This window comes from Synechocystis sp. PCC 7339 (assembly GCF_019924095.1).
Classification (GTDB): domain Bacteria; phylum Cyanobacteriota; class Cyanobacteriia; order Cyanobacteriales; family Microcystaceae; genus Synechocystis.
Genome location: NZ_CP063659.1, coordinates 1,490,433 through 1,605,775 on the forward strand (window position 1 = coordinate 1,490,433; position 115,343 = coordinate 1,605,775).

The 115,343-nt window shown below is 47.8% G+C and carries 100 protein-coding genes and 4 pseudogenes (1 of these 104 only partly in view); 51 read left to right on the forward strand and 53 right to left on the reverse strand.

Going from position 1 to position 115,343, the window contains the following annotated elements; genetic code table 11:
• Positions 1 to 342: a carboxymuconolactone decarboxylase family protein gene (locus IQE94_RS07070; protein WP_223342976.1), complete on the reverse strand. Its 342-nt coding sequence runs from the start codon at positions 340 to 342 to the stop codon at positions 1 to 3.
• Positions 343 to 353: 11 nt separating this feature from the next.
• Entirely contained in the window at positions 354 to 920 is a 567-nt protein-coding gene (locus IQE94_RS07075; RefSeq protein ID WP_212722311.1) for a hypothetical protein, read from the reverse strand.
• A gap of 523 nt (positions 921 to 1,443) precedes the next feature.
• On the opposite strand from IQE94_RS07075, the gene IQE94_RS07080 reads away from it, so the two are divergent.
• The 7 genes from IQE94_RS07080 to IQE94_RS07110 all read left to right on the forward strand — a co-directional run bounded on the left by IQE94_RS07080 (position 1,444) and on the right by IQE94_RS07110 (position 7,120).
• Positions 1,444 to 1,884, forward strand: coding sequence for a putative quinol monooxygenase (locus tag IQE94_RS07080; RefSeq protein ID WP_370630528.1), 441 nt, complete (start codon positions 1,444 to 1,446; stop codon positions 1,882 to 1,884).
• A 78-nt stretch (positions 1,885 to 1,962) separates the two neighbouring features.
• Positions 1,963 to 2,706: a cupin domain-containing protein gene (locus IQE94_RS07085; protein ID WP_223342977.1), complete on the forward strand. Its 744-nt coding sequence runs from the start codon at positions 1,963 to 1,965 to the stop codon at positions 2,704 to 2,706.
• Between the two features lie 253 nt (positions 2,707 to 2,959).
• Positions 2,960 to 3,763, forward strand: a complete 804-nt coding sequence (locus IQE94_RS07090) for a cupin domain-containing protein (protein ID WP_212717074.1) — start codon at positions 2,960 to 2,962, stop codon at positions 3,761 to 3,763.
• A complete protein-coding gene (locus IQE94_RS07095; RefSeq protein ID WP_223342978.1) occupies positions 3,760 to 4,623 on the forward strand; it encodes a sugar phosphate isomerase/epimerase in 864 nt (287 codons plus the stop codon). The genes IQE94_RS07090 and IQE94_RS07095 overlap by 4 nt, the downstream gene beginning before the upstream one ends.
• A gap of 20 nt (positions 4,624 to 4,643) precedes the next feature.
• Entirely contained in the window at positions 4,644 to 5,531 is an 888-nt protein-coding gene (locus IQE94_RS07100; protein WP_212717078.1) for an alpha/beta fold hydrolase, read from the forward strand.
• Positions 5,532 to 5,534: 3 nt separating this feature from the next.
• Positions 5,535 to 6,542: a polysaccharide deacetylase family protein gene (locus IQE94_RS07105; protein ID WP_223342979.1), complete on the forward strand. Its 1,008-nt coding sequence runs from the start codon at positions 5,535 to 5,537 to the stop codon at positions 6,540 to 6,542.
• A 50-nt stretch (positions 6,543 to 6,592) separates the two neighbouring features.
• Positions 6,593 to 7,120: a heme-binding protein gene (locus tag IQE94_RS07110; RefSeq protein ID WP_212717082.1), complete on the forward strand. Its 528-nt coding sequence runs from the start codon at positions 6,593 to 6,595 to the stop codon at positions 7,118 to 7,120.
• Positions 7,121 to 7,164: 44 nt separating this feature from the next.
• Here IQE94_RS07110 and IQE94_RS07115 read toward each other — a convergent pair whose 3' ends face one another.
• From IQE94_RS07115 to IQE94_RS07130, 4 genes are all read right to left on the reverse strand, one after another.
• Positions 7,165 to 8,169: a WD40 repeat domain-containing protein gene (locus IQE94_RS07115; RefSeq protein WP_212717084.1), complete on the reverse strand. Its 1,005-nt coding sequence runs from the start codon at positions 8,167 to 8,169 to the stop codon at positions 7,165 to 7,167.
• Positions 8,170 to 8,183: 14 nt separating this feature from the next.
• Complete coding sequence (locus IQE94_RS07120; protein ID WP_212717086.1) at positions 8,184 to 9,167, reverse strand: WD40 repeat domain-containing protein; 984 nt, start codon at positions 9,165 to 9,167, stop codon at positions 8,184 to 8,186.
• Complete coding sequence (locus IQE94_RS07125; RefSeq protein WP_212717088.1) at positions 9,168 to 9,713, reverse strand: heme-binding protein; 546 nt, start codon at positions 9,711 to 9,713, stop codon at positions 9,168 to 9,170.
• A 320-nt stretch (positions 9,714 to 10,033) separates the two neighbouring features.
• Positions 10,034 to 19,018, reverse strand: a complete 8,985-nt coding sequence (locus tag IQE94_RS07130; protein WP_223342980.1) for a Calx-beta domain-containing protein — start codon at positions 19,016 to 19,018, stop codon at positions 10,034 to 10,036.
• A 671-nt stretch (positions 19,019 to 19,689) separates the two neighbouring features.
• Between IQE94_RS07130 and IQE94_RS07135 the strand changes: the two genes are divergently transcribed.
• From IQE94_RS07135 to IQE94_RS07150, 4 genes are all read left to right on the forward strand, one after another.
• Positions 19,690 to 20,430, forward strand: a complete 741-nt coding sequence (locus tag IQE94_RS07135; protein WP_212717092.1) for an SDR family oxidoreductase — start codon at positions 19,690 to 19,692, stop codon at positions 20,428 to 20,430.
• An 85-nt stretch (positions 20,431 to 20,515) separates the two neighbouring features.
• Positions 20,516 to 21,625 (forward strand): TRAP transporter substrate-binding protein, encoded by a 1,110-nt coding sequence (locus IQE94_RS07140; protein WP_223342981.1) that lies wholly within the window; start codon positions 20,516 to 20,518, stop codon positions 21,623 to 21,625.
• A 41-nt stretch (positions 21,626 to 21,666) separates the two neighbouring features.
• Positions 21,667 to 22,740, forward strand: coding sequence for a WD40 repeat domain-containing protein (locus tag IQE94_RS07145; protein ID WP_223342982.1), 1,074 nt, complete (start codon positions 21,667 to 21,669; stop codon positions 22,738 to 22,740).
• 185 nt (positions 22,741 to 22,925) lie between these two features.
• On the forward strand, positions 22,926 to 23,195 hold the full coding sequence (locus IQE94_RS07150; protein WP_194013402.1) for a YciI family protein: 270 nt from the start codon (positions 22,926 to 22,928) through the stop codon (positions 23,193 to 23,195).
• A 58-nt stretch (positions 23,196 to 23,253) separates the two neighbouring features.
• Here IQE94_RS07150 and psbN read toward each other — a convergent pair whose 3' ends face one another.
• The gene (gene psbN / locus IQE94_RS07155) at positions 23,254 to 23,385 is read right to left on the reverse strand and encodes a photosystem II reaction center protein PsbN (RefSeq protein ID WP_010872260.1); all 132 of its coding nucleotides are present in this window, start codon (positions 23,383 to 23,385) and stop codon (positions 23,254 to 23,256) included.
• Positions 23,386 to 23,470: 85 nt separating this feature from the next.
• Here psbN and psbH point away from each other — a divergent pair, with 85 nt between their 5' ends.
• The 8 genes from psbH to IQE94_RS07195 all read left to right on the forward strand — a co-directional run bounded on the left by psbH (position 23,471) and on the right by IQE94_RS07195 (position 29,851).
• Positions 23,471 to 23,665 (forward strand): photosystem II reaction center phosphoprotein PsbH, encoded by a 195-nt coding sequence (gene psbH / locus IQE94_RS07160; protein ID WP_010872259.1) that lies wholly within the window; start codon positions 23,471 to 23,473, stop codon positions 23,663 to 23,665.
• Between the two features lie 329 nt (positions 23,666 to 23,994).
• A complete protein-coding gene (petC, locus tag IQE94_RS07165; RefSeq protein ID WP_212717097.1) occupies positions 23,995 to 24,537 on the forward strand; it encodes a cytochrome b6-f complex iron-sulfur subunit in 543 nt (180 codons plus the stop codon).
• 112 nt (positions 24,538 to 24,649) lie between these two features.
• On the forward strand, positions 24,650 to 25,636 hold the full coding sequence (petA, locus tag IQE94_RS07170; protein ID WP_212717099.1) for a cytochrome f: 987 nt from the start codon (positions 24,650 to 24,652) through the stop codon (positions 25,634 to 25,636).
• Positions 25,637 to 25,810: 174 nt separating this feature from the next.
• Positions 25,811 to 26,227, forward strand: coding sequence for a DUF3110 domain-containing protein (locus tag IQE94_RS07175; RefSeq protein ID WP_223342983.1), 417 nt, complete (start codon positions 25,811 to 25,813; stop codon positions 26,225 to 26,227).
• Positions 26,228 to 26,383: 156 nt separating this feature from the next.
• Positions 26,384 to 27,304 carry an N-acetylmuramic acid 6-phosphate etherase gene (gene murQ, locus IQE94_RS07180; protein WP_223342984.1) on the forward strand — a complete coding sequence of 307 codons (921 nt, stop codon included), beginning with the start codon at positions 26,384 to 26,386 and terminating at the stop codon, positions 27,302 to 27,304.
• Between the two features lie 56 nt (positions 27,305 to 27,360).
• Positions 27,361 to 28,875 (forward strand): site-2 protease family protein, encoded by a 1,515-nt coding sequence (locus IQE94_RS07185; protein WP_223342985.1) that lies wholly within the window; start codon positions 27,361 to 27,363, stop codon positions 28,873 to 28,875.
• A gap of 31 nt (positions 28,876 to 28,906) precedes the next feature.
• Complete coding sequence (locus tag IQE94_RS07190; protein ID WP_223342986.1) at positions 28,907 to 29,290, forward strand: hypothetical protein; 384 nt, start codon at positions 28,907 to 28,909, stop codon at positions 29,288 to 29,290.
• 66 nt (positions 29,291 to 29,356) lie between these two features.
• Positions 29,357 to 29,851, forward strand: a complete 495-nt coding sequence (locus tag IQE94_RS07195; RefSeq protein ID WP_304650931.1) for a M67 family metallopeptidase — start codon at positions 29,357 to 29,359, stop codon at positions 29,849 to 29,851.
• Here IQE94_RS07195 and IQE94_RS07200 read toward each other — a convergent pair.
• Positions 29,834 to 31,606 (reverse strand): N-acetylmuramoyl-L-alanine amidase, encoded by a 1,773-nt coding sequence (locus tag IQE94_RS07200; protein ID WP_223342989.1) that lies wholly within the window; start codon positions 31,604 to 31,606, stop codon positions 29,834 to 29,836. The two genes, IQE94_RS07195 and IQE94_RS07200, sit on opposite strands and share 18 nt — an antisense overlap.
• Positions 31,607 to 31,822: 216 nt before the next feature.
• Here IQE94_RS07200 and uvrC point away from each other — a divergent pair, with 216 nt between their 5' ends.
• The gene (uvrC, locus tag IQE94_RS07205) at positions 31,823 to 33,730 is read left to right on the forward strand and encodes an excinuclease ABC subunit UvrC (RefSeq protein ID WP_223342991.1); all 1,908 of its coding nucleotides are present in this window, start codon (positions 31,823 to 31,825) and stop codon (positions 33,728 to 33,730) included.
• 153 nt (positions 33,731 to 33,883) lie between these two features.
• On the opposite strand, the gene IQE94_RS07210 is transcribed toward uvrC, so the two are convergent.
• From IQE94_RS07210 to IQE94_RS07265, 12 genes and pseudogenes are all read right to left on the reverse strand, one after another.
• Positions 33,884 to 34,159 carry a clan AA aspartic protease gene (locus IQE94_RS07210; protein WP_255611379.1) on the reverse strand — a complete coding sequence of 92 codons (276 nt, stop codon included), beginning with the start codon at positions 34,157 to 34,159 and terminating at the stop codon, positions 33,884 to 33,886.
• 558 nt (positions 34,160 to 34,717) lie between these two features.
• Positions 34,718 to 35,941, reverse strand: a pseudogene (locus IQE94_RS07215) (ABC1 kinase family protein); the annotation flags it as partial.
• Between the two features lie 20 nt (positions 35,942 to 35,961).
• Complete coding sequence (locus tag IQE94_RS07220) at positions 35,962 to 36,468, reverse strand: hypothetical protein (RefSeq protein WP_212717115.1); 507 nt, start codon at positions 36,466 to 36,468, stop codon at positions 35,962 to 35,964.
• Between the two features lie 217 nt (positions 36,469 to 36,685).
• On the reverse strand, positions 36,686 to 37,495 hold the full coding sequence (locus IQE94_RS07225; RefSeq protein WP_223342992.1) for an aminotransferase class IV: 810 nt from the start codon (positions 37,493 to 37,495) through the stop codon (positions 36,686 to 36,688).
• A complete protein-coding gene (fabG, locus tag IQE94_RS07230) occupies positions 37,495 to 38,238 on the reverse strand; it encodes a 3-oxoacyl-[acyl-carrier-protein] reductase (RefSeq protein WP_212717117.1) in 744 nt (247 codons plus the stop codon). The genes IQE94_RS07225 and fabG overlap by 1 nt, the downstream gene beginning before the upstream one ends.
• A gap of 116 nt (positions 38,239 to 38,354) precedes the next feature.
• Positions 38,355 to 41,123, reverse strand: coding sequence for a phospholipase D-like domain-containing anti-phage protein (locus tag IQE94_RS07235; protein ID WP_223342994.1), 2,769 nt, complete (start codon positions 41,121 to 41,123; stop codon positions 38,355 to 38,357).
• Positions 41,124 to 41,131: 8 nt separating this feature from the next.
• Positions 41,132 to 41,581 (reverse strand): type II toxin-antitoxin system VapC family toxin, encoded by a 450-nt coding sequence (locus IQE94_RS07240; RefSeq protein ID WP_223342995.1) that lies wholly within the window; start codon positions 41,579 to 41,581, stop codon positions 41,132 to 41,134.
• Positions 41,581 to 42,045, reverse strand: a complete 465-nt coding sequence (locus IQE94_RS07245) for a hypothetical protein (protein ID WP_223342996.1) — start codon at positions 42,043 to 42,045, stop codon at positions 41,581 to 41,583. Before IQE94_RS07245 ends, IQE94_RS07240 begins: the two co-directional genes overlap by 1 nt.
• The gene (locus IQE94_RS07250; RefSeq protein WP_223342998.1) at positions 42,046 to 42,315 is read right to left on the reverse strand and encodes a BrnA antitoxin family protein; all 270 of its coding nucleotides are present in this window, start codon (positions 42,313 to 42,315) and stop codon (positions 42,046 to 42,048) included.
• Entirely contained in the window at positions 42,278 to 42,556 is a 279-nt protein-coding gene (locus tag IQE94_RS07255) for a BrnT family toxin (protein ID WP_223343000.1), read from the reverse strand. Before IQE94_RS07255 ends, IQE94_RS07250 begins: the two co-directional genes overlap by 38 nt.
• A gap of 29 nt (positions 42,557 to 42,585) precedes the next feature.
• The gene (locus tag IQE94_RS07260) at positions 42,586 to 45,198 is read right to left on the reverse strand and encodes an anti-phage-associated DUF1156 domain-containing protein (protein WP_223343001.1); all 2,613 of its coding nucleotides are present in this window, start codon (positions 45,196 to 45,198) and stop codon (positions 42,586 to 42,588) included.
• On the reverse strand, positions 45,195 to 45,638 hold the full coding sequence (locus IQE94_RS07265; RefSeq protein ID WP_223343002.1) for a DUF1156 domain-containing protein: 444 nt from the start codon (positions 45,636 to 45,638) through the stop codon (positions 45,195 to 45,197). The genes IQE94_RS07260 and IQE94_RS07265 overlap by 4 nt, the downstream gene beginning before the upstream one ends.
• A gap of 66 nt (positions 45,639 to 45,704) precedes the next feature.
• Here IQE94_RS07265 and IQE94_RS07270 point away from each other — a divergent pair, with 66 nt between their 5' ends.
• From IQE94_RS07270 to IQE94_RS07285, 4 genes are read left to right on the forward strand one after another with little or no spacing between them, the layout of a single operon-like run.
• Complete coding sequence (locus IQE94_RS07270) at positions 45,705 to 46,031, forward strand: hypothetical protein (RefSeq protein ID WP_212717124.1); 327 nt, start codon at positions 45,705 to 45,707, stop codon at positions 46,029 to 46,031.
• Positions 46,028 to 46,471, forward strand: a complete 444-nt coding sequence (locus IQE94_RS07275) for a type II toxin-antitoxin system YhaV family toxin (RefSeq protein WP_212717126.1) — start codon at positions 46,028 to 46,030, stop codon at positions 46,469 to 46,471. Before IQE94_RS07270 ends, IQE94_RS07275 begins: the two co-directional genes overlap by 4 nt.
• Before the next feature lie 42 nt (positions 46,472 to 46,513).
• Positions 46,514 to 46,738, forward strand: a complete 225-nt coding sequence (locus IQE94_RS07280; RefSeq protein ID WP_212717128.1) for a DUF433 domain-containing protein — start codon at positions 46,514 to 46,516, stop codon at positions 46,736 to 46,738.
• Positions 46,735 to 47,067 carry a DUF5615 family PIN-like protein gene (locus IQE94_RS07285; protein WP_212717129.1) on the forward strand — a complete coding sequence of 111 codons (333 nt, stop codon included), beginning with the start codon at positions 46,735 to 46,737 and terminating at the stop codon, positions 47,065 to 47,067. The genes IQE94_RS07280 and IQE94_RS07285 overlap by 4 nt, the downstream gene beginning before the upstream one ends.
• A 68-nt stretch (positions 47,068 to 47,135) precedes the next feature.
• Here IQE94_RS07285 and IQE94_RS07290 read toward each other — a convergent pair whose 3' ends face one another.
• The 3 genes from IQE94_RS07290 to IQE94_RS07300 all read right to left on the reverse strand — a co-directional run bounded on the left by IQE94_RS07290 (position 47,136) and on the right by IQE94_RS07300 (position 51,353).
• Entirely contained in the window at positions 47,136 to 47,294 is a 159-nt protein-coding gene (locus IQE94_RS07290; protein WP_223343003.1) for a hypothetical protein, read from the reverse strand.
• A gap of 317 nt (positions 47,295 to 47,611) precedes the next feature.
• On the reverse strand, positions 47,612 to 48,220 hold the full coding sequence (locus tag IQE94_RS07295) for an anti-phage-associated DUF3780 domain-containing protein (RefSeq protein ID WP_223343004.1): 609 nt from the start codon (positions 48,218 to 48,220) through the stop codon (positions 47,612 to 47,614).
• Positions 48,221 to 48,254: 34 nt separating this feature from the next.
• Positions 48,255 to 51,353 carry an anti-phage-associated DUF499 domain-containing protein gene (locus tag IQE94_RS07300; protein ID WP_212717131.1) on the reverse strand — a complete coding sequence of 1,033 codons (3,099 nt, stop codon included), beginning with the start codon at positions 51,351 to 51,353 and terminating at the stop codon, positions 48,255 to 48,257.
• 376 nt (positions 51,354 to 51,729) lie between these two features.
• On the opposite strand from IQE94_RS07300, the gene IQE94_RS07305 reads away from it, so the two are divergent.
• The 3 genes from IQE94_RS07305 (at position 51,730) to aat (ending at position 54,634) form a co-directional block, all read left to right on the forward strand.
• Positions 51,730 to 52,938 carry an aldo/keto reductase gene (locus tag IQE94_RS07305; RefSeq protein ID WP_223343005.1) on the forward strand — a complete coding sequence of 403 codons (1,209 nt, stop codon included), beginning with the start codon at positions 51,730 to 51,732 and terminating at the stop codon, positions 52,936 to 52,938.
• Positions 52,939 to 53,061: 123 nt separating this feature from the next.
• Complete coding sequence (gene lipA / locus IQE94_RS07310) at positions 53,062 to 53,955, forward strand: lipoyl synthase (protein WP_223343006.1); 894 nt, start codon at positions 53,062 to 53,064, stop codon at positions 53,953 to 53,955.
• 61 nt (positions 53,956 to 54,016) lie between these two features.
• The gene (gene aat / locus IQE94_RS07315) at positions 54,017 to 54,634 is read left to right on the forward strand and encodes a leucyl/phenylalanyl-tRNA--protein transferase (protein WP_223343007.1); all 618 of its coding nucleotides are present in this window, start codon (positions 54,017 to 54,019) and stop codon (positions 54,632 to 54,634) included.
• A gap of 161 nt (positions 54,635 to 54,795) precedes the next feature.
• Here the strand turns inward: aat and IQE94_RS07320 are convergent, their stop codons facing one another.
• On the reverse strand, positions 54,796 to 55,371 hold the full coding sequence (locus tag IQE94_RS07320) for a Uma2 family endonuclease (RefSeq protein ID WP_223343009.1): 576 nt from the start codon (positions 55,369 to 55,371) through the stop codon (positions 54,796 to 54,798).
• A gap of 612 nt (positions 55,372 to 55,983) precedes the next feature.
• Positions 55,984 to 57,003 carry a type I glyceraldehyde-3-phosphate dehydrogenase gene (gap, locus tag IQE94_RS07325; RefSeq protein ID WP_223343011.1) on the reverse strand — a complete coding sequence of 340 codons (1,020 nt, stop codon included), beginning with the start codon at positions 57,001 to 57,003 and terminating at the stop codon, positions 55,984 to 55,986.
• Positions 57,004 to 57,036: 33 nt separating this feature from the next.
• On the opposite strand from gap, the gene IQE94_RS07330 reads away from it, so the two are divergent.
• Positions 57,037 to 57,216 carry a hypothetical protein gene (locus IQE94_RS07330; protein ID WP_212717139.1) on the forward strand — a complete coding sequence of 60 codons (180 nt, stop codon included), beginning with the start codon at positions 57,037 to 57,039 and terminating at the stop codon, positions 57,214 to 57,216.
• 140 nt (positions 57,217 to 57,356) lie between these two features.
• Entirely contained in the window at positions 57,357 to 57,785 is a 429-nt protein-coding gene (locus IQE94_RS07335) for an Npun_F0494 family protein (RefSeq protein WP_212717141.1), read from the forward strand.
• Positions 57,786 to 57,994: 209 nt separating this feature from the next.
• On the opposite strand, the gene IQE94_RS07340 is transcribed toward IQE94_RS07335, so the two are convergent.
• Positions 57,995 to 59,350, reverse strand: coding sequence for an LCP family protein (locus IQE94_RS07340; protein WP_223343013.1), 1,356 nt, complete (start codon positions 59,348 to 59,350; stop codon positions 57,995 to 57,997).
• A 325-nt stretch (positions 59,351 to 59,675) separates the two neighbouring features.
• On the opposite strand from IQE94_RS07340, the gene IQE94_RS07345 reads away from it, so the two are divergent.
• Positions 59,676 to 59,825: a hypothetical protein gene (locus tag IQE94_RS07345; protein WP_212717145.1), complete on the forward strand. Its 150-nt coding sequence runs from the start codon at positions 59,676 to 59,678 to the stop codon at positions 59,823 to 59,825.
• Between the two features lie 34 nt (positions 59,826 to 59,859).
• On the opposite strand, the gene IQE94_RS07350 is transcribed toward IQE94_RS07345, so the two are convergent.
• Positions 59,860 to 61,038, reverse strand: a complete 1,179-nt coding sequence (locus IQE94_RS07350) for an LptF/LptG family permease (protein WP_194013332.1) — start codon at positions 61,036 to 61,038, stop codon at positions 59,860 to 59,862.
• A 193-nt stretch (positions 61,039 to 61,231) separates the two neighbouring features.
• Positions 61,232 to 61,543, reverse strand: a complete 312-nt coding sequence (locus tag IQE94_RS07355) for a hypothetical protein (RefSeq protein WP_212717147.1) — start codon at positions 61,541 to 61,543, stop codon at positions 61,232 to 61,234.
• A gap of 153 nt (positions 61,544 to 61,696) precedes the next feature.
• On the opposite strand from IQE94_RS07355, the gene IQE94_RS07360 reads away from it, so the two are divergent.
• The 3 genes from IQE94_RS07360 (at position 61,697) to IQE94_RS07370 (ending at position 64,691) form a co-directional block, all read left to right on the forward strand.
• Positions 61,697 to 61,840, forward strand: a complete 144-nt coding sequence (locus tag IQE94_RS07360) for a chlorophyll A-B binding protein (protein ID WP_190598823.1) — start codon at positions 61,697 to 61,699, stop codon at positions 61,838 to 61,840.
• 137 nt (positions 61,841 to 61,977) lie between these two features.
• A complete protein-coding gene (nspC, locus tag IQE94_RS07365; protein WP_212717149.1) occupies positions 61,978 to 63,141 on the forward strand; it encodes a carboxynorspermidine decarboxylase in 1,164 nt (387 codons plus the stop codon).
• A 116-nt stretch (positions 63,142 to 63,257) separates the two neighbouring features.
• On the forward strand, positions 63,258 to 64,691 hold the full coding sequence (locus tag IQE94_RS07370; RefSeq protein ID WP_223343015.1) for a DNA cytosine methyltransferase: 1,434 nt from the start codon (positions 63,258 to 63,260) through the stop codon (positions 64,689 to 64,691).
• On the opposite strand, the gene IQE94_RS07375 is transcribed toward IQE94_RS07370, so the two are convergent.
• The 7 genes from IQE94_RS07375 to IQE94_RS07405 all read right to left on the reverse strand — a co-directional run bounded on the left by IQE94_RS07375 (position 64,659) and on the right by IQE94_RS07405 (position 72,267).
• Positions 64,659 to 65,435: a SinI family restriction endonuclease gene (locus IQE94_RS07375; RefSeq protein WP_223343016.1), complete on the reverse strand. Its 777-nt coding sequence runs from the start codon at positions 65,433 to 65,435 to the stop codon at positions 64,659 to 64,661. The genes IQE94_RS07370 and IQE94_RS07375 overlap by 33 nt on opposite strands.
• Before the next feature lie 104 nt (positions 65,436 to 65,539).
• Positions 65,540 to 67,291, reverse strand: coding sequence for an NFACT family protein (locus IQE94_RS07380; RefSeq protein ID WP_223343017.1), 1,752 nt, complete (start codon positions 67,289 to 67,291; stop codon positions 65,540 to 65,542).
• 93 nt (positions 67,292 to 67,384) lie between these two features.
• Positions 67,385 to 67,783, reverse strand: a complete 399-nt coding sequence (gene gcvH, locus IQE94_RS07385; protein WP_212717155.1) for a glycine cleavage system protein GcvH — start codon at positions 67,781 to 67,783, stop codon at positions 67,385 to 67,387.
• Between the two features lie 108 nt (positions 67,784 to 67,891).
• On the reverse strand, positions 67,892 to 68,782 hold the full coding sequence (locus tag IQE94_RS07390; protein ID WP_223343018.1) for a M23 family metallopeptidase: 891 nt from the start codon (positions 68,780 to 68,782) through the stop codon (positions 67,892 to 67,894).
• Positions 68,783 to 68,984: 202 nt separating this feature from the next.
• The gene (gatA, locus tag IQE94_RS07395; protein ID WP_223343019.1) at positions 68,985 to 70,430 is read right to left on the reverse strand and encodes an Asp-tRNA(Asn)/Glu-tRNA(Gln) amidotransferase subunit GatA; all 1,446 of its coding nucleotides are present in this window, start codon (positions 70,428 to 70,430) and stop codon (positions 68,985 to 68,987) included.
• Between the two features lie 127 nt (positions 70,431 to 70,557).
• Positions 70,558 to 70,809 (reverse strand): RNA-binding protein, encoded by a 252-nt coding sequence (locus tag IQE94_RS07400; protein ID WP_028947815.1) that lies wholly within the window; start codon positions 70,807 to 70,809, stop codon positions 70,558 to 70,560.
• A gap of 228 nt (positions 70,810 to 71,037) precedes the next feature.
• Positions 71,038 to 72,267, reverse strand: coding sequence for an FAD/NAD(P)-binding oxidoreductase (locus tag IQE94_RS07405; protein WP_223343020.1), 1,230 nt, complete (start codon positions 72,265 to 72,267; stop codon positions 71,038 to 71,040).
• A 193-nt stretch (positions 72,268 to 72,460) separates the two neighbouring features.
• On the opposite strand from IQE94_RS07405, the pseudogene IQE94_RS07410 reads away from it, so the two are divergent.
• Both IQE94_RS07410 and ruvA read left to right on the forward strand, forming a co-directional pair.
• Positions 72,461 to 73,236: pseudogene (locus IQE94_RS07410) on the forward strand (TIGR00297 family protein).
• Between the two features lie 14 nt (positions 73,237 to 73,250).
• Positions 73,251 to 73,886: a Holliday junction branch migration protein RuvA gene (gene ruvA / locus IQE94_RS07415; protein ID WP_223343021.1), complete on the forward strand. Its 636-nt coding sequence runs from the start codon at positions 73,251 to 73,253 to the stop codon at positions 73,884 to 73,886.
• Here ruvA and mscL read toward each other — a convergent pair.
• Positions 73,880 to 74,317 carry a large conductance mechanosensitive channel protein MscL gene (gene mscL, locus IQE94_RS07420; protein WP_212717160.1) on the reverse strand — a complete coding sequence of 146 codons (438 nt, stop codon included), beginning with the start codon at positions 74,315 to 74,317 and terminating at the stop codon, positions 73,880 to 73,882. The two genes, ruvA and mscL, sit on opposite strands and share 7 nt — an antisense overlap.
• 126 nt (positions 74,318 to 74,443) lie before the next feature.
• On the opposite strand from mscL, the gene IQE94_RS07425 reads away from it, so the two are divergent.
• The 3 genes from IQE94_RS07425 (at position 74,444) to IQE94_RS07435 (ending at position 82,680) form a co-directional block, all read left to right on the forward strand.
• Complete coding sequence (locus tag IQE94_RS07425) at positions 74,444 to 75,814, forward strand: AAA-like domain-containing protein (RefSeq protein WP_212717162.1); 1,371 nt, start codon at positions 74,444 to 74,446, stop codon at positions 75,812 to 75,814.
• Positions 75,815 to 76,130: 316 nt separating this feature from the next.
• On the forward strand, positions 76,131 to 82,055 hold the full coding sequence (locus IQE94_RS07430) for a translocation/assembly module TamB domain-containing protein (protein ID WP_223343022.1): 5,925 nt from the start codon (positions 76,131 to 76,133) through the stop codon (positions 82,053 to 82,055).
• Positions 82,056 to 82,230: 175 nt separating this feature from the next.
• Positions 82,231 to 82,680, forward strand: coding sequence for a hypothetical protein (locus IQE94_RS07435; RefSeq protein WP_223343023.1), 450 nt, complete (start codon positions 82,231 to 82,233; stop codon positions 82,678 to 82,680).
• 77 nt (positions 82,681 to 82,757) lie between these two features.
• Here IQE94_RS07435 and IQE94_RS07440 read toward each other — a convergent pair whose 3' ends face one another.
• The 3 genes from IQE94_RS07440 to IQE94_RS07450 form a co-directional block, all read right to left on the reverse strand.
• Positions 82,758 to 83,639, reverse strand: a complete 882-nt coding sequence (locus IQE94_RS07440) for a phosphatidate cytidylyltransferase (RefSeq protein ID WP_212717166.1) — start codon at positions 83,637 to 83,639, stop codon at positions 82,758 to 82,760.
• A 136-nt stretch (positions 83,640 to 83,775) separates the two neighbouring features.
• Positions 83,776 to 84,369: a precorrin-6Y C5,15-methyltransferase subunit CbiT gene (cbiT, locus tag IQE94_RS07445; protein ID WP_212722323.1), complete on the reverse strand. Its 594-nt coding sequence runs from the start codon at positions 84,367 to 84,369 to the stop codon at positions 83,776 to 83,778.
• A 142-nt stretch (positions 84,370 to 84,511) separates the two neighbouring features.
• The gene (locus IQE94_RS07450; RefSeq protein ID WP_223343024.1) at positions 84,512 to 87,040 is read right to left on the reverse strand and encodes a glycogen/starch/alpha-glucan phosphorylase; all 2,529 of its coding nucleotides are present in this window, start codon (positions 87,038 to 87,040) and stop codon (positions 84,512 to 84,514) included.
• Between the two features lie 514 nt (positions 87,041 to 87,554).
• Here IQE94_RS07450 and IQE94_RS07455 point away from each other — a divergent pair.
• The 4 genes from IQE94_RS07455 (at position 87,555) to IQE94_RS07470 (ending at position 92,779) form a co-directional block, all read left to right on the forward strand.
• The gene (locus tag IQE94_RS07455) at positions 87,555 to 87,824 is read left to right on the forward strand and encodes a thylakoid-associated protein (RefSeq protein ID WP_223343026.1); all 270 of its coding nucleotides are present in this window, start codon (positions 87,555 to 87,557) and stop codon (positions 87,822 to 87,824) included.
• Positions 87,825 to 88,163: 339 nt separating this feature from the next.
• Positions 88,164 to 89,747 (forward strand): ABC transporter permease subunit, encoded by a 1,584-nt coding sequence (locus IQE94_RS07460; protein ID WP_223343027.1) that lies wholly within the window; start codon positions 88,164 to 88,166, stop codon positions 89,745 to 89,747.
• A gap of 179 nt (positions 89,748 to 89,926) precedes the next feature.
• Positions 89,927 to 91,624 (forward strand): iron uptake porin, encoded by a 1,698-nt coding sequence (locus tag IQE94_RS07465; RefSeq protein ID WP_223343028.1) that lies wholly within the window; start codon positions 89,927 to 89,929, stop codon positions 91,622 to 91,624.
• A gap of 378 nt (positions 91,625 to 92,002) precedes the next feature.
• A complete protein-coding gene (locus IQE94_RS07470; protein ID WP_223343029.1) occupies positions 92,003 to 92,779 on the forward strand; it encodes an EAL domain-containing protein in 777 nt (258 codons plus the stop codon).
• Between the two features lie 76 nt (positions 92,780 to 92,855).
• Here IQE94_RS07470 and IQE94_RS07475 read toward each other — a convergent pair.
• Both IQE94_RS07475 and IQE94_RS07480 read right to left on the reverse strand, forming a co-directional pair.
• A pseudogene (locus tag IQE94_RS07475) lies at positions 92,856 to 93,665 on the reverse strand (IS630 transposase-related protein).
• A 384-nt stretch (positions 93,666 to 94,049) separates the two neighbouring features.
• Positions 94,050 to 94,478 (reverse strand): annotated as a pseudogene (locus IQE94_RS07480) (transposase); the annotation flags it as partial.
• A 374-nt stretch (positions 94,479 to 94,852) separates the two neighbouring features.
• Here IQE94_RS07480 and IQE94_RS18835 point away from each other — a divergent pair.
• The 4 genes from IQE94_RS18835 (at position 94,853) to IQE94_RS07500 (ending at position 100,355) form a co-directional block, all read left to right on the forward strand.
• Positions 94,853 to 94,960: a phage integrase N-terminal SAM-like domain-containing protein gene (locus tag IQE94_RS18835; RefSeq protein ID WP_212722325.1), complete on the forward strand. Its 108-nt coding sequence runs from the start codon at positions 94,853 to 94,855 to the stop codon at positions 94,958 to 94,960.
• Between the two features lie 556 nt (positions 94,961 to 95,516).
• Complete coding sequence (gene glyA, locus IQE94_RS07490; RefSeq protein WP_223343207.1) at positions 95,517 to 96,800, forward strand: serine hydroxymethyltransferase; 1,284 nt, start codon at positions 95,517 to 95,519, stop codon at positions 96,798 to 96,800.
• A 207-nt stretch (positions 96,801 to 97,007) separates the two neighbouring features.
• Positions 97,008 to 99,329 carry a molecular chaperone DnaK gene (gene dnaK / locus IQE94_RS07495; protein ID WP_223343030.1) on the forward strand — a complete coding sequence of 774 codons (2,322 nt, stop codon included), beginning with the start codon at positions 97,008 to 97,010 and terminating at the stop codon, positions 99,327 to 99,329.
• Positions 99,330 to 99,437: 108 nt separating this feature from the next.
• Positions 99,438 to 100,355, forward strand: coding sequence for a J domain-containing protein (locus IQE94_RS07500; protein ID WP_212717178.1), 918 nt, complete (start codon positions 99,438 to 99,440; stop codon positions 100,353 to 100,355).
• A gap of 210 nt (positions 100,356 to 100,565) precedes the next feature.
• Here the strand turns inward: IQE94_RS07500 and IQE94_RS07505 are convergent, their stop codons facing one another.
• A complete protein-coding gene (locus IQE94_RS07505; protein ID WP_212717179.1) occupies positions 100,566 to 101,417 on the reverse strand; it encodes an alpha/beta fold hydrolase in 852 nt (283 codons plus the stop codon).
• 154 nt (positions 101,418 to 101,571) lie between these two features.
• On the opposite strand from IQE94_RS07505, the gene IQE94_RS07510 reads away from it, so the two are divergent.
• A complete protein-coding gene (locus IQE94_RS07510; protein WP_212717180.1) occupies positions 101,572 to 102,015 on the forward strand; it encodes a hypothetical protein in 444 nt (147 codons plus the stop codon).
• A 104-nt stretch (positions 102,016 to 102,119) separates the two neighbouring features.
• On the opposite strand, the gene IQE94_RS07515 is transcribed toward IQE94_RS07510, so the two are convergent.
• From IQE94_RS07515 to IQE94_RS07560, 10 genes are all read right to left on the reverse strand, one after another.
• Positions 102,120 to 103,019: a hypothetical protein gene (locus IQE94_RS07515; protein WP_223343032.1), complete on the reverse strand. Its 900-nt coding sequence runs from the start codon at positions 103,017 to 103,019 to the stop codon at positions 102,120 to 102,122.
• Between the two features lie 343 nt (positions 103,020 to 103,362).
• Entirely contained in the window at positions 103,363 to 104,112 is a 750-nt protein-coding gene (locus IQE94_RS07520) for a phycobilisome rod-core linker polypeptide (RefSeq protein WP_212717182.1), read from the reverse strand.
• A gap of 186 nt (positions 104,113 to 104,298) precedes the next feature.
• The gene (locus tag IQE94_RS07525) at positions 104,299 to 104,877 is read right to left on the reverse strand and encodes a phycobiliprotein lyase (RefSeq protein ID WP_212717183.1); all 579 of its coding nucleotides are present in this window, start codon (positions 104,875 to 104,877) and stop codon (positions 104,299 to 104,301) included.
• A gap of 46 nt (positions 104,878 to 104,923) precedes the next feature.
• Entirely contained in the window at positions 104,924 to 106,093 is a 1,170-nt protein-coding gene (locus IQE94_RS07530; protein ID WP_223343033.1) for a tetratricopeptide repeat protein, read from the reverse strand.
• Positions 106,094 to 106,360: 267 nt separating this feature from the next.
• Positions 106,361 to 107,344, reverse strand: a complete 984-nt coding sequence (locus tag IQE94_RS07535) for a PhoH family protein (RefSeq protein WP_212717187.1) — start codon at positions 107,342 to 107,344, stop codon at positions 106,361 to 106,363.
• Positions 107,345 to 107,471: 127 nt separating this feature from the next.
• Positions 107,472 to 109,748, reverse strand: coding sequence for a cadherin domain-containing protein (locus IQE94_RS07540; protein WP_223343034.1), 2,277 nt, complete (start codon positions 109,746 to 109,748; stop codon positions 107,472 to 107,474).
• Positions 109,717 to 110,037 carry a hypothetical protein gene (locus IQE94_RS07545; protein WP_223343036.1) on the reverse strand — a complete coding sequence of 107 codons (321 nt, stop codon included), beginning with the start codon at positions 110,035 to 110,037 and terminating at the stop codon, positions 109,717 to 109,719. Before IQE94_RS07545 ends, IQE94_RS07540 begins: the two co-directional genes overlap by 32 nt.
• A 226-nt stretch (positions 110,038 to 110,263) precedes the next feature.
• A complete protein-coding gene (locus IQE94_RS07550; RefSeq protein WP_223343037.1) occupies positions 110,264 to 111,100 on the reverse strand; it encodes a metal ABC transporter permease in 837 nt (278 codons plus the stop codon).
• Positions 111,063 to 111,932, reverse strand: coding sequence for a metal ABC transporter ATP-binding protein (locus IQE94_RS07555; RefSeq protein ID WP_370630529.1), 870 nt, complete (start codon positions 111,930 to 111,932; stop codon positions 111,063 to 111,065). Before IQE94_RS07555 ends, IQE94_RS07550 begins: the two co-directional genes overlap by 38 nt.
• Positions 111,910 to 112,920, reverse strand: coding sequence for a metal ABC transporter solute-binding protein, Zn/Mn family (locus IQE94_RS07560; RefSeq protein ID WP_212717195.1), 1,011 nt, complete (start codon positions 112,918 to 112,920; stop codon positions 111,910 to 111,912). The genes IQE94_RS07555 and IQE94_RS07560 overlap by 23 nt, the downstream gene beginning before the upstream one ends.
• A gap of 107 nt (positions 112,921 to 113,027) precedes the next feature.
• On the opposite strand from IQE94_RS07560, the gene IQE94_RS07565 reads away from it, so the two are divergent.
• Both IQE94_RS07565 and IQE94_RS07570 read left to right on the forward strand, forming a co-directional pair.
• Positions 113,028 to 113,444 carry a transcriptional repressor gene (locus IQE94_RS07565; RefSeq protein WP_212717197.1) on the forward strand — a complete coding sequence of 139 codons (417 nt, stop codon included), beginning with the start codon at positions 113,028 to 113,030 and terminating at the stop codon, positions 113,442 to 113,444.
• A 64-nt stretch (positions 113,445 to 113,508) separates the two neighbouring features.
• On the forward strand, positions 113,509 to 114,120 hold the full coding sequence (locus IQE94_RS07570) for a Uma2 family endonuclease (protein ID WP_212717199.1): 612 nt from the start codon (positions 113,509 to 113,511) through the stop codon (positions 114,118 to 114,120).
• Positions 114,121 to 114,123: 3 nt separating this feature from the next.
• Here the strand turns inward: IQE94_RS07570 and IQE94_RS07575 are convergent, their stop codons facing one another.
• Positions 114,124 to 114,363 (reverse strand): hypothetical protein, encoded by a 240-nt coding sequence (locus IQE94_RS07575; RefSeq protein WP_194015175.1) that lies wholly within the window; start codon positions 114,361 to 114,363, stop codon positions 114,124 to 114,126.
• A 75-nt stretch (positions 114,364 to 114,438) separates the two neighbouring features.
• Here IQE94_RS07575 and IQE94_RS07580 point away from each other — a divergent pair, with 75 nt between their 5' ends.
• Positions 114,439 to 115,083, forward strand: coding sequence for a hypothetical protein (locus IQE94_RS07580; RefSeq protein WP_212717201.1), 645 nt, complete (start codon positions 114,439 to 114,441; stop codon positions 115,081 to 115,083).
• Positions 115,076 to 115,343, forward strand: the 5' portion of a protein-coding gene (locus IQE94_RS07585) for a PPC domain-containing protein (RefSeq protein ID WP_212717203.1). The gene runs 206 nt beyond the window's last position; 268 of the gene's 474 nt are visible here — the first part of the coding sequence; it begins with the start codon at positions 115,076 to 115,078; its stop codon lies off the right edge, out of view. Before IQE94_RS07580 ends, IQE94_RS07585 begins: the two co-directional genes overlap by 8 nt.

A 115,343-nucleotide genomic window follows, 5' to 3' on the forward strand; every position in this document is an offset into this window, starting at 1 on the left:
TTAGGAAGATGGCTCAAAAATTGTCTTGAAGGCGGCGAAGGTACTGGCCGCTTTGTTGAATCCACCATAGACACACATGAACAAGAGCACTTCTTCGATTTCTTCCTTAGTTACCCCTTGTTTAAGGGCCATATCCACATGGGCTTGGAAGGGGCCGTTTAGGGTTTGGTTGGCCACGTCCACCGCAATAACAATCAAAGCTTTGGTTTTTTGATCAATCAAAGGTAAACCCCAAGCTTCCCCCGCCGCTCGGGTACAGAAGTCACCAAATTTAGGGTTAATGCCGCCTAAAATTGCTTGCAGATCCTGATCATCTAATACGGCATTTTTGAACTCACTCATGGGGCCAACTCCTAGGTGGTGATAAGTTTCAGCAAATTGTCCGGGGCAAACACATCGCGGTAGAAAGTAAGTTGTTCGGTTTTGAGGTAACAACCGCCCCGGTGACCCCGCCGCACCCAGGTGACATTACCCTTGGCAATGGTCTCGTAGGTTTCGTCATCCACACACTTCCACTCAAAGAAAGTATGCTCACCATAGAACATGACAATGGGCCAGACCATGGTTACCCCTGGCTGGGCGATGAGGGCCCACCAGTGCTTTTCCCGTTCTTGTTGTTGCTCCAAACCAGAGTAGGGGCCGTCCTGGCAAAAATACACCAAATCCTCCCGATACTCTCCGGTGAGAATGTCCCCCCGCCCCTGGCGCAGGGCTTCACAGTGGGTAGGCCACCAGTCCTTATTTTCTTGCTCAATGATTTCTAAGGTGTAGTTGGCATCAATGGCGGGCAAGGTGGCTTCTTTCATGGCCACATATTTAAGCCCTTCTTCGATTAGTTTCTGCCGTAGACCTTCCGGAACTAGCCCTGGTTGGGAATAGTTAGCCTTCAGGTTTAAATAATAATTTCTTCTTGCTGGCATAGATGACATAAAGATAACCCAAAAGGAATCTAATGGCGCAAACAATAGGGCATAAACAGGATTTTATCTTTCCCGTTGACCGATGGTTTGTTCAAAAGCATACCATGGCTTTATACCATGGGCTCTACTGTGACGAAATGTTACTTAAAACATCCTTGGGGCAGGTGCGTTTAAGCTTATTTTTCCTGCCTTGTCCTTGGGTAAGTGCTCTTTTAGTCAGGAAAGTTTGACTTTGGCGATCACCGAAATTTTTACATCCATGACAAGGACTACATCTGAATTCTTGACGTAACAATCGGCACACTAGTTAATGTGAAAAAATGTTAAAAAAATAACGCTTGTTTAAGGTTTTTCTTATAATAGCTTGGGACGACTCGGCGTGCTATTCTTTTTTCCAAAGCGCTACGGAGGGGTCTCTAATCCCACAATTAACAGGGGGCATGGAATCTTATGAGTTTTCCAGTACTGCTAGCATTGCTTGTTTACTGGCCGCCATTTAACTATTCTTGCAATCATCTATGCCATGAAAACTAGAGCTTTATTCCGTGGTCAGGCAGTTTTGCTCGGGGTACTTTTGACCCTAGTGATTCCACTGTTTTTTTTGTTGAGTATTTTTCTCCTTCCTTTGCCAGCTTGGGCAGATACCGATGACGTAGCCAATCAGTCTATTATCGTGGCAGGTAATATCAAGGTAAGACCGGAGAAAAGACAAGAATTCATTGCCCTGTCCCAAACTTTTATTGAGCCTTCTCGGTCGGAACCTGGTTGCATATCCTACAGTTTTTACGAAGATGAAACGGAGGATAACAAATTTTTATTTTTTGAAGTATGGCGAAATCGTGCGGCCTTAGATTACCATTTTCAGACTCCTTACTTTCATGAATTTGTTGAAAAATCTCCAGATTTATTGGTTAAAGCAGCAGAAATCAAAGTCTATAAAATAGCTGGGTTTGAAACATTATAAATTTCTGTCAACCTCCATAAGAACATGAAAAATTTTCCCATGCTGTTGTCTCGATTATTACTAGTTTTGTTGATAGTTATGGGAACCCTGACTATAATCAGCCCCAAAGCATTGGCGATCGCCACGTTGGATAATTTTCCCACCCCCAACGTAGAGAAAACAGAAAAAATTCTGGGGCCAGCGGGGGAAATTTTTGAGTTCTCCACCTGTAATGCCGAGGGAATTGGTTTCACCATTGCCAATGCCCAAATTCCTTCTGGGGCAGGGCCATTACCCCACATTCACCACTACACCAACGAGTGGTTTTGGACTCCCCAGGGCGGTTTAGAGTTATTTCAAAGCATAAAAGAATACCCCGATCTAGACAATCCTGCCACGGTCAATCAGGGGGGAAATACCACCATTTACACAGTGCAAACCGAGCCCAATCAAATTGTCTACGGTCCCAAATATCGAGTGCATGGTTTTGTTAATGTCACCTCGGAAACTCGTCCCCTTACTTTCATTTGGCGGCAGGATCCCACTTCCCCAGAATACGAATTTCATGATGGCGGTATTCGTGAGTATTTCCAAGACGTGGGCATTCCAATTAAAAGTATGAAAAAACTGCCAAAAATCACTGATCAGGCCAGGGAAAAATTCGTTACCCACGCCCCTGACTATGGCATCAACCAAAGTTACTATTTTTTGCAGTATGTTAACAAGGTTGATAATCAGCCGCCGGAGACCCTGGGCAATCTCCAAGACGATCAAAGTTTAAGTGAGATTATTGAAGCGATTAATGCCTATAATCAAGGCGACAGTTCTGTTACATGTTTTTAGTCTTTCGAGAATTTTTAGGGGAAATTTATGAATAAGGAATTAGGGTTTGCTATTCTTGGAGGATGGATTTTGGGAGTAATTTTTGGCTTTTTCAAGTTACCCCTACCCGTCCCGCCGTTTGAAGGCTTAGTTGCTGCAGGGGCATGCCTTTTGGGGCAGGTTACTTACACTTTGATTAAGCAAAAATTTGGTTTTTAGAAATTTAAAAATATTTTCTGATCAACACTTATTCTCAATTTAGGGGAAGTTAACTATGTTCAGGCTTAAAAGTTGGGGTTGGGCTGTGGTGTTGGCGATCGCCGTGGGAGGGGTAGTCTTTTTCCAAAATTTGGCTCAATCTAAGGATTTGCTTGCCCATAGCATTGAAAATATTCCCATGCCAAAGTTGGAAAATCCCCTGCGAATTCTGACCCCTGCCAACGAAATCTTTGAAATTGCTTCCTGCTCCACCAAGGACTTTGGCTTTGCCATTGCTAATGCTCAAATTCCCCCTGGTGCTGGGCCTTTACCCCATGTCCATTACTACATCAATGAATTTTTCTGGCCTCCCCAGGGGGGCATCGAAATTTTCCACAGTGAACGTAAGTTTCCCGACATCAATGAGCCACCTACCATGGATGGGGCTGGCCGCGCCCCCTTGTACAGTGTTACGCCCCAACCAAAGCAAGTGATTTATTCGCCCCATACCTTTATGCACGGCTTTGTTAACCCCACAGATCAAACTTTGCCCATCACCATGATCTGGGTGCGGGATGCGGTAGCTCCAGACTTTGAATATCACGATGGCGGAATGCGGGAATATTTCTCTGCCGTTGGGGCCCACATTGAGGACTTGAACAACTTGCCCACTGTCACCTCTGCGGAACGGAACGCCTTTGTCACTGAAGCGCCAAAGTTCGGCATTAACCAAAGCTCGTTTATGATGCAGTATGTTTCTGCCATTAGTGATAAATTTCCGAATAATTTGGCCAAGCTGGAAAATACAAAAGCCTTGACTAAAGTGGTGGAAACAATTGAAGCTTTTAACCGTGGCGATAAATCGGTAACTTGCTCATGATTGCCTCTCCCCAAATCAAATTTGGAGTTCATACCTTTATCTGGAAAAAAGAATTTCTGGAGGAAGAAGAGTATGTTTTTGCAGAAGCAAAAGCTTGGGGTTTTGATGGGGTAGAAATTGCCAGCCACTTCTTTGATCAAATTGATCCTGGACGTCTGAAGGATTTTGCTTGTCAATCAGGCTTGGAGCTAACGTTTTGCACTAGTTTACCTCCGGGTTTATCCCTGACCACCGAGGATGAAGCCGGTTGGCGGGATTCCATTGCCTATCTACAAAGGGCAATTGCATTCTGTCAGCAATGTGGCATCACCCAACTGTCGGGACCGTTTCCCCATCCTGTGGGTCAACTCAGTGGGGAACCCCTACAAAAAAAGGAAACCATTCGTATGCAGGATGCCTTTAAGTTGGTGGCGGAAACCCTGGTTAAAACTGATATTAGATTGGCGATCGAGCCCCTAAATCGCTTTCAAGGTTATGCTCTAAACACCGTATCCCAAGGTTTAGAATTGCTCGATGCAGTGAATTGCTCTCAACTGGGACTATTACTGGATTTATTCCACATGAATATTGAAGAAAAAGATGTACTTCAAGCTTTTCATCAGGCAGGAAGTAGTTGCTTTCATATCCACGCCTGCGCTAAGGACAGAGGAACCCCCGGTAGTGATTCTTTTCCTTGGGATGATTGGTTTCAAGTTTTGCAAGAAATTAATTATCGAGGTTGGGTAACCATTGAAAGTTTTAATTTTGAAGACAAAGAATTAGCTTCCGGAGCCCGTCTTTGGCGTCCCCTAGCTCCTAGCAGTGCAGATATTGCCAGGGATGGAGTGAAATTTCTGCGGCAAACTTACCAAAATCAATAAATTTATCAAGTAAATAAACTATGAATAATCCCTTTATTTCCATCACCCTGCCATCTGGGTTTGACCACATCTACACCAATGTTGATGGAGTAACTCTCCATGCCATTGAAGGGGGAAGCGGGCAACCATTACTTTTACTTGGTGGCTGGCCCCAAACCTGTTATGTCTGGCGGTTATTGCTAGAAAAATTGGGACAACATTTCCGAGTTATTGCTTTAGATATGCGGGGTCAAGGGGATTCGGATATTCCCGATGGCCCCTATGATTGCGGTACAGCGGCAAGGGAAATCCAATCCTTTTTAGCAAAAAAAGAGATTAATTCTTTTTACTTAGTAGGTCACGACGTAGGGGCTTGGGCTGCCTTTACAGTGTTGAAATTTTTTCCCGACGCAGTGCTTGGAGCTGGGTTAATTGATGCGGCTATTCCTGGCTTAGTTAGTAATGATTTCTTTTCTGTGGTTAATGCCCCAAAAGTTTGGCAATTTTATTTCCATATGGTACCAGATTTAGCCAGTAGCTTGGTAGCGGGAAAAGAGAGGGAATATCTCAGTTGGTACTTCACTAACAAATCTAAGCGCAAGCAAAATCTCACTCCAGAAGTAATAGATTACTATGCCCGTTACTACAGTCGTCCTGGGGCGATGAAAGCTGGTTTTCTGTGGTATTCAGCCTTGGAGGAAACAACTAAAGCTAACACCCCAACCGAGGCTATCCGTTTTACCCAGCCCATTTTTGCTATGGGGGGGGAGTGTGCTACTAAATCGTTAATTTATAACGGTATTTCTCCCTATTGTGATGACATTACTAGTTACGTAATTGAACAGTGTGGTCATTACATTCCGGAGGAAGCACCGGAGGAAATTTTGCAGGCAATTTTAACCACTTTTACTACTACCAAGGAGTCTTGAATTATGCAACGAAGAGATTTGTTTAAATATGGTTTAGCCACCGGGGCTGGGGCGATCGCCAGTTATAGCTTCATGGGGGCTAAACCTTTACTGGCCCAGCAATCACCCGCTAGGAATGGCAAGTTTTGGCCCGACGATATCCGTTTACCGATTTCCCTTTCCCTCATGTTTGAAACGGGCAGTCAACCGGCAAAAGGCGCTCCTACTCCCTTTGGAAACTTTACGCCGCCGCCGGATTACTACGATATGCCTACCATTACCTGGTATCGGTACGGCTACACGGAAGGAGTGCCTCGCATTCTTGATTTGCTAGATAAGTACAAGATTAAAATGACATCCCATATGTCCGGGCGCACAGTGGAAATGTACCCAGACCGGGCGAAGGAAATTGTTCAACGTGGCCATGAAGCGGCGGCCCATGGTTGGGATTGGGACAATGAATTTAATATGACAGCCGTCCAGGAAAGGGATTTTATTCAACGTAACGTGGATATAGTACTAAAAGTTACGGGGCAGCGACCAGTAGGCTACAATGCACCAGGTTTACGAGGCTCAGTCAACATTCTTACTGTACTGAACGAATTGGGCTTTGTTTACCACATTGACGATGTCAGCCGAGATGAACCTTTCATTGTTAATCTTAACAATGGCAAATCCATTATGGTGGTACCCTATGCAGTTTATATGAATGATATTCGTGCCTATGAAGCCCGTTATTTTCCCTCGGAGCTATATTTAACTGAACTAAAACGTTCCTTCGATCGCCTTTATGAGGAAGCGGCTTACCGTCGCCGGATGATGGCGGTAACTATGCACGATCGCCTGCAACGGCCGGAGCACGTTGATGTGTTTGAAGATTTTCTTAAATATGTAATGAAGAAACCAGGGGTGGCATTTATGAAAAAAATTGACATTGCCAACTTCGCTTTGAACGACAAAAATACCATTCGTGAAGACATTCAAAATGTTTATCCCAATGTGCCTAATTTTGTCCCCGGTGCCACCAGTTAATTAACTCTAATATCCAGACAATCTTTTTATTTTTGAACAAAAACTAACCCATGCTCAAATCAATTTTTGCTCCGTTACTAACCACCGTTGCTTTAACCGGTTTAACTCTGCCGGCCTTTGCCTTAGAAGAAACCCCTGTCCTATCATCGACCGTTGCCATTCAAGCGGCCCAAGCGGCGATCGCCGCTTGTCTTCAAGAAGGTTATGGGGTAACTGCCACAGTGGTTAATCCCGAAGGCAACGTGCTAGTGGTAATTCGTAGCGATGGGGCTTTGGTGCATACGGTGCAAACTTCATTTAATAAAGCCTATTCCGCTGTTACGTTGGCTGCCAATCATAATCTGGAGGCAACTTCCGGGATTCTCGCTTCTATGCAGGCCAAGGGAGCCCAGGGAGTCGGGACATGGCCTATGCCCGCCGATCCTCTCACTGGCATCACCCTTTTTCCCGGTGGAGTGAATTTACTTTCCCAGGGCAAAGTGGTGGGGGGTTTGGGGGTGTCCGGTACCCCCGATGGCAAAATTGATGAACGCTGTGCTCTTAAAGGCCGAGATGTCGTTTTGCCAGATTTACGTTAAATCGCCAAAAATTGCCAAGCTTGGGGGAAATACTAATTTTCTCCCTACTTCAACTCCAGCAAAATAATGGTGCCATGGTAAGCGGCGATCGCCAAATTTTTCCCGTTGGGATGAAAGGACACACTGCCCAATCTTTCCAAATTTGGATTGTAACTATCTAACAAACTACCCTGCAAATTCCAGAGCCGTAAAACTCCGTCATCGGAAACGGTGGCGATTAGATTGTTCTCATTGATGGCAACCCCGGTAACCCAACCATCATCAAGCACATCAATTTTTAATAGTTCTTGACCTTGGAGATTAAAAACCCGAGCAGTACCATCAAAACCACCAGAAACCAATAACTTGCCATCTTTACTAAAACGAACACTATTGAGGCGGCCTTGATTGGTTTCAATAATTTTCACCACTTCCCCCGCCAGATTTAGCAAGGTAATTTCGCCAATATCTTGGGTAACTGCAATTAGATTTGCCTGGGCATTAAAGTCCATATTCCGACTTACCCCTGGGCGAGTCACTGTAAACAGCGGCTCCTTAATATTCGACCACCCCTTAATGGTGCCATCGTCGGAACTGGTGGCCACCCCCATATCTTCACTAAAGAAAACCACATCAGTAACGGCGGAAGTGTGTCCCCTAATTTCCCCCAAAATATTGCCTTGCAGATCCCAAATACGAGCAACACCATTGTAACCGGCGGTAATAATAGCCGCTCCGTCAGGACTGAATGCCCCATTGAAAATCATCGCTACAGGACTACCGGCAAATTTTTTTACCAATTGCCCGTCCATTGTCCAAAGTTTTGCCAAACCATCGGTGGCCGTTGAGAGCAAATAATTGCCGTCTCCACTGTAATGAATTTGGATAATGGCTTCCCCTTTAAGCTCATGGCCTAGATAGGTTTTAATTACCTCCAACTCTATTTGGGATGGGGGTTTATTTTCCTTAACGGCATAATGGGTAAAGGGTACAGTCTGGGCAATAACATTAGGGCCGCAAAAACTGATCGTTAAACCGAGGCAAAAACCGGCTAAAAATTTGTATCGCATACAACCATCAATCCCTAATTAGATACATTAAAAATCCAAATTTGCCCTTGATTGCTAGTGACGGCCAATTGATTACCGTCAGGGGAAAAACTTAAACTAGTTAGCTTGCCATTATTCAACGGTAATTCCTGTAATAAAAGACCGTCTGTTTGCCAAAGTCTTAAAGTACCGTCGTCACTGCCAGTGGCAATCCACTGCCCATCGGGATGAAATTGGGCGCTATTAGTCCATCCCATTATGGGATTCTTAACTTCTGCAATCAAGGTTCCATCTAGCTGCCATAACTTTGCCGAACCATTAGTGCCAGCCGTCAGTAACTGTTGACCATCAGGACTAAAACTGACATTATTGATCCGCCCTTGGCCAGTGGCAATTTCTCGATCTATCTCCCCATTGGAATTGATTAAATAAAGGGAACCATTATCGGAAACACTAGCAATCAAAATACCTTGGGGATGATAGGCTAAATTTCGAGCTGTGCCGGGGTTTAAAACCCCCACTAATTTTTCCCCCTGCCGAGTAAAAATTTGGACTTGGCCGTCATCAGAACAGGTGACAATGGTTTGGCCATCGGGGCTAAATAGGACATCGGCCACTGCCGCTCGATGGGGACGTTGTTCTTGCAGTAGCTCCCCCTGTAAATTCCACAGGCGAATAGTACCGTCATAGCCAGTGGTAATTAAAGTTTGGCGATCGGGAGCAAAGCGGGCGTTAAACATGGGGGGTTTTTGTCCCTGCAATTCTACCAGTTTTTGTCCGTCCTTAGTCCATAAAGTGCCCACACCATCGGCAGAAGCAGTCAGTAACAATTCTCCATCGGGACTGAAATGGATGCGATTGAGAGCAACTTCACTGCCCACAAACTGCTGCTGTAAATCTAGCGTAATTGCTGATTTTTTTTGGTTAATGGAGACGGGAATATTGGCGTCTGCGGTGCTAATTTCCGGGCTGATGGCCGAAAAACCTAGGACAAGGAAAATGATCGGCAAGATTCTCATTTACGGCACCAAACGAGATTTGATTTTTTCAATACCCTTAATTCCACAGGCTTGGTCTAAGTTGCCATTGGGGGCACCGGAAACACCGATCGCCGCTATGAGTTGGTCTTCCACTTTGATAGCTAATCCGCCAGTGCTGAAGTTAATGCCCGTGAGGGGATCCGGCGCTAAGGGCAGGGAACCCACCGGCAATGGTGCAGGGGTCATTTTTTCGGCGATCGCCTGGGTAGAATCCTGCTTGGTAATGGGTCCTAGAGTGATTACAGTAAAAGCTTTATAAAGACTATTTTCGATGGTGTGGGGAGTGGCCCCATCCCCCCGGACAACGGCCTGCACTAAACCTTCATGGTTAACCACTGTGGCAGTGACATTGTAGCCATCCCCTTGACAACTATTCACCGCTTCCATAGCAGCCTCTACCGCCAGGGCCACCGGTAATTGATAATAGGTTTTTAAAGCTAGGGCACTGGAGGAAAAAGTCAAAGATAGGCCAAGAGAAATCCCCAGCACTAGACAGGGACGAAAAACTATTTTTTTCAATTTCACAGGAAGCTCTCTGGAGTAAAACAATCCTAATTTTACTCATATTTGGCGTATTTGACTTTCCCTGGGGAAACCCTACATCTGGCCCCAAAGGGTCACTGGAGAATGGGAGCAGGGGGACAATTTTGTTCTACATGTGAATTGTATTTCAGGTGGGGCAACGAGCGCATCAATGAACATCTAGTTACCGCAGACCTGATACGTAACTGCTCCTCAGGTATACACTATCGTGGGAAAGTGAAGCCTATACCAGAAGCCTTGATTTGATGTAGGAGAACTTCACGATTTTATTTACTGGGGCCAGGCCCCATCCAATGGGTTAATCAGATAGCATCCAGACCAAAAATTGACTGTTGTTCTAGGGCCTGGAGAGAACCAGTGGTAAAAACGTCTGATGACAGCCAATTCCAGTCTCCATCTGTGTTCCAAACACCAATTTCACCAGTCCCAAAATTTTGCCAAAGTACTTGGTTAATCCCATTAACCATTTCTGCCGCTAGACCCTGCCAATCACCAAGATTGTTTTCAAATACTTCACCTAGATATTTGATCGGCGCTGTTAAATCATCTCTGGTTTGAACATAATAGTTACCAAAAATACCTTCTAGGAAACTAGTGTTACCTTGGGTTTCAATATTGGTGAGGCGATCGCCAAGAAGTTCATCACCGTTAAGATCGACCTGGAAAGTAATTTCTGCTTCCAAAGTTTTAAAAGAATTGGCAGGCCAAGTTTCAGACGAAATCCAGTTCCAGTTACTATCGGCATTCCAAACCCCAATTTCGCCAGTATCAGGATTTTCCCAAAGCACCTGATTAATGCCATTGACCGTTTCTGCTTCTAGAATTTGCCAATTACCAAAACTACCGCTTACAAAAGGCTGATTCTGGTACAAAAGAGTTACTTCACTACCGTCGGCCAATTGTACGAAGAAAAGATTACCTTCAACAACAACATCTATCTCATTCTGTGGCTCGGGAGCAAGGGGAGGAACATTGAATAGACTCTCTGCGGTATTAGAGTAGGAATTGATCGTGCCATAGACATCATTATTGTTTTGGAACTGGCCATAAACATTGCTAAAACTCCCGCCAGGGCTACTAGGGGCAGAATTATTACTGAATAGCAAATTGTCACCGGCCACGGCAGAATTGTCGGTGATAAAGATAGCACCGCCCAATGCTTGCCCAGGATTACCACCGCTTCCTGCTTGGGTTGTGTTGTTTTGGAACGTGGAATTGGTAATGGTAACCGTGGCAGCATTAACAACCACTGCACCACCTAAACCAGAACCACCGCCGCCGGTGCCCCCACCTCCAGGGCTACTGCCACTAAATACTTCTGGATCTTCTCCGTCACTACCATTGGTTCCATTGCCACCAATGCCAGATCCACCACCGCTACCGCCGGATCCGCCACCGCCTGCACGATTGGCATCATTAGTAGCTTTAGGGCCGGCTCCACCACCGCCTCCTCCAGCTCCGCCACCAGCACCGAAGCCGCCAACTCCACCAATACCACCGTTGCCACCATTTGAAACATCAGTTCCAAATGTACCGCCACTACCACCACCACCACCACCAGCTCCACCACCACCGATCCCAAAGCTGGGACCGGAAGTACCATTGCCGCCGGTGCCGCCACTTTTACCGTTCTCTACGGATCCTGCTGCCCCCCCATTACTGGAAGTACCATTGTTATTGAAAAGCCCACCACCACCGCCGGCTTGGGGTTTATCATCAGGGGTTCCGGCAAATTCACCGCCGCCACCACGGGCCCCGGCCGTTCCGTTGCCGCCCACCGCTCGATTGCTATCAAAAACTACATTATCAACAATAACGGTGCTGCCTGAGCGGATTGTGAGGGCACCACCACCGCCGACACCACCGCCACCGCCCATTGCTCCGCTGCTCCCTTGGGCATGGCCCCCTTGTAGGTTCATGTAGGAAAGGGAAACCGTAGCCCCAGCGATATCAAAAATATTATTGAAGGCTGAGCCGGGAGCTTTAATGGTTGGGCTACCAAAGACTCCTGCGGTCTGAAAGGTAATATCATTGCCCGTACTGATCGAGGGCAATCGACTACTTAGTTGAATAGTATTATTACCAATGCTAGTTAAATCAATTGTGTCAGCACCAGGGTTATTGCCCGCATCAATAATGGCCTGCCGGAGGGAACCCGCGCCAGAATCATTTGTATTGGTTACGGTAATGGGAGCTGACGCTTGAGCGCCTTGAACAAATAAATCCGTGCCATTGGAGACAACCTCTAAAAGGGGAAGAAAAACACTCTGCACCCTGGCTAAATATTCATCATCGAGGGCAATCAAAACATCCGGGCCATACTGAATTAAGCTGAGATCCCCCTGACGGGAAGCTAATCCCTTAAGCCCGATGATGTCTAGATCTAATTCAAAGTCCAGAATTGCGTTGAAAGAATTGCCAAAATCAACATCCGCAATCCAAAACTGATCTGCTCCGGCTCCTCCTGTCATCAGGTTTTTACCACTGCCCCGCACAAAGAAAACATCATTACCATCACCACCGAAGGCTTTATCTCTCTGTCCCAGGAAGAACGTATCGTCGCCATCACCTCCATCTAGGTTATTGGCTCCACGATCGCCGGAAGCATCGAGGATATCGTTTCCTAAGCCCCCAAAGAGGGAATCATTTTGTCCCGCAATCAGGTTGTCATTGCCCGCACCACCATAAACTTGATTGTTACCCTGGCCCAGACTCAAATCTACTAAGTCATCTCCCCCTAGGGCAAAGACGAAATTGTCCTTGCCGACAAATCCAGGAAAAATTCCCGGCACAATGGTTTCGCCATCTTCGGTACCAGAGACTGTGTTAGACGCAATAGCGGTGGATTCAAATAGATTATTGCTTTGTTGAATCAAGAGTTTAGTTCCTTCATTTACATATTGGTCGTAGGTAATGTCCCGTTCCGTAACCGTTCCTTGCTTTATCCAGTTCTGGAAGTCACTGGCAACAATGAAGGAGTCATGACCCAGGACAGTGAAAATATTCGTGGTATCAGACAGAGTTGTGAGGGTTTCCACATTTAAAGTGACTCGATTGTTAACCCCTAGGTCAATGACTTCAATACCCCTAATCCGGCTACCAATTGTGGTATCGGTGAGGTCGAGGTTGTTGGAAGACAGAATGAAACTGTTGAGTTGCAAAGTATCTTTTCCACTGCCCCCGTCCAAGCGTTCAAAGTTAAGACTGCCGATGGAAAGTAGGTCATTGCCTTGGCCGCCATTCATCACCACTCGTCCTCCGGCGGAGACGTTAACGCCAGCACTCTGGAGAATGTCATTACCCTGACCCCCATTCATAATGTGGGGAGCGGCGGCTGTGGCTAACTGGGTCGCCGAAAAAATGTCGTTATCAACGGTGCCCAGATAGGTAACATTTTGGGTAAAATCTCCACCAAAGACGTTGTAACCCAACCCCGAAACCCCCTGGGAATTATCACCCTGGGCCCCAATGCCAAGGTCTGCAAAGCCATCGCCATTGACATCGCTCAGTCCACCGACAAAGGAACCGGCAAAGGAATTGGCTTCGGCGCCAACGGTTTCAAATCCATTACTGCCATTTAAATTGGACAGATCAACCGATCCACCAACTCCTAAATTAGCCCCCCCAAATAGGGTATAAACGCTACCTTTCGTATCACCCTGATTATTTCCTGCGCTGGGGGCGCTCACCACTAGATCATCATAGCCATCGCCATTGATATCACCACCGCCGGTGACACTGTAGCCGACAATGCCCGAACTACTAGGATCCTGGATGGTGAAGCCATTGCCACCATTTAAGTTGTTGAGGCTGAAAGAACCACTACTGCCAAGGCTACGACCTCCAAAGACAACGTAGGCCGCGCCAGTCTGGCCAGCATTAAGATCATTGGTCAAACCAACAATAAAGTCCCCAAAGCCATCGCCGTTGAGATCCCCGGCCAAGCTAATGCTTCCCACTCCTCCTTGCTCTGCTAAAGCGGAGCCTGCGATTGGGGCGAGCTCAAAGCCTTTACTACCATTGAGAGTTGCTAAATTGATGGAGGAATTGGACGCTAAATTGTTTTTGCCAAACACAACATAGCCGAAGAGGTTATTGGCAGAAAAATCAATGCCGACTAATCCAAAATCTTCGAAACCGTCGCCATTAACATCCCCGAGGGAGTTGATCGCAGAAATAGGTTTTCCGGCTTCGATTTGAATGGGTAAAGATTGACTTAACACATTGACGTTGCTAGTGCTCCCATTGCTCCAAGCCTGTTGTCCGAAAACAATGAAGGGGTTAAGGTTGGCACTACTGATCAAAACATCATCAATGCCGTCGCCATTAAAATCGCCGGAGGCTAGATTAACTAGTTTTCCTTGATTGGGAACGCCAGTCACGGTGATGTTGACACCTCCATTGCTCGCCAGTAAATCGTTGATACCAATGCCGGTATTGGGGTTAACGTTTGACCAGATGGAGGAATCTTCGCTACCGAAAACAATGGTTGCGTAGCTCTGTCCTTGGGCACCACTGCGAGCAACAACAAAATCGGTGATGCCATCGTTGTTGAAGTCGCCATAGTCGAGGGTTTGCTGACCTAAAATCAAGCCATCATCGCTGGCGATCGTTATTGACACACTGTCCACAAAGGTGCTGGGTTGGGCTGGGTCACTGCCAAAAAAGATGTAGGCAACTTTCCCTCCTGCGCCATTAAAGCCCGCATCCGCAATTAATGTGTCAATATAGCCGTCATTATTGATATCTGCCCCCAACTTTACTGTTCCAATTTCATTACCGGTGATGGGCTGGAAAACAAAGCCGTTATCACTCCGCAATTTGGTCACATCGATACTGCCGCCGGCCCCGACCCATGGATGCCCATAGGCAATATAAATTTGGCTAGTTTCCACCCCTGGATAGAGTTGAGGCGTGGCGATTGCCAAATCGGGGGAGCCATCTCCATTGACATCCCCAATGGAGCCTAGGCCTAGGCCCAATTGGGTGCCGGAGTTGGGGTTATTAAATAAAAAGACACGGTTGTTGAGAGTATTGACATCCGATAGTTCCAACACCCCTTGATTAAGGAAATCAGACCATTGGCCAGTGCCCAAAATTAGATAACTCTGGCCGGTGGCACTGCTGGGTCCGTTAGTCCCTAGGGTGGGGGCACTGATTATAAAGTCGTCAAACAAGTCATTATTGATATCCCCGACAGCGGAAATGGAGTAACCTGCATTGCCTCCCACGTTTTGGGTAGTGTCGTAAATGCCGTTGATGATAAACCCATCGGTACCATCGAGATTTTGTAAGTCAATCGCGTTATCCCACCCCGAAGCCTTACCAAAAACCACATAGGCCCGTCCTAAACCATTAATGCCATTGGCGGCGGAATTGGCGGCACTGACAATAAAGTCATCGAAACCATCATTGTTAATGTCCCCGGCATTGACCACATTGGTGCCAGCGTTGTCGGCGATGGTGAAGTCCGGTTGCAGATTTGGATCCGTTGGCGTCCCTCCATCCACGTTGGAGGGATTATAAAAAGCTTGTCCGTTGAGAATTAGGCCATTACTGCCATTGAGTTGGTTTAAATTCAAAGAACCACTTAAACCCGTGCCACCAAAGGCAACATAGACTTGACCGCCGAAGGCCGGAGGCTTACTATCCGCATCTTCACTGCCGGAATAATCTACCGGATTAGCCTGGGGTGCCCCGAGTAACAGATCGGAAACACCATCCCCATTGATGTCTGCTACCCCTAGTCCTGTCCCGATCTGACCTGTACCCGTATTGAGAACGAAGCCGCCACTACCTAAGTTGTCAAGATTCAGGGAAGTGGTGTTGCCCAAGGCATTTTTAATGGTTGACCCATAGACTACATAGACCGTATTAATAGCAGGAGCACTAACAATCACATCCGCGACCCCATCCCCTGTCACATCGGCGATCGCCGTTTTAAAGCCGGCTCCATTCCCCGCTTGATTGGACTCCAAAACCAAGGCAGTGGAAAGATCAATGGCGCTTTGGCCACCGTTAACGTCACTACCACGCAGAATATACACTTTGCCGGCCAAGTTTTGTACTGAATTTTGAGGAGCACCCAAAACCAGGTCATTCAGGCCGTCACCATCTAAATCAGCGGCCGCCATGGCGGTTCCCAACAGGCTTTGACTGGCTCCTTGGATAATCACACCATTGCTACCGTCAAGACTATCCAGGGATAGGCCCTGATCCCGGATGCCCACAATCGAGTCGCCATAGATAACATAGACAGCACCATTGCCACTATTTTTGGCCGGTGCACCCACTAGGAAATCATCAGTCCCATCCCCGTTAATATCTCCCGCCGGGGCGATCGCCATACCGGCTTGGGCAAGGGGATCCGCATTTAAAATAAAACCACTGTCAATTTCCGCTAAATTGGTCGGTTCATCATCTGTCATCGTCACCGTAGCCACCAGTTCCAGCTTCCCATTCCCCAAACGCAAACCATCCAGGCGAATATGGGCATCTTCGTGGTCACTGGTAAACAATACCCGGAATTTTTCACTCCGCCGTTCGGTAATCTCGTCATTTAGGATATCGATACTAATTTCCTTGAGAATTTCCCCTGGGGCAAAGCTCAACATTCCCGCCTGGGCAAGATAATCCGCCCCCGCTGTGGCAGAGCCATCCACCGTACGGTAATTAAAACTTACCGCTTCTTCAACGTCCCCAGTACGGCGCACCACCACAACCGCAGAACCATCGCTCTCTTTCACCTGAATGGGCGCAACCTGGAGTTGACTAGAACCTGTACTGTTACTGTGGGGAATGTGTAAGCGCAAGTCACTTTCCGCCGCAATACCGTTATGGGTAGGCTGATCAAAAGCAGAATTAACCGTTTGATTGCTGATGCTGTTGCTAATTTCGATCACCTCCGCCACGGTTTGGAAGGTGGTGAGGTTCGATAAATCCGGGCTAAACAAAGCCGCTGGTGCCCATTCCGCAAACTGCTGATTGTAAGAACTGTAAAAAATACTCACGCCATCATCGGCGGCGGGATTCACTTCTGTCCAGAATATTGTCGGTTCGCCCCCCACCGTTGCCGACACTGGCGTTTCCAGTAAACGTAGGTCGCCGCTGGCTATCTCTTGGGCATTGCTCCAGCCTGTGCCATTCCAAAAAGAACCGAACAAGGTATCTTCTTTGGTGCCATCACCATCATCATCCGCCACTACCCAGGAAAGAAGTAATTCACCATTGCCCATCTGATTTAGGGTCAAGGCTTGAGGGGATTGAATACTTGGATAAATGGGAGTGGCATCACTCCAGGTTGCGCCATTGTCCCTGGAAATAGAGAAAAGTAGCGTACTTGTAGATAAGGACTCTACCAAGTTTGACTGATTAACCGTCCCATCGGGGTTAAAAATATCTGGATTACCGTTATTCCAGACTATTAGAATATCTCCACTGGCAGTCTCGGCAATTACTGGATCAAAATTCATCCCATCGCTATTGGGAATCACCAACAAATCGCCCCAGGTAGTACCTCCATCGGTAGAGCTGGCTAACAACACCTGAGATAAATTATCGTCATGGGTATCTTTCACCCATGTAACAAAAATATTGCCATTACCGGCATTCAAAACACTGGGGGAAAGATCATTGGTCACATCTGAGCTGATGCTATCTCCCACCAAGGGATTGCCCGGATGAATTGCAGTGCTTCCTTGGATGAAATTAGGATCTATCCCTACGAACAGATTATCAGGGTCGAAACCAACGAGTCGGTTCTCCGCCACCAGGCTCGGGTTGTCAAAGTCCTGCTCAACGGTGAAAGTATCCGACCAATTTTTGCCAAAAAGGGTTAGACCCAGGGTTAAAAGCTCTTGCAAACTATCAAAACCAGGATTGGGAAAAACCTCGAAGTTGGACTGGATATCAAGTTTGCTGTTAAATTCGAGCAATGTAACGTTAAAAGCTGCTAGCTTTAATTTGCCCGACAGTCCAACGCCAAAACCAAGAAATCCAGAATTTTCTACGCCTGGAATTAGGGCTAGGGTTTCTGATTGTTGGGGGCTAGGGGCTTCCAAACTAAAGGGAGGAGCAAGAAAATCCGTCTCAGCTTGTTCTGTGTCGATCAGCCAGTTGAGTTGGCTTGGGTCATCTCCCGGCTGAGCAGGAGTTCCATCAGGGCGAACTAAAGAGAACCGGTAATTACTGTCGATGGTTTCTGCCTGGGCATTGGCCAAGCTTGAATCACCAGTAACTAGGGCTTGGGGAGTGAAGTCAAAGTCCGTACTCCATTTTTGTTTGAGCGTAAAAGATAAACTAAAAAACAACCCTAGTAAAGCTTCAGCATCGGCGCCAAAAAACTCGAAGGTAGTTTTTCCTGGCAACAAATTACGTTCATACTCTCCCCTGAGCCGTAAAGAGTCTGAAGCCGAAAATGTGTTCCCACTGCCATCAAACAAAAAATCTAGGCTTAACTTGCCTTGGAGACGGCCCTTGAGAGAGACTTTATTTTTGCCAAAAGTGAGCGCCCCCGATAACTCATCTTGCAACTGAAGAAAGGCTGAAATCCCGCGAGTATCTGAACCAATCAGGTCTGTAAAATTGATGCCTCCACCAAAGGCCAAAGCATTACTAAAAGTCAAAGAGCCATTAAAAAAGCTCACTGGAAGGTCAATTTTTTTACTATTTGTTTTTGTGACCAAAAAAGTTCCCGGAACCTGGATATCACCCCCATCAGGAGCGACAAGTTCTAAGGTAAGAGGTGCATTGGGGGCAATAAAGCTACTAGGATTGAGGGGCTTGACCTGGGTAAGGGTGGTGTGGAGGATTTCCCAGTTTCTGAGGTCGATGACTTGGCTATACAAGTCCTTGTCAGCCTGGGGATTATTAAGGTCAATTTTTTCGGTAATTAGGAGTAAGTTCCCGTCGGCGGTCGTCTGCAACCGCATATTTTCGTCATTTACCGCGTCGTCGGTGAGCTTGAATTTTTCGCCCCAGTTATACTGTCCTAGGCTATTGAGAATACCGCTGGCCCCTTGAATATCCGCGTTATTACCGTCTCCCTCGATCCAGGAAATGAAAATGCCTTCTACGGAACTTGCGGCGTCTTGGCCTTTGCTTTGTACCCCCGTTGTAATTCTGAGTTCTTTGGCACTAACACTGTCGGCGATCGGAGCAGATTCCCGCCATCGCCTAGCGGACGGGTCGTAGTAAGCGTGGTAAATGACGTTATTTTGGTTCCAAACCAAATGGGTGAAACCATTGGCATCAGTGGCGATCGCCGGAGTCTGGGTAGAGGTAGCCATAAATACTTTATATGGAACAGAAAAAAAAGAGGGCGTCAAACAAAATAGAAAGTATGTATGTCTGTAGCCGGCAGGTGGAAGCCTCCGGGGAAACTGCCTAGGGTCATAGATAAGTTACCATTATTTTTCCAGAAAATCTCATAACCTTTGCTTAACCATCTTTCATGCCGGTGTTACGCCCCACAATTTAAGCAACAATTTTTAGAAAGCTAAACCCTTCATTTGGAGGGTTTTTCCAGATAATTTCCCCGGCCGCTTTTTTCTGAGTCCTTACTTCTAAGCTGTTTAACACTCCCTGCCGTAAACGACGAGGAACCTTTAGCTATTGCCCCTCTCCAACCGGAGCTTTAGTGAGGAGAACTAAGAAAGAACAACTCCAATGGGTTAATCTTTTCTAAGTCGGCATGATGGGCAGTGGCAAGATTAGTGGGGGGCTCCTATTGACAGAACAGTTGAGATAGCGTTCTTCTGACTCTGATGTGTTGATTGAACGGGTGACAGACTAGGCGATCGCCGCTCCAAATTTATTGTTCAACCCACATTCCAGCTGATCGCCACTCAGAATTTACTACCATTGCCATTTTTTCTGCTGATTTTCCCAAAATATCCCAACTTTTGGGACTTCACACTGACGGTTCAAAGTTTCAAATAACATTTCTGGAGATACACCAATGGCTTGCGATATTGCCAATAAAATCATTCTCGTGACCGGTGCCAATCGGGGTATAGGTAAGGTGCTGGTAGAGTCTTTTTTGGAGCACGGAGCCGCTAGAGTTTACGCCGCCGTCAGAAACCTGGACAGTGCCGCCCCTCTCGTGGAGCAATATGGCGACAAAGTCGTCCCTATTTTTATCGATCTGGCAGACCCAGAATCCATTGCCACCGCCGCCCAAACCGCAACGGATGTGGAAATTGTGGTCAACAATGCCGGGGTACAAAAAGTGGCATCTCCCTTAGCTGAAGAGGCGATCGCCTGTCTGAAATTTGAAATGGAGACCAATGTGTATGGCTTAATTACCATGGCCCAGTCCTTTGCGCCGGTGCTCAAGGCCAATGGGGGAGGAGCTTTTGTGCAACTTAACTCAGTAGTTTCCCTAAAATCATTTTCCAATGTGGCCACCTACTCGGCTTCCAAAGCGGCAGCTTATTCCATCACCCAGGCATTGTGGGAATTGCTTAGTGAGCAAGGCACTCTGGTTCTGAGTGTCCACCCCGGCCCCCTGGCCACCGAAATGACCCATGCTTCTGGAAGGGCCGATATTGCCGAGCCCCCCACCTTAGCGGCAGATGCCATTATCGAAGCCCTCAGATCCGGCGAGTTTCATGTTTTTCCCCACGACACCATGGCCAAACAAATGGGTACTGCCTATCAGAGCTTTGCCAAAAGTGTAATTGAGGTTAATTATGGCTAAAAGCTAGAGTGCTGGTGAGGATTTTAGTTTTTCACGACAACGATTCAGGGTCAAAATATAGCCAAAATATAAATTTCGCCCACCCATGAAACATTCCCGCAGAAATTTTCTTACCTTAGCCGGGGCGAGTTCCCTCCTAGCGATCGCCGCCCCAAAATTATTAGCCCAGGGCATTCCCCAGGAAATTTTAAACAAAATTTTGCCCCTGCCCGGTAAATATGGCGAGTATTATGGCCAAGCAAAAATTCGCGCCTTTCATCTCCATAACCAACCAGAAACCAGTCCCTTACATAAAGCCCTAGAAGAACTGTGGATAGAGGTATTCAAACAAACAGAGGGAGAGCTATTTGTTTCCCCCATTCCCCACGACGCTTCCATCCCTGCCGGTGATCCCCAGGCAGTGCAATTTATTACCGATGGCCGTTTTGAAATTGTCAGCGTTGCCGGCCCCATCATTGACCAAGTAGCTCCCGATGTCATCGGTATTCAAAATATTGCCTTAATTTATCAATCTTCCCAGGATGCCTTTGAAATTATTAATCAGCCCCTATTTGCGGAAACCCTCAATGGCTCCGTTACCAAATATAACCTAACTTACTTGCCCTATGGAACCTTCGACAATGGCATGAGAGTTGTAACATCCATTGCCAATAAACCAATTTATCAACTAGAAGATTTCCGTAATTTAACTATCCGTATTCCTCCTTCCAATGACATGGCCATGACCATGGCAGCCCTAGGGGCAATACCAGAAAAAGTTACGATGAATCAGGTTTTTCAATTTCTCAAAAGTGGCGCAGTTCAAGCCCAAGAAAATCCCCTGTCCGTCGCCCTCGGTTTTAAACTGTACGAAGTGACCAAGTATTTAAACATGACTAACCATGCTTGGTCTGGCTATAACACTTTTTTTAATACTGATTTCTGGAATAGTCTTTCCCCTGAAGTCCAGAAAGTAATTCAAAATCTTTTACCGGTTTACCAAGCCAAACAAATCAAAGCCCAGGAAGAATATAACCAATATGCCTATGAGCAATTAGTTGGCACACTAGGGATGGTGGAAATTAAACCAAATTTATCCGGAGCTTCCCGAGAGTTAATTAAAGTATATCGTTCCATTTATAATCGTCTGAATCCCCAAGCCCAATCTTTGATTAGAAGTAAGTTGGAAGAAAGGACTGGCAGTAAGTTTGCTTAAGTTCAATCACTTTTTCGAGATTATTTTCAGCACCGTTCGCAATGATTGGCAATAATATGAAGCGAATACTCGCATTTTTTCAGCCCTGGCTCCACTTTCGCCCCAGCGACATTAAGCGTTGGCCATTAATTATTCTTCTCCTGATCGGCTTGTGGTTATTGCCCCGGCAGGAAAAAATTTGGAGTCAGGAACAATCCTTTGTAGTCAAAAAAATTGATCTAACCCAGTACAGTACGGTGGCTTCCATTGCCCAGGATCCAGAATCGAAGCAACTGGCCATTGGTTTTTATAACTGTAATTTGATTTTCCTTGATGCCAACTTAAACTTAGATCAAGAAAAGAAAGTATTCCTCAGGGATTGCAAACGCTTTTTTCGGGCAAGATACGGTCAACTTGGCGCCCTTCCTTTTGTCGTCTCTTCCCTTTATACCGGCAGTAGCGTTTTGCGTAATTCCTCGGAAAATTTTGACATTCCCCTCCATAAAGCGGCGGTGACGGATTCCTTAATTGTCAAGGATTATTTATTATCTTCCTCTGACGATGGTTCGGTGACCATATCGCGACTATTAAGCCTTTCTCCCCCCAAAGTTAATACTATAAAGCTTTATCAATCCATTGGTGTGGCTAGAAATCTTGCCTTTGTTAACACTCCGGATCCAGACGTTGGCAAAGTTGCCGTCAGCTATGATACGGGGGAAATTACTATTTTTGATATTGACCGCAATGCAGGCTCAAACCCGATTGAATCAACTACCTTTAAAGATATTAATAGTCGAATTAACACTTTTCAATTTACCAGGGATGGCTCCAAATTATTAATCGGCTACTTTACAGGGGAATTGGTGGAATTAGATTTAACAAGCGGCGCCCATCGTACCCTTTTTAAAGTTAATTCTTGGCTCAATAGCTTGGATATCAATGGTCAAAATTTGGTGGCGATCGCCGATGATCAAGGCTTTGTAAGAATTATTTCCTTAACCACGGGAAAAGTTGTTGAAGAACATCAAATTTCCTCGACAGGAATTAACGCTGTAATCTTCACCGATGATCAGACCATACTTGCTGCCGACGCCTCTGGGATGGTCTATCAAGGAAAACTAGCAAGTTCTAGCTAAACTGAACTACCAGCTAAATGTTCAATGCTGGTCGATACTCCCCCGAGATAGTTCGAGGAGATTCCTGCGTCTATGGTTATGGTTTATGTCCACTGTTACCGTGAGGAGGGCAAGGCCCTGGCCATTATCCTTTAAAATTCTAGGTGACTTTATGAATCCATTGCTGAGAAAGGAGTGTGTAACCAATGGCTAAATATGTACTTTGGGGAACCTATTGCGACAATGTGGAAGAAAAAAGGGCACCCCATCGTCAAGCCCATCTGGACGGACTTAAGGCCCAAAAAGAAAGTGGCGTTTTAGTTACCATTGGGCCGACCAGGGATTTACGCCAGGTTTTTGCCATCTATGACGCACCAGACCAGGACACAGTGGAGAAGTTGGTGCAAGGTGACCCCTACTGGCAAAACGGGATCTGGACGGAGTACGAAGTCAAGGAGTGGATTCAAGCTTTTTAGCCTTGCCACCACTATTGCTCCAAGTCAAGAGTAGGAGACCATTCCCCCAGGAAAAATTCTAATCTTCGTGGTCATCAAAGGGATCACCCAGCTCGGCGGAGGGAGGACCAAAGGAAGTGTATACTGCCAAGCCAGTGATGGCAATGAGAATGACAGCAAAAGTAATGCTAAGAACTGTTGCGGATTCCATGGGGTAAGATTGATAGTTGTTTCTGTTGTCTTATATTATTACAGAACATTACAAAAACTCATTTAGTCATTTTTACGGGAAATCTATGGCACAGCGCACTCGGTTAGGAGATATCCTCAGACCCCTCAACTCGGAATACGGTAAGGTCGTACCGGGCTGGGGCACCACTCCTGTCATGGGGGTATTTATGGCTCTTTTTCTGGTTTTCTTACTGATTATTTTACAGATTTATAACTCTTCTCTGATTCTTGAAGGCTTCAGTGTGGACTGGGCTGGTTGATTTGGGTTTGTCGACGTATTCCTGACCCAATTTAATCTCAACTTAATTTTGGTTAATCTTTTTTTGATCCCGCCCCGTCGGGATTTTTTGTCTTCTAGGGCATGGGGGGACGAAAACTAAAACTGTTAACGGCAGATCAAGAAATGTAGCCCAAAGCCTTGTCTAGATGGGCTGGTGCGTTTTCTGTCATAATCGAACAGGACTTGTTACATTTTTTATTGCAAATCCCCGGGGTGGCAGTAACTTATCCGATCTGCCTCTCTGTAACGATGTTGCCGGGCTTCCTCCGGTGAATGTTAGTAAAAATCCTTAAATTTAGACGGTTCATTATGACACAGATTTCTGGCTCCCCTGATGTCCCCGATTTGGGTCGGCGTCAGTTTATGAACTTATTGACCTTTGGTACGATCACTGGGGTGGCGGCCGGAGCCCTCTATCCAGCGGTAAAGTATTTGATCCCTCCTTCCAGTGGTGGGGCCGGTGGCGGAGTAACCGCAAAGGATGCCCTCGGTAATGATGTTAATGTGACAAAATTTTTGGCTTCCCATAACGCTGGCGATCGGGTGTTGGCCCAGGGCTTGAAGGGCGACCCGACCTATATTGTAGTCCAGGGGGATGACACGATCGCCGACTATGGTATTAATGCGGTTTGTACCCATTTGGGCTGTGTGGTGCCCTGGAATGCCAGCGAAAATAAATTTATGTGCCCTTGCCACGGTTCCCAGTACAACGCCGAAGGTAAGGTGGTGCGTGGCCCGGCTCCCCTTTCTTTGGCTTTGGCCCATGCCACAGTTACTGACGATGACAACTTAGTGTTTAGCCCCTGGACGGAAACCGATTTCCGCACCGACGAAGATCCCTGGTGGGCTTAGGTTTAGCTTTGCTATCCGTTGAGTAAGCAACACTGTTGTAATTTTGTGTAATTGTCTGAGACTGGTCTTTTTCCCCTACTGTTTACCTAAACCTAATCCGTTCAACTTAACGATGAGAAACCCTGATACTTTGGGGCTGTGGACGAAAACCATGGTTGCTCTGCGCCGCTTCACGGTGTTGGCGATCGCCACAGTCAGCGTCTTTTTAATCACCGATATCAGCCTACCCCAGGCCGCCTCTGCCTATCCCTTTTGGGCCCAGGAAACGGCTCCTTTGACCCCCCGGGAAGCCACTGGTCGCATTGTTTGTGCTAACTGTCACCTCGCCCAGAAGCCGGCAGAAGTGGAAATTCCCCAGGCGGTTTTGCCCGACACCGTGTTTGAAGCGGTGGTGAAAATTCCCTACGACCTCGATAGCCAACAGGTGCTGGGGGATGGTTCCAAGGGCGGCTTGAACGTAGGGGCTGTGTTGATGTTGCCCGAAGGGTTTAAAATTGCGCCCCCTGATCGTCTGTCTGAGGAACTGAAAGAAAAAGTTGGTGGCACCTACTTCCAGCCCTACCGGGAAGACATGGAAAATGTGGTTATTGTTGGCCCCTTGCCCGGTGAGCAGTATCAGGAAATCGTTTTCCCCGTGCTATCCCCCGATCCCGCCAAGGATAAAAGCATTAACTACGGTAAATTCGCTGTCCACCTGGGGGCTAACCGTGGCCGGGGACAAATTTATCCCACTGGTTTGCTGAGCAATAACAATGCCTTTAAAGCGCCCAAAGCTAGCACCATTTCAGAAGTTAACGCCCTGGAAGCCGGTGGCTACCAACTTATCCTCACCACCGCCGACGGTACGGAAACCGTGGACATTCCCGCCGGCCCCGAATTGATCGTCAGTGCTGGTCAAACTGTGGAAGCAGGGGAATTTTTGACCAATAACCCCAATGTGGGCGGTTTTGGCCAGAAAGATACGGAAGTGGTGCTGCAAAATCCCACCCGCATTAAATTCCTGGTCCTCTTCTTGGCGGGAATTATGCTTTCCCAAATTCTGTTGGTGTTGAAGAAAAAACAAATTGAAAAAGTTCAAGCCGCTGAACTTAATTTCTAGTTCATTTCTCCACCGGATTATCCCACCATAGGGGCAGAGCCTAGGTTCTCCCCTGGGGGCCATCGAAGAATGCTCAGCTTGAGTTATGTCGTCGGTGGCCCCATTGATTTTTGCAGAACTACCCTAGCTCGATATGCTGGTAGGAATAGACAACTTTTAGATTTTGCTGACTCTATGCGTGTTTACGTTCTTTTATTCAACGCAGGTACGGATAATGAAGGCATCCACACCGTACAAATGGGGGGACGCAATAAGATTTTGATGTTCGCTTCCGAGGATGATGCCACCCGTTACGCCCTGCTTTTAGAGGCTCAGGATTTTCCGCCGCCCTCCATTGAAGCTATGGACTCTCGGGATATTGAAGAATTTTGCCAAGAAGCTGGCTACGATTGCGAAGTTGTGGCGGAAGGTATGCTGGCCATTCCCCCAGAAAAAAATGTGGCGGAACCGGAATGGGACCCGGATGGGGTTTTGCAGGCGGCCCGGGAAGCCCAGAGCAATGACCAAGGCCAGGAGGAAGAAAAACCAGACACTGAATTTTCCGATGCGGAGCTAGAAAATATTCGCCGTCGCTTAGAAGGATTGTTGTAAAAAAACTGTGGGTATGCTTGCCCTGACTTTAACTAACCATGGTTTTAAAGCTTAGTCCTGGTTAGTTCACTAAATTTGGTTTGGTTGATTTTGTTTAATTTCTAATTTATTTTTTCTTTACCTAATAATCCTGCCCCCAATCCCCACCCATACCCCATGCCTAGTACGGAAAGCATAGAAGAGCGCGGCCATTTATTAACAGAGCAGGCCAATCCCCAAAGCCAAGATTTAGACCAGTTATCTAGCCTGGAGTTGGTAGATTTATTTAACCAACAGGATCAACTGACGGTAACGGCGATAGCGACAGCGAGGGAAGATTTAGCGGCGGCCATTGAAATTATTAGTGGGGCCTTGGCTAAAAAGGGTCGTCTTTTCTACATTGGCTCAGGTACTAGCGGCCGTTTGGGGGTGTTGGATGCGGTGGAATGTCCCCCAACTTTTTGTACACCGCCGGAGTTAGTACAGGGAATTTTAGCCGGGGGAGCTAGTGCCCTACTCCGTAGTTCAGAGGGTTTAGAAGATATTGCGGCAGATGGAGCCCAGGCGATCGCCGACCATCGCATTACCCAATTGGATGTGGTGGTGGGCATTACGGCGGGGGGAACTACGCCCTATGTTCATGGAGCATTGGATGCGGCCCGGGCCCGGGGAGCAAAAACGATTTTTATTGCCTGTGTACCGGAAATCCAAGCCCCCAGGTCGGCGGATGTAAATATTCGACTGTTGACCGGGCCAGAAATTTTAGCCGGCTCCACCCGTTTGAAAGCGGGCACGGTGACTAAAATGGCGTTGAATATTCTTTCCACTGGAGCCATGGTCAAATTGGGCAAAGTTTATGGCAATCGCATGGTGGATGTGGCAGTAACCAACCGCAAACTCGAAGACCGGGCAGTGCGGATTTTACAAGATTTAACTGATTTAAATCGGGAGCAGGCAGGTCAACTGCTGAGTGCTAGTGGCCAACGGGTTAAGTTAGCGTTGTTAATGCATTGGTCTGGGCTCAGTCTGGAAGCGGCCCAAGCTCAACTGCTCGGCCATGGTGGCAATTTACGCCAGGCCATGGAGGCCTTGCCCTAGCCCCCCTAACCTTGCCAGAGATATTTCCACTCCCAACTCCCAACATTGCTTTACCTATGCCCACTACCCTAGACCAGTTTTTAACCCCCATTGTCTTCGTCATTTTTGCCCTGGCGATCGGTGTTTTAGTCTGGGGCTACCGGCGGGCCAAACCCTTCGGAAAGCTTGGCAAGCTTGCTTGGTTACAGTCCGTGGTGCTCATGGCCCCTTGGCTGTTATATTTTGTCCTCTTTAGTTTGGGATTGTCCCTCAGTCTGCCCGCAGTATTAATTCTGCTTTTGGTGTCAGCGGGCATTTACATCTACCTCGGTCGACAAATGCGGGAGGCAGGGCAAGCAGAATTGTTGCGTCAAAAGGCGGCTCAACGGTTACAAAGTTTGGCCAAAGAGCAAGATCAGGGCACAACTGCTGGAGAAGTCAATGCTGCCACTCCCCTAGAGGAGGAAACTTCCCCTATTCCGCCGGAAGATTTGGCAATTATTAAAGGAATTTTTAGCATTGATAGCTTTTTTGCCACGGAAACCATTGCCTACCAAGAGGGGGCAATTTTTAAGGGCAATTTACGGACGGAAGCGGAGGACGCCTTTGGCAAGCTTTCGGCTAAGCTCAAGGACTTAATGGGGGATAAATATCGTCTCTTTTTGGTGGAAGGTAGCGAAGACCGGCCGGTGGTAGTTATTCTCCCCAGCAGTAATGACCCCCAGCCCAGCACCTTGGCCCAGAAAAATTTGGCAGTGGTGTTACTAGTAGCCGCCATTGTGACCACGTTGGAAGCCAGTGCGGCCCTGTTGGGCTTTGACTTAGTGGACAATTGGCAACGGGTGGGGGAAACAGTTCCCTTGGCGATCGCCGTGGGTATTATCCTGCTGGCCCATGAATTGGGTCACCTCTGGCAGGCAAAAAAATGGGGAGTGCGGTTGAGTTGGCCCTTCTTTCTGCCTAACTGGCAAATCGGTTCCTTTGGAGCCATCACCCGTTTTGAATCCCTGCTACCCAGTCGCAATGCTCTCTTTGACGTGGCGATCGCCGGGCCCGCGGTGGGGGGCTTAGTGTCCCTGTTATTCCTGATAGTGGGTTTGGTACTTTCCAGGGAAGATAGCCTTTTTCAATTGCCGGTGCAGTTTTTGCAGGGCTCCTTGCTTGTGGGCACTGTGGCTAAGGTCATCCTCGGAGATGCCTTAACCAAGGACATTGTGGCTATTCATCCCCTAACAGTACTGGGTTGGTTGGGTTTAGTAATCAATGGCTTAAATCTACTCCCGGCAGGCCAATTAGACGGTGGTCGCATTATTCAAGCTATCTACGGCCGCAAAGTAGCCCGGCGTACCACCATTGCCACGTTGATTATTTTGGGAGGCATTACCCTCTTTAACCCTGCTAATCCCATTCCCCTCTATTGGGCAATCGTGGTTTTATTTTTGCAACGGCAACTGGAACGGCCCAGTTTAAACGAGTTGACAGAACCCGATGACACCAGGGCTGGTTTGGGCCTGCTGGCCCTGCTATTGATGTTACTCACCCTCATTCCCTTTAGCCCCAACTGGGCCCTAAGGTTAGGGATTGGAGCTTAGCGGACTTAATTTCGTGAAAATTTCAACATCAATGCCCCATCGCTTAATGCCCGATCAGTGTTTGAGCAAACCCGCCTATCGTCTCTACCAAGCGGGGGTCTATGGCCGTTGGCTGGTGGTGGCACTACTTTGGTGTACCCTCATCCCTTGGTCCCTCTGGCAATTCCGGGAAGACATTGTGCTATTACAGGACCATTTCACCTGGGTAGCAATTCGTTATGGTTTTGCTTTTCAGTTGGTGCCGGCCTTTACTTTGTTTGCTAGCATCGGTTTCACTGGGGCGGTGTTGATCCGGCAAAGCTGCCATCTTCTCTGGGGCTTATCCATCAAAGAAAGGAATAATTTCATCCGGGGCACCGCTAGAATTCGTAAAATCGGCCCCCGTCATCCCCTCTGGAATTGGCTATTTCACTAGAATGTGGGAGATTGCCAGAATTTTTACAGGATTGCGAAAAGAGCGTAGGGGGAACTGACGGAAGTGATGCAAGTAAGTTTTAGTCGGGCTCACCAGGCCCAGATCTATCGCCATGGGGAATGTTGTTATCCAGAGGAGTGTTGTGGTCTGTTGTTGGGGCGGGTGATCACCCAAGCGAACGGTGCACCGCCCAGCGGATCTCTGCAAGATCGCCATTGGCAGGTGCTAGAAGTACAGCCAACGGAAAATTGTTGGGGCGATGTGGAAGAATTTCAGCAGGATAGCAATCAAGGCAGTAAGTTGTATTACTTTGCCATTGACCCCAAAGTTTTACTTTCTGCCCAAAAGGATTGTCGTCGGAGGAGTTTAAGCATTATTGGTATTTTCCATTCCCATCCCCATAGCCAACCCGTACCATCGGAATTTGACCGGGCCATTGCCTGGCCAGAGTATGTTTACCTCATTGCTGCTGGCAAGGATGGCAAGTTCAGCACCAGCAGAAGTTGGTATCTAAACGAAGCGGGAAATTTTCTGGAAGTGGATTCAACGCTGTTGCTGTAACCAAATGGTAATTCCCGTCGCCAAGGCTTGCACCAATTGTTCCTGGGCCTGGGGGTTGGTAATCCATTCGAATTCCTGGGGACTGATCATAAATCCTAGTTCGAGGAGAACCGCTGGGGCGATGGTGGGACGGGTTAAGGCCAAATTATTCCAATAAACCCCATGGGAATTTCTGCCTAAATTCTGCACTAAATACCGTTGTAAAAAGTTGGCTAAATCGGCGGCCTGGGCATTGTACCAAAATATACTGATACCGTCGGTTTCATTGGGATTACCACTATCGGGCAAAGCATTGTAATGAATGGAAAGGGCGATCGCCGGTTGCATTTGGTCAATTTGGATTTGGCGATCGACTAGGGAAACAAATTCATCCCCGGTGCGGGTCAGATGGACATTAGCCCCCTGGGCCCGGAGGCGATCAGCCAGTCGCAGGGAAATCAATAAGTTAATATCTTTTTCAGGATAACCAGTGGGGCCCACTGCCCCCGCTTCACTGCCCCCATGGCCTGGGTCGAGCAAAATTTTTACCCCCTGTAAGTTACCTGGTTGGGAAGAAATACGGGGAGGATGGCGCAGGGACAAAATTAACGTGGTGCCCTCATAAAGGAGATCGTAACCCCACTGTTGATCGGTTTTAAAAGTGAAGTAATAATCAATCCGATCTGGGCCAATTTGTTGCCAGGTTAAATTACGAATAATGGGGTCATTATCAATGCGAATGGTATCAGTTTGAGCAGTGGTGTTGTAAAGACTTAAAGTGAAGCCTGTTTCAGTCTGATGTACTGTGACCGGCACCGGCAATTGTAGGGGGAAACGCATTTCGGTGCGATCGCCAAAAACCTGGTAACCCACACTGCGAATGAGGGAACGGGAGGGAGCTTGACTGGGTAGAGTAATAGTTTCATCCGCTTTAATCCAGCCGCCATAGTCTAACCGCAACCATTCCCCATCCCGGCCAGTAACGCTGGCTTGACTGCCCTGGGGCAAAGGGGTCAACCGGGAATAATCGGTGCCGGGGCCTGTGCGGGCCACCCCTGCTTGACTGGTAACCGCAATTACCTGGGGGCGATCGTCATCGAGTAAGGTAACGCTACCAGGGCCAGGGGTAGAAAAATTTTGTCCCCGCCATTGCAAATTAAATTGGGGTGTTCCCAACAGAGTTGGCAATTGTTCAGAAGTAAATCTTTGACAGCCCTTGTATTGATCTGCTGCTGTTACTTGGGGCTGATTTTCGCCGTGTAAAATAGTGTTATTAGCCGGTAACTGTACCACATTCCCTTGGGGAGTGAGGGGAATAGTTTGGCCCGCCAAAGTTACTGAAGCCGTGGCATCGGTGGGGGCGATCGCCGTAAAGCAAATCGGTTTGTCGGCGGGACGACTGATGGGCACCGCCGGAGTGAGGGAACCGGGGACAAACCCTCCCTGGGCAGGTAATGTCGCACCCCTGGTAATGCGGGTAATGGTACGCTCAATCCGTTGGGAACCCGCCTGGAAGATAAATTGATTTTCCCCCATCTGGAGAGGAATCACAGGGGCAAAATTGCCTTGGATACTGCGTTCAATCACCTGACCATTCAGGGTAACCGTCACATCCGGGGCGGCGGAACCGATGAAAAAAATCGTCGGGCTACTGGTTTGATGATTTTGGGGAGGATAGGCCAAAAATAAGGGCTGGGTCTGGGCCATCAACGGCGTGGCAGTAACCATCACCATACCGACACCAATCATTGTCCCCAACCAAGATTCCATTGTCATTACTAAAAATTTCCTCTTCTAATGATGCGATAACTTTCTAGAAGTTGGCCTGTTTGCTGACAACCATACCATCAGGTATTGTAATATTTTTTTTGTTCCAGTGTTCATAAGAACAAGCGGTAATATTCGTCGACTATTATTCCCAGATTAATTTGCTACAGTGTTAGTTTTTCTAAAACTTCCTACAATTGAAATTTAAACCTTTCTTTTTTAGCAATGGTAGTCACTGCCAATTCCATTCCCTTAATACAACAGCCGGATTTATTGGAGCAAAGACTGCAGCAAATTCCCCAGGAGCCAGGGGTTTACTTCATGGGCGATCGCCAAGGGGAAATTCTTTACATCGGCAAGGCAAAAAAATTGAGAACCAGGGTGAGGTCCTATTTTCGGGACTCCCAACCCCACACTGCTCGCATTGCTTTGATGGTGCAACAGATAGCAGACATAGAATTCATTGTCACCGATACGGAAGCGGAAGCTTTAGCTTTAGAAGCAAACTTAATTAAACAACATCAACCCCATTTTAATGTCCTGCTTAAAGATGACAAAAAATACCCCTATGTTTGCATAACTTGGTCTGAAATTTACCCTCGTATTTTTATTACGAGAAAACGCCGCTTAAATCAAGCAAAAGACCGCTATTATGGTCCCTATGTGGATAGTTTTAGTTTACGGCAAACACTGAGATTAATACAGCGTATTTTCCCCCTGCGGCAGCGTCGTCAGCCCCTGTTTAAAAATCGTCCTTGTTTAAATTATGACATTGGTCGCTGTCCCGGAGTATGCCAAGAATTAATTACTCCGGAAGATTACCGCCAAACGTTGCAGAAAGTGGCCATGGTTTTCCAGGGTCGTACCCAAGAGCTACATAAACTATTGACAGAACAAATGGAAAAAGCCGCAGCAGACTTAAAATTTGAACAGGCGGCTACCATTCGAGATCAAATTAATTCTTTGGGCAAACTTAACGCTGATCAAAAAGTTTCCCTCCCCCAGGACACTATTTCCAGAGATGCGATCGCCGTGGCCAGCGATGGACAAATTAGTGCCATTCAACTGTTTCAAATTCGAGCGGGAAGATTGGTGGGGCGGCTGGGATTTTTTGCTGATGGAGTGGAGTCATTGCAAGAAAAAGGAGAGGTGCTGCAGAGGGTTTTAGAACAACATTATCAACAGGTGGAAGCAGTAGAAATTCCCAGTGAAATTATTCTGCCCTGTGTCTTACCCGATGGGGAATTGCTCAACGACTGGTTAACCATTCAACGGGGGCGAAAAGTAATGTTTAATGTGCCCCAAAGACAAAGCAAAGCTGAGCTATTGGAAATGGTGGAGCGTAACGCCCAATACGAGTTGGAAAGGCTACAAAAACAGACTGCTAAGAACGTTACAGCCTTAGAAGATTTAGAGGAAATTTTAGACCTAGAAACATTGCCAAAACGCATTGAAGGCTATGATATTTCCCACATTCAAGGTTCTAACGCTGTGGCTTCCCAAGTCGTATTCATTGATGGAGTGCCAGCCCAACAATATTATCGCCATTATAAAATCAAAAATCCATCTATTAAAGTTGGCCACTCCGACGATTTTGCCAGTTTAGCGGAAGTAATTAGCCGTCGTTTCCGTCCGTCTGGAAAAGGTCAACATAGTAATCAAGATTGGCCAGATTTGATCGTGATTGATGGCGGTAAAGGACAACTATCAGCAGTGGTTAAAGTGCTAACAGAAATGGACTTACTGGACAAATTTACGGTGGTTAGCTTAGCAAAACAAAGGGAAGAAATTTTTCTGCCAGGGGAATCTCAACCCTTGCCCACCCATGCAGAACAACCTGGGGTGCAATTGCTACGTCGTTTGCGGGATGAAGCTCACCGCTTTGCTGTCAGTTTCCACCGTCAACAAAGACTTAGTAAAAGTCGGCGATCGCGCCTAGATGAAATCCCCGGTTTAGGTTTTAGTCGTCAAAAACAATTGTTAGCCCATTTCCGTTCTCTGGACTATATTCGGGAAGCCGGTGTTAAACAATTACAGGAAGTGCCGGGCATTGGTCCCCAGTTAGCTCAAGCAATTTATGATTACTTTCATCCTACAAGTGAACAAACTGTTATTTCCACAATCGAGTCTTAGTTGTGAATAGCCATGCGGATGCGTTGACAACTTTACTACCAAAGTTTTCAGAAAATTTATTGCCCGTGAGAGTAAAATTACCGTATATTTTTTACCAGAGCAGTAGGAATATTAGGACTTTCAGGATTGACCATAATGGTTTGTGAACGGGGACTAATAACTAAATCCACATCTTCCAAAGGAACAGTCCCTATCTTCCAAAGGAACAGTCCCTAGCAACACTGCATCTCCTAAGACTAGGGCTCCAGTAAAACAATTACGACTACCAAACCTCACTTGCACCGGCCCCACATAATCAACTAGTCTTTTTTTGCTGTCGGCAGTAGTAACTTCCCGTTGTTCCAACGTTTCTAACTTAAGTTGAATCACAACATGCTCAGGAATACAAAGTGTGATCGCTCCTGTATCAACTAAGGCATTGACCTTCATTGGTTGTAGAGCCTGTTCTTTGGGATTGATAAGCTCAATATTGGCATAAACTAAACCTATTTTTTGACCTCAAGTAAACTATAATATTTTGATCCTAACCTGGCAAACATAACCTTTTTTTAGACAGGCTAATTATTATTTTAATCTTCCTGATCGAAGAATACTAATTACCAACCAAAAACCAATTACCGTAGCGGCCACAAACATAATATTGGCAATTAAAGTTAGCTGTTGATCATTTCCGGTGGAAAGGATTGCCGCCCCCATAATGAGGGAACCAAGCACAATGCCAAAGGAGAGACGGTTAGCAGATTTGTCGATGGTACGCCGTAGGGGTTCCAGACCTTCAATGCGTACATTCCATTGCAACGTTTCCGTTGTCAGGCGATCGAGTAACACGTCCATTTGCCTGGGAGTTTTGAGGGAAACGGCTTTGAGGTCCAAGACCGTTCTTAAGGCTGTTTGCAAAGGGTTAGAGCCAAACAGTTGCCGACGGAAAAGATCGGTAATCAGGGGATTAATTTCAGTGAATAAATTTAACTCAGGATTAAATTGTCTTCCCGCCCCTTCGAGGTTGGCTAAACATTTGGCGTATAGTCCCAGGCAAGCGGGAACTTTGAGTTTATTTACCCTGGCAATGCGCAGAAATTCATAAACAACTTCACTGAAGTTAAATTCGGACAAACTCAGGTCATAATATTTCCGCAACATGCGCTCGTAATCCACCTCTAACCGCTGGAAGTTAACGTGGCCCACCGATTCTGACAACTCCACCGTTAACTGGGCACAACGTTTGGCATCCAAATCAACGATCGCCAATAGCATTTCCGTTAATAATTGCCTGGTGCGGGGATCAAGACGACCCACCATGCCGCAATCAATTAGAGCTAAACGACCATCTTCTAAGTAAAAAATATTGCCTGGATGGGGATCAGCGTGGAAAAAACCATCGACATAAAGTTGCTGGAAAAATGCCCGGAATAATAGGGTGGTAATTTCCTTTTTGCGTTCAGTAATATTTTTTTCACTAGGTGGCCGACTTAAATCTGCCGTTAAAATTGGCACCCCATTAAGCCATTCCAGCACCAGAAATTTCTCGTTAGTTAATTTCCAATAAACCTTCGGAATTATTAATTGATTGGGATCAAACCAGGTAGTTTTAGATAAATTGGATCGTAGAGTATTGGTATAGATTGCTTCGGTATCGAAATTCAATTCGGCTTTAACCGTTTGGGTAAACTCATCCGCTAGTTTGACAATGTCGTAATTCTGGCCAAATTCTGTTCGGGAAATTAACTCAGCCACATCTTTAATCAGTAAACTATCCTGTTCCACGACGGCATCAATGCCAGGACGTTTAACTTTGATGGCAACGGTTTCCCCACTCTGCAACACCGCTCGATGGATCTGACCAATGGAACCGGCGGCGATGGGTTCAGGCTCAATTTCTTGGAAAGTTTCCCCCAGTGGTTGGGGAAATTCCCGCTGCAACAAATCCTCGATCGCCGACCAAGGTAGGGGAGGAACATTGGATTGCAGGGCAGTGAGGGCGTTGATGTAGCGGGGGGGTAAAAGGTCGGGGCGAGTGCTGAGCAGTTGCCCCAATTTGACGTAAAACGGCCCCAACTCGACGAGGATTTTGGTGAGAACTTCTGGTGTCGGAATTTGTGGTTCCCCCACTTTCCCCATGGTTAGGAGGCCGTTCATGTAGTCCCAGCCGTTGCTGAGCAGTACTTTAATGATCTCGCCACGGCGATCGCCGGCTTGAGGTAAGGCAAACATTAAATTCCACTAGAAATTGGTCAATGGCGCACTGCTCCTTGGTAAGACCAGCGTAGGAGAGTTAGTCCCACCGCCAATTTAACTAATTCTAGCCCCCAATAGAGCCAGTGCAGGGGCATCATGGCCGCAGGCATTTCCCCGGTACTAGTGAAACTCGCCATATCAAAGCCTAAATCGGTGATGGCTGGAGTCAAAATATAGGTACAAACAATGGCGATCGCCAATAAAATAATGGCTAAGATTCGACTAAATCTTTGTCCTTGAGGGGAAAAAAAGCCTTGCTGATGGAGTAAAAAACAACCAGATACTATCAGACCGGCAAATAAGAGTTCTAGATGATTAAAAACGGAAAATAGCAAATGGCCAGCACTGATAAAGCCCGATTCGGCCATCATACCGGCGGCGGAAAGACTGGGCACCACCAGTAAATCCATCACCAAGCTACCGGTGAGCCACATGGCCAAACTGCCCATCACGAGCAGGGGCCAATCCACCATGGCAATGGTTAATTTAGCGGTACGGTTCATAGGTCACCTCACTCTGGTTGACAGAGTTGTATTTAAAGTTGAACAAAATTCAATCAAACTGGAATAATGGGGTAAAAATTACCCAAAAAATAATTGCAGATACCTTCATTATTGGCAGGGGATTCAGTGCCGAGGAAAAGATTGAGACGGATCTTTACAAAATCGGCATAAATTAGAGCTTTTCGTAATTTTTGTTTACGTTGGTTTGAGTAAAAATTCAGCGATTCATTACCCAATAGCCAGCCAGTAGGTCATACTCTCGACTCTGGGCGGAAGCAAAATTTAACCAGTATCCTCCCTCCTCCCCCACCCTATTGATGGGCACAATTTCGACGCCGCTATTGCTGTAGGCCAAACCCTGAAAAGTGCGGACCAAATCCTTTGACCACCGATCGCCGTGGATAGTTACACCCTGCTTCTTCAACCACCTCTGTAAATGCTGGAGGGTAATACCCGGTAATTGTTGTCCTGTTAAAGGGGGCGTAAAAAATTCACCTTCCCGCCAACCCCAAAGATTACCCGTGGCTGTCTCCAACCAATGGCCGTTAACGTCGGTCAAAATGGCTTCCTGGGCATTGTTTTCCTGGGCAATACGTTGGGCTAACCAAGGGGCTAAATAATTACCTGTTTTCAATTCCGCTAGGGAGCGTTGGTAACGACCAGGGGGCATTAACCAGGCATTAATACCTGATTTTTGCCTTTGTTCTAAATCCTGGGCCAATTCCCGCCCTGTAATTAATATCTGACCGGTAGGAAAACAGGTTAGGCGCAGAATTGGATACCGTTGGCTCAAATGCCGAGCGGCTTGATCTACTTGCCCCCAGTCTGGGGCAGGCCATTGCAGACTAACTAAACTTTGCCCCAGGCGATCGCCATGGTCGGCCCAGTGGGTGAGGGGATGATCAAGACATTGTTGGTAAACCCTCAGAGTGGTAAATACCGTGGCACCGTACAGTAACCCAGGCTCATGCACAGGTAACTGGATGACATCCTGCTCAAACCATTGCCCATCCCACCAGTACAGCATCAGAACATCACCATGCCGCCATCCACATTAAAGGTTTGCCCCGTGATGTAGGCCGCCGCTGGATCCGTAGCCAAAAAGCGGATAGTGCCGGCCACTTCCTCCGGTTGACCGTAGCGAGCCAGGGGAATAAATTGCAAAATTGGCTCTGCATCGAGACTTTCGGTCATATCCGTGGCAATGAAACCAGGGGCCACCGCATTTACCGTTACCCCTCGACTGGCCAATTCTTTGGCAACGGTTTTGGTGAACCCAATTACCCCCGCTTTGGCGGCGCTGTAGTTAGCTTGCCCCGGATTTCCCATCATGCCCGCCACGGAGGTGATATTAATGATGCGCCCACTTTTTTGCTTGAGCATTAATTTGGACACAGCTTTAGTGCAAATGAAGACCCCGGTTAAATTCAGGTCAATGACCGCTTGCCAATCTTCCAATTTCATCCTTAACAGCAACGAATCTCTGGTAATGCCAGCATTGTTCACCAACACATCGATGCGGCCAAATTTATCCAGCGTCGTTTTAATCAAATTATCTACTTCATCACTGTTAGCCACATTGGCCTGCACGGCGATCGCCTCTCCCCCGTTGGCAATGATTTCCGCTACCACAGCATCGGCGGCCGTACTGGATTGGGCATAGTTCACCGCCACTTTCATGCCCGTGGCGGCCAGGGCCAAAGCCGTCGCCCGGCCAATACCCCGAGATGCCCCCGTTACCAATGCCACCTGTGCCGTCAATGCCGTCATAAACTGTTCTCCTATAGGGACGTAATCAATGGCCAATCAGCCATTACGCCGTAATTTCAAGCTAATTTTGTTTTTGTAATGAAAACCGATGTTTATTTTAGAGGTTTGGTGTAGGTTTAGGTACTCCATCCAGTCCTCATCAGGGTGTCAATACTCCGGCGTGATAACACCTGAGCACAATTCCTCCATTCATCTTCCTCCGTGTCTAAATTGGCGTTGTAGCGGATGTCAAACCCATTAACTCGCTTTTGGGTTTCAATATACTCATCTAACTTCTCATCTAATCGTTCGATATTTTCAATCCAATCATCCTGGATGGTATCGGGCAGGGAACCAAATAGCTCGAAACGATCTTTCATCCGGGCTGACAAGGTCTCATAAATTTTTTCATCGACAGTGTCTTGGTAAACAAGATTAAGCATGTCAACGGTGGGTCTGACTTGCCCAAAGCGTTTAATCCGGCCAATGCGCTGTTCAAGCCGAGTGGGATTCCAAGGGAGGTCAATATTAATCAGTGTGCCCAGTCGCTGGAGGTTTAACCCCTCGCAGGCGGCATCGGTGGCAACCATGATAGGAATGGACTGATCTTCAACTAATTTTTTTAACTTTTCCCTATCCTCTTCGTTGCGATCGCCGGGGCCACGAAAAAGGGCACTTTTGCCTGCGCCAGCATAAAGACCAATGAGGGTATCGGGAAAGCTGTGGGCTAGTTGCTCAGCGATCCAAGCGGCGGTGTCATAGTACTGGCTAAAAATAATGCAACCATGGCGTACCCAGTTTTCGTTAATCAAGAAATGCTTAACAGCTTTCAGTTTGGGATCTTCTACTTGGATGCGTTCTAAGGCGGTAATTAATCGTTCTAGGGCTTCCTGTTCGGCGGTCACGGTGTCAATAATTTGGTCGAAAAATTCATCTGACTCATCTTCAATGGCCTGATCGTCTAAAATTTTACGGGCTGTGTTAATTCCGGCGGCGCAACTGGAGCATAACCGCTGTTGCATAAGGTTTTTCATAAATCCCGCCGCTTTTACCCGTTTGCCGTAGGCGGTGCCAAAATCGTTGGCGGCTTCGTAGGCTTCGGCAAAGTTTTCATCGGTTCTCAGAGCTTGGTGCTGAAACAGAACAGTAAAGGCAGTGGGGTCTTGAGATTTTTGGACATCAGGGTGTAGGTCAACGCCGACTTTAGGCAATAAGCCGGCCGCCTCTAGCACGGTGCGTTTACGTAACACCACATGGCGGACGATGGGATTATGGCGTTGGAAAAAGCGGTTGTTTGCCTGCTGGGATTCTAATAAATCTTCGAGGTCATCCCGCACGGCACTGGGTAAATCCACCACGGGGGCATAACAGTTAAATTCCTGGGGTTTGAGTCCTAATTCACCACGGATTTCGTGCATCACCCGCCGAAAGTCCTTTTCTTCCGAGGAGCCTAATGGGGGCAACGGCGATCGCAAAAAGCGCCAAGCGGTTTCTGGGTCATTGGGATTTTCTAGGCCGGTGACGACGGGAAGAACGGAATCGGCATGGTGCCAGGGGCTAAAGTCACTGCCTAGGACAAAGTTTCCGTCGCCTTGATGGAGGATATTGAGTTGATCCCAGAGGTCTTCAACTTTGGTTTGCATGGGCGTCGCCGTACCCAGCAGAACATGTTTCGATCGCCGGGCGGCATCAATCATAAAGCGGAGGAGGGCATTGGGTTCCCCGGCTTTTTTGCCTAAACCTTGCTTGGTGCGGGATTTGTGGGATTCGTCTTGGATCAGGATCTCGAAATTGACTTGGCTCAGCAGATCCCGTTCGAGGGTGGGTTGGGTGATCAGTCCTGTGGAAATGATGCCAATGCGGAAGGGGCAACGGCTGATATTTTCTGGGCCAGCGGGGGAAATAATCCGGGCTTCGGTATCGAGCCAAACTTTCCGGCGGGAATCCCAGCGGGCACAGGGAACCCCCAATTTATCCAGCATTTCCGTTTGCCATTGTTCTGTGAGGGTGGCGGGGGCAAAAATGGCGATCGCCTTGCGTCGAATCCGTCCTCCTTTTTTCGCCAGTTCTTGTTCGCTTAACAGAGCTAGGGTCAATGCTGCTGTGCCCAACGATAGGGTTTTGCCGAGTCCCACTTCATCCGCGATTAATAAACGGACTGTGCCATACCAGCGCAAATGTTTAAGACATTCCCCCACAAAGGCCCGTTGCCAGGGTTGCAGGGATAATCCTTCCCGATACATAGGACATTCCACCAAAGCCGCTGGCGGTAACATCTCGCTATTCTCAGCCTGGTCGAGGATAATTTCCTTGCGGTGGGCCCGTCGTCCGAGTTCTTGGATAATGGCCCGGGGTAAGGGCACGGCATTTTGCCAGAGGGCATCAAATTCCGTCTGTATCCAATCCACCCCCTCTTGGCTTTCATCTAGCCAAACAATTTCATAATGCTCCTGCCAACCGGCTTTCGTCTCATTCATGGAGCCGATGAAGCCCAGACGAGATCCGTCTTTTTTTTCGATCACGCCCGCTTTACCGTGGACAAATCCACAATAGTTATCGGGGGCAACGCGAATAGCGTCAGGATGTTGGTGCAAAAAATCGTACAACCATTGGTAACGGGGACGATTTAACAAGGATTCTGCTTCTACGGGCTGGGTATTTAAGCGACCCAATAATTTTGATTCACAGATTTTGGCAATTTTTATATCTTCGGATCTAACATCGGAGTTACAAACGATTTTGACTTCTTCTATGCCTTCCAAATATTCCCCCGCTATTTCAAATAGGGAACTGGTGAAATACCCGGCGATGCGATGGTAGCGTTTGGCTCCTTTAAGATGTTCTACTAAAACGGAGCGGTCAATGCGATGGGTGCGGGAGGAATATCGTTGGATGGAGAAATTCATAAAGACACTTAAATTTCATGCCAATTTTTGGCAGTTATAAAAAGCGATAAATGTTTCGGATTACTTGTTGCGATAAGTACTTGATGATCCATTTCAGATAGTAGAATTGCCTGGGCAGCTAAAATCACGTCGCCGTCTAGCGCTCTATCATCTGCTGTGGGTTTTCCCTGTTGCCTAACCTGTGCCCAAAGTTTAGCTGCTTTTAGCATTACAGCGGTTGTAATCGGTAAAAATAAGATTTCTTCTTTGAGTTGATCCAGTCGTCTAATACCGGCTAGTTTCCTCGCTCGGATAAGTTCACGCCGTACTTCATAGTCAATGATTTCTGGAAAGACAGGAAGATAGTTTCTTTCTGCGAGATTTTGAAACCATTCTTGACAGTCTTGGGTATTAGAAGAAGCCTTGGGATTAGTGATTAGGCTTAATGGCGTGGAATCTAGCAGAATTAAAATTGCCATTAAATAGACACCTCTTCTGTTTCTAACATTACCTTAAGCGTTTCAATTTGTTCGCTTTGATCACCTTCTTCAAGCCAAGAAATTAATAAGTTTTTGAGTTTTTCTTGTTGAGGTAAACTACTTTTTTGATCAATTTCTTGAGCAAGATTATCCCAGTTGGATGTCTGATAATTCGGAGCTATATTTTCAAGAGATGATAATGAACTATTTTTTAAGTCCTGGGAATCAATGGATTCGTCAATTACAAGGACAACTTTAAATTTGCCAATTGGTAGATGCTCAACTTGGCTGAGTTGAATGTGTCCGTTAGCGCTGATGGTGGCGATCGCCTCGATAGTTTTCATGAAGATTTTGTTAAAAATGGAATGAACCTTGTTTAAAGCTTTTAAATAAAAAGTTCTGAAGAAACTTGAAAATGGTATTGCTCTTCTGTTTGAATAACAAAGGGAAAAATCATCTTGCATTTAAGGGGATTCTTCTACTTGAATATGCCGACGTAAAGCTTCATTGATAAGATTTGAATAGTCCTCTCCTTTTGATTTAAACCACTGTATTAAGTCCGAATCAATCTCAACCAAATTTTTAGCTTGAGTGGAAGGGATGACTAACTTGGCTCGTTCAAAAAAGGAGTCAGTTAAGGGCGGAATATCAGAATAATCAATATCTTCATCTGACAAAGATTCTAATGCTGACCAATTAGTGCGAGATGTAGCGTTGGAATCGTTTTTTTTCATGGTTATTTGCCCGTCGTGCTGAGATAATTCGGATAAGATTTTGGAACCGCTCTGTCCAGACAACAACGGCAACACCAGGGCCTAGAAACCCTATTCCGATCCACCGTTCTTCGCCGTAATCAGATCGATTGTCAAATTCGATTAACATTTCACTATCAAACATGCTTGGGACATCGGCAAAGTCAATTTCATGCTTACGAATATTTTCTAAGTTTTTAGCTTCGTCCCACTCAAACTGCATGACAGTAACAGATTGTTTCTAGACGTATTTTAACCCCCTAAACCTTCATTTTGGATGCGGCTAGCGATGATCTGAGCTTTTTGGGCTTCCTGGGGTCGTTGATTTTCCAGCATTTCGGCCATGTATTGACTCATGGCGCTCAGATGGGGGCGTTTGGCGAAGTAGGTGTCATCGAGGCTGGTGCGGATTTGGCTCATGACGACTTTGGGGTCTTTGTCGGCCAGCAGTTCTTGGATCGCCATCAGAATTTCACTCAAGAGGGTTCCCGCTAGATCGCCACTAGCCAATTCACGGGGTTTGAAGTCCTGGGCAGTTTTGAGGCGGGCATTGTTGGGTTTGACGGAAGCCATTAGGGGTTGATAGTTGACATGGAAGGCTTTAGCGAAGTTTTGATAATTATCCAGTTTGCCTGCGCCGGTTTGCTCGATCGCCAACATGCGTAGATAGAACCGTTCGACGCCGCTAATTTCGCCCCAGGTTTCGGCATTAATGGCTCTGAGACGATCGGGAATGAGGAGGTTATTGGCAATTTCGGAGGCGTATTGCACGATGTCATCGACGACGGTGGTTTGACCTTTTTGGCGGGGTTGCAGGGCCAGGGCGGTCACATCCCGGCCATCGACTTCGGTATATTGGGTCAGGACTTTCATGGCGGCGGCATAACCGGCCATTTGTAGATCGGAGTCATTGAAAACGCTTTCCCCGTGGGCACTGGCAGCTTCGTTGAGGTTAAGCATGGCTTCGATTTGGGCGGCCACTTCCTTACGGATTTTGGGCAATAGTCGTTGTTTAAAGGTGCTGGCGGTCTGGAGGCGTTTTCGTAGTAGCAGGGTAACGGTTCCTTGGACGTAGCCCCCTTGTTTGAGGGCGGAACTGGTTTCGGTAGCGATGTACCAGGCGCTGACTACTTGCAGTCCAGCGGCCCAGAAGATGGAGACCATATCCGACCAAACGCTGGTGTCTTGATGGGTGAACATGACGCACTGCAAGCCGTTATCAGGCATATTTTGGGTCATGGCACTGTAGGCGGCGACCATACCCCGGCGGAAGTCTTCTCCATCGCCTTTAATAGCTAAACTGCGGCGGGAATCCCAAATCCATTGATCGAAGGGCGGCGGCGGATTTTTGCGGAGCCAAGCAATAAAAAATTCGGTGATTTCTTCGTAGTTGACGGCATCAGCATAGGGGGGATCTGTTATCCATATTTCTACATAATTTTTTATATCAAACGCATCCAAACAGTTAATTGAAAAGTTAATTTTAGGGATTGAAAAACCATAAGATTGATATTGAAGAATGTCTTCTAGAAAAAACCAGCCTCTCTCAGCTCGATTGAATAAAGTGCTTAATTTTTGTTGTGAAAAAGTATTATTATTTTTGTCTCGATTTGATGGGCCTACCCAAGTTGTTAGTTTTGAGTTAAAGTCTAAAATTCTCGGAAAAAAAAGCTTATTTTCCACTAAAGTACTCAATTTTAAAATTGTTGAGTTGACTAATAATTGTCTAGGACTAAATAAATTGTGCCAATAACGCCAACCCTTTTCACGAATTGGTTGCTCTGTATTGTATCCAGTTTCTATCGCCATATCAGGCACTAAACCCTTTTCTTGCCAAGTGCTTAAATTTTTCTCAACAATTTCTTCTACCTTCTTTTCATTGGCTAAATCCCAAGCTGTTACCGACGCAAAATAGGTTTCTTGAGTCGATTTTTTTAGCGTTTCCTTCGTAATCCATTGGATACAATAGAGCCGTTCTTGAAAAATATCATCAGGACGGGGTTTAAAATCAGACTTTTCCCATTGCCTTAACTGATTACGATTAACTTTATCCTGATCTTTGTAATCTCCTCGCAGGGTTTTAATCGAAGTTTGATAGGTTTTTCCATCTAATTCATAAACTAAATTGCCATCCTGTACCGTCCCCTTTTCTGCTGCTTCCATTTCCTCCTGACCTGCCCCAGTAATAATCTCAATCTCAAAGCGTTTATTTTGATAATCAGGAATTAATTTTGCATAAGCCTTGTGATTTGTACTGATTATTTGGGTTGTAGTTAAGGGAACCATCCAACCTGTTTCAGGACAAAGGGTTTCTAAACAGTACAAAAAATTTCGTGCTCGATCGCCCCGTTCATTGTGTTCAATCCCCAACGCCACAATTTCCCGATCCACCGCCGCTGCCACTTCCTTCTGAGCCTGCTCAATTTCCGCCCGCCGTTCAGCACTCGCCCCGATAATATTCAACGCCCCCCAGGTCAACATACAAGCCACCGGATTGAGATCCGACGCATAAACATCACAGCCCAACCGCGCCGCCTCAAAGGGAATCGAACCGCCGCCACAAAACGTATCCCCCACCTTCGGACGATGACCAAACCGCAAAATCCCCAACTGCTCCACTAATTCCTCATGGGACTCCGCCTTAATGCCAAAGCGACCCAAATGGGCATTTACTTGGGGCCAAATGGGGCCATACAACACCGCTGGATCAAGTTCCTCTGGTCGCTTACAGAGATTCACCTTTTCCTCATAGGTCATCCCCGCCAACGCCAAACCATAGATTTTTTGCTTCTCCGTTTCCGGCAAACCCCGCTTCCACCGCACCTTTAAAGCCACCTTGAGAGGAAAAGTCAAATTGGCGATCATATCCCCCCCTTTTCCAAGGGGGTAAGGGGGGATTCCTCTTCGACACCGCCCCTTACTAAAAGCTTGCTGGGAGAGGATTTCGGTAATGTGTAATCAAAAAAATCCCAGGGATTGTCCAACGTCACCAACTGCGGCAAGTCCTTGACCTTAAACTTGGGTTCTCGGCGGGTAAAGGCCTCATCATCAATGGCCATCAATTGCTCAAAAATCCGTAAATCTGCCTCCAAATCCTCCGTCGCTGGCAACAAACAACCTAATACAATGGCCCGCACCATGATCAACGGCTTGCGACCCTTCCAATAGGAACCCAACGCCGTTAAAGTTTGCCCCGCCCCTGCCTTCCGTTCCTTCTGGGCCTCTGCCGAAATCTTCTGGGCCGGAAAAATTCGCTCAATTAGGGCCGGTGCATCTTGGAGGGCTAAAGGAATTAGATCGGGCATGGGTAAAAACCGCAAAACAGCGTGTTATAACAAAATATAATAACGTTAAATTGAGAGAAGCCAGACGTGAGTAACAAAATTTATCCCATCAGCCCAGCCAAAATTGGCAACCAAGACGGCTTTCGTTTACCCCGTGCTTTTTCCAGAGAGCATCCCGAATTAATTAATGCCTGCGGCGAAGTAGAGGTTTTGGATCACAATACCCTGTTAATCCGCTTAGAACCCTCTCCCCTGGAAAACGAAGACGAGGATGACGAAGAAAGTCTTGTTATGGGGCTTTTTCTCGATTTCCTGATGAAAACAGCGATTAACCAACCAGAGACCTTGGTGCCCTATACCGAAGCGATGAGCGCAGAGATAGATCAATTATTAGCAGGCGTGACGGTGGAATGAGTGCCATTATTCGCAACCAGTGGCAAATTTACTTTCATCCCCTCTTTGCTCAACAATGGGGTGAATTAGTGCAAGAAGTTAAACGTCTCAAAGAAAAACTCGATCTGGATGTCTTTATTCGCCACCCCAAAGCCAAACTTCTAAAAGCCATTGACCAGGGCATCAAAGTCACAATTCCCCAAGACCCTTTAGCCAGTTACTTTGCGCTACAGGGTTCCTTACGACCATTTTGTCGACTCAAAAAGTTAGGTTTACCAGCTCGATACCGCTTATTTTTTCGGGTTTTTCCTGAACAAAAAACGATCATTATTCTTTGGCTAGGTTTTCCCCGCAAACAAGGAGATAAAAAAGATTGCTATGCTGTGTTTGAAAAATTAGTGAGGCAAGGAGAATTTCCTCAGACTATGACAGAGTTTTTGGGTTACATTAACAAAAATTAATCCGTGTTAAAATTGCAAAGATCAATTCACTGTAGAGAGACTATGAATTATCAAAATATCATCACGATTGAGCCTGGAAAACGTAGCGGTAAGCCCTGTATTCGGGGAATGAGAATCACTGTGTATGACATCTTAGAGTATTTAGCAGGTGGTATGACTGAGGCAGAAATACTGGAAGATTTTTCTGAACTGACTCAGGAAGATATCAAGGCTTGTCTTGCGTTTGCCGCTGATCGGGAGAAAAAGTTATTTTTGGCACCTCTGTGAAACTGCTTTTAGACGAAAATTTATCTGACCGGATTATTCAGAAAATCATCGATTTATTCCCAGATTCTGAACATATTAAGACCTTGGGGCTAATCAATACTGATGATTTAATTATTTGGGAATATGCAAAGGTTAATGGCTTTGTGATAGTTTCAAAAGATTCGGATTTTCATCAACGCAGTTTGCTTTATGGTCATCCGCCTAAATTTATTTATCTTCGAGTTGGTAACTGCCCAACATCAGCAATTACTCAAATTTTAAGAGACAATTTAGACACTATTATTCAGTTCGCAAGTAGCCAAACGGAAAGTGTTTTAATACTTTTATAGTTTGATGTTTGAGGAATAATAAAAAGAATACTTGGAAAGTGGAAGGTTCTGATACGGGGGAAATAAATTTAAGAGTCTTGATGAATTTGCCAAAAATGTTCACTCAGTAAGGGTTCTAACTCCGTCGAGAAAGTCCACTGGTCAGGAAAAGATACCGTTAAATACTCATCCCTCACATCGGCGATCGCCAATTCCCAGGCTTGAATAAACGTCTTTGACCAAATCATTTTCAGACTGGGGGCATCTTTCAATTTTCAATAAAATGCGAATTTGCTTACGTTGTTCGCGAATCGTTCGTTCCCACCTTTGTAATCATCGGGCAAATTGACATAAAGCCGTTTGAGCAAATGTTCTAGCAGAGTTGTCAGTCGACTTAATAGTTCTCTCTTTTGCAAAATCCTGGGCCTTGAGTTTAGCGACCAGCGACCGTATCTTCGACCCAGAGTAGAATATCTTGATCGTAAAGTGATTTTGCCTCTGCAACCCTAGTCATTGGAAAAGCCCCCAGAACTATCAACACTCCTATAGCTTAGCCAATGGAGCATCAAGATTGAAACAACGGCAAGGTTTCAAAAATATTGGTTTCCACCGGCTTCTTTGCCCGTCGTATCGGTAGCCGTCCTGATTGGGGCGTATCTCCCAACGCATAACGCAACGCCATGCGCCACCCCTTACCCTGATCCTTCGCTAAACCCACCGTCGTCGCTGTCATCCCAAACAACCACCAGCGTTCTTCCGGGCGTAATGCTAACCAATTGCCTACCGCGTTCCCGACCTTTTCCGACGCTAGTCCCTCCACCGCCCAAGCCAGTACACAGAGTTCTTTCCCCAACAGGCGATCGATCAAGTTATCCCCCACCTTCCATTGTCCGGCTTTGAGGTTATGGCTTTTTAGGCGTTGATTGAAGTGCCGTTTGACAGGCCCAGAAATCTCTGTCCACAAAGGCCGGTCTAAAATAGCTCGCTCTAGGGGTTTCATGGTGTCCTCTTCAGACGACATTCCCAAATTTTCAATGATGTGGACAGGTTGATAGTTACCCCGAGGGATTTTCACCACAAAATGATGGGGGTCAAGGGTTGTCGGTACGCCAAAGCCGAGGGTGGGATGGGAGGGGGCTTGGGAAGTGGAATGGGATTTAGACGACCGGGGCATGGGATTCTCAACGTGGTTGTTAACAGCCAAGGGGTTACTGTTCCACCTTATCGGGGGTGAGATTAATCCCGGTGATTTCGGCAAATTGTTTTAAATCAAAGCCTTTGTCAAAGTCGGCCCCGTCTCGAATTTTGACGGTGATCAGGGCATCGGGTTCTTCTAAGTTTTCCCGCAGGGAATTAATTACTTTTTCCAACATATTAGGAGTCACATGGCGATCGTGAAATCGTACCTGAACCGCTCTTTCTCCTTCCCCCACTTCTAAAATGACCCCGTGAAAAGTAATTCCTTGCCGTTCCTTAAACCGCTCAATGACCTTAAAGACTTTGTAGGTAGAGTCAATGTTAGTTTTTTCTTGAACTAATCTGGCGGGCTTGTTTTCATCAATGACAACTCGTTTATCGCCCCTTGCCGGGATAGTAAAGGTTTCTAAGCAAGTGGCTTCCCCTGCCTGGGCATAGACCTGTAGGGTAATTTTGTCGTCGGTAATGGCAAAGGGTTCTGTATAAACTTGTCCCTCGCGGGGATTGGTACCATCCACCACATACCGCATTTCCGCAGGGGGAAAGACTGCCAAGGTCACTAAACGGGAATCTGGGTGATCATCAACTTGATAGCGAATCTTGAGTTTAGCCACCCAACGGGTCGGTTCTCCGCTGGCATGTTCTCCTATGCTATCCACTGCTAAAAAATAAAGGGTGGGGGCATTAGTGCGAAAAGTATCTAAGTCCGTCACTAAGGGGTCAGCTTCGGATACAGCGATGGTGGGTGCGTAATGTATCCTCGGATGTTGCCCTGCATTCTGGGGGGTGAGGGATAAAACAATCTCTCCCGTTTGGAGGTCTTTGCCTTGATCGATGATATTGATAGAGGTTTTTTCCTTGGGGAAGGGGCCTTTTTCCAGATAGCCGTCTGTACCTTCTCGCCAACGGCCTTGGTTAAGTGCCTGCACTTTCAAATTTTCTATTCCCCTTAATCCCGGTAGCCAGGGCCAGGCCGCATTACTTTTCGCCCGCAACAACACATCTCGCCAAGGAGTACGACGATTACCCTCGGGCCATAAATCCTCCTCTGCCATGGCAAAGTACGGCGTGGGGTCTTGTTCCGCATCCCTTGCCAATTTATTATCACAATTCATCCCTGCCAATAAATCCTCGATCTGGGCTTCGACAGTGGTTTCTAGACTTTCTCCAAACTTCAACCCATTGGCGATCGTCACGGTTCTTAAGCCATCCTCACTGGGAAAGAAAAGACGGTTATAGGTTCCCTGTAATGTTTGTAGAAAGGCTCGCTCTGCTTCTTCTTGAGCGTCTATAGCTTGGGTATGCAAATTGTCCCCTGGTCTCAAGCCCTTTAAAATATTAGTAATGGCGTAAAGCTCCCGTAGGGACTCATCCACTCGGGTCGCCATGTAGGTGTCGTTGCCTGAAAGTACTAATAAATGATTTTTCTCGGTCACAGATCGATAAAATCGCTGAATTTCTTCCGGGGGAACACTATTGTCTGGTGCAACTACCACTAACACCCGATGGGTATTGAGATTAATCTCATTAATTTCCGGCATCACTTGGACAGATTGATAAGCCTTGCGGGATTGGGGTTGCAACATTCCCGTCAATCGATTCCGTAGAGCACTATCAATTTTGCCTTTGGGAACCCCTTGGGCCTCTCGCTGAATCCGCTTGGTCAAATTTTCCGTGTCAGAAAAGTAAAATAGTTCACCATTGGCATGGAGGTACCAGGCTCGTTTGCGTAGTAAATCAAAGGCTTGGGAAAATTCATCGGGCTTACGGTTGGGGGCCACTAAGTATTCAATAATTTCTTCTCGCCGTAGCCCCACATGGCCTTTGACCGCTAAAGAGAGAGAGGCAGAAAGCACCATTGCCGCCACTTGACTGCCCGCATCACTATTTAAAGTTGCATCCACTTCCTCCGCATGGGCATTGCCCGCATTATCCGCCACATCCTTGGCGATCGCCGGACGTAAAGAGAGATTGATGCTGGCCACTTCTTCCATTACTTGGCGATCATTCAAATTTAAGTGCTGTGTCCCAATCAAATAGACATCATTGTGCTCCCGTTGCCAGACCGAACGCACCACCCGGGCTGTGAATTGTAGTAATCCTCTCGTTTCCCGAAAATTTGGATTGTCTTTAAACAGCGCTACTAAATGCTTGAAAGACGGGTGAAACGGATAGGTTTCCCTGATTTCATCGGCGACCTGTTCTAAACTCCGGGCTGTCAGGTAACCGCTATCTTCCGCTAATTTGATCTGCTCGGCGTAGGCTTCTGCAATTTCGTCAATCTCTTGCTCCGATGGCACGGTCTGAAAGAGTCTTTTGCGGAGAATAGAATAAATCTCACTGCTTTCTAAGGAAACAGGGGTAATCACCTTGGCTTGTCGGGACGCTTCCCGCTGCACGTCGGCCACAATACGACGCACTTCTTTAGTTTGTTCTTGGTAACTATCGGCAAGATTTGCTAGTACTACACAACAGCGGGGTAATTCTAGGGCCGCAGAAAACAAATTTGATAGCGCCCGCGTTAAGACGTCTGCCAGGGTGCCCTGGCCAACGGTCACAGTCTTCGCTTCTAGAAAATAGGGGGGTAACTCATCAAACAAAATAAGTGTCGGCTCGTCGCCAATCATGGCCTTCCAGTGTTCCTTCCCTGGGGCTTTCGGCCCATTCTGCCAAAATGGCTTAAATTGTTCTGCCGCTCCTAATTGTTCGGCGATCGCCCCCCAAAGATAATGGTCAGGACTTTCACGCCCATCAAACACCGCCACACGGGCAGGGTTATTTTCTAACCGATTAAACACCTCCGCAGGCAAAAGTTGGGACCGGAGAAATGGGTTTTTTGCCAAAAATCCAAGGGCCGTCATTAAGTGAGTTTTGCCGCCCCCCATGGCCTGGGCCAACTCAAACAAGGCTTGATCCGTTTGCCCAGATAGTCGTAACAACCCCTCACAGAGTAGCTCCTCCATGCCTCGTGTCAGATAACTCTTCCCCAAAAATTCTTGTCCCCCATTCTCACTGTTAAGTACCTGGGCAAGGCTTTCCACTCCACCTGCCACTTGATAATTTAGGGTTGAGGAAAAAATTTCACAGGCATCTTTAACTGTTCTGAGCATAGGTGCGGGGCCAGCGTTTTAAGTAGTTGAAAAGTTCCAAAGTTTTCACAACTTGTTTGATTTTAGATCAAAATGTTTCAGTCGGGACATTGGAAGTTACCGGATGGATACTAGTTTGTCGTCAAAAAAAATTACAGCGGTTGCTGTATCTGAGTGGCACAGCAAAACCCTGACAAAATGAGTGTTACGCCTGCCTTTCCTGTATTAAGCTAATTTGGAATTTGCCGTAATGACAACCAAGTATTTTAAAATACTTTAGTTTTTGCAAACTTAATTTTCTGGAGCCTAGAAAGCTTACTTAACAATCTGGGTTACCCTAAAAAATAATTAACCAATGACATTTCCTGACCGAAGTTCCGAAAAATTTCCCAACCTTATGCTTTATCGACGTTTTGGCCGCACTGAACTGTCCATGCCAGTTTTTTCCTGTGGGGGCATGCGCTATCAGTTCCAATGGCAGGATGCGCCCTTTGTTAAGGTTCCAAAGGATAACCAGCATAATTTGCAAACTACCATTGAGAGATCCCTAGAGTTGGGCATTAACCACGTTGAAACGGCTAGGGGCTATGGCACTTCGGAAATGCAGTTGGGGAAAATATTGCCCCGGTTACCTAGGGAAAAGTTAATTGTGCAGACAAAGGTTAGTCCTAAGGATGACCCCATGGAATTTCGCCGAGAGTTTGATAAATCTTTGGGCTACTTGAACCTAGATTACGTTGATTTATTAGGCATCCACGGCATTAATAACCGGGAAACCCTCGAACAAAGTTTACGCCCTGGTGGTTGTTTAGATGTGTGCCGGCAGTTGCAACGGGAAGGCCGGATAAGGTTTGTGGGTTTTTCCACCCATGGCCCCACCGCGATCATTACTGAAGCAATTAATTCTGGGGAATTTGATTACGTTAACCTCCACTGGTACTACATTTTTCAAGACAATTGGCCGGCGATCGCCGCCGCAACGGAACAGGATATGGGGGTTTTTATCATTAGCCCGTCCGATAAGGGGGGACAGCTTTATGACCCGCCCCAAAAATTGGTACATTTATGCCAGCCCGTTAGCCCGATGGTGTTTAATAATCTTTTTTGTTTATCCCATCCCCAAGTACACACCCTCAGCATTGGCGCGTCCCGACCGACGGATTTTGATGAGCATTTAAAAACGTTGCCCTATCTTGTATCAGAGCGGGAGACCGAAAAAGTTCTGCAACCAATTTTGGCCAGACTCCATGGAGCTATGGTGGAAGCTTTGGGGGAAGATTGGGTCAACAGTTGGCGCATTGGCCTACCCAGCTCGGAGCATACCCCTGGGGAAATTAACATCCCCAAAATTCTCTGGCTTTATAATCTCTGCCAAGGTTTTGACCTAGTGGAATATAGCAAAATGCGTTACAACCTGTTGGGCAATGGTGGCCATTGGTTCCCCGGACAACCGGCCAGCAACTTTGATGACCAGAAACTCTGGCAATGTTTAGCTTCCAGTCCCCACCGGCAGAGGGTGTTGGAAGTTCTACGGGAAACGGATCGCATGCTTAAAGGGGAAACGGTGCAAAGATTGTCCCGTCAGGAGATAGCCAAAACTAGTTAATTATTCTGGGAACAATTGCTACTGTTTTAGTGTGTTGACTGATACAACCTACGGCGATCGCCATGGCATCTATTCCAATTTGATCGGATTGACCCATTTTTGCCTTGTTCCCCAACTACGACCATGAATGTCCCTTCCCTGCCCCGTGAGTCCCCCGCCCGCTTACCCAATTGGCTAAAGCGCCCCATCGGTAGAGTTAGTGAATTGTCTACAGTTCAGCAAATTATTAAACAGCGCCAAATTCACACCATTTGCGAAGAGGGTCGCTGTCCTAATCGGGGGGAATGTTACGCCAACCGAACAGCTACCTTTTTATTAATGGGTCAAATTTGTACCAGGGCCTGCGGTTTTTGCCAGGTGGAAAAGGGCCAGGCTCCCATGACTTTAGATCAAGATGAACCAAGAAAAGTAGCGGAAGCAGTGCAATTGTTGAGGCTTAAATATGTGGTGTTAACTTCCGTCGCTAGGGATGATTTGGCCGATGGCGGCGCCGGTTGGTTTGTGCAGGTGATGGAGCGCATCCGTCAGGAAAATTCCGCTACCCACATAGAAGTTTTAACGCCGGATTTTTGGGGAGGCATTGGTAGGGAAATCAGCCAAAAGGAGCGGGTACTCACAGTGACCCAAGCCAAACCCATTTGCTATAACCACAACTTAGAAACGGTGGCTAGATTGCAGGGTAAAGTGCGACGGGGGGCAAAATATCAACGTTCTCTGAATGTGTTGCGCTGGGTGAAGGAATTTGATTCCACTATTTTTACCAAATCTGGGTTGATGTTGGGGCACGGGGAAACGGTGGATGAAGTGGTGGAAACTCTCAAGGATTTGCGTTCTGTGGGTTGTGATCGCCTGACGTTAGGACAATATATGCAACCGTCTTTGGAGCACCTACCCGTGCAAAAATATTGGACCCCAGGGGAGTTTGAACAGTTGGGTCAAATTGCCAAGGAATTGGGCTTTAGCCATGTGCGATCGGGGCCGTTGGTGCGGAGTTCCTACCATGCTGGGGAAGATTAACAACCCCCCAAAAGTAGTTATTTAACTAGAAAATTGCCAGGGAATTGCGAGGAAATAACGGGTGAAAATTAATGTTGACTATGCCATTGCTCAATATGCCCAAGGTCTATTTTTAATGGGCGATGACCGCTACGGATTGGGCTGGTATTCTAGCGATCACCATGCCCTAATTCCTCTGGATGATCAATTTCGTTATCCCAAATCTTTGCAACGGGTGCTTAATCAAAATCGTTTCCAAGTCAAAATTAATCAAGCTTTCACCGCCGTTTGTGAAGGATGTGCCGCCCGCCCTGAAACTTGGATTTCCCAAGATTTAATCGAAGTGTACCATGATTTTCATGTTGCCGGTTGGGCCCACAGCTTTGAAACTTGGCATGGCGATCGCCTAGCGGGGGGGATTTTGGGCATTGCTATCGGGGGGACTTTCATTGGGGAATCAATGTTTTACACTGTCCCTGAAGCCTCCAAAGTTGCCATGGTTAAACTGGTGCAACATCTACAACAACGGGGCTATAAGTTATTCGATGCCCAGCTACAAAATCCCCACTTGGAAAGATTTGGAGCCTACGAAGTGGAAGAAAAAGATTATAAAAGGCAGTTAGAGAAAGCCCTCAGTTATCGTTGTCAGTTTGCTTCCGAGCCTGATTTTTATGATTATATAATTAATTTAATTGATTGACCTTTTCTCTTCTTGTCTTCCATAGAAAAAAAATTATCCCCTCTGTTTATAGTCGATTTAACATAGCCCTAACTTGATAAGTGAAAATGAATTAATGAGATTTAAGTCGATTACTTCTAGGTTTTATCCCTAGCAATTTTTTGCTCCGGATGATGGAGAAATTATTCCCATAACCAGTCAATTTCTAAAATAAAGTTCAGTAAAACGTTCTCCCCTAATAATTGATTGGGTTTGACCAAAATTTCTTTGGGTTGATTACTGCAATAAACTTCTACCTGTTGACTCTGGGGATCAATTAACCACCCTAGGCGTAATCCAGAAGCTAAATACTCTTCCATTTTCGTTTGAGTTGCAGTTAGGCTGTCGCTAGGAGAAAGCAGTTCCAATACAAAATCTGGGCAAATGGGTGGAAATTTTGCTCTTTCTTCGGTAGATAAATCTAGCCAACGTTCTTTTTTGACCCAAGCTATATCGGGCGATCGTCGTCCTCCTTGGGGAAGCTGAAAACAAGTGGAAGAGTCAAAGACAAAACCCAATTTATGTTTTCGGTTCCAGATAATAAAATCAGCTATCAGTTCTGCATTCTTGCGACCAGTTTCGCCACCAGTGGGAGACATAATTAGTAATTCTCCTTGGGCATTTTCTTCAATGATCAATTCAGGATTTTGTTGGCAGATTTGGAAAAATTTATCTGAATCAATGGCGATCGCTGGCTGTAGTTTAAGGGTAGTTGTCATATTCTCTCTTAGATAAAAAGTTGATGATTATCATTCGCCTAGTTCCTCTTTTTAAGAGTATGTTTGCAAAGTTACAGTTTGCTTCCTAAATCGACCCACTCAAGCGATCACAGTGCTGGGGGACTTTTCTCTGGCTTCTCCCAAGCTTTGGGAATCGAAGGACTTTTAAAACACGCTCTAACTGAAGTGCTTTTTCGTCCAATATAGCTTCCTCTTCTTCAGGATTTAGGAGCACTTTCCTGGCGACCTAGTTAAACTTTAGCCCATTGCGAGCAAACCATTTTTCCGAAAATGATGAAAAATTAAAGATCTCCGTTACCATGCCCATAGGGTTTGTCCCTAACTTGAGCTAGTAGCTCAGGCATTGTGAATTTTTTGAATTAGTGGGATTTTTACCATGACCGCCGATCAACTGTTGATGTTAGTTGTCCTCCTTGTCCCTGGTATTTTGCTATCTGCCTTGGTGATGGGTAGTTTTGCCAAAGGGGGTTAACGAAACAAAAAAAGTTACCGGGGTGGCAATTAATCCCGGTAAATCTGGGAGAAATCAGAGGCGGTTGAACAATGACTGCTCGAATTTTCGTGGAGTTGATAATTGAACAAATACCAAACCTAAACCAGGCCATCCTTGCCCGCCATGGTCAACATTAAGTCAATTACTCGACAGGAATAGCCCCATTCGTTGTCGTACCAAGAAACCACTTTAAAAAAGTTGCTGTTCAAGCCAATGCCGGCCCCGGCGTCGAAAATACTGGAACGGGGATCGGTGCGAAAATCCATGGACACCACATCATCCTCTGTGTAACCCAAAATGCCCTTGAGTTCCCCCTCAGCGGCGGTTTTCATGGCGGCACAAATTTCCTTGTAGCTGGTGGCTTTTGCCGTTTTAAAGGTTAGATCCACCACCGATACATTGGGGGTTGGTACCCGGAAGGCCATGCCGGTTAATTTCCCTTTTAACTGGGGTAGTACTAAAGCCGCGGCCTTAGCCGCTCCGGTGGATGAGGGAATAATATTTTGGGCGGCTCCTCTACCTCCTCGGAAGTCTTTTTTGCTCGGGCCATCGACGGTGGGTTGGGTCGCGGTCATGGCGTGGACTGTGGTCATCAATCCCTCCACAATGCCGAAATTGTCGTCTAATACTTTGGCGATCGGGGCCAGGCAATTGGTGGTGCAACTGGCATTGGAAACAATTTTGTCAGTGTTGGCGTTGTAGTCGAGATGGTTCACTCCCACCACAAAGGTGGGAATTTTTTCAGGATCCTTACTGGGAGCGGAAATGACCACCCGTTTAGCGCCGGCTTTGAGATGATTTTCAGCGGTGACATAGGTGGTAAATAATCCCGTAGATTCTACGACGTAATCCGCCCCTAACTCTCCCCAGGGTAATTGGGCGGGATCCCGCTGGGAAAAACAAGGGATAAATTGGTCGTCAATGACAATGCCATCTTCTTTGGCCACTACGGTGCCACCGTAGGAACCATGGGTGGAATCGTATTTAAACAAATAGGCTAAGTTGGACGCTGGTACGAGGTCGTTGATGCCCACTAGGGTTACTCGGGGGTTGGCCATGGCGATGCGGGCCACAAGACGGCCTATGCGGCCAAAACCGTTGATGCCGATTTTTAACATTAAAAAAACTCCTGGGGAATAGATAGCAAAAAGATGACCCGGTCACACCAGGACATCCGACTTGCCCTAACGTTAACCCAGCTCTTCGGCAGGGAGATTAGGAAGAATGCGAAAAAATGCTTAAATCTTTGCTTGGCGATCGCCGGACAATCCAGCGGTTTAATTGGCAACAATGGTCAGATTTGGGCACAATGGGTAAATAAAGCGGAATAAGTTGAAACTGCAAGGTTATGGCCGGCCTATTGTTGGTCAGTCTATGTCCAGATTCTTTGACTGTTATTTTTTTTCGAGATTACCCATCGACGGGTTCCCATTACATCATAAGTTGATAGGTTTTTAACTAGAATTTTGCCATGAACACCTCTTTGGCCTCACCTAAGGCATTAGCTGGTTACACTCCTCGCACCTACAATCGGGCCCAAAGGGCTTTTCAGTGTTGTCCCTTTTATCTAGACCTATTTCGGGCCATGGCCCGGGCCAGTGTACCTCTCCCCACGATCGCCGGAGCCGAGGGAGTTAAGCAAGATTTTTGCGGGCAAGCATTGACAGAAAATCGGGTGGAGCGGGAGTTGATGTGGCTCATTCAGGTGGGGCTATTGCGACGGGAAGTGGACGGCCAGGGCATTACAGACAGTTTTCGCCTCACACCGTTGGCTAAGCAAATCCTCGATCAATACGCAGGTGAGCAAAGGCAATTTCCTGCCCCTTCCCCGTGGGATCGTCTACAAAATCGGCTGGCCCGCTGGCTGGCTCCCCTTGTTACTCTATTGGGCCGTGGGTAGTTTCAATTCATCCATATTTGTCTTCAAATAAAAGTAAATGGGCAAATTGGGCAAATAGTATGCCCCAAAATCCCCGTTGCTGACGGCAATGGCGATCAGGTGGGCAGAAGATCTGGAGCTTCAAAATTGGGGGGCCGAGTCGTCCATCGGGGTCGTTTCCTTGAGCCATTGGTCAATATCCATGCCCACTTGAATAGTTAAATCCGATCCTAGGTCACCGACGGAAGAAGCTTCCACCACGCCCCCCCTAGGGTTTGCCGTAGATAATGAGCACCATCTAAGTCCCCCCTTTGAACCAAAATTTTCGTCTCTGCTAATAATTCTGGTGATTCAGACGTTTCATAAAAATTGCGGAAGTCCTTGCCTCGTAAATATTCCTTCACCTGTTCCAAGGCTTGGGGATCGTCAGTGGCATTTTGGAGAGCAATGCGTAAACTTTCCGGCGATCGCCCGGGCGTCTCAGCCCAGCTGGGGACTTCTTCGATCACATTAAAGTAGTTTCTCAACACCTGCCTTTTGCCGGCATCGGACATCACCCAATAACTACGGCCATCAAATTCCGTTGGTTGGCTAAACCGCCCTGGTAACATCACCATTTGCACTTCCTGGCGGTCAAGCTGACGCCCAAAATTAACCAGGGCCAAAATTTCCTCCATGGTTAAATTGGTGTCCACAGTTTTCTGCACAATGGTGATCGCCTTGGGAATACGGGTGATCATACTGGGGTGGCTAAGGCGATTTTGTAGGGCTTTGAGCAGGGTTTCTTGCCGCTGCACCCGGCCAATATCCCCATTGGCGTCGTAGCGGAAACGGACAAATTGCTCTGCCTGTTGCCCATTCAGGGTTTGCAGTCCGGCAGGTAAATCGATTAATAACTGCTGGGTTTTATCTTCGTAAAACATGGGGCGGGGCACAAATACTTCCACTCCCCCCACTAAATCCACCAATTCCTGTAATGCATCGGTGGTGACCCGGACGTAACGATCAATGGGGACTTCCCCAAGGTTACGGTTGATTACCCCCGCCGCTAACTGGGGGCCGCCATAGGCATTGGCATCATTGATTTTCGTATAGCCCACATCGGGGATGAAAACCCTGGTATCTCGGGGAATGGAGAGTAATTTCAAGCTATTTTCCCTGGGGTCGAACCGCACCAATAACATGGTGTCACTACGCCCACCAAACTCATCCACATCGGGTTCAGTTTCCGTCGGTTCCACTCGGTCAATGCCCATGACCAAAATGTTGACGGGACGACTAATGTGGTAGGGAAATAGATCGCCCTGACTCGCTTCCACTCCAGTGGATTGCCCTGGTATAACCTGCTGAACCAATCCCCTCGGCCCAGGAGTAAAAAAGCCGACGCCCACTCCGGCGATCGCCGCTATGGTGGCGGTCAGGGTCACTAAACTTCCCCAAACTAAACCTTTGCCTAGAGGGGGGAAGGTCCTTTTGAGTCGCGGGCGCCCCCGGTCAGATTCAGTGGCAGTATGGGGTCGGTAATGGGAACGAACTTTGACGGTGCTGGAGGACTGCAACGGAGCAGACTCGGTACTATTCGCCATATAACCTCAACACCACACTGATTTTGGTAAACAAGCGGAAACTTAACCTATACAGATAACATCAAAGAGTCGATTGTTCCACCGATCTGTGCCGGATAGCAACGACCTCAGGACAGATTATTGAGTATTTTTGCTTAACGGAACAGTGGGGAAAGTTACCGTTTTTACCTATCCCTTCCCGCTGGTGATCGCCTTAGTGCCAGGGTTTGACCTGGAGCCAGAGCATAGGGTCTAGTCGAAACATTGTCACAAAAATTTGTGTTTTTTCACCGGAAAAGCAGTATAATGCCTTCGCTTGATAAAACCCTTTATAAAAAACAATTCCATGACCAAATCTGCCGTTCTTGCCAAACCCGCTGGCGATCGCCAAAAACAGGTTTACGAAACTCCCCAGCAGGTACAATACCTATATCTAGAAGCAGAAATAGACGTACTCCTGCGCCAACTCCAGACCTGCGGCCAAAATGACAGATAGGGTCAACATCAACAGGGCTAGTAACTGGGGCACATCAACGCAGACGGGAAGATTGCACCAACAGAACAATGCCCGCAATCAGTCCCAATAAATTGGGAAACCAAGCAGCAGTGAAAGGATCCAGTGCGCCCCAGATGCCCATGGACTCGCTCAAAAAAGAAAGTAGATAATAGAAGAAAATTAAGCCCACACAGATGCCAAAGCTGGTAGCTTTGTTGGTGTTCTGCGGTCGTACTCCGATCGCCGCCCCGATGAGGCCAAACACAAAACAGACAAAGGGCAGAGCATATTTCTTTTGGATGCGGACTTCTAGTTTGCGGACCTTTTTGTCGTCTCCACTTAACCGCAGTACTTCCAGGTAGCGGCGGGATTGGGCAATGGTCATTTCACCATCCTTCCGTTCCTGACTAGCTAAATCCAAGGGAGCCCGGGGCAACGCCAATTGTTGATGACGAAAGCGGACAATATTGCGGTAAGAACCGTCGGGGGCAATGAGATACACCGTGCCATCGTAGAAATCCCAAGTATTTTCAGAAATATTCCAACTGGCCCTTTCCGCTGTGAGCACTTGGTTAACCCCGCTCTGGGTACGGTCAAGAATGGTCAGCCCCTTCATTTCACTGCCATTGAACTCTTCGGCGTAAAATAAGCGCTTCAAAATATTTTTCTCGTTGCCGTCCGGTTGTCGCACCATGCCGTATTCCGGATAAATAATATTTTGCTCTTGCCGGGGGGGACGATCTTGGTGTACAGCTCGGTCTAGGGTAGCTAATGCTTCATAACTGGCGGCTGGGGTAATACGGTCATTGAAAACAAAGGCAATGCCCGTCACCACCATGCCAAACAGGAGGGCCGGCACCACCAGACGGTAAATGCTCACCCCAATGCTACGGAGGGCAATCAGTTCACTGTCGCTGGAAAGACGACTATAGGCCATTAAACTAGCCAAAAGCATGGACATGGGAAAGGCCAGCACCACAAATTCCGGCATCTTTAAGAAGAGAATCTTCACCGCAATGTCCATGGGCAAGCCTGATTCTGTCACCCGTCGCACCAGGTCAAACAGGGTGCCAATGGAAAGGGCTAGGGAGGTGAACATGCCCATGCCAAAAATGAACGGCAAGAACAGTTCCACAAACAGGTACCGGTCCATGACGGACAAACGGGGCCAACGGAATTGAAATCTACTTTGTTTGAAGGTGCCAACGGCCATAGTCGAGAAATAGTAGGAAAATAGGGCGGTGAAGCTAACTTAACTGCAATTTTTCGGATTAATGAGTTTAATTTAGGCAGTTCCGCCCATTAGAGTATTTTGGGCATTGTACCGGCAACACCCCATGGTCAATCGGTCATAGTCCATGGCAATGGTACCCCCACCGGACTTTTACCATACCAACAATCCTGAATTAATAATGGCGATCACGCTCCAGGTCAAAAATTGCCTTTTCCCAATACCAGTGCTCTGGGCGATCGGGATGTTTGGCCCGTAGGTTGCTCACCAACCTTTCCGCCACCTGGGCATTACCGGCAATGCGAATTAGATCCCGCCGTAACTTACCAGGTACCCTGACCGATGTTGGGCGGGACGCTTGGATAGCTTGCCTGAAACCAGATGAATTACGGCGGCCCCTGCCCCGGACAATTTTCCGACCGGATCTGCGCCTAGTCCACCAGATCAAGGCCCACAAGAGGGCGATCGCCAAAATTAGGGGCAACATTACCTTGCTCTCCCAGGGTTAGTCCCTTCTGTTCTGTCTGAGCCTAACATTATCTTCCCATCGCTTTTTCATCACAGACTTGCCATGGGCGCAATACTCTGTTACATTTATTTACATAGACAACCCTCCCAGCTCGTAACTACATTCTTAACCATGAACAACGAAAACACTAAATTTGGATTCACCGCCTTCGCCGAAAACTGGAATGGTCGCTTGGCCATGATCGGTTTTTCCTCTGCCCTGATCCTCGAGCTCGTCTCTGGGCAAGGTGTACTTCACTTCTTCGGCATTCTGTAATTTCTCGATTTACCCTAACTTTTTTAGGTTTTCTCGCCCAGGGCATCTGTAGTAAATTGCCCCGGCAACCTCCGTTAATCTCAAGACTTGATTGGGCTACTGTTTTAGCAGTAGTCTTTTTTATTTTTGTAACTGAAGTGAGTCTTTCTGCGGTGAGTATTCCCGAAAACCCCATGTTCTCGAGCCTACCTTCCCCCTGTTTTGTGTTGGAAGAGGAATTATTACAACAAAATTTGGCGATTTCCGAGCGGTTGCAGCAATCCGCCCCCATCGAGGTAATGTTAGCCCTGAAAGGTTTTGCCCTTTTTCCCTGTTTCCCTTGGTTGCGGTCGAGGTTAGCGGGGGCTTCGGCCAGTTCCCTCTGGGAGGCACGGCTGGCGGCGGAGGAATTTGGCAAGGAAGTGCATGTTTATGCCCCCACCTATCGCCCCGATGATTTGCCGGCTATTATCCCTTTGGCTAGCCACATCACCTTCAATTCCCTGGGACAATGGCACCGTTATCGGGAATTGTTGAAAAATACGACGGTAAAGGCAGGGTTACGCATTAATCCAGAATATTCCCCCGTGCAGACCGATCTTTATAATCCCTGTGTGCCCGGTTCCCGCCTGGGGGTGCAAGCGGCAATGCTGGAGGCTAATTTGCCGGTGGGCATTACGGGTTTTCTGTCCCACAACCTTTGCGAAAGTGATCATTTAGCTTTGGAAAAAACCCTAGGGCAAATTGAAAAGTTATTTGGTCAGTATTTGCCCCAAATTGAATGGTTAAACCTGGGAGGGGGGCATTTAATGACCGGACAGGGCTACGACGTGGACTATGCCATTGCAGTAATTCGGGAATTTCACCAACGGCATCCCCATCTGCGTTTGATTATGGAGCCGGGGTCGGCGATCGCCTGGCGGACGGGATTTTTACTCAGTACGGTGGAGGATGTGATCGAAACACCGGAGTTTATCCATGCCATGCTGGATGTTTCCTTCACTGCCCATATGCCCGACTGCTTGGAAATGCCCTATCGGCCGGAGGTGCGAGGAGCTAGGTTACCCAAAGATGGCGATCAGATTTACCGTTTGGGGGGTTCTAGCTGTTTAGCGGGGGATTTTCTGGGAGATTACGCCTTTGATCAGCCTTTACAGGTGGGCGATCGCCTAATTTTTGAAGATATGATGCACTACACCATGGTTAAAACCACCACTTTTAATGGGGTTCATCATCCCGCCATTGGTTGTCTGCGGCGATCGGGAGAATTTGAACTGTGGCGTACCTTTGGTTATGAAGACTACCGCAACCGTTTGGGTTAGGCAATCATTGATTATTTGGACAAAATGCTGAGGCAAGAATACTTTTTCACAATACTTGCAACTATGTTGCTTTGGAAGTATCGTGGGTACCTAGATTTAGTTTCGCCTACGAAAGCATGGCTACTAATACCCAATACATCTCCGTAAAAGAAACCTCCGAAATCTTAAATTGCTCGGAGCAATATGTTCGTCAGCTACTCCGGTATGGTGACATCAGCGGTGAAAAGATCAGCAGTCGATGGATTGTAGCATCAGAGTCTGTTCAGAACTATAGTCTTAAAAAAGAAGATACGAGCTTAAAGATTCACGACCATGGTCGGCGTGCATTTAGCAAACCCGGCTTAAAAGCTTTGAGCTTTTTCTCTGGTTGTATGGGTTTGGACTTGGGATTAGAAAAGGAAGGTATCCAGGTTTTACTTGCCTCTGAAATCGATGCTGCCGCCCGGAAAACCATTGAAATCAATCGACCAGATATAGCGCTAATTGGGGATATTCGGGATTACTCAGCCGCAGAAATTCGAGAGAAAGCAGGACTGAGTATAACTGATGAGATTGATGTAATAGTTGGCGGTCCACCATGCCAAGCCTTTAGCAGTGCGGGAAAGCGTCAAGGATTCAATGATGAGCGAGGCAATGTTTTTTTGACGTTCATCGATTTAATCATTGAACTTAAACCCAGATTTGCAGTCATTGAAAACGTTCGAGGATTATTGTCCGCTCCGTTAAAACATAGACCCCATGAAATGCGAGGGAAAGATTTTCTACCATTATCTCAAGATGAACAAAGAGGAGGCGCATTACTTTTCATTACCCAAAGGCTAAAAAATGCAGGATATGGTGTTTCTTTTAACCTGTACAATGCCGCCAATTTTGGGTCTCCCCAACGGAGAGAAAGGGTTATCATTGCTTGTAGTCGTGATGGAGAAAAACTTCCCTATCTCACCCCCACCCATTCAGAAAAGGGGCTATATGGACTGCCAACATGGAAAAGTTTACGAGAAGCCTTAGAAGGTCTTCCCCAGGATGGACATCATTTTATCAAGTTTCCTGAAAAACGACTTAAGTATTACAGACTGTTGAAACCTGGACAATACTGGCGAAATTTACCAGAAGAGTTGCATCAAGAAGCATTAGGAGGTTCTTATCATGCAGGGGGAGGAAAAACTGGTTTTTACCGCAGGTTAGCTTGGGATAAACCCGCCCCAACGCTAGTAACTCATCCAGCTATGCCTGCAACTGATTTAGCGCATCCAGAAGAGGATAGACCGCTTAGCATTGAAGAATATAAACGAATTCAAGAATTTCCAGACGATTGGATTATTGTGGGTACTTTGCTCGATCAATATCGACAAGTTGGCAATGCCGTACCTTGCTCTCTAGGAAGAGCGATTGCTAGGATGTTGCTATCTCATCTAAAAGGTGAGCCGCCAATTACTTACCCAGACTTTCCGTATTCTCGCTATCACAAAACGGATGATGTCAGTTGGATGAGTGATATGGAGTGTTTTAACAAGTCCTCAGCAAAACAACTGTCTCTCAACTTGGTTTGATGAATCTGATAAGTCCTTCCAAGGGTTGTCTACTTCAACCGCTAAAGAACAAGGATTACTACTCAGCACTTGCTGAACAAAGGCAATAAAACTTTCTTCTGAAAAACGATCTGTATGGTATTTATCATTAAAATAGGACCACCGATAGGAACCGGTTCTAGCATCAACTCGATACCACTTTTCAATAGGCTGATTAATTCTTACTCTGGACGAGGAACTGTTTTCTGAGTTGCTGCGATTTTTGATCTGCAAGAGAGAACCATCGACATTGCAAAAATCTACATGCCGAATAGTTTCTCCCCAACAACAATACCAACCATAATCAGCAAGTTGACCAGCTAGAAACTCCTCTAGTAGCAGTCCTTGAATATTTTCGGCGGACATCGATAGCCTATGGGCGTATTTGATTTGCTCAAGATGCTCCGTTGTTAGTCCGGTCAGTCGGGCATTGATGATTACACTGACGATGGGATCGGCAACTGTGCCTGGGAGTTGTGAGAGCCTTCTTGAAATTCGATTTTCATAGCTATTGTTATACTTCTTTAACCAAGCCTTGGCTAGCGTTCCCGGTATGGTGGCGTTTAGAATTGGAGAAAGCCCCGGATTTCTATAGCAGGCTGAGAGAATCGTTCTGTGTGCTTCAAGGAATGGTTGATTTTGTTCAGAGAACACATCTTCAAAAATTTTCAAAAAGTCTTTTTCAGAACTTGAATTGCTAATAATGCTATCGAAGTTAACAGACATCTAATATTCTCCTTCTGAACGTAAAAATCATGCAACAGAAATGCCTACAATTGTACGCCACAGTGACTTTCCTAGATTTTATCCTTGAAAAAGCAAGGTATCAGCTACGGTCTCAGCTCAGACTTAAAGCTGTCGAACTTTGGATTAACCGCCCCTGGTTTGCCCCAAATGACTGTTTCCTGTTGATAAATCACCATGCCCGGTTTACTGCCCTTGGGCTTAAACACATATTTAGGTTTGGTGTAAACCACTGGCACCTGTTCTTCCCCCCGACCCCGACTATGATAGGCCGCCCAGTCCGCTGCTGATTGTAAATCCTGCTCGTCGGCGATCGCCCCTGGGGGTAATCGGAGTAACACATGGCTACCGGCGATTTCCTGGGCATGGAACCAAAGGTCATACTCAGTGGCGACCCGAAAAGTGAGGTAATCATTTTGACGATTGTTGCGGCCAATCCAGAGGGGAAAACCGGAAGGCGTCAGGCTCTGATGGGGCTCAAAGGTTTCCGCTTCTTTACGGCGGGGACGGCCATAGCTAAGGGTTAAGTAACCCTGCTCCACCATTTCATCCCGAATTTCCGTTAACGTTTGCCAGTCGGCGACATTATCAAATTCTGTCAAAACCTGGACGCTGGTTTCCACCTGGGTCAGGTAAGCTAACTCCTGCTCAACTGCCGCTAATAAAGGTAGAATTGCCGCCTCGGCCCGGTTTAATTTTTGTTGTTGTTTATAAAGCCTTTGGGCGTTTTGGATAAGAGTTTTATCTGGTTGCAGAGGAATGGTAACGGGGGATTGGTCGTCAAAGTCCGGTAGGGTGATGGAAGTTAACCCTGGTTGTCCTTGGTGGAGATAGGCCATCAACAGATCAGCTTGCCGTTGATATTGTTGGGCATTGGCCGCCGCATTTAACCTTTGTTTAAACGTGTCAGCTTTTTGTTGCAATTTACTGATCAAATTTGCTAACTTTTGTTGAATTTGGTGCTGTAATTGTTGAAAATTTTCTCGCCCCAATTCAGCTTGATAATATGTGCTAATCAGTTGGTTGACAGTATTTTGATCATGGGTGTCAGTACCTAAAACTGTGTAGCCATTATCTAACTGTTGCCCACAAAAATCTTGCTTTTCTAGTCTTTGTAGCCAATTTTGCCAAGCAATAAAAAGACTTTGCCATTGCTTTTCGGTTAAATCTTGGTTATTAATTTGGGAATCAAGACCCGCTTGATTTAATAAACTTCGTACCACCATGGGGCCGACTCCCCGGTAACTTTTTAGCAACTGTTTACCTAGTAAACCCGGAATTAGTTGTACCCTTTCCTGCCAATCAGCAAAGTTTTCTTTTAATGAGGGCGGCGTAGCCAATAGGGGCGGTGGCGGTTGGTATGGTTGCCCCGTTTGCACTGTTCTAACCCGGGATTGTTGGGCGTTAACTTGGTGGGCGACGGTGATAATTTGCCGCTGGGCATCGGTCAAAATCAGGTTGCTATATTTGCCCATCACTTCTAGGAATAAATGGTATAGAGGTTCGTCTCCCGGCCGTTTGGCGATCGCCAGGTCAATGACCCGTTCCCAGGGTTGCAGAGATTCAAGGGAAATTAAAGCTAGCCCCTTTAACTGGTGCCGCAGTTGGTCGCTAAAGGTAAATGTATCCGGTTCCTGGGGCGGCGGAACATCTAAACAAATTCTTGCCCCCTGGGGATGCCAGGCTAGGATTAACCAACCCCGTCTTTCTAACGTACGTAAAGCGAGGGATAAACCATGGCGATCGTGCTGGTAAACCTGTTCGATGCGGGCTGGTAGCCAGTCACCTTGCAATTCAGCACAAATGGCCACTAGGGTGGTGTAATCAACAGCTTGCATAATGATTTCCTGCCCTGATATCGAAAGTATGAAATGTTACGAGGTATCCATTGGGTAGGAAAAGGGTTGATCCCTAACTTCCGCCCCAACTGCCTAATCCCCCGTCTCTAGGGTGGCCCGGTAGTTGCCGGCAGTCATCAATCCTTCTTTGGCATCCTCCACATCGTCCAAGCGCACCTTAATCAACCAACCTTCTTCGCCGTAGGGATCTTGATTGAGCAACTCCGGCTGATTTTCCAAAGCCGTATTTTTTTCAATTACCGTGCCGGTGACTGGGGAATATAAATCCGATGCCGCCTTAACTGATTCCACCGCGCCCATGGACTGCTCAAATTCCACCTTATCTCCCTCTTCCGGCAATTCCACAAAGACAATATCTCCCAATTCGTCCACAGCAAAGGCACTCAGCCCAATGGTGGCCGTTTCCCCATCAAAGCGGACATATTCGTGGGAATCCAAGTAATACAGATCGTCGGGATGTTCCAGTTCCATGGCAAAACCGCTAAAGGCAACAGCGTTGTTAGTTTACCAAAAATATGGCGAAGGCAGAGGCGATCCCTGGGGCGACAGAGCAAGAAAAAACGTTTAACTATTTATTGGTTATTGACGGGGCAAATGCAATTTAGGATCCTGGGCGGCCCAACCAACGGGGGATTGGATCCTTACCTCGAAATGGAGATGGGATGGGGCAATATCTGGCCGGCCAGTGCGGCCTAAGTAACCAATGACAGTGCCAGCAGAGACTTTTTCCCCAGGGCTCACTGCAAACCGACTGAGATGGGCATAGCGAGTTTGGCGGCCGTTGCCATGGTCAATTACCACTAGAAAACCATAAGCCCCTTCCTGACTAACTAAAATTACTTCCCCAGGGGCGGCGGCTAGAACGGGAGTATCTAGGGGGGCCAACAAATCTACACCACTGTGAAAAAAGGCATTTTCTCCAGCTTCTTGATTTTGCCAGCCGTAGTCTAGTCCAATTTGAGGAGGGGGTTGAATAGGCCACTGAGCTAAACCAGTGTAATTATCCACAGCAGTGCTGGGCCGATTGCCCCAACTGATGCCGGGAATAAAGGCCCGACCGGGCTTTTCTGTGCAACCGTTGATTTCAAATAAAATGTCCGCCCGTAAACCATAGGCCGCCGCCAGATCGCGCCAGGTGGCCCCCGCTGGCACGGAGACAAAACGGCCGTTAAAGGGAGGAATTAAAATGGTTTGCCCTGGGGTGACAGAGCCGCTGGCTAACTGACTGTTAACACTGATTAGAGTTTCCGTCACCAGTTGATATTGTTGGGCGATGCTATCAATGGTTTCCCCAGCCTTGACTACATGGGGAGTCATTCTCTTGGCGATTGGTTCGGGGCAAAGCTCAGTGAGGGGAACATTTTCGCCTTGGGCAAAGAGAGATGGAGTGGAAAATGACCCAAAGAGCAGAAAGGCCCCAACCATAGAGATTATGGTCTTTGGCGATCGCCGTTGCCGTTTTGGTTGCACCTTCAAATTCAAAATATTGCTGGCAAAATGTATGACTGACGAATTACTGATCAACGATAGCTAATATTCTGGACGGCGTTGGCGAGGGGAAGCCAGAAATTTTTGCGGCAGGGGAATTTGCCCTAGGAAGGATCATAGGACACCGCCAAGGCTGATGGCCCGAAACAGCAGCGGGTAAAAATCTACTTTTTAATCTATACAACTACAGATCTGGTTGGCGATCGTGCCATGCTGTGGCCTGCTCATAGGCGTAGCCCACCCGAAACAGCATTTCTTCCCCTAGTACACTGCCTACCAATTGCAGGCCAATGGGTAAATTATTGTCGTCAAAGCCACAGGGGATGCTAATGGCCGGTAACCCCGCCAAGTTCACCGGGATAGTCATCAAGTCGGAGAGATACATGCTGAGGGGGTCATCGGTTTTTTCCCCCGCTTTGAAGGCTGTGGTGGGAGCAGTGGGGCAAACTAACACGTCCACTTTGGTAAAGGCTTGATCAAAGTCTTGTTTAATCAGGGTTCTCACCTTTTGGGCCTTGAGATAATAGGCGTCATAGTAACCGGCGGACAGGGCATAAGTACCAAGCATAATGCGCCGTTTGACTTCCGCTCCAAAACCCTTAGCTCTGGTCTGAGTATACATTTTCATCAAATTATCCGCCTCTGTCCGCAGGCCGTAGCGCACTGCATCGTAACGGGCCAGATTAGCCGATGCTTCGGAAGGGGCAATGACGTAATAGGCCGCAATGCCGGAACGGAACCGGGGACAATGGATTTCCTCAATGGTGGCCCCCAATTCCTTGAGTTTGGCGATCGCCGTTTGCACTGCTTGGTTAACGCCATCGTCCAGACCGTCCCCAAAGGCATCCATAATCACCCCCACTTTCACCCCCTTTAGATCGGGCTTAAGGGCTTGGGTGTAATCGGGAATGGGCACATCCAAACTGGTGGAGTCCCTACTATCATGACCGGCGATCGCCTGGAGCAAAATAGCTGCATCCTCCACCCTACGGGCAAAGGGGCCAATTTGATCCAAGGAAGAAGCATAGGCCACCAAACCAAAACGGGAAACTAAACCATAGGTCGGTTTCATACCCACCACCCCACAGAGGGAAGCCGGTTGGCGAATGGAGCCCCCTGTGTCGGAGCCTAAAGCAATCAAACATTCATCCGCCGCTACAGCTGCCGCCGATCCCCCGGAAGACCCCCCCGGCACCCTGGTCAAATCCCAAGGATTAGCGGTGACCTGATAACCGGAATTTTCCGTGGAACTGCCCATGGCAAATTCGTCCAAATTGGTCTTCCCCACCATCACCGCCCCAGCCTTTTGCAACTTGTCCGTCACTGTGGACTCGTAGGGGGGCACAAAACCTTGCAAAATTTTGGAAGCGCAGGTGGTAACAATGCCCTTGGTGCAAAGATTGTCTTTAATGCCAATGGGAATGCCTGCCAACAGGCCAATGGGTTCCCCCGCTGCAATTTTGGCGTCTACTTGTTCCGCCTGGGCGATCGCCTGGGTGGCCGTCACCTGCAAAAAGCTTTTTAACCTGTCGTCCACCGCTTCAATCCGCGCCAAACTCGCCTGGGCCACGGCAACGGCGGAAATTTCTTGATCTATTAATTGTTGGTGCAGGGCACGAATAAGCGACATAGGGAAAGAGCCAGATTTACCTCCCCCAGTCTATCAGTAAGCCTGCCTAGCAAAAAAGGAAAGATGACTCAGACACCTTCCCTTTCACAACAAATGAAATTTTAAACTTAGGTAATTCAGCAAAAATTTAACGAGGGGTTCTCGGTCTTGCTTTATTAACTTTGAGATCCCGCCCCATCCATTCGGCTCCATCCAGAGCTTCAATGGCGGCCGCTTCTTCCGTTTCGGAAGACATTTCAACAAAACCAAAGCCCCGCATGCGACCAGTTTCCCGATCAGTGGGGAGTTGAACCCGCTTAACAGTGCCGTATTCGGAGAAGACAGTCAAAACGTCATCTTCGGTGGCTTGATAAGAAAGGTTCCCGACATAAATGGACATAAATTAGCTCCAAAACCAGAGAAAAGAAAGAGAGTGGGTTTCGGAGAGAAGCCTGCTAAGCGTAACCATAAACAATGCACTAACACTCATAACAAGTGCGTCTACCGATCCTTAATCTCACTGGCTGATCATAGCACCTACCGCCAGAATTTGATGGCTAATTTGTCTAGATGTCTTCACAAGGGAGAATTTTCACCAAAACCCTCCCCAGCCCTCGGTCAACTGACCCTAGGATTTGCCCAAAAGGGGATTCCATTTGTCCGGTTCAAAGGCTTCTCCTTTGAGCATACGATTCCAATACAACCAGGGCAAAACATAACGTTTCACTAGCCACATGCTCCAACGCTCTTGGGTGGGATCGAAGGGAAAACTGGATTTGGGCTGGCCGTCGTAGTCAAATTCCGCCATGATGGTTTTGCCGTAGCCAGTGACCAAGGGACAGCAGGTGTAACCACCGTATTCTGCCGTTGCTTTTTGGCTATTCAGCAAGCCTAAAAGGTTGGTGGCCACCACGGGGGCCTGTTTACGTACCGCCGCCGCCGTCCGAGATGTGGGCAGGGAAGAGGCATCCCCCAAACTAAATACATTGCTGTAGCGATTATGTTGCAGGGTAAATTTATCCACGTCAACCCAACCGCCGGTTGCCGCCGCGAGGGGACTGTTTTTAATAAAATCCGGGGCAGACATGGGGGGAGCCACATGGATCATGTCGTAGGGGACGGTGACTTCCGTTTCCCCGTTAACGGTAAAGGTCGCTTCTTTGGTGCTGGGGTTAATGGCTTTGAGGTTGTGGTAATAGCGCACATCAATGTCCTTATTGGCCGCCACCTTTTCCAGGGACTCGCAGTAACCGGGGATGCCAAAGATTTTTCCTACTGCAACCCCATAGGTAATGATGGTTTTGTCTCGCACGCCATTTTTGCGGAAGGTTTCGTCCGCTAAATACATAATTTTTTGCGGGGCGCCGGCACATTTAATTGGTGTGGCCGGAAAGGTAAAGAGGGCATTACCTCCTTTGAAATTTTGCAGCAATTCCCAGGTATAGGGGGCATAGCGGCGATCGTAGTTGCTGGTAACGCCATTTTTACCCAGGGATTCCTGCAATCCCGGAATTAGGTGCCAATTAATTTGAATGCCGGGACAAACCACCAGATATTCGTAGCTGAGACGACGACCGTCCTGGAGGGTGAGGGAATTATTGTCCGGGTCGAAACTGGCGACGCTGGCTTTAATCCATTTGGCGCCGCTGGGAATGCAATCCTGTTCCGGTTTAATGGTGTCTTCCATGGCGAAGGCTCCCCCCCCCACTAAGGTCCAGGCAGGCTGGTAATAGTGTTTATCGCAGGGTTCGATGATCGCCAGGTCGAGTTTGGGTTTCTGTTTTAATAACTGGGCGGCAACGGTGATACCTGCGGCTCCCCCTCCAACAACGATAATTTGATGGTTCAATGCAGTCATGGTGTTTGGCTAAAATCCGATAAATCTCATTTGCTTCAGACTGTTGTCGTACAGTTTGATCTTTATTCTGCCCTAGGGCCTGGTTTCTTGAAAAAATTTAGTGGTGTTTGCCCGGCGATCGCCGTTGCCATGGCCCTGCTCTACGGTTAACAAATGATTTACCAACCATCGATGTTACTGGCATTTTTTTCCCATGGACAATTCCCTGATTAGCGAAGTCTGGCGGCAGAGTCTGGTCTTCCCCTGGCTTACCGGTATTGTGCTCAATAGTTTGCTGTTGGCCCTAGCGGCGATTGCCCCGAAAAAGCTTTTAACCGGCGCTGGTTACGGCCACGCCTGGGTGTTGGGGGTAATCATTTGGGCCGCCCTGGGCTGGCAGGGGTACCTGGTGGTTTTAGCCTATTTTTTGATGGGTTCCGCTGTGACCCGCATTGGCCAAGCCGAAAAGGAAGCCGCTGGCATTGCCGAAAAAAGATCCGGCCAACGGGGCCCGGAAAATGTTTGGGGGTCTGCCTTTACCGCCGCCCTCTGTGCCCTGGCGATCGCCTTTGGCCCGCAGGAGTGGCAACCCTGGTTAGCATTGGGTTACGTCGCTAGTTTTAGCACCAAGTTATCGGACACCACCGCCAGTGAAGTGGGCAAAGCCTACGGTAAAAGCACTTTTTTAATTACGACCCTGCAACCGGTACCAAGGGGAACGGAGGGAGCAGTGAGTGTGGAAGGCACTGTGGCGGGCTTTGCGGCTGGGTTAGCTCTGGCATTTTTAGGTTACGGCTTGGGATTGATCACCTTGGGGGGATTATATTCTCCACCTTGGCCGCCTTTGTGGCCACCAACCTAGAGAGTGTCATCGGTGCAACATTGCAAAACAAATGGCCCTGGCTCACCAATGAGGTCGTCAATGGCATTAACACTTTCCTCGGGGCGGCGATCGCCATTGGCATTGAAGCTACGGCCCAGTTGATTTAGATACGAAAATAGTTATGATTCAATTTCTCCAGGGCCAGGTTGTTACAGTCACAAAAAATATTCAGAATCGTTGGTTTTTAATTTTGTCCGTTAATGGGGTGGGTTATGAGTTGCAGGTGCCCCATTCCTTAGCCCAACAATGGACTCCGCCCCCCCCGGAACCCCAACAGGTTTTTACCCACCTCTTGGTACGTCAAGATCAGATGACTCTATTTGGTTTTGGCCGCCTAGCGGAAAGGGATTTATTTGGTCAATTAATGGGGGTAACCGGCATCGGGGCCCAGTTGGCGATCGCCTTAATTGAAACGTTGGGCTTTGAAGGCTTAGTGCAGGCAGTGGTGACGGGTAATATCAAACAATTATGTCAAACGCCGGGGGTGGGGAAAAAGGGGGCTGAACGGTTGGCCCTGGAACTGAAAAGTAAGTTATCCCAATGGCATAAGCTACAAATGAGGGCTGGGGAAATTGACTCTGCCCCGCCCCAGACTGCCCTCCTGGAAGACCTGGAAATGACCCTATTGGCCCTGGGTTACAGTCAGACGGAAATCCAGCAGGCGATTGCCATGGTCAGTCAAGTTCCGGAGGTAGCCCAGAGCGACGATCCTGAAATTTGGATCCGCCAGGCGATTGGTTGGTTAAGTGATCATTGAGGGGAAGATTGCTGACTTTCTAAGGTAGTAATTAAACGATTAATGGAATCGGTTAAATTAGCTTGGGCTTCTAGCACCGGATCCGGCTGCACTTCCGCCACAATTTCTTCTTCCACTGCTTTTTTACGTTGCATTTTTTCGATAGCTTTAATGATGAGGAAAATCACAAAAGCAATAATAATAAAGTTCACCACCGCAATCACCAACTCCCCTAAACCTAAGGGTAAATCCTGCAATTGACTGACACCAGCTTGATCCAGTACTGGCTGGAGCAAAATTGCCATTAACCAAGCTACAAATGCATTAACAATGTTGGTAAAAGCACCACCAATTACTACGGCTACGGCCAGATCTACCACGTTACCCCGCAGGATAAAATCCTTAAAGTCCCGCCAGAATCCGCCGGCCCCTTGTCGTCCACTTTTAGCCATGGGTTTAACTCCTCTTTTGTACTAAAATATTGTTAATTAGTCAGTGGTATCATAGCAGTTTTCAGCGCTACCATTAAATCGGTTGGGCAGACGCTCAGCACTTAATTACCGAGACCATATTTGTCGATGAAACCAACTGGTTGGAACCAATTTTTACTAGACATTACCCACGACTACAATCTACGGGGCAAGCTTAAGGAGGTATTTTTAGCCCGCTTTGCCTACGAACATTGGCGCAAGTCCGACCTGGAGGTGTGGGAAATTGCTGAGGCCGCTAGCCATGAAACTTACAAAAAACAAATGACCCAAATTTACGGGGTTTTTGCCAATGATAAGCCAGAGGGTTGCCCAGAATTAGATGCCAGCAGTCGTGGACCAGGGAAGTTCCAACTGTTGCGGGATTGGTTTAAGGAAGTCAAATATCCCCAATGGCAGAATGAACAGTTTGCTGGCGGCGTTAATAGCCTTACCCCAGCATTGACTGTTGGCCGGGGCAGTCCCCTAGGGGATAACGTCATCTATGTTCTACGGCTGCCCACGGAACAACAATGTCTTGAGGAACTGACCAGGGGGGGAGCCCTATTACGCATTAAAGCTCCGGAAAAAATGGGCAAAACATCTCTATTACAATTTTTGCTAGGAGAGGTGGAAGCAACGGGCGATCGCCATATTTATCTCAACCTCCAAACAGCGGAAAGTGCCATGTTTAGTAACCTAGATAAATTTTTACGATGGTTCTGTGCCAACCTCAGTCGGGAACTAGGCATTAAACCCAATTTAGATGACTATTGGGACGAAGAATTGTTTGGCAGTTTAGTTAGTTGTAAAACCTACGTACAAGATTATTTACTTGGTCAAACTGACCGGGCGTTAGTGCTGGCCATTGATAACCTAGACCGCCTATTTGAGTTTCCTGTCATTGCCCAAGATTTCCTGCCCATGTTGCGCTATTGGCATGAAGAAAGTAATAACCTGGCCCAATGGCAAAAACTCCGTTTAATCATTGCCAATTCCACCGAAGCCTATGTCAAATTAGACGCCAACCAATCCCCCTTCAATGTGGGGCGTCAGTGGAAATTGACTGGCTTCACCAAGGAGCAAATTCTCCAACTGAAAATCGCCTATGGTTTTGATGAAAATCAAATTGAAGAAGAAAATTTATTGAATTTAGGCGAACTCGTCGGAGGGCATCCCTATCTGATTCGTTTGGCGTTAGATGCGGTACAAAAAACCAGTGTAGATCTACCAATTATTTTGGCCAATGCGGTTACCCAGAGTGGCATTTATAGCAATCATCTCCGCCGTCTTTGGGGCTTACTGACGGGGACGCCGGATTTGGCCGCCAGTATGAAGCAAGTGGTTAACAGTGACAGTCCGGTGCAGTTAGATCCCCCCATTGCCTACCGCTTAGAAAGCATGGGGCTAGTTACCCTCAGTGGCGATCGGTGCAGTGCTAGCTGTCCTTTGTACCAGCGTTATTTCCATGAACAGTTGTAAGGCGGTTAGCTGGGTTACTGTGGTATGGGTTCGATTTTGCCCTGGGTTGATGCCCTAAAATGCCAGGGGCAGTTTTTCCCAGTTGACCAATGGTGGAGAAAAGGGGCAAAAACTGGGTTAACAAGGCCGGCGTGACCCCAAATATTTGCAAACCCGGCCTAATTTGACCAATTTGTTCTTACATCTCACAATTTCACAGTTCACCCTAGACCCCTTTCTCCGCTAAAACAGAAACTAACTATCCCTGGCGGCGGTCTAGTCTGTTTAGGCCCCATGGTCAGTGAGTCGTGAACTGAGTTGATTTTGCCAAGTACCCATGAGCAACAATCCTTCCCCTCACAGTGCGGGGGCGATCGCCAAATTGAGACGTTGGCTAACTAGACCCAGCACCCTGATCACCCTGGGTGGGCTGGCGGTGGCGGGTACGGGTCTATATCTGGGAGGGCAACACCTGGCCTACCGGGAAGCATCGCCATTTTTAGAGTCGGAATTATCCAGATTGTTGGGGCGGCCGGTGGATATTGGCCCGGTGGAGGATTTTCGTTTACTGGGCGTAAGGCTGAGCAATTCTTCCCTACCACGGACGGCCGATGATGCGACGGCGATCGCCATTGAAGCCATTGAAGTAGATGTCAATCCCTTACCTTTTTTGGTGGGAAGGCCAGTGGAGGTTAGCGCCACCATTGTTAATCCCCAGGTGACCCTGGAGCAACAACCCACGGGGCAATGGACCACCATCACGTTACCAGAGGGGGAGAAGCCCTTTTCCCTCCCCCTGGATTTAACGGTGGGGGTAACGCTGGAAAATGCGCAACTGCAATTGTTACCCCAGGGTTTTCAGCAAGCGGTGGAAATTACCGCCGCCGGCCAAGGCGGTTATCAATATCGGCGTCAGGGCGACCAACAAACGATTAGCTATGACCTAGGGGTGCAATTAGCTGGCAGTGATCTCCAGGCCCAGGGGCAAACGGTCCTCAATACGGGGGAAAGTCAAGCCGATGTCACCATTAATCGCCTCGATTTACCTGCTTTAGCCAGTCTTTTACCCCCTTTACCCGTGACAGTGGAAAAGGGCCAGGTGTCCGGACAGGTGCAAGGTACCCTACCCAGTTGGCAACAGTGGTCCGCTCTGCAAACCGTGGGCGATGTTAAGTTGGCGCAACTCCAAGCCCGCATCGATAAGGTCAAGGCCCCTTTGCAAGTCGGTTTAGACCTGGGATTGACTGGGCAAAAGTTGCAGATCAACCAGGGCACTATTAACCTCGGCCCCCTCAATGCTGTGCTCCAGGGCACCATTGACTGGCGATCGGGCTACGAGGTGCAGTTCAGTACCAAGGCCATTGACACCGCCGCTTTCCTCGATACCATTGCTGTGCCCCTCCCTTTACCGATCACAGGGCAAGTGCAGGCCCAGGGACAGTTACAGGGGGCTCTCACCAATCCCCGACTCCAGGGTCAGTTAACAAATGTGGCCACAGTGAGCCTTGACCGGGTTCCCCTCAATCGTTTGGCGGTAAATTTCCGGGCAGATTTAGACCAAGTTGCCTTGGCCAATGTCAGTTTACGACCCGTCAGTGGAGGGGAAATCCAGGCTCGGGTACAGTCCCCTTGGAAACTACGGCAATTACTAACCTCCGAAGCAGACAAGTGGCAGTGGCAGGCCATTCCGGTGACAGGTCAGGTCAGTGGGGCGATCGCCACCATGGCCTTGTTAAATACCTACGAATTGAATTTGCAGCAGGTGGAAATTGGTAACCTGGGTTTTTCTGGCCAGGCTGGGGGCACCTTGGGCAATCCCCGTTTAAATGTGCAATGGCAAACTACCGATGGCGATCGTCAGGGCCGTCTTAACCTGGGCACCAGGGGTGAAGCTAATTTGGTGGGGCCTAAATTAACCCTAACCCAAGCGGAAGTAAGCACCAACCAAGGTTCTTTCAACGTGCAGGGCCAGGCTAATTTTGCCCAGGACCGTTGGCAAGCCCGCTGGAACACTGCCCAATTTCCCCTGCAGCCCCTTTTGCAAACCCTGTGTGGTCTAGAGAAAAGTAATTTTTGCTCGCCCCAACTTATCGCGCAACCCCTCACCCTTACCAGAGGCCAGGGCAATGTGAGCGGGGAAATTTTTGCCTTTGACCCCAACGTTTGGCAGGGCAATGCCGATATCCAACTAGCCAGTCAGCAACAAACCGCCGCCATTAGTGCCAATTTGACCAGGGGGCAAGTCCAAGCAGAGGTAGAAGCTCGCAACATTGCAGTTGATCAATATGTGCCTGTCCTAGCCGCGCCGGTGGCCCTCTCCCTAATAACCGCCCAAAGCCAATTTCCTTTGGCCCCTCTGTTGACGGGGCAGTTACCCCTGGGGCAAATACAGGCCAGTAGTCAATTCACCGCCTTGGTGGACGATCGCCAAATCAATGGCAATGCCCAATTGCGGGAAGGTACAGTACAGACCAATGCCACCCTGGGGGCGATCGCCCTTAATCCCTTTTTACCTGGGTTACCGGTGGCAGCTAGGTTGAACACAGGAGAAATCCAGGGCAGTGCCTTTGTGGGGGACATTAATACCTGGGAAGATGTGCGTAATTTTGACCTTAACCGTCTCCAGGGCGAAGGGCAGTTAAACCTCACCGTTGCCAATGGCCCCGTAGCAGTGAAAGGTTCTCTACTCAATGGCAACCTAGGGGCAATCGCCAATGTGGGGGCCATTCCCCTCAACGCCCTCGCTCCCGAAATTCCTGTGCCTGCCCAAGTGCAGAGGGGACGTATCTCCCTAGGGGCTAATCTGGCCGATCTGGTGCAAGCCCAGCCGGATTTGAGTCAGGTAGCGGCGATCGCCAATGTGGATTTGGAGGTGGCGGGGGGGACTGTAACTAGTGTGAGTGCCCTGAAAAATCTCACCTGGCAAAGTCGGCTTACCGCAAAGGAAATCAATCTCAATCCCTTACTGGCCAAATATGGCAGCACCCTGGCCCCAGTGGAGGGGGAAGTTCGACTAACGGGCAACTTAGCTAATTTATTTACCACCGCTAATAATGCGGGCACCATCCCCGTCACAGTGCAACGGGCCGCTTTCCGTAGTGGGCCCCAGAACCTCAATGCTGATGGCAAGATTACCATTGGCCACTTCCGCCAACGTCCGGCCCTGACCAATGTCAATCTCAATGTCCGCAATGGCCTCAGTTTTGCGCCACTGCCCATTGATGCCCTACTGGCCCAACTGCCCCTGGCCCCGGAATTTCGTCCCCAAGCTTTGGCCCTGGAGGGCACTAGTCAATTTACCGGGCAGTTAATGGGACGCAACGTCACTGATTTGGCAGATTTAAAATTAGCGGGCAATCTGGAGCTCAATAACTTAGCTGTTAATGGTTTTGGCTTTGAACCCCAATTGCGGGGCCCCCTGTCCGTCCAGTTAAATCAAAATTTCCTAGTGGATCTCGAGGGGCAAGTTGATCGCCTTGCAGTCAATCTCAAACCCTGCCGGGGCAATTGCTTATTTCCCTACCTTCCCACCAGCTTTAACCTGCGTCAGGCCTATGGTCGGGAGCAACCCATCCTCGCCCAGGGCAAACTCAACGGCGATCGCCTAGCCATGGGAGTAGAAGATTTTCCCCTCGCCATTTTAGACCTGCGGCCAGGGCTACGTTACCAAATTGCTGGGCAACTGGATGGCAACCTCAACGCCGACCTAGTGGTTAACCTCCGCAACGGTAACGGCCAGGGCAATTTGGCTATTGATGCCGTTAGCCTCGGCTCCTCGGCGATCGGTGAAGTGACAGCGGCCCTGGCCTATCAAAATCAAACCCTACAACTCAAACAAGGCCAGGTTCAAACTCCCATCGGTCAATATCAAGCCCAGGGCTCCCTCAACTTCAGAACCGAAGCCATCCAAGCGAAGGTAAACGTCAACGGTGGGGAAATTGCTCCCTTGCTGGCGGCGGCCAACATTTCTAATGTGGGCTCCCTACTGCGGCTAACCGGTTTAGAGTCCATCCCTAAGGAATCTGCCGATATTGTTGGCCCCCTCAGTTTGGGTAACCCTGATGGGCCGTTGGAGAATCAACTCAATCTCCTCTACGTCATTGACCAGCGCATTATCGCCCTCGCCCAGCAGTACGAACGGGGGGGCGTACCTACCCAGTTAAATGTGCAAGGTAGTTTTGATGCGGCCCTTAACCTGAATGGCACCCTACGGGAGCCTACCCTCGGGCTCAAAGTACAGGGCAGAAATTGGAGTTGGTACCCCCAAGGGCCCTTTCCCAACATTGTGCCCCCCATCGGGCTAGTGATGAATGAAACCCGCTTCCTGCCCATTGAACAGTTTCAACTGGAAGCTAAATTTGCTGACGGTCGTCTGGCCCTACTACCCTCTTTTGTGCAAATTCGAGAATCTCGCTTGGGGGCAGAGGGAATTTTCTCCCTAGAAAAAACCCAATTGCAATGGTCGATAAAGGATTTTAATCTGAACAATTTGGACTCTTTTGTGGAAATGTCCTCCGCCTTTGGTGCCCGTCTCAACGCCGAAGGAAGTGTGGCCCTGACCGCCACTGGCCCTGCCCTATCGGGAAAATTCAACTTTGACCAGATCACCCTCAACGCTAGGCCGGTGCCGGAAGAAGTGGGGGGCCAATTCGATTATCAAAATAATTTATTACAATTGGTCACTTCGGAAGCTTCTCCCCTCTACTTGCGGGCTGATGTGCCCTTTTATTGGAATCCCCTGGAAGCCAGGGCCGCAGAGGTACCAAGTATTTTTAGGGCCGAATTCAAAATTCCCCCTAATTCCTTGGAGTTGCTGGACGTAGTCAGTCAAGAACAATTGGTCTGGCTGGGCGGGGAAGGGCAAGCGGATCTAAAGGTAGAAGGGAAAATTGAGCAACATAACGGCATTGGCATTTCCGATCTTAGAGCCCTGGGTAAGGTCAGTCTCAATGGAGCACAAATTAGGAGTGCCGCTCTACCAACCCCGGTGCAGGTGGATGGGGAAATTCTGTTTAATAACACAACGATCGCCATTGAACAGTTAACGGGGCAACTAGACCAAAGTCGGATTGAAATGGCTGGTGTACTACCTCTATTTGATGCCCAGCCGGGCTTGGAAAATCCCCTCCAGGTCAGCATTAAACCGACCAATATCACCATTCCCAATCTTTACCAGGGTAATTTAGCGGGGTTAGTGACCGTCGAAGGTTCTGCCCTGGCCCCGAAACTTACCGGAGACGTAGCCTTAGCCAATGGCAGGGTATTTGTGCCAGACCGGAGCTTGGACAGCCAACCAAGCCGCATTGCGGAATTACGCACCAGACTGGGTTGGTTCAAGGGCACAAGGCGATCGCCCCTCGTGGAACCCCAGTTGAACGACCTACGCATCACCCTGGACAATCTTCATATCGAGCAGGAGCCTCTTTATGTGTTTACCTTTGGTGGTGGATTAACGGTCAATGGCCCCCTGACTGACTTTAACGATCTGCGGGCCGATGGCACCATTAGCCTCGACCGGGGTCGGGTCAGCTTTTTTGATACTCGCTTTTTGCTCGATCGCCGGGCCCCCAACACAATTACGTTTTATTCAGATGAAGACCTAATTAACCCCAGCTTGAACATCGCCATGCGCACCATTGTGTCCGATCTGCCCCAATCGGCCCGGATGCGCTCCCAGGAAACCAATGAATATCCCGACGACAGTCTAAATCAAATTGAGCGGATTGATGTGCGCCTCACCATTGAAGGCAGTCTGAGCCAAATTTTACCCAATATTAATCCCCGCTACAGCGCCGTTTGTGACCCCACCGTCACCTTCCGTCCGCTCACAGGGGTGGGGAGTTTTGATGAATTTCAGCTCGATCGCCTTTCCCGTTGCCTACAAATTCTGGCCGCCCAGGGGGTAGATAACGAACAAATTTTTAGCAATCCGGCTCTGAACCTGACCAGCAGTCCTCCCCGTACCGAAGGGGAAATTGTCCGCCTCTTGGGAGAACAGGTGATTGTTTTGGTGGATGCGCTCCAGGGCAAAAACTCCAGCCAACTACTACAGGTGGGCATTACCCAACTAGCGATCCCAATGATTTTCCAAGGATTGGTCTACGACGTGGAAACGGCAATCAGCGACAAAATCAAGAGCACGGACTTCCGAGTGGTGCCTTTCCTCGAAGCTATCTATGAGGTGGAGGACAAAGGCTATATGCGTTTCACCTACGATTACAATTTCAGTCAGTTCATCATTCGCTATGAGAAACAGTTCTAAAACTGGCACCCTGGAACCTGAAGCTAATTTTTTGTTAAGGTGGGGCAAATTTCAGCTTTTGCGGTTCGGTGGTTTTCCCTCAGAATGAGATGCTCTAGTCCCCAACTAACGTGGAGTCACCAAGGCCCAATTGCCCACCCCTAGTTCCATCGATTGTGTTAGGAGAATTAGTCCCATGTGTGTTGGTTGCTTTGTTGTTTCTGCTTTTACCCTATTTATGCCCCCCACAGAGGCTCCGGTGCCTAATGGTTTGAACTTTGATGGGGCTCCCCCTACCATGGAACAAAGTCAGGCGATCGCCAGCCCCATGGCCGAGCAAGCAGAACTGGAACAATTGCAAGTGGCCATCGAGGAAATGGTGGCCTCTTTTCCAGATAACGCCGAAGGACAAATGTTGAAAGATAAATTTGGTGAATTAGAACGTCAACTCCAAGCCACCGATGACTTGGCAGAAGCTAACAATATTTTGGATGAGGGTTTTGAGGAAATTAAACAAAAAATCCTTGCTTCCCCCCATGCAGATGAATTAATCAGCTTGATGTACGAAATTCGGGAAGCCCAATTTGAACGACTGCAGGTTTTTGCCCCCACCATCCCCAGTACAAAAAATGGCTGGTTGAGCTAACTCCATTGGTTAGCTAATTTTCACTTTCACTCTTCATTCCCCTGGCGATCGCCAGGGAAAAACTCAAGGATGTTCAATCAAAGGTTGTTGAGCACAGGCAATAGTAAAACGACAAAGTAATAAACTAGGGGAGCGGTAAAAACATAGCTGTCAGTGCGGTCTAAAATACCTCCGTGCCCCGGAATTAATTGACCAGAATCCTTCACCCCTGCATCCCGTTTCATCATTGACTCCGTTAAGTCCCCCAGCAGACTAACTATGCCGATTAATAGGCCCAGTAAAGCGCCGGTAATTTCCCAATAGGGCCATTGCAAATACCAAGCACCCAATACCCCCACCAGTAAACTTCCCCCCACTCCCCAGAGGGAACCTTCCACGGTTTTCTTGGGGCTAATGTCCGACAGGCGGGTACGTCCCAACCATTTACCCATAATGTAGGCGCCAATGTCTGCCGCCCAGATACAGGCGAAGGCGAGGATGGTAACCAGTAAGCCAGCGGGAAATTTTTCTGGATGGGCCCAGGACTCGGGCCAAAAGCCATTCAGGGGCAAGTGTAATCCCATGGGGTTAACGGCTCCGTCCCTCAACCGCAGTCGGACCCAATAGCTTGGTAAATAGCCGCCATAAAACAGGCCCAGTAACGATGTGGAAATATCGGCAATGGTGGCCATTTTGGGTTGAAACAGCAAATAAAAGCAGATCAAAGCCCCCGTTAAAGGAAAAAACGCATCGGTTAGGTGGGGGGTCACCGTGGCCGACAGTAGTAACATTAATGACAGCACCATGGTGGTCTTAGCGGCTGGCGCAATGCCCTTAGCCCTGACCATTTGGAAATATTCCCGCAACCCCAGATAAATCACTAAGGCGATCGCCGCGCTAAAGTACCAACCCCCCAAAATTAACAGGGAAAACGCCAAGGCAATGCCGATGACTGCACTAATAATTCTCTGGGTGGGCATGGTAAAGGTAAAAAAGACCAAAAATAAGGGAAAGTGTCAACCCTGCACTGAACAAAATTCACTGTTTGTTAACCTTTTCTTAGTTTTTATTTTAGAACAGAAGCAAACCCCCAGGCCCTCTTCCTGATTTACCCGGCTAGGACAATTTTTCTCCCGCCAAAATAAAAGTGGGGTCCACTGCAGCAAAAACCTGTTGTAAGCCCCGTTTTTCCAGACGATTTACCCCCGCTTGCACTACCTCTACATTGCGGACTTGTAAGGCCGACAAAGTTTCAGAAATGCCATAAAGACTTTCCAAATTACTCGCTGTTGCCACCAAACGACCCCCGGGAGCTAAATGGTCCCAGGTTTCCTGCAAGATTTGCTTAATGGGGCGGCCTCCCTCAATGCAGATATGGGTGGGATGGGCAATTAACTGGGATAAACAGTCTGGGGCACTGCCCTCATGGACACTCACATTAGTTACCCCAAACCGTTCACAGTTGCGACGAATTAAACCCGCTACCTCCTCATCCCTTTCCACTGCCACAATGCGACTGCGGGGACACAGTAGGCCCAGTTCCACCGGAATGGTGCCAGTGCCAGCCCCAATGTCCCAAATGATGGACTCCTCCTTCAACCGCAAAGCAGAAATAATCAGCAGGCGTACCTCCCTTTTGCTGAGGGGAATGCCCGGTAATCGTTCAAATAGGCCATCTGTAATTCCTGAGGTCTTATAGGGCCAGAGCATGGGCTTAGTTTCTCCGCTGACAGTTAAGCCACCATTGTCCCCCCATTGTTCTGGAAGGGGAAATGATGGCCGATACAATCCTAGTTTTGTCTGGGCCAATAGGGTCGGCCAGACTGTCGATTTCGTTCTTTAGAGTTAAAAACTAATCAACATATTCGGGGTGGTATTCATTCAGGGAAATTTTCACCGGAGGCACATTCCAAATTTCCTGACAGTATTCCCGAATAGTGCGATCAGATGAGAATTTACCCATGCGGGCCGAGTTGAGAATGGACATTTTTGTCCACCGGTCCTGGTCGGCATAGGCTTTGCTGACCTCATCTTGGCAATCCACATAGGCTTGGTAGTCCGCCAGCAACATATAGGGATCGTGGTGGAGCAAAGAGTCCACAATGGGACGGAATAGCTCGGGATTGTTGGGGGAAAAGTAACCTTGGGCAATGCGGTCAATGACAGCTTTGAGGTCAAAGTTATTGTCATAGAAGGTGTGGGGATGGTAGCCGTTTTCTTTCATGGCATACACTTCCTCAGCGGTCAGACCAAACAGGAAGAAGTTTTCCGGCCCGGCTTCCTCCCGGATTTCGATGTTGGCGCCGTCCAGGGTACCAATGGTGAGAGCTCCATTCATGGCGAATTTCATGTTGCCCGTACCGGAAGCTTCTTTACCCGCAGTGGAAATCTGTTCTGACAGGTCAGCGGCGGGATAAATCCTTTGCCCGAGGGAAACATTGAAGTTAGACACAAAGACAACTTTGAGTCTTCCCCGCACATCGGGATCGTTGTTTACCACTTCCCCCACAGCATTAATCAACTTGATAATTAATTTGGCCATGAAATAGCCGGGGGCAGCCTTACCACCAAAAATGAAGGTACGGGGCACCATTTCCATGTGGGGATTTTGTTTGATGCGGTTATAGAGGTGGATAATTTCTAAGGCCGCTAGGTGTTGGCGCTTATACTCATGAATCCGTTTTACCTGCACATCAAACAGGGAATTAACGTCGATCTGGACATTGCGATACTTGAGCAGATAGGCCGCTAAGTTGCGCTTGTTATTTTGTTTAATTTCTCGCCAGCGTCGACAAAATTCCGGATCGTCAACAAATTTTTCAATTTGTCGCATTTCATCCAGGTTTTTTAGCCAACCATCGCCAATTTTTTCTGTTACTAAGGCAGAGAGTTCTGGGTTGCTGAGCAAAATCCAGCGGCGGGGGGTGACGCCATTAGTTTTGTTAAAGAACTTCTGGGGCCAGAGCTTGGCAAAGTCCCGCAGGGTATCTTTTTTCAGCAGTTCGGTGTGGAGAGCGGCTACCCCGTTAATGGCATGGCTACCGACACAGGCCAGGTTGGCCATGCGGATTTTTTTGCCATGGTGTTCTTCAATGAGGGAAAGACTGCTCACCAGGGCGTCATCGTTGGGGAACCAGGTTTGTAAACCAGTCAGGAAGCGGTGGTTAATTTCGTAAATAATTTCCAAATGACGGGGCAGGAGTTTAGCGAACAAATCCACTGACCAGCGTTCCAAGGCTTCCGGCATCAGGGTGTGGTTGGTGTAGGCGAAGGTTTTTTGGGTGATGTCCCAGGCCTTGTCCCAGTCATAGTCGTAGCGGTCTACAAACAGACGCATCAGTTCGGCGATCGCCACGGCGGGGTGAGTATCGTTCAACTGGATAGCAGTAAGTTCGTAGAAAGTATCAAGGTTGTCATGGTGGCGGAGGTGGAGCCGAATCAAGTCCTGCAGGGAGGCGGAGACAAAGAAATATTGTTGGGCGAGGCGTAATTCCCGGCCGGCCGGGGTATTGTCGTTGGGGTAAAGGACTTTGGAAATGGTTTCTGCATCCATTTTTTCTGCCACTGCCCGGTCATATAAGCCAGAATTAAAGGCTTCAAAGTTGAATTCTTCACTGGCTTCCGCTTTCCAGAGCCGGAGGGGATTGACCGTATTGGTTTGGTAACCGGGAACGGGGGTATCGTAGGGAATGGCCAGAATAGTCCTTTCGGGAATCCAGACCACTTTGGGTTGGTTCTTCTCGTTATGGATAATTTCCGTGTGGCCCCCTAATTTTACCTCCAACGATTCATCGGCCCGGGGAATTTCCCAGGGGTTGCCAAACCGCAACCAGTTGTCGGGCACTTCCACCTGCCAACCGTCCTGAATACGTTGGTGAAAAATGCCAAACTCGTAGCGGATGCCATAGCCGATCGCCGGCACTTCGAGGGAGGCGAGGGAATCGAGGAAGCAGGCGGCCAGACGACCCAAGCCACCGTTACCCAAACCGGGATCCGGCTCCTGCTCAATAATTTCGTTTAAGTCCAGGTCAAATTCCTTCATTACCTGGTCAATTTTGTCGTATAGCCCCAGGTTGATGAGATTATTGCCCAAATGCCGCCCCATCAAAAATTCCGCTGATAGATAGCACACCACCTTCACCTTTTCCTGCTTATAGGTGGCCACGGTCTTGATGAAACGATGCAATAGGCGATCGCGGATGGTATAGGCCAGGGCAACATAGTAGTCGTAGAGAGTTGCCTGGGAACGATCAATCCCCTGTAGATAAAAAAGGTTATCCAAAAAGGCCCGCTTCAACGTGCCCACACTCATGCCAGTGCGGTCATCTTCAATTTTGATAGTGGTTTGAGGGGAAGTGTTTAGGGTAGATTGATCAATCATTGATTGTTCCTGATGAAAAAGTCGGGGTGACATCACCCAGGCTAGGCGACGCTAGCTCAAAGTACAGATGCCCGATCGCCGTTTATAACCACCATAGTTACTGCGACAATTTAGGCTCACAACAGCGATGCTAACTCTAGAGTAGTGTAAGGTCTCTGCCAAGACTCTACACCCATCCCATCGAGCATTGTTAGGGACAGTTGACACAGGGACGAGAAAAACTAACTTGGCTTTGGCTACCAATCTGAAATCATCGCAGTGAAGAAATTCTCCATGGCAGCCGATGGCGATCGCCGGCTCTGGTTCTAGTCTCAGCTTTTCGGGGTGACTGGAGAAAACGATGGGGCAAAGGATGTCAGACTTTGGTGATATTCCCCTGGAGTTTCCCCTGGGGGAGCCGAGGCCGGTCATTATAATGGAGACGTGCGATACCGATATCCATTGGAAGTGGTCTGCACCGCCCTGCTTCCCCTTAAACCTTTGCCTGTTTAGGGATATTAGCGGTTTTAGCCCTATGAACACCCGGTTTTTTGAAGAATACCAAACCCAGTTGCTGGACTGGCAGAAGGAATTTTTTAGTACTTGGATGGAAAGCTTGCCCAAAGGCACCGCTGAAATTAAATTGACCGATACCTTGGAAACCAGTCTTAAATTACAAGAGGAAATGGTCAAAAGTTACCTAGAAGCCCAGGAAAAATCCGCCACTATGATGATTGATGCCCAGAAACAATTTTGGGATAACTATTTTGAAGCCCTAAGGCAACAACCCGTACCCGCCAATTAGCCTGATTGAAGCTTGTTCAAACAATGGCCTTAGTGCTTCGATTCAGTCCCGCTAGTCGTCTCGATCGCCGTTGTTATAAACTCGAAATTATGCGTTTTCCCCCGGAGAATTTTAGGATTCTGTGGGGGTTTGCTTTTGCCTCGAAATCGCCCTAATGTGCCTTCTCACCCGGCCCAACCTAGGAAAACTGTATTCTGCAATGCTGTTTTAGTCGGCTTTTGCGAGAATACTGGGCAAGGTTATGAACAGTTTATTAAGTTTGTTAATGGTTCTTGGTGGAGCTCTCCTGATTGGGGGACAATGCCAAGGAAATACTGGCAACAATGAGGAGTAGAGGGCATGGTGAAACTAGGCCATTGGGGCAAAACCTGGCGTTATTATTTGTTGCTGGCTTTGGGAGTACTGCTGGCGATCGCCATACCGTTATTACCGGCCTTTTCTCAGGTTTCCCGCAAAACCATCATTGTGGCCACGGAACCAACCTTTCCTCCCTTTGAAATGACCGACGAAGCTACGGGGCAATTAACCGGTTTTGACGTTGATTTGATTAAGGCGATCGGAGAGGCGGCCCAGGTCACTATCGACATCCAGGGCTATCCCTTCGACGGTATTATTCCCGCCCTGCAATCCAATACGGTGGGGGCAGCCATTAGTGCCATTACCATTACCCCGGAGCGGGCCCAGTCGGTGGCTTTTTCTAGCCCCTATTTCAAATCGGTGTTGGCGATCGCCGTGCAGGATGGCAACGACACCATAAAAAATCTGAAGGATTTAGAAGGGAAAAAATTAGCCGTGGCGATCGGGACCACTGGGGCCATGGTGGCCACCAAAGTACCTGGAGCGAGTGTCACCAATTTTGATTCCATCACTTCCGCCCTGCAGGAATTGGTGAACGGTAACGCCGATGCAGTGATCAACGACCGCCCAGTGTTACTCTACGCCATCAAAGATGCGGGTCTCAAGAACGTCAAAATTGGGGCCAATGTGGGCAGTGAAGACTATTACGGCATTGCCATGCCCCTAGCGCCCGCGGGGGAAATCAATCAAACCAGGGAAGCGCTCAACCAGGGCTTATTCCAAATTATTGAAAATGGCACCTATAACGCCATTTATGAAAAGTGGTTTGGCGAGAAAAATCCACCTTTTTTACCCCTAGTTGCCCCCTCTCTGGTGGGTAAAGTGGGTACGGCCCAGACCCTGACTGAACGCAGTCAAGCCAGCCCCAGCGACCATTTTCTCATCACCCTGTTCCGCAATCTCTTTAAGGGTTCCATTCTCACCATTTTGCTCACGGCCTTCTCGGTGTTCTTTGGCTTAATCGGTGGTACCGGGGTGGCGATCGCCTTAATTTCCGACATTAAACCTCTGCAACTGCTCTTTCGCATCTATGTGGAGTTTTTCCGGGGCACTCCGATGCTGGTGCAACTGTTCATCATTTACTTCGGTTTACCGGCCTTGTTTAAGGAAATTGGCTTGGGAATCACCATTGACCGTTTTCCGGCGGCAATTATCGCCCTCAGTCTGAACGTGGCCGCCTATTTAGCGGAAATTATCCGGGGGGGCATTCAATCCATTGACCGGGGCCAGTGGGAAGCCTGTGAATCCCTGGGCATGTCCCCTTGGCAAACCATGAAAGAAGTGATTTTTCCCCAGGCTTTCCGCCGCATTTTGCCGCCCCTGGGCAACGAGTTTATTACCCTGATTAAGGACACCAGTTTAACCGCTGTGATTGGCTTCCAGGAGCTTTTCCGGGAAGGGCAATTGATTGTGGCCACGACCTATCGGGCTTTCGAAGTTTATATTGCCGTTGCTTTAGTTTATTTACTCCTCACCACCCTTTCTTCCTTCGTCTTCAAATGGCTGGAAAATTACATGGACCCCGTTGGTCGGGCCAAGAAAAAAGCAAAGGCAGCGACAGCTTAACTTGGTTTTCTCCACTGCTAAAACCCTTGTTCTGTGCAGGCAGCCGATGATCTTCTCCACCTATCAAGTCAGTTTTATTAACCCCTTTGTTAATTATATCTAGCTGACCAATCTCCCCACCATCTATTTTTTATTTGCATCTAGTGTCTGACTTTTTCATTAACTAAATCAATTAAAAAATGAACTTCACCAAACAGTTTGCTTGCCTATCTTCCCTAGGGATAACTGTATTAGCCACGGCCATTGTGGGATTAGGAAATACGGAGTCCATCCTCGCCCAGTCCTTAGATAATTTAGGCAATTTATCTGCCCAGAATAATTTTCCCCAACGGCGGCGCTTGGGACGGACTTTTTCCGTCGATAATAACGCCCAAACCTCCGTTAGCAGTTTGCAAACTACCATGGGGCAGGTAACCAGTGTTGATCAATTGCGGGATGTGCAACCCACTGCCTGGGCCTATGAAGCTCTGCAAAGCCTGGTGGAGCGCTATGGCTGTATTGTGGGCTATCCTGACCGTACCTATCGAGGCGATCGGGCCTTGAGTCGCTGGGAATTTGCCGCTGGTTTAAATGCCTGTATGAATGTGATGGAAAGGCTGTTACAGGAAAACATGGCGGTGTTACGGGAGGACATAGATAAACTCAAACTTTTGGCCCAGCAATTTCAACAGGAATTGAATACCTACGGCACCCGCATTGATAACCTAGAAACTCGCATTGCTTATTTAGAAGATCACCAGTTTTCTGTCACCACTAAGTTAACTGGGGATTCCATTTGGGTTGTGTCAGGGGTTGGAGGCAGTGAACAGGCAGATGCTCCGCCGGATCAACCGGTGCAAAATGGCGAAGTTACCGTTAACTTTCGTCAAAGAATTAATTTTAATACTAGCTTTTCTGGGGAAGACAATCTGTTGGTGCGCTTACAATCAGGCAATTTTTTCTTGGCCCGAGGCGGTAGTAATTTAACGGATTTTAACTTTGCCGCCACCGAAGAACAGGGCAATTTAAATGTTAATAAAGTTCAGTACAATTTCCCCGTTGGCGATCAGGCCCGCATTTGGCTAGCGGGTAATCGCATCACCATGGACGACATCATGGACCCCCTCGCTCCCTACACCAATTCCTTCACCGATGGGGCGGTGTCTTTCTTCGGGGCGATCGCCCCTATTTATTTACCCAACGACAATTCTGGTCCCGGGGCGGGTTTTTCCTATAGTTTCACCGATGACCTCAGTTTGGGAGGCTTTTATTCCGCCGGTAAGGGCTTTTCCCCCAATCAAAGTGAAGGACTATTTAACGGTCAATTTGGGGTGGGGGCCCAGTTGAATTATGTCCCCGCCGCCAACACTGGAGTGGCTTTTTCCTATCTCCATAACTACATCCCCCAGGGGCAATACGACAGCTTTTCTGCTTTGGGCTTCACCGGTTTGGCCAACACTGATAACCCTTTTGATGACGCCGCCAGTAGCACTAACCATTACGCCGTTATTTGGACCTGGCAGTTAGCCGATTGGTTTAGCCTGGAAGGTTGGGGCATGTATAGCGATGCAACGGCCAAAAGTGGCGATCGCCAAGGGGATACGGCAGACATTTGGAACTGGAAAGTTAGCTTAGCTTTTCCCGATTTGGGTAAGGAGGGCAATGTGGGCGTCGTATCAGTAGGACAACCCCCCTATGCTTCCTTTATCAGTAATAACAATAATGTGCCTGATATTACCCCCGCCACCACCGACGCCCCTTGGTTTGTGGAAACCTTTTACCTCTACCAATTCAACGATAATATTTCCCTTACCCCGGCCTTTTGGATTGGCATTAATCCCGCCAATGGCCGAGATCCCCTCTGGGTAGCCGCTTTAAGAACTAGCTTTAAGTTTTAGCTGTTCAAACAATCTCACTTTATAGCTCTGTTAATGGTGTCATCACAGGTAGACGTTTTCTTTTATGTCACTTAACATTTGCATAGCAGCTATATTTTGAAGTCTCATTTGTCCCCATTTCCGGAAATATAGCCTCATCGGATTTACAGCGGTTACGAAATCTTAGTGGCACAGCAAAACTCTGAAGGAAATAAGTGTTATTACTGTTTTTTATATATCAACCTGATTCAGAATTTGTTGTATCGTAAGTGTTTAGACAGTTGCCGTCTTTTGATGCTCCCTTATCTTCTCAACACTCCGTGCCTTCTCCCCTCTTTTTCCAAAATTCCCCCACTCTGATGAAAAAGGGATATTTGGGCTATCAACTCACGGAGCTGGATGATCACCATTGATGCAATTCGCGCTGGTTTAGATCAGGGCGAGTTTTTCCTAGAGTATTTACCTGTTGTCAGACTTGTCGAGCGCCACTGTGTCGGTGCGGAGGCTTTGATTCGGTGGAGAAGGCCATCCGGAACGGTGATGCCGGACCAGTTCATTCCCCTGATCGAGGACACTCCCGTATCGGGGTTGCTGACCTATTGGGTAATTGAAACCATGGCGGCCGAGTTAGGCGAGTGGCTCCGGGTCCACGAAGAGGCCCATCTCAGTTTCAATGTACCGCCGGAAATTCTGGGGCGGGGCGGACTGGAGTATGCCGCAGACAAGACTGGGTTGGCGCTCCTCCGGCGACAGCTCATCCTTGAAGTAACCGAAAGAGGATTGCCGGATCGATTAGGCCTTGCCGCTCTCGAAGCGGCTACTCACTCTGGTGTTCGAATTGCCCTTGATGACGTGATGCTAGGTGGTGCAAATCTGGCTATCTTGTCCCGTTGTCCCTTGGATATTATTAAGATCGACCGGTCCCTCGTTGCTCAGATCACTGCCGATTGCCCCTGTCCGGAGTGGCTTGGGGGGCTTTCAGCCTTGCTACAATCGACCCAATTAGAGGTCATTGCTGAGGGGCTCGAAAACGAAATACAGGTTCTGGCGCTCCAATCTGCAGGGGTTTCGATGGCCCAAGGGTATTACTATTCGAGTCCTATCCCGGCTGAAGAATTTAAAAGGTACTATTGGTGTACACGGGGACGGCCGAGTCAAACTGGCGATCGCAGTTGAGCTAGGTAGTTAATAAAGCAAGCCCACAAGGTATCAGAAAAATTGGTTTATAGCTAATTAAAATAATTGTGAGATATTAAGTTATGCAGTAATCTCGAATAATTTTATCTATGCTGGTACCCAGAGGTGCATACATTCTCGCCCTCTTTAATGCACTAAAGTCATGCTTTATATCATTCAAATTTGGAGAATAAGTTGGCAAAAATAGAACCATATTTTCTGCTGATTCTACTATTTCTCTAATCCTCGTCTTTCGATGAATGGGGGCGTTATCCATAATCAAAAAGAATTCAAGCCATCCTTCAAAACCTGTTGCATTTAAGCTTCCGGTGAATAACATCCGCGCTATTAAGTCTTTTTGCGTTTTTCTTCTTCCTGCTAGAAGATTTTTTCCCCTTTTCCCCTGCTTTTCTCCATATACTCTTTCTCCTTTTTTAGACCATCCATAAAGTGAGGATACAAATTCCTCAAAACCAGCTTCGTCTATGAATACTAGACTTTCAATACCTTATATTACAACTAACTGGCTCAAGATTGTTTGATATTCTGCTCGTTTTTGGGCATCTCTCTCTTGATAAAGTAACTGTTTTTTTCTAGTAATTTTCATTTTTTTGAATTGATAACAGAGTGAAGCAGGAGTTACACCAAATTTTTTAGCTCTTTCTTTTAGAAGCATATCAGGATTGTTTTTCACATCCTCTTCCAATTCTTTTATGTTTATCTTACCTTGGCGGTTCTCAACTTTCGTTGCCGCAAGTTCTTCTCTGCCCAACCAGCGATAAATTGTTGCTCTGCTCACCTTAAATATTTTCGACGCCTTTGTGATTCCACCGCCACTCTCGATGAATTCTATGACCTTAATACGTAAATCAAGATCGTAAGCCATGACTGATTTAGTTATTTATGAATTCTTATATTATTCTTACAAGATGTTACCATAAAATCCCGACAAAACGTTTCATAACTAGCTATAACTCTCTTCCATCAGTCTAGGCAGATAAATAATAAAAGTTGTCCCACAAATTTACTAGATATTTCAATTTGTCAAGTTCATTAACCCTGTTAAAAAGCTTAGTCAATTCTCTCAAAAGATGGGCAATTGGAAACACTTTCACCCATTTTTTAATAAGGCTTACTGCATTGAGCACGGAGGTAACAAGCCTAAGATTATTTAGCCAGGTCTGAGAGTGATTTAAATTTTGTATAAAGAGGAAAATTAAAGAGAAAAGCGTTCAGGAAAAAGAATAGCAAAATGGGAAGCAGCAACTCGCTAATCTCGGATAGGGTGTTGCCATTTTTTAGTGAAGTTCCTCATGGCTAAATATAATAGCGTAAAGACAGAATCTTCGTCGGGAAAAACGGCTTTGGTTTTAATTACTTTACGTAAAGAACAGTTCATGGACTCAATAGCATTGGTGGTATAGATTACCCATCGAATTTCCATGGGATAGTCAAAAATGGGAATGACATGCTCCCAATGATGTAGCCAGATTTGAGTCATAGCGGGGTAAAGGTTATCCCATTTCTGGGAAAAAGCATCCAGAGCCGCTTCTGCCTCCTCCAAGGTTACGGCCTGGTAAATAGGCTTCAAATCTGTCGCCACTGCCTTGGGGTCTTTCCAGGGGACAGAGTTAAGGCAATTACGCATCAAATGGACAATGCATAGTTGGACTTGGGTTTAGGGATAAACTGCCTCAATCACCCATCAAACTCTCAAACATGTCCACGACTATATTTATTATCAATATATGGTTCATCTCTTCCGCGAGTCCATTTCACTGAAGCGTAATATTCAGACATTCTTTGTCTCCTTCAGGCTAGTTGATGCTTAAACATTTGTCGTATTATTGTACCGATATTTTCTGGATGGTCAACTCCTAGAGGGAAAAAAATAGAAACTTTCTGAATAATTTTTCGATGGACAAACCGCCTAAAAAGTTCCTTGAACAGGTTCACGATGTCATTTCTGTGAAGCATTACTTTTAATAAAACAAAAAAAGTTACATTGATTAGATTAAACGCTATCTTTTTTTTCATAATAAACACCATATGAAAGCAATAGAGAGAAAATAAATTGAAGATTTTTTAACCTATTTAGCTGTTGAAGAAAATGTTGTCGCTTCAACTCAGAATCAGGTTTTGAGTGCTGTTTTATTTCTCTATAGAGAAATTCTTAAATAACAATTAGACTTGCAGATAGACGATCTTGAAAGAAGACAATCGCTCCATTGTTAATAATGATTTAAACGTAGAGATAATTCTGTGAGAAGATCAGCAATAATTCGTTTAGGTACTTGAATGTTATTCAAAATTTAAACCCTGAAACAAAATCAATTTTCAGATCAACAACTGAATGAATTTCTGGCTTATTTAAAAACGTTGCCCCAATAAATTATTATGTATGATCATCGATTATTGTTTGCCATCTTTTCTTGCAAACTAATCTAATTTTTTTAGACAGAAGTCAGTTACAATCAAAACAAATGTTTTATGGCAAATTCAACTTTGCTACCTTGACAATGTTGCCCATAAACCGACATCAGGAATCCTGCAGCTTATTAATGCATTTTCGAAAGCGTTCCAGGTTGCCTTTTACTATTGTGGGGTGACGGAAATGGTTGGTGTTTTAACCTTTGGTTCCGTGGCCGTTGGCCAAACTCCACCGGTGGTAAACTTAATAAATATTCAAGAAGTGCGGTGCTTTCCGCCCCCAGCACTGTTTACAGGAAGATCAGACGTGAATCAAACCAACCTCGATTTTTTAGCCACTAGTGACCCCGCCCTTGCGGCCATCATTGACCGGGAACTGCAACGGCAACGCACCCACATTGAACTAATTGCCAGCGAGAATTTCACTTCAGCGGCAGTAATGGCGGCCCAGGGTTCTGTCTTAACTAATAAATACGCTGAAGGTCTGCCCGGTAAGCGCTATTACGGCGGTTGTGAATTTGTGGACCAGGCGGAAAGCTTAGCCATCAGTCGAGTGAAAGAATTGTTCGGGGCAGCCCACGCTAACGTCCAACCTCACTCCGGGGCCCAGGCTAATTTTGCCGTATTCCTAACCCTGCTCCAGCCCGGCGATACCATCATGGGCATGGATCTGTCCCACGGCGGCCATTTAACCCACGGCTCCCCTGTCAACGTTTCTGGGAAATGGTTCAAAGTGGCCCATTACGGCGTGGAAAAAGAGACGGGGCGGTTGGATTATGAAAAAATTCGCCAACAGGCCCTGGAAGTTCAACCCAAATTGCTCATTTGTGGCTACTCTGCCTATCCCCGACAAATTGAGTTTGATAAATTCCGGGCGATCGCCGATGAGGTGGGGGCATACCTAATGGCGGACATTGCCCACATTGCCGGTTTAGTGGCTTCAGGACACCATCCCAGTCCCTTGTCCTATTGCGATGTCGTCACCACCACCACCCATAAAACCCTGCGGGGACCCAGGGGTGGTCTAATTATGACCAATAACGAAGAATTGGGCAAAAAATTCGATAAGGCCGTCTTTCCCGGCACCCAAGGCGGCCCCTTAGAGCATGTCATTGCAGCTAAAGCGGTGGCCTTTGGGGAAGCGTTGAAACCGGAGTTTAAAGCCTACTCTGGTCAAGTAATTGCCAACGCCCAAGCCATGGCGGCTCAGTTACAACAACGGGGCTTTGACCTGGTTTCTGGTGGTACCGATAACCATTTGATGTTGGTGGATCTCCGTTCTATCTCCATGACCGGCAAGGTTGGGAACCAGCTTTTAGGGGAAATTAACATCACCGCCAATAAAAACACCGTGCCCTTTGACCCCGAATCGCCCTTTGTCACCAGTGGTTTGCGTCTTGGTTCCCCCGCCATGACCACCAGGGGTATGCAGGAAAATGAGTTCCGCACCATTGCCAACATCATTGCCGATCGCCTCCTGTCCCCCGAGGATGAAGCTGTTAAGGCAGACTGTTTGCGGCGAGCTGGGGAACTCTGTGCCGGTTTCCCTCTCTACAATCATCTCCGCATCCCCATAGCGGCGATCGCCTAACCAAAATCAATTCCTAATTAATTCCTAATTATTGGGTCTGTTAATCTGCTAATTTGTTTGGTAAAACCCTAGCCTATTGGTTGGGGTTTTATGGTCTGGGTTGCACTTTGCCCAGGGCCCTGCCCCAAACTTCTATAATGGTTGGGCAAGTGCCTAATGTTAACGAGTATTAACCGCTCTTCAAGTTTTGGGAGCCAACATAACAACATGGGAAAAGTCGTCGGAATTGACCTTGGAACCACCAACTCAGTTGTTGCCGTCATGGAAGGCGGCAAACCCATTGTGATTGCCAATGCGGAAGGGATGCGTACCACCCCCTCCGTGGTGGGTTTCAACAAAGAAGGGGAATTGGTGGTGGGTCAGATGGGCCGGCGACAAGCGGTACTTAACCCCCAAAACACTTTCTATGGGGTGAAGCGTTTTATGGGGCGGCGTTACGCCGATCTCACCCCAGAATCCAAACGGGTAGCCTACACCATCCGTCGGGATGACCAGGACAATATTAAGGTGCGTTGTCCCCGGCTGAAAAAAGACTTTGCCCCGGAAGAAATTTCGGCGATGATTTTGCGTAAGTTGGCCGAAGAAGCCAGTCGTTACCTGGGGGAAAAGGTTACTGGAGCAGTGATTACTGTGCCCGCCTACTTTAGCGATTCCCAACGGCAGGCCACTAGGGATGCGGGTAAAATTGCCGGGTTGGAGGTGTTACGGATTATCAATGAACCCACCGCCGCTTCCTTGGCCTACGGGTTAGACCAGGGCAGAATGCAAAAAATCCTGGTGTTCGACCTCGGTGGTGGTACCTTTGACGTTTCCGTGTTAGAAGTTGGGGACGGCATCTTTGAAGTTAAAGCAACCAGCGGCGATACCCAATTGGGCGGTAATGATTTTGATCGCCGCATTGTGGATTGGTTGGCAGAAAAGTTTTTAGAAACGGAGAAAGTGGATTTACGGCAGGATCGCCAGGCCCTGCAACGGTTAACGGAGGCGGCGGAAAAAGCCAAAATTGAACTTTCAGGGGTCAGTACCACGGAAATTAATTTGCCCTTCATTACTGCTACGGAGGATGGGCCCAAGCATTTAGAAACCCAATTGAGCCGTTCTGAATTTGAAGACCTATGCGGTGATCTGGTCACCCGTCTGCAAAGACCGATCAAACGAGTGTTGAAAGATGCGGGCTTAAGTCCGGTGCAAATCGATGAAGTGGTGCTGGTGGGGGGCGGCACCAGGATGCCCATGGTCAAGGGTTTAGTGCGTAGTTTCATTGACCGGGAACCCAACGAAAACGTCAACCCCGATGAAGTGGTGGCGATCGGTGCGGCCATCCAAGCGGGCATTTTGGACGGGGAAGTGAAAGACATTTTGCTGTTGGACGTAACGCCCCTTTCCTTTGGGCTAGAAACCATTGGCGGCGTGATGAAAAAGTTACTCCCCCGTAACACCACTATTCCAGTACGGAAATCAGACATTTTTTCCACCGGAGAAAATAATCAAACCGTAGTGGAAATCCATGTGCTCCAGGGGGAACGGGAAATGGCCAGCGATAATATTTCCCTCGGTCGCTTTAAACTGAGCGGTATCCCACCGGCCCCCAGGGGAATGCCCCAGGTACAGGTTTCGTTCGACATTGATGCCAACGGTATTTTGCAGGTGACAGCTAGGGACAAAACCACCGGCCGGGAGCAAAGCATCACTGTCCAAGGGGCTTCCATTCTCAGTGAAGGGGAAGTCAATCGCATGATTCAAGAGGCGGAAACCTTTGCCGCCCAAGACCGGGAACGGCGGGAACGGATTGAAAAACGCAATAGTGCCAAGGCACTAACGGACCAGGCCCAGCGGCGACTCAAGGAAATTACCTTGGATTTTGGCAGTGCCTTCACTGTGTCCTATCGCCGTCAAGTGGATGCCCTCTGCAGTGAAATTTTAGATAGTTTGGAAAAAGATGATGAGCGCAGATTAGACCGGGCCCAGGCGGATTTGCAGGATGTGCTTTATGAATTAAACCGGGAAGTACGTCTGCAGTATGACGATAAGGAAGAAGGCTTTTTTGAAGCGATTAAGAAAACCTTCACCGGCGATTTTGATGACGAAGAAGACTACTACAGCCGTCGCCCGGCCCCCAGGGATGATTATCGGGGAGGCAATGACTACGGTCGCTACGATGATTACAATTACAGCGCCCCTTCCCGTCGAGAAGCTCCCATGCCCAGGGCTGGCGCTGGTCGGGGGCCTTCCTTAAGTAAAGACTACCGTTCCCCTGCCTATGCCGATTGGGACCAAGCTCGAGTTACCCGTCAACGCCCCTACCGAGGGGATAGCCTAGGGGACAACTATGATGATCGCCGTTCTAGCCCCAGCCCCCCAGATGACTACTCCAGAGGCGATCGCCAACAGAATTATAACTATCGGGAAAATCCCCCCAGCCGCTCCAGTCGAGGAGGCAACGGCCGCTATGGGGAACGCCCTGCCCAGCCCGGTCGTAATACACCGTTGCAAAATGGTTGGGATGACGACGATGATGATTGGTTCTAAAACCCCAAGTCCTTTGACCGACGGCAGGACAAACCATTAACGATCTGACCTTGTAACCTTGATCTAAGTTAGTTTGAGTGGATTGAGCGAGTATTTTCTGGCAACCCTATGGAACAAGTGCGGAATTATTATCAAATTTTGGGAGTTCCCCGCAGTGCCACCACTGAAGAGATTAAAAAATCTTTTCGGAAATTAGCTCGTCAGTATCACCCTGATGTTAACCCCAACGACAAAACGGCGGAGGAAAAGTTTAAAGACATTAACGAAGCCTATGATGTCCTCTCCGATGAAAGCAAGCGCCGGGAGTTGGACAGCCGTTTATTCGGCCGGTTTCGACGTCCCGCCACTAGCCGTTTTAACCCAAATAGTAACGGTGGGCGATCGCCTAATGCCAGCAATGGTCAATTTCGTACTGCCAATGGCCGGCCCACTCCCCGACAACCGGCGGAATCATGGCAGGATTTTAGCGCCAACCGTCGCACAAAGGTGGTGTCCCCGGCCCGTCCTGTACCCAGGGATGTGGAAGCCAATTTGACCCTACCGTTGGAAAAGGCCTATCGGGGGGGGAAGGAAAGAATTCGTTTGGAAGATGGCCGTTCTTTGGAGGTGGAAATGCCTGGGGGCATGGGGGATGGGCAGCGGATTCGCCTCAAGCAACAGGGCATTAACGGCGGTGATTTATATTTGAAAATTAACCTTTCTCCCCACCCTTTATTTACGCTTCAGGGTACGGATATTGCTTGCCAAGTGCCAGTGACCCCCAGTGAGGCCATTTTGGGCGGAGCAATTGAGGTAATGACCATTGACGGCCTGGTGAAAATGACTGTGCCAGCGGGCCTAAAAAATGGTCAAAAACTACGTTTGGCCAAAAAAGGCTTTCCCAACAACCAAGGCGATCGGGGGGACCAGTTGGTGGAAATTCGCGTGGAAATTCCCCCGGAACCCAGCCCAGAAGAGTTGGAGCTTTACCGTAGCATTCGGGAAAAGGAAACCTTTAATCCTCGGCAAAAGTTTTTTGACTTCTAACTGCCATATCCCCTGGCTATTCACAACGAGTTTGAGGTTGGCAATGGGCTGTTTCCCCTCCGCCAATGCCATACTTCTTAAACTTACTTCTTAGGGCCTGTTTTAAAAGCCTCCCTGACCCCCCAAATTTGGGGGGAAACTGAGTCCCAGTATTGCCGGAGCTTTAGTCAGGAGATTTAGGGGACGGAATCAAACTTGCCAAACACGTTCTTAAGCAATTTGTTTGCGGAAAAAGGTTTGTAGAGTTTCTCCGACTTCCTGAGGAAAATGCTCCTGGGGATAGTGTTTGGCTTCTGGTAATTTGACCAACTCCAGATGCCTGGCTCCCTGGACTAAATGTTCGATGGGTTCCACCGACAGCCATTTATCCGCCGTTCCCCAGATCAAGCAGGTGGGTTTTTGCCATTCTCCCCGCAGGCGATCGCCGATTTTAGCCAGATCATTGGTGGTGGGCAAGTTTTTAGTGGCGGCCATAAGGGCCCGACCGGCGGCGGAGGTTTTTAGCCAGGGTTTGCGATAGGTATTTAACCTTTCATCGCTGATGACAAAGCCACTGCCCCCCTCTAAAGTGCGGTCAATAATCAGGGGATCCTGGGTGACCATATCCCCCACCAGAGGAATAGTCCATTGGCGCATGGGCCAGGGTAACGATACGGGGGGAATAACGGGGGTGTTAAGAATAGCGAGCCGCTCAATTTGCTCTGGGTGGTTGAGGGCATACTCGATGCCCACTGTGGCTAAAAATCCCTGCACCACCAGGGAGATTTTGGGCAGTTCTAGGGCTGTCAACAATTCTCCCAACGCCTGTTCATAGGCCGCTATGGTGTAGGCAAAATCCCTTTTGTCCAAGATGTCAGAAAAGCCAAAACCTAACCAATCCGGGGCGATCGCCCTCAGACCCTTTTCCGCCAACAGAGGCATCACCCCAGTCCAACATAAACTTTGGCTTGGTAAACCGTGCAACAAGACAATGGGAGCGGCGTCAGTGGACTGGATTGGTTCAATCTGGCGGTAAAACCAGTGAAACTGTCCCACTTCAAGGGTCTGTTCGGAAATTTTCACGGAGGTTTGTTATCCTATGGAATCAATTCTGGCCCATTAATTTTCCCATTTCCTGTCCCCATGCCATACCCCATGGTTATTGGTCGCCAGGCTTACCCGATCCAAATCCAGCCCCTGGCCAAAGGTTAACTTTCCAGCAGGAGACATTTCGTCAATGAATGCGGCAGAACAAGCCATTGGACTCGCCACCGCCACCAAAATCGCCGCCGTGGTGAACCTCTTTAAAGCCCAATTTCCCGACGCTAGGGCTGACCTTGCTCCTTGGCAAGGCGATCGCCAGACTCAAGCCCAGGTGGACCCCCACTCCATCGACATTGGCTTCCATCTGCCTGGTTGGAGTCCCCGTTACCAGAGCCGCAGTATCCTGGTGCAAATTCGTTTCCATCCAGACCCCGCCGACAAATCACCCAAAATCATTGGCATTGAAACCGTCGGCATCAATCACCAGGGGCAAGCCTGGCGACTATCCACCGTGGACAACTGGCAGGTGGTGGGTAAATATCTCCCCGCCCAGGATGTGGGGGAAAAGCTGCGCCAATTCACCCGCCAAGCCTTTGAGCTGTTCCAGCCCCCGGGTCCCTCTAGTTCTGCTTCTTAAAAAGTTCTTGCAGACCACCTAATTCCCAAATTTTGGGGGAGAGTGTTCAAAAATCCTCAAACTTGGGGCATTTAAGGAGAATATTTAGAATTTGCAAGGATCTTCTAACGCATGGATTGTACCCCGCTCCAACTGCGGCTGACCCGTTTACCGTAGGCAATGACTGCCGGAGCTTTAGCTGGTTGGACTTTGCCATCCAGGGCAACGCTCACCAGGGAATTACCGTCCTCTTCTTGGTCAAAATGGCTCACCTGAAAAAGCACCTGATGGGGATCTCCCTGATGCCAACCCAGTAAGGTGGCACTGAATTCCATATTCGTCTTGGGCATGGCACTGAGAGTACGAATGCCCCCTCCCTGCCAGACAACGCCATAATCGCTAATGTCGGAAGAATTAAACGCCCCTTCCATCTGCCGGGCCAACAGGCGATCGCCTTCCTCAGACCAGGAAGCTGGCAAAAGAATAGAAATTACCCCCGCCATTTCTGGACTATCTTCCCCTACTTTTTGCAAATAGCTTGCAATGGGGGAACTCGCCCGCACCACCTGCAACTTACCCGTGGCCAAATTTTCAATGAACATTACCCCCAGCACCTTGGATTCGTAGGAATTGGGTTCCGCCCGTACCTCAATGCGACTGTAGGCCGCATATTGTCCCGAAGGGGAAACTAAAGCCGGACTGCGGTAGTAGCGTAATCCCGACCGTTTTTGTTCCGCATAGTCCTGTTGGGTACGCACAATCCAACTCCAGGGCACCGGGTAGGGACTGTCCAAGGGATCCCCCTCCCTGGTATCAGTCACATTGAGCAAAAAATCATCGTCAGTAATTCCCACCGGGGTAAAGGGCTTAAAGCCATTGTCCAACAGTAACGGCTGGGGTTGATTAGGGGTTAAATTAGCGGCGATCGGCGAATTAGCTAAAGTGGGGGTAGCAGTGGCGGCAATCATGAACATAGCGGCGAGGGGAAGACGGGAACGCAGAGCACGGCAAATAGGGGCAATCATGGGGGACTCCACTCTGGGAAAATTACTACCACAACCAACATCAAATCCTAGGTCGGTGAGGAGTTGGCATTGGGGGCAAGTATAAGTTTTTAGTCTGGGATTATTGGCAGAGGTTCCATAATTGTTAGAAGACTTCACAATTTTCCCTACATTGGTCGCTGTTCATGGTTCGATTAAGTATTTACACTCAAATACTTGCCCAAAAATGGCCAAAAAAAAGGGACTAGCAAACAGTCCCAGCTAAAACAATTATTTGATTTTTCCGTTTAATTTTTAGGACAGAAAAATAAGTAACCATCCACGCCAGGAATGCACTAATCCTTCAACCCTCCGACCTTAGTGCCTAGCGACGGGGCACAGAAGCTTCGATGTTGATATTTTGGGCCGAAACCTTGGGAATGGTATTGGCGGCAGGGTTGATACTGCGGGCCATGCCCAAGAAATTCATCGGATTGCCAGCGGTAAGCTTTTTCTCCTGGGGAACAAAGCGACGCACTTCGTTCTGCCAAACGATTTGGGGGAAGCCCAATTGGCGACGGTGGTAGGCATCGTACCGGGGAGATTTGATGTTAAAGGGCAATTCACCCGCTTCCCGACCGGGAAGGTTGCGACGACGTTGGTAGGGCACCGTGTCATAGCCAAAGTTGTTGAGATACTCATCGCTGTTGAGCAGATCGTCAATCAATCCTTGATAGCCCTTGGTGGCGACCACAATGGACCAAGCGATTTTTTCCCGTTCACTGTAAACGTCCCGTCCCAGAATCTTCTGTACACAGTGCTCAACGAAGCGGTAGTTACTATTTTTTTCGTAGAAGCTATTGCGGAAAGTGTTGGAAAGCAACAATCCCCGCACAAAATCCCGTACAGTAAGTTGGCCGTTACGCAGTTGGGACTCAAGGACTTTTTCCCGATCCCACTTGAACGCATGGAAAAATATTTGACGATAGGCCGCCTCGATTAGGTTATCCATATCGCTGCTGGAGAGGATGTTTTCCGTGGTGAAAACAACAGGCTTCTCTTCGGAGCCAATTTCATAACCTTCAACCCTCACATTCTGACTTTTGGGGGCGTAGTTCAATAGGGGAAGAGCCAAGTGTAAACCTCCGTGATCTTAAAGAAGAGCTTGATAATGAGTTAGTTTAAATAATAAGGGGGAAGGGTCCTGATCGTTGGCAAATATTACAATTTATTACAATTGTTGCCTTCCCATTCAGGGTTGAATAATTTCTTAGACGGCCTGGCAGGGCAATCAAATTTCCCAGACAGGGGCCAAACGAACCTACCAGCCGCAGAATTGTTCGTAGGCAGGGGAAGGGGAATTTGGTACGTTGTTTTCCTCTTTGACCCGCATTTCCGTACAGTAGGTGGCGGTGTTAAAGCCTCCAAACCTTTGCACAGTGCTGGTTCTGAGGCGCATATCCGGGTTGACAAACCAGAATCTTTCAATGGTGGTCATGGTTTCATATTCCGTTACTAGCACCAAGGCTTCCTCTTCGTCGATGTGATAGCGACCAGCGATGGGCACGATTTCCGCATAGCCCCGCTCCCGCAGCAGTAGTCCCTGTTGGGGATTGTCTTCGTCGGGGATGAGGGCGAATACTGTTGTTCCCTCATGGTTTTCATCTTCTTTGTCCCAGGCCATGGCACTTTCCCAGCGGACGAAGGCTCCCCCCACGGCTTTGGTTGGGTCGCAGTCGTGCATTTCACAAATCTCGATAATCTTTTGATCATCAGCGCCCAGGGCTTCAACAAAAATTTCCGAGGTACCGGTTTCTGCCCGACGGAAGGCGAGGTGATGGGTGGTACGTTGCGATCGCCAGTTGCCGGAACTATTGCGAAAGAATTCCATTGCATCCACGGTGATTAACTCCTGAAAAACGAAAAAAGGTCAAAATATGCGGGTGTTAAAGATTATCCAGCTTTTCTTGGGTCCGGTCACTACCAGCAGTGTTGCCCTGGGCTTGGTAAAGTTTTTGGGCCTCCCCAAAGGATCTTTTCGCCAGGTCAATTTTTTCGTCCACTGTGTAGGCTTCCCCCAACAGGTAATAAAAGTCAGCATTGCTGGGTTGGAGGCGGGTCAGATCCCGAAACACCCAAATGGCTTCGGCGGGATTGTCCAGTTCTAAATACATGCGACCGGTGCCAATTTTAGCGGAGATCGCCGTGGGTTCATTGCGGAGAGCTTGTTTGTAGGCATCCAAGGCCCCGGCAAAATTTCCTTCTTGTTCCAGTAGTTCCGCCCAGGTGAGGTAGAGGGAAAAACTGCGCCAATCGGGATTGAGCCTGGGTTCTAGAATACGACGGGCCGCCACCAGATTCCCCTGGGCTAAGTAGGCTTTGCCCAACTGTAAATTGAGCTCAGGACGGTTGGGAAATAGTTTCAGAGCTTGACTATTAAAGGTAATTAACTGCTCATACTCATTAGCTTGCAAAAGGGCGGCCCCCATCATCACCGCCGCCTCTTCATTGTCCGATTGCAAACGATGAATTTCGTTATATACCTGGCGCACCCGACCATAGTCCCCCTGTTGGAGCATGATCACCCCCAGAGCGAGACGATACTTCACAGATGCCGGGGCGTTGGGACCAAGGCTGATGGCGGTGGCATAGGCGCTGGCGGCTTCACTTAACCTTCCTTGGCGAGCATAGCTGAACCCCAAACCATCATAGTATTCGGGGTTATTGGGATTTACCCGCAAAGCCTGTTGAAAACTTTGGGTTGCTTCTGCAAACTGCCCCTGGCGGGCATAAAGATAGCCCATGCTACCGAACAGTTCAGCATTTTCCCCATCTAGGCTGGCGGCCTGTTGGTAAATGGCGATCGCCTGGGGGAAATTACCGTTATCCACATAGGCCTTACCCTGCCGCAGTAGTTCATTAAACTGCCTTCTGTCTTCGGTTGCTGACCGTTGGGCCAACTGAACCGGGGGAGTAATAATGGTGGTATTGGGGTCAAAGCGGCTTTGGGCCAGGGCCCCAGGGGATAGGGCCGCAACGGCGGCACTAAACAATAGGGGAATTAGACCGCCTCCCATCAATAGCTGTTTTCCTGACCAGAGGTAGCGTAAATTCATCGAAAAACTAGTGGTGAAACTCCGCCCCTGGGGACGGGCTTGGCATTTGTTAGCTTTTGCTTAATTTCAGTTAGGGAATTAGACAAAAATTCTCGGTGAGCGGTTCATTCGCCCCCGATTTTACCTCACACCACATTGGCGATCGCCTTGGCAATGGCCACGGATTCACGCCCGCATCAGTGTACATCAAAGTTTTGCCCCTGGGAAAATAGCCCCTAGAGATGGCCTGAGCTCAACTGGAAAAAACCTTTGGGGAGCAAGCATTAACTAAGAAAACTTCGGGGCGGGCAGACTGATATTTTCGGAACGTTCATAAGCCTCCACAATCCTTTGCACCAAGGGATGGCGCACCACATCCGCCTGATTGAGATAACAAAAAGCTACCCCTTCCACATCCTTAAGAATGGTTTGGGCCACTTGGAGACCAGACTTTTGATGATTGGGCAAATCCGTTTGGGTCACATCCCCGGTCACAATCATTTTTGAGCCAAAACCAAGGCGAGTTAAAACCATTTTTAGTTGGGCCGGAGTCGTATTTTGGGCCTCGTCCACAATTACAAAGGCATTGGTCAAAGTCCTGCCCCGCATATAAGCCAGAGGAGCTACTTCAATTTTGCCCCGCTCCATCAGGTCGGGAATTTTTTCTGGTTCGATGAATTCATACAAAGCATCGTAGAGGGGTCGCAAAAATGGATCTACTTTTTGTTGCAAATCCCCCGGCAGAAAGCCTAATTTTTCCCCCGCTTCCACTGCTGGTCTAGTCAAAATCAGGCGATCGCATTCATTGTTCAATAAGGCTTGCACTGCCAACACCGCTGCTAGAAAGGTTTTCCCTGTACCTGCTGGGCCAATGCAAAAGGTGACGTCATGTTTTTGGATTGCTTTGATATATTGCCGTTGCCGGAAAGTTTTGGCCCGGACAATTTCCCCGCGCCGGGTTTTGGCCAACACCGTTTTTTGTAGGGCTTGGTATTCTTCTTGTTTACCCGTATCTAGGGCATGGAAAGCGGTCATCAAGTCTGGACGGGAAATGGCCTTAGCGTTTTGCCAGTAGGGAGCGAGGGATTGGAGCGCCTCCATCACCCTGGCCACAGCTTTTTCGGTGCCGACCACCATCAGTTCCTGCCCCCGCAAAATTAACTTAGCGCCGGTGTGGTGGGCCAAATAGGTTAGATTATCTTCTCCGCTTCCTGCCAAGGCGATCGCGCTATCGGGGCTGGGCAATTGCAGGGTGGCGGTGGTTTGGGACATAAAGGGAGCAACTCAGGAGAGGTTTGAGTCGAGTATATGGCCTAGGCGAGGAATCCTGCTATCATCCCCCACTGATCTGGCATTGTGTCCAAAAGACAAAATGTTGTTAGTCTCGTTGAACAGTAACCTACAAATTAATATCAAAAAGGCTTTCAACGGTGGCTATTTCAACTGGATCTGGAGCAAAAACATTGGAAGACAGCCAATTCCAATTATTATCCGTTCGCCAAATTCCTATTTCGCCTGTGTCAAAATTTTGCCATAAAACTCGGTTGATGTTTTCAATTCTTTCTGCTGCCAAGGCTTGCCAACTACCAAACTGATTCTCAAATGGTTCCCCTAAAAATTTAATGGGAGTCACTAAGTCGTCTCCGGGCTGAACATAGTAAGCACCAAAAATTCCTTCCAGGAGACTGACACCACCTTGATTTTCTACAACGGTGTATTGGTCGCCAATGAGGGAATCCCCATTGATGTCCGTCCCAAATAATAATTCGGTATTAAAAGTTCTTGATAATTTCACTTGCCATGTGTCAGAAGAAATCCAGTTCCAATTATTATCGGTGAGCCAGATGCCAACCTCCTCGGTAGCTTTGTTATACCAAAGCACTTGATTAAAGCTGTCGATAGTTTCCGTATCTAAAATTTCCCAGTTTCCAGATTGCCCAATGGAGAATGGCTGATTCTGAAATAAAAGAGCTTGGCGAGTACCATCTAAAAATTGAGCAAAGAAAAAGTCATTTTCAACAACAGCAATATTGTCATCTGTGATTGCCAGCGTAATCTGTTGTTCCGTAGCAGGATTAACGCCATCACTAGCAGTGACAGTTAATTTATAGCTAGATTGTGTTTCAAAATTTGGATTATCACTTAACGTTACTTCTCCAGTGGTGGGGTTAATGGTAAATGATGAGGCATCATCCCCCGGTTTCAAACCAAAGGTTACTCCAGCACTAATATCAGCATCATCTATGGCAGTGACTTGGTAAATTACCTGACCGGCTCCACTATTTTCATCAATAGGCGTTGCAGTATTTCCCGATGTGATAGTGGGTGCCACTTCATCGAGTTTGTTGATAGTTAAGTTAACTAATTGCTCCGTAGCTGGATTAATACTATCGCTCGCAGTGACAGTGAATTTGTAACTTGATTGGGTTTCAAAGTCAGGATTACCAATTAACTTAACTTCCCCAGTGGTGGGATTAATGGTAAATAATGAAGCATCATTCCCAGCTTTCAAGCCAAATATTACTCCAGCACTAATATTCGCACTGTCATCTGCTTTTGTCTGATAAATGATCTGACCGGCTCCACTATTTTCAGCGATCGCCTTTGCAGTATTTCCCGATGTGATGGTGGGTGCTACCTCATCAAGGTTGTTGATATTTAGATTAACGACTTGTTCCGAACTATTTTTAGCCGCATCTGTCGCAACTACGCTGAAGCTATATTTTGATTGATTTTCAAAATTGGGATTACCTGTTAACCTTACTTCTCCTGTTATACTGTTAATCGTGAAGGCACTAAAATCACCAACATCCGATTTTAAACTGAAGGTAACTGCACCATTATCCGTAGCTGTTACTTGGTAAATTACCTGATTAAGTCCAATGTTTTCATTAATTGTCTTTGCAACATTCCCAGAAGTGATAATGGGGGGGATCGTATCATCGTTAGTAGTGAGTATTTCTATTGTCCATCCCCCACTAAGAGAACCTGAACTACTACCATTATCATCAACAATATAAAGACTCCAATTGCCATTGGGGTTAGTGTTCATGAAACTATCAAAACTGACAGGGTAAGATCCATCGGGTGCCGGCGCCGGCGCATCAAATGTATCTCCAGTTCCAACATTGCTAGGTAGATAAGTATCAGATATGATGATGCTACCATCATCCGGTAATGACTCAGTTGCTGTGTTGGAAAAAGATAGGTTAACACCACTAATATCTGAACCTCCTCCTATATCGGACATAAGAATGGTTTTCGCCCCTGTGGGTCCTACCAATAAAATGTCAATGTCAGCTGGAAAAGTATGGGTTAGTCCCTTGAGGGTGACCGTAATGTCAGTGATTGTTCCTGAAACGCCAGTAACATTGATTGTGGAGGGATAGGGATCAGCTTTACCCGAAGAACTCGGGACGATATTAGGAGGATTAAGATTAACAGGAATCGTAATAGGACTGGTATTACTTGCAGAAAATGTGGCAGCTTCCACAGGCACAGCATTCCCATCAACAAAAATGGTGAAATGGTCTGCCTGGGAACGGAGGGATTGCAAACCTAACTCATCAAAAGCAATACCACTGACCACATTGGCAAAAATTTCCCCTTCATCCCCAGGACTATCGGCCAAATTTAGGCGAGCATCAATAGCATGGCCAATTTCTTCTAGCAGCACTGCCTGAATCTGCTCTGGGGAAGCCGTCTCCAAAAAATCCTGACTGAGTATAGATGGCATCCGTACTCTGGGCGTAGGCTCCCAACAAGCCCGCCATGCCCTGGTCTAAAACTCGGATGGTCGGTAATTGGCTAAAATCCTCTGCTTGCCATTGTTGCTGAAGTTGTTCCGCTTGAGCTCGGTCAAATTCAGCACCGAAGATAATTGCTAGTTTGCGCCAAAAGTCGGGGGAATGAGCAAATTGGACTAAGTTCTGGTGAACGGCGTTGAGATGAAGTGAAATGTCCACGGAATCGAGAGAATGTGATGATTCAGTTGAAAACAATGTAAGAGCTCCGATTTCCACCCTGAAGATATAGGTAGAACCCACATTGTATAATATGCGAAATAATCCTACCAGGACAACGTGGTTAGATCCGTGGGATTTTTGCGTATCTTCGTGCCAGTAACAGGTGTAGGCAAAAGTTTCCCTTCCCCGTCCGTAGGTTTAGTAAAAAAAAGGTGCTGATTTAGCGTTAGCGTTTAAAGGCCAAACTAATCAGGTAAACAATACTAGCCACCAAAATAATCGTTGCCCCGGAAGAAAGATTAAAGCTGTAGGAAAGGGCTAATCCAACTAGACAAAAGACCATCCCCAGTCCGCTGGCCAGTGCCATCATTTGGGGCACATCCCGCACATATTGACCGGCGATCGCCGCGGGAATACTTAACAGGGCAATGACCATAATTAATCCCACCAATTGCATTACCATTACCACCGTTAAAGCAATGGCCGCCACTAGGGTGAGGTAAAGAATATCCACCGGTAAATTGCGGGTAGTGGCATAAACGGGGTCAAAGGAAATGGCTAAAAATTCCTTGTACAGCAAAAATAATAGGATCACAATCAGGAGATCTAGCCCGGCCATGAGCCAGAGTTCTTGCCGGGGCACCGTCAAAATACTGCCGAACAGATAACTTGCCACATCAGCCTTATAACCCTTGGTTAAATCAATCAGCATGATACCGATCGCCATGCCCAGGGCCCACATCACTCCAATTAAAGTGTCACTGCGCTGTTGATATTTCCTGGCCACCCACCCCATAGCCAGCGCCATAACCAAGGAAAAACCAAACGCCCCCCAGAGGGGATTAAAGGCAAAATAGTAACCCAAACCAATGCCCCCATAGGCCGCATGGGCCACACCACCGCTGATAAAAACCATGCGGTTGATGACAATAAAAGAACCGATTAATCCACAGGCTAAGCTCACCAGCAAGCTAGCTAGGACGGCATTCTGCATGAATTCGTATTGCCAAGCCTGGGTTAGGGCCTCAATCATGTTGACACTCTGCGCCGTGGCCTTGGCCATTACTACTGTCAAGGACGGGGGAACCCTGGTCATGGCTGGGAAAAACCCGGTGGGGCACACCATGGGCAATCAAATCCACCGGACATTGATAGGTGGCCTCAATCATCTGAGGCGTAATAAATTTCTCTTGGTGGTAGTGCAAACTACGGTTGAGACAACCAACGGTTTTAACGTAGCGGGAAATGGCCCCCAAGTCGTGGGAAATCATCACAATGGTCATGGTTTGATTCAGTTCCCCCAACAACTCGTAAATGCTCCTCTGCACTTTGCTGTCCACGTTGGCGGTGGGTTCGTCCAGCAGTAAAACTTGCGGTTGGGAAGCCAAGGCCCTGGCAATGTAAACCCGTTGCCGTTGTCCCCCCGACAATGCTCCTAACGGGCGATCGCCTAGATTACCCATGCCTACCTGCTCCAAACAACGGTGGACAATGGCCTCATCTTGGCGATGGTACCGGCGAAATAGTTTGCCCCGCCCCAAACGTCCCATCCTCACCACGTCCAACACCCGCACCGGAAAGGCCCGGTCAAATTCCAACCACTGGGGCACATAGCCCACGTAACGCCGCCCCTGCTCCACCGATCGCCCCAGAATTTGCACCGTACCTTGGGAAGGTTTGATTAAGCCCAACAGAACCTTGAGCAAGGTGGTCTTTCCGCCGCCGTTGGGGCCAATTAAGCCCAGAAAATCCCTTTCCTCTACCCGCAGATTAATATTTTCTAGCACTGGCGTCGTGCCATAACCAGCGAATAAATTTTCGACGGCGATTACTGGTTGGGAGGGAAGGCGATCGACCATGGGGAAATTGTCTTTAGGGCTGGGGACTGTTAGCATTAGCGATTTTTTGGGCAACGGATTTAAGATTGCTAGACCAGTCGGCGGCTAAAGGATCGAGCAGTTCTACCCCTGCTCCGATTTCAGCGGCGATCGCCTCGGAACTTTTGGTACTGAACTGGGTTTCCCCAAAGACCACGGTGAGACTATTTTCCTTGGCCGTATCAATTAGTTGTTTCAACTCCCTGGCACTGGGTTCTTGTCCCTCCACTTCAATGGGAATTTGCTCCAAGTTATAGTCCCGGGCAAAGTAGGCCCAGGAAGGATGGAAAACAATAAATTTCCTTTGGGGTAAAAGCTCCAGCACCTGTCGTAACTCTTGGTCTAACTGCTCCAATTCCGCTAGAAATGTGGACAAATTAGCTTCATACTGTTCCCGATTCTCCGGATCCAACTCAGCTAAACCTTTGGCGATCGTGGAGGCCTGTTGTTTCACCAAGGTGGGAGATAACCAAATATGGGGATCCACCACCATCACTGCTCCCATGGCCTGTTCCCTTTCTGACTCTGACCCATGATCGTGATCATCATGGCTATGCCCCTCTTTTTCTCCTTCTTTTTCCCCGTGACTATGGTTATGTTCCTCCATTTCCAGGGGGGTAATGCCCTGGGCCGAATCAATTAACTTCATATTGGCATTGGCCGCTTTTAACTTCTCCAACCAAGGTTGCTCAAAACCAAGACCAATTAAAACGTAAGCTTCTGCTTCACTAAGGGCCGCTAACTGTTGGGGTTTGGGTTCATAGGTGTGGGGATCACTATTACCCGGCACTAACACACTCACCCGCACCAAATCGCCACCAATTTTCTCCAAAAAATACTGTTGGGGCAGAATACTCACCGTAATATCCATGGCCTCCACCGGGGGCTCCTGGCTAAGCGAACCATCCTGCTCCTCAACGGGCTGACAGCCCATGACGCCTAGACCCACCACTAGAGCAAGACCAATGGACTGAATGAAACGGGGGGCAGTAGGGAATGTAAACATTAGCCAATGTGCAATACAGTGAAGATCAAACTGACAGAAAATTTAACTTTCCTGAGAGTTAAAAATAAACGATAATCATTATCATTGCATAGTTCCTCACCATTGTCATGAGTTCTCCCACTCCTTCCCTTGCCGTTCGCCTAGAGTCCCTAACCGTCAACCAGAGACTGGTACTCCAAGCTTTGCAAAGGGAAACGGAGCCCCTGTCGGCCCAAGCTTTGTTTACCAAACTGCGGGAAACGAAAAAAATTGGCTTGGCCACGGTGTACCGAGCTTTGGATGCCCTCAAGTTAGCCGGATTTATCCAACATCAAGCCACCATGACAGGGGAATTACTCTACCAAACGCTAGAGCAGGATCAACATTGTCTGACCTGTTTGCAGTGTGGTGAATCTTTTCCTATTCAAGGATGTCCAGTGCAATCCCTAGAAGAAAATTTGCAGGCTAATTACTCCTTTCGCATTTACTATCACACCCTAGAATTCTTCGGACTTTGTCAACTTTGTGCCAAAGGAAATGGTTAGAATTTAGGTCAGCCAAAACAAGAATGGTTAACCATCCCAACGTTCGGGGATCCGAGGAGGAGTTATGGCAACCCTAACCCAGCCAGTTAAATCAATTGCTCAAGAATCATTGTTGCTAGATGTGAGCCATGTCACTTTAAAAATCTCACCGGAGCATTTTGATCAGCTTTGTCTCGATAACCCAGACCTACGGCTTGAGTTAACCAAAGATGGGGAATTGATTATTATGACACCGGCGGGGGGTGAAACTAGTCGCAAAAATCTTGATCTGGCTACCGATGTCAATATCTGGAATCGCCAAGCCAACCTAGGTCAAGCGTTTGATTCTTCCTGTGGCTATGACTTCACTTCATTGGGGGGCGGCAAATTGTCGCCGAATGTGTCCTGTATTGAGCAATCGAAGCTAGAGGGGATCGAGATAGTTGACTTTATCCCCGTGGTGCCAGATTTTGTTATTGAACTCCGATCCGTAACGGATAACCTGAAACCATTACAGGAAAAAATGCAAGAATACCGACGCCTGGGGGTGTGGTTAGGGTTATTGATCAATCCGCAAAATCAACAGGTTGAGATCTATCGTCCTGCCCAACAAACGGAAGTTCTAACATCGCCAAAGCAAATAGATTGCGATGAAGTAATGCCCGGTTTTGTGCTTGATCTGACTCGTATTTGGTAGCTACTAAAAATATTCTGCTTTGGGGTTGACTACCCCATTACTGGAGCCGGAAAAACGATGGGGCCGCAGGAAGAATTGTTGTAGGGAGCGTTGCAAGCGTAGCCGGGCTTGATGTTTAGATTGTTGGGCGATCGCCAGGGATTGTTGGGGCAGACTGGTCACCTCGCTGGGAATATTACCCGACACTGCCAGGGCCAATGCAAAGGCGATAAATGTGGCCAGAACTCCCAATTGCTTAAACATAGCCTATTCTCCTTTCTCCCAGACTGGACTTGAGCTAATATTCTAGGAACTACCAAGAATAGCTCCCTAGCAAATATGACAATATCCCAGGCTCAAAAGGATCCAGGCATTTTGCAGACAGTTTCACTTTTGACTGCCTATTGTTTTGACCTCCGGGGAATGGCGCCCAAACAGGTCATCAATGGTTGGCTCAAGGATTTTTCAGCCCTGTGGATTCGTCTGGCGGTGATCGAAGCCCTCTACCTCGGCCGCTATAAGGCGGTTTCGGTGGAGCATTTGCTGGAGTTCTGGGATCAGAAGGGACAACCTAATTTTCACTTTTCCGCTGAGTTTGAGCGTCTAGTTTCCCAAAATCTACCCAGATCCTTGGCGATCGCCACGGACAAATCGATGGAGGAGTTGACTAAGATAGCCGACCAATCATGGCAGTTAAAGGTTCCCAACCGGGGACAAAATCAAATATCAAAATCACCAGACTGGAAAGTTTCGCCATCCGACCCAGGGGAGTTGGAACCCCTGCCTTGGCATCACCGTGACCCCAAAAATCTCCAGGATCATGATCCAGAAAACTCCGGGGCCCCCAGGGTATCCCAAGAAGGCCCGGTGAACAGATCCCCAGGGCCAGCCCCCTCCATTGAGCAGTTCATCCCCCTCACCCAGGAATCAAATTTTCTCAGTCGGCTCCAGTCGGTACTCAGTCAGGACAGCGAAAATGTTTAGATCCTTCACTGCAGGGGAATTGAACAAATTAGCCCCCTTCTGGATGGGTTTGCCCTCTGCCCTGGTCGTGTTCTACCCCACCCTGAGCTATGGCCAAAATAATCAAAACAGTTTTTATAATCCCATCCCCATTACCGCCAATACGACGGTTAGTGATCGCCTGACTGTGCAGGATATGCCCACGGGGGAGGGGGGATTTGCCAGGGATTATCGCATCAATCTCCGGGCCGGAGACCAAGTGTCCATTGACCTGCGCTCCG

Bases quoted from the DNA above. Each gene is read 5' to 3' on its own strand.
- IQE94_RS07070 (WP_223342976.1), bottom strand. From the start codon at position 342: ATGAGTGAGTTCAAAAATGCCGTATTAGATGATCAGGATCTGCAAGCA.
- IQE94_RS07075 (WP_212722311.1), bottom strand. From the start codon at position 920: ATGCCAGCAAGAAGAAATTATTATTTAAACCTGAAGGCTAACTATTCC.
- IQE94_RS07080 (WP_370630528.1), top strand. From the start codon at position 1,444: ATGAAAACTAGAGCTTTATTCCGTGGTCAGGCAGTTTTGCTCGGGGTA.
- IQE94_RS07085 (WP_223342977.1), top strand. From the start codon at position 1,963: ATGGGAACCCTGACTATAATCAGCCCCAAAGCATTGGCGATCGCCACG.
- IQE94_RS07090 (WP_212717074.1), top strand. From the start codon at position 2,960: ATGTTCAGGCTTAAAAGTTGGGGTTGGGCTGTGGTGTTGGCGATCGCC.
- IQE94_RS07095 (WP_223342978.1), top strand. From the start codon at position 3,760: ATGATTGCCTCTCCCCAAATCAAATTTGGAGTTCATACCTTTATCTGG.
- IQE94_RS07100 (WP_212717078.1), top strand. From the start codon at position 4,644: ATGAATAATCCCTTTATTTCCATCACCCTGCCATCTGGGTTTGACCAC.
- IQE94_RS07105 (WP_223342979.1), top strand. From the start codon at position 5,535: ATGCAACGAAGAGATTTGTTTAAATATGGTTTAGCCACCGGGGCTGGG.
- IQE94_RS07110 (WP_212717082.1), top strand. From the start codon at position 6,593: ATGCTCAAATCAATTTTTGCTCCGTTACTAACCACCGTTGCTTTAACC.
- IQE94_RS07115 (WP_212717084.1), bottom strand. From the start codon at position 8,169: ATGCGATACAAATTTTTAGCCGGTTTTTGCCTCGGTTTAACGATCAGT.
- IQE94_RS07120 (WP_212717086.1), bottom strand. From the start codon at position 9,167: ATGAGAATCTTGCCGATCATTTTCCTTGTCCTAGGTTTTTCGGCCATC.
- IQE94_RS07130 (WP_223342980.1), bottom strand. From the start codon at position 19,018: ATGGCTACCTCTACCCAGACTCCGGCGATCGCCACTGATGCCAATGGT.
- IQE94_RS07135 (WP_212717092.1), top strand. From the start codon at position 19,690: ATGGCTTGCGATATTGCCAATAAAATCATTCTCGTGACCGGTGCCAAT.
- IQE94_RS07140 (WP_223342981.1), top strand. From the start codon at position 20,516: ATGAAACATTCCCGCAGAAATTTTCTTACCTTAGCCGGGGCGAGTTCC.
- IQE94_RS07145 (WP_223342982.1), top strand. From the start codon at position 21,667: ATGATTGGCAATAATATGAAGCGAATACTCGCATTTTTTCAGCCCTGG.
- IQE94_RS07150 (WP_194013402.1), top strand. From the start codon at position 22,926: ATGGCTAAATATGTACTTTGGGGAACCTATTGCGACAATGTGGAAGAA.
- psbN (WP_010872260.1), bottom strand. From the start codon at position 23,385: ATGGAATCCGCAACAGTTCTTAGCATTACTTTTGCTGTCATTCTCATT.
- psbH (WP_010872259.1), top strand. From the start codon at position 23,471: ATGGCACAGCGCACTCGGTTAGGAGATATCCTCAGACCCCTCAACTCG.
- petC (WP_212717097.1), top strand. From the start codon at position 23,995: ATGACACAGATTTCTGGCTCCCCTGATGTCCCCGATTTGGGTCGGCGT.
- petA (WP_212717099.1), top strand. From the start codon at position 24,650: ATGAGAAACCCTGATACTTTGGGGCTGTGGACGAAAACCATGGTTGCT.
- IQE94_RS07175 (WP_223342983.1), top strand. From the start codon at position 25,811: ATGCGTGTTTACGTTCTTTTATTCAACGCAGGTACGGATAATGAAGGC.
- murQ (WP_223342984.1), top strand. From the start codon at position 26,384: ATGCCTAGTACGGAAAGCATAGAAGAGCGCGGCCATTTATTAACAGAG.
- IQE94_RS07185 (WP_223342985.1), top strand. From the start codon at position 27,361: ATGCCCACTACCCTAGACCAGTTTTTAACCCCCATTGTCTTCGTCATT.
- IQE94_RS07190 (WP_223342986.1), top strand. From the start codon at position 28,907: ATGCCCCATCGCTTAATGCCCGATCAGTGTTTGAGCAAACCCGCCTAT.
- IQE94_RS07195 (WP_304650931.1), top strand. From the start codon at position 29,357: ATGCAAGTAAGTTTTAGTCGGGCTCACCAGGCCCAGATCTATCGCCAT.
- IQE94_RS07200 (WP_223342989.1), bottom strand. From the start codon at position 31,606: ATGACAATGGAATCTTGGTTGGGGACAATGATTGGTGTCGGTATGGTG.
- uvrC (WP_223342991.1), top strand. From the start codon at position 31,823: ATGGTAGTCACTGCCAATTCCATTCCCTTAATACAACAGCCGGATTTA.
- IQE94_RS07210 (WP_255611379.1), bottom strand. From the start codon at position 34,159: ATGAAGGTCAATGCCTTAGTTGATACAGGAGCGATCACACTTTGTATT.
- IQE94_RS07220 (WP_212717115.1), bottom strand. From the start codon at position 36,468: ATGAACCGTACCGCTAAATTAACCATTGCCATGGTGGATTGGCCCCTG.
- IQE94_RS07225 (WP_223342992.1), bottom strand. From the start codon at position 37,495: ATGCTGTACTGGTGGGATGGGCAATGGTTTGAGCAGGATGTCATCCAG.
- fabG (WP_212717117.1), bottom strand. From the start codon at position 38,238: ATGACGGCATTGACGGCACAGGTGGCATTGGTAACGGGGGCATCTCGG.
- IQE94_RS07235 (WP_223342994.1), bottom strand. From the start codon at position 41,123: ATGAATTTCTCCATCCAACGATATTCCTCCCGCACCCATCGCATTGAC.
- IQE94_RS07240 (WP_223342995.1), bottom strand. From the start codon at position 41,581: ATGGCAATTTTAATTCTGCTAGATTCCACGCCATTAAGCCTAATCACT.
- IQE94_RS07245 (WP_223342996.1), bottom strand. From the start codon at position 42,045: ATGCAAGATGATTTTTCCCTTTGTTATTCAAACAGAAGAGCAATACCA.
- IQE94_RS07250 (WP_223342998.1), bottom strand. From the start codon at position 42,315: ATGAAAAAAAACGATTCCAACGCTACATCTCGCACTAATTGGTCAGCA.
- IQE94_RS07255 (WP_223343000.1), bottom strand. From the start codon at position 42,556: ATGCAGTTTGAGTGGGACGAAGCTAAAAACTTAGAAAATATTCGTAAG.
- IQE94_RS07260 (WP_223343001.1), bottom strand. From the start codon at position 45,198: ATGATCGCCAATTTGACTTTTCCTCTCAAGGTGGCTTTAAAGGTGCGG.
- IQE94_RS07265 (WP_223343002.1), bottom strand. From the start codon at position 45,638: ATGCCCGATCTAATTCCTTTAGCCCTCCAAGATGCACCGGCCCTAATT.
- IQE94_RS07275 (WP_212717126.1), top strand. From the start codon at position 46,028: ATGAGTGCCATTATTCGCAACCAGTGGCAAATTTACTTTCATCCCCTC.
- IQE94_RS07280 (WP_212717128.1), top strand. From the start codon at position 46,514: ATGAATTATCAAAATATCATCACGATTGAGCCTGGAAAACGTAGCGGT.
- IQE94_RS07290 (WP_223343003.1), bottom strand. From the start codon at position 47,294: ATGATTTGGTCAAAGACGTTTATTCAAGCCTGGGAATTGGCGATCGCC.
- IQE94_RS07295 (WP_223343004.1), bottom strand. From the start codon at position 48,220: ATGCCCCGGTCGTCTAAATCCCATTCCACTTCCCAAGCCCCCTCCCAT.
- IQE94_RS07300 (WP_212717131.1), bottom strand. From the start codon at position 51,353: ATGCTCAGAACAGTTAAAGATGCCTGTGAAATTTTTTCCTCAACCCTA.
- IQE94_RS07305 (WP_223343005.1), top strand. From the start codon at position 51,730: ATGCTTTATCGACGTTTTGGCCGCACTGAACTGTCCATGCCAGTTTTT.
- lipA (WP_223343006.1), top strand. From the start codon at position 53,062: ATGAATGTCCCTTCCCTGCCCCGTGAGTCCCCCGCCCGCTTACCCAAT.
- IQE94_RS07320 (WP_223343009.1), bottom strand. From the start codon at position 55,371: ATGACAACTACCCTTAAACTACAGCCAGCGATCGCCATTGATTCAGAT.
- gap (WP_223343011.1), bottom strand. From the start codon at position 57,003: ATGTTAAAAATCGGCATCAACGGTTTTGGCCGCATAGGCCGTCTTGTG.
- IQE94_RS07330 (WP_212717139.1), top strand. From the start codon at position 57,037: ATGACCCGGTCACACCAGGACATCCGACTTGCCCTAACGTTAACCCAG.
- IQE94_RS07335 (WP_212717141.1), top strand. From the start codon at position 57,357: ATGAACACCTCTTTGGCCTCACCTAAGGCATTAGCTGGTTACACTCCT.
- IQE94_RS07340 (WP_223343013.1), bottom strand. From the start codon at position 59,350: ATGGCGAATAGTACCGAGTCTGCTCCGTTGCAGTCCTCCAGCACCGTC.
- IQE94_RS07345 (WP_212717145.1), top strand. From the start codon at position 59,676: ATGACCAAATCTGCCGTTCTTGCCAAACCCGCTGGCGATCGCCAAAAA.
- IQE94_RS07350 (WP_194013332.1), bottom strand. From the start codon at position 61,038: ATGGCCGTTGGCACCTTCAAACAAAGTAGATTTCAATTCCGTTGGCCC.
- IQE94_RS07355 (WP_212717147.1), bottom strand. From the start codon at position 61,543: ATGTTGCCCCTAATTTTGGCGATCGCCCTCTTGTGGGCCTTGATCTGG.
- IQE94_RS07360 (WP_190598823.1), top strand. From the start codon at position 61,697: ATGAACAACGAAAACACTAAATTTGGATTCACCGCCTTCGCCGAAAAC.
- IQE94_RS07370 (WP_223343015.1), top strand. From the start codon at position 63,258: ATGGCTACTAATACCCAATACATCTCCGTAAAAGAAACCTCCGAAATC.
- IQE94_RS07375 (WP_223343016.1), bottom strand. From the start codon at position 65,435: ATGTCTGTTAACTTCGATAGCATTATTAGCAATTCAAGTTCTGAAAAA.
- IQE94_RS07380 (WP_223343017.1), bottom strand. From the start codon at position 67,291: ATGCAAGCTGTTGATTACACCACCCTAGTGGCCATTTGTGCTGAATTG.
- gcvH (WP_212717155.1), bottom strand. From the start codon at position 67,783: ATGGAACTGGAACATCCCGACGATCTGTATTACTTGGATTCCCACGAA.
- gatA (WP_223343019.1), bottom strand. From the start codon at position 70,430: ATGTCGCTTATTCGTGCCCTGCACCAACAATTAATAGATCAAGAAATT.
- IQE94_RS07400 (WP_028947815.1), bottom strand. From the start codon at position 70,809: ATGTCCATTTATGTCGGGAACCTTTCTTATCAAGCCACCGAAGATGAC.
- IQE94_RS07405 (WP_223343020.1), bottom strand. From the start codon at position 72,267: ATGACTGCATTGAACCATCAAATTATCGTTGTTGGAGGGGGAGCCGCA.
- ruvA (WP_223343021.1), top strand. From the start codon at position 73,251: ATGATTCAATTTCTCCAGGGCCAGGTTGTTACAGTCACAAAAAATATT.
- mscL (WP_212717160.1), bottom strand. From the start codon at position 74,317: ATGGCTAAAAGTGGACGACAAGGGGCCGGCGGATTCTGGCGGGACTTT.
- IQE94_RS07425 (WP_212717162.1), top strand. From the start codon at position 74,444: ATGAAACCAACTGGTTGGAACCAATTTTTACTAGACATTACCCACGAC.
- IQE94_RS07430 (WP_223343022.1), top strand. From the start codon at position 76,131: ATGAGCAACAATCCTTCCCCTCACAGTGCGGGGGCGATCGCCAAATTG.
- IQE94_RS07435 (WP_223343023.1), top strand. From the start codon at position 82,231: ATGTGTGTTGGTTGCTTTGTTGTTTCTGCTTTTACCCTATTTATGCCC.
- IQE94_RS07440 (WP_212717166.1), bottom strand. From the start codon at position 83,639: ATGCCCACCCAGAGAATTATTAGTGCAGTCATCGGCATTGCCTTGGCG.
- cbiT (WP_212722323.1), bottom strand. From the start codon at position 84,369: ATGCTCTGGCCCTATAAGACCTCAGGAATTACAGATGGCCTATTTGAA.
- IQE94_RS07450 (WP_223343024.1), bottom strand. From the start codon at position 87,040: ATGATTGATCAATCTACCCTAAACACTTCCCCTCAAACCACTATCAAA.
- IQE94_RS07455 (WP_223343026.1), top strand. From the start codon at position 87,555: ATGAACACCCGGTTTTTTGAAGAATACCAAACCCAGTTGCTGGACTGG.
- IQE94_RS07460 (WP_223343027.1), top strand. From the start codon at position 88,164: ATGGTGAAACTAGGCCATTGGGGCAAAACCTGGCGTTATTATTTGTTG.
- IQE94_RS07465 (WP_223343028.1), top strand. From the start codon at position 89,927: ATGAACTTCACCAAACAGTTTGCTTGCCTATCTTCCCTAGGGATAACT.
- IQE94_RS07470 (WP_223343029.1), top strand. From the start codon at position 92,003: ATGATCACCATTGATGCAATTCGCGCTGGTTTAGATCAGGGCGAGTTT.
- dnaK (WP_223343030.1), top strand. From the start codon at position 97,008: ATGGGAAAAGTCGTCGGAATTGACCTTGGAACCACCAACTCAGTTGTT.
- IQE94_RS07500 (WP_212717178.1), top strand. From the start codon at position 99,438: ATGGAACAAGTGCGGAATTATTATCAAATTTTGGGAGTTCCCCGCAGT.
- IQE94_RS07510 (WP_212717180.1), top strand. From the start codon at position 101,572: ATGAATGCGGCAGAACAAGCCATTGGACTCGCCACCGCCACCAAAATC.
- IQE94_RS07515 (WP_223343032.1), bottom strand. From the start codon at position 103,019: ATGATTGCCCCTATTTGCCGTGCTCTGCGTTCCCGTCTTCCCCTCGCC.
- IQE94_RS07530 (WP_223343033.1), bottom strand. From the start codon at position 106,093: ATGAATTTACGCTACCTCTGGTCAGGAAAACAGCTATTGATGGGAGGC.
- IQE94_RS07535 (WP_212717187.1), bottom strand. From the start codon at position 107,344: ATGTCCCAAACCACCGCCACCCTGCAATTGCCCAGCCCCGATAGCGCG.
- IQE94_RS07550 (WP_223343037.1), bottom strand. From the start codon at position 111,100: ATGGCCAAGGCCACGGCGCAGAGTGTCAACATGATTGAGGCCCTAACC.
- IQE94_RS07555 (WP_370630529.1), bottom strand. From the start codon at position 111,932: ATGCTAACAGTCCCCAGCCCTAAAGACAATTTCCCCATGGTCGATCGC.
- IQE94_RS07560 (WP_212717195.1), bottom strand. From the start codon at position 112,920: ATGTTTACATTCCCTACTGCCCCCCGTTTCATTCAGTCCATTGGTCTT.
- IQE94_RS07565 (WP_212717197.1), top strand. From the start codon at position 113,028: ATGAGTTCTCCCACTCCTTCCCTTGCCGTTCGCCTAGAGTCCCTAACC.
- IQE94_RS07570 (WP_212717199.1), top strand. From the start codon at position 113,509: ATGGCAACCCTAACCCAGCCAGTTAAATCAATTGCTCAAGAATCATTG.
- IQE94_RS07575 (WP_194015175.1), bottom strand. From the start codon at position 114,363: ATGTTTAAGCAATTGGGAGTTCTGGCCACATTTATCGCCTTTGCATTG.
- IQE94_RS07580 (WP_212717201.1), top strand. From the start codon at position 114,439: ATGACAATATCCCAGGCTCAAAAGGATCCAGGCATTTTGCAGACAGTT.